At 63.2% G+C, this 115,343-nt stretch carries 100 protein-coding genes and 2 pseudogenes (1 of these 102 running past the window's edge); 45 read left to right on the forward strand and 57 right to left on the reverse strand.

What is annotated here, in order from left to right; translation table 11 throughout:
* Positions 1–122: 122 nt before the first annotated feature.
* The 4 genes from IEX32_RS09670 to IEX32_RS09685 form a co-directional block, all read right to left on the reverse strand.
* The gene (locus tag IEX32_RS09670; RefSeq protein WP_188770913.1) at positions 123–455 is read right to left on the reverse strand and encodes a c-type cytochrome; all 333 of its coding nucleotides are present in this window, start codon (positions 453–455) and stop codon (positions 123–125) included.
* A gap of 238 nt (positions 456–693) precedes the next feature.
* Entirely contained in the window at positions 694–3,267 is a 2,574-nt protein-coding gene (locus IEX32_RS09675) for a beta-glucosidase family protein (RefSeq protein WP_229736288.1), read from the reverse strand.
* Between the two features lie 211 nt (positions 3,268–3,478).
* A complete protein-coding gene (locus tag IEX32_RS09680; RefSeq protein WP_188770916.1) occupies positions 3,479–3,799 on the reverse strand; it encodes a hypothetical protein in 321 nt (106 codons plus the stop codon).
* 265 nt (positions 3,800–4,064) lie between these two features.
* Positions 4,065–7,484: a glycosyl hydrolase gene (locus IEX32_RS09685; RefSeq protein WP_188770918.1), complete on the reverse strand. Its 3,420-nt coding sequence runs from the start codon at positions 7,482–7,484 to the stop codon at positions 4,065–4,067.
* A 369-nt stretch (positions 7,485–7,853) separates the two neighbouring features.
* Here IEX32_RS09685 and IEX32_RS09690 point away from each other — a divergent pair, with 369 nt between their 5' ends.
* Both IEX32_RS09690 and IEX32_RS09695 read left to right on the forward strand, forming a co-directional pair.
* Positions 7,854–8,171, forward strand: coding sequence for a 2Fe-2S iron-sulfur cluster-binding protein (locus IEX32_RS09690; protein ID WP_188770920.1), 318 nt, complete (start codon positions 7,854–7,856; stop codon positions 8,169–8,171).
* A gap of 149 nt (positions 8,172–8,320) precedes the next feature.
* The gene (locus tag IEX32_RS09695; protein WP_188770921.1) at positions 8,321–10,819 is read left to right on the forward strand and encodes a TonB-dependent receptor; all 2,499 of its coding nucleotides are present in this window, start codon (positions 8,321–8,323) and stop codon (positions 10,817–10,819) included.
* A gap of 103 nt (positions 10,820–10,922) precedes the next feature.
* Here the strand turns inward: IEX32_RS09695 and IEX32_RS09700 are convergent, their stop codons facing one another.
* The 6 genes from IEX32_RS09700 to IEX32_RS09725 all read right to left on the reverse strand — a co-directional run bounded on the left by IEX32_RS09700 (position 10,923) and on the right by IEX32_RS09725 (position 19,113).
* Positions 10,923–11,717 (reverse strand): SDR family NAD(P)-dependent oxidoreductase, encoded by a 795-nt coding sequence (locus tag IEX32_RS09700; protein WP_188770923.1) that lies wholly within the window; start codon positions 11,715–11,717, stop codon positions 10,923–10,925.
* Positions 11,718–11,988: 271 nt separating this feature from the next.
* Positions 11,989–13,557, reverse strand: coding sequence for a cytochrome P450 (locus IEX32_RS09705; protein ID WP_188770925.1), 1,569 nt, complete (start codon positions 13,555–13,557; stop codon positions 11,989–11,991).
* A gap of 262 nt (positions 13,558–13,819) precedes the next feature.
* Positions 13,820–14,866 (reverse strand): TolB-like translocation protein, encoded by a 1,047-nt coding sequence (locus tag IEX32_RS09710; protein ID WP_188770927.1) that lies wholly within the window; start codon positions 14,864–14,866, stop codon positions 13,820–13,822.
* A 22-nt stretch (positions 14,867–14,888) separates the two neighbouring features.
* Positions 14,889–15,854, reverse strand: coding sequence for a sugar phosphate isomerase/epimerase family protein (locus IEX32_RS09715; protein ID WP_188770929.1), 966 nt, complete (start codon positions 15,852–15,854; stop codon positions 14,889–14,891).
* Positions 15,855–15,934: 80 nt separating this feature from the next.
* Positions 15,935–18,346 carry a TonB-dependent receptor gene (locus IEX32_RS09720; RefSeq protein WP_188770930.1) on the reverse strand — a complete coding sequence of 804 codons (2,412 nt, stop codon included), beginning with the start codon at positions 18,344–18,346 and terminating at the stop codon, positions 15,935–15,937.
* Positions 18,347–18,447: 101 nt separating this feature from the next.
* A complete protein-coding gene (locus tag IEX32_RS09725) occupies positions 18,448–19,113 on the reverse strand; it encodes a TetR/AcrR family transcriptional regulator (protein ID WP_188770932.1) in 666 nt (221 codons plus the stop codon).
* A 107-nt stretch (positions 19,114–19,220) separates the two neighbouring features.
* On the opposite strand from IEX32_RS09725, the gene IEX32_RS09730 reads away from it, so the two are divergent.
* Positions 19,221–20,192 (forward strand): beta-propeller fold lactonase family protein, encoded by a 972-nt coding sequence (locus IEX32_RS09730; protein ID WP_188770934.1) that lies wholly within the window; start codon positions 19,221–19,223, stop codon positions 20,190–20,192.
* 65 nt (positions 20,193–20,257) lie between these two features.
* On the opposite strand, the gene IEX32_RS09735 is transcribed toward IEX32_RS09730, so the two are convergent.
* Genes IEX32_RS09735 through IEX32_RS09755 form a run of 5 tightly spaced genes read right to left on the reverse strand, consistent with a single transcriptional unit; the run spans position 20,258 to position 24,971 of the window.
* Positions 20,258–21,043 carry an SDR family oxidoreductase gene (locus IEX32_RS09735; protein ID WP_188770936.1) on the reverse strand — a complete coding sequence of 262 codons (786 nt, stop codon included), beginning with the start codon at positions 21,041–21,043 and terminating at the stop codon, positions 20,258–20,260.
* A gap of 47 nt (positions 21,044–21,090) precedes the next feature.
* On the reverse strand, positions 21,091–21,861 hold the full coding sequence (locus IEX32_RS09740; RefSeq protein ID WP_188770937.1) for an SDR family NAD(P)-dependent oxidoreductase: 771 nt from the start codon (positions 21,859–21,861) through the stop codon (positions 21,091–21,093).
* 5 nt (positions 21,862–21,866) lie between these two features.
* Positions 21,867–22,697: an NAD(P)-dependent oxidoreductase gene (locus IEX32_RS09745; protein ID WP_188770939.1), complete on the reverse strand. Its 831-nt coding sequence runs from the start codon at positions 22,695–22,697 to the stop codon at positions 21,867–21,869.
* The gene (locus tag IEX32_RS09750) at positions 22,690–23,472 is read right to left on the reverse strand and encodes a carboxymuconolactone decarboxylase family protein (protein ID WP_188770941.1); all 783 of its coding nucleotides are present in this window, start codon (positions 23,470–23,472) and stop codon (positions 22,690–22,692) included. The genes IEX32_RS09745 and IEX32_RS09750 overlap by 8 nt, the downstream gene beginning before the upstream one ends.
* A gap of 26 nt (positions 23,473–23,498) precedes the next feature.
* On the reverse strand, positions 23,499–24,971 hold the full coding sequence (locus tag IEX32_RS09755) for an aldehyde dehydrogenase family protein (RefSeq protein ID WP_188770943.1): 1,473 nt from the start codon (positions 24,969–24,971) through the stop codon (positions 23,499–23,501).
* Between the two features lie 143 nt (positions 24,972–25,114).
* Between IEX32_RS09755 and IEX32_RS09760 the strand changes: the two genes are divergently transcribed.
* Positions 25,115–25,846: a FadR/GntR family transcriptional regulator gene (locus IEX32_RS09760; RefSeq protein WP_188770945.1), complete on the forward strand. Its 732-nt coding sequence runs from the start codon at positions 25,115–25,117 to the stop codon at positions 25,844–25,846.
* A 20-nt stretch (positions 25,847–25,866) separates the two neighbouring features.
* Here IEX32_RS09760 and IEX32_RS09765 read toward each other — a convergent pair whose 3' ends face one another.
* Complete coding sequence (locus tag IEX32_RS09765; RefSeq protein ID WP_188770946.1) at positions 25,867–26,454, reverse strand: TetR/AcrR family transcriptional regulator; 588 nt, start codon at positions 26,452–26,454, stop codon at positions 25,867–25,869.
* A gap of 179 nt (positions 26,455–26,633) precedes the next feature.
* Here IEX32_RS09765 and IEX32_RS09770 point away from each other — a divergent pair, with 179 nt between their 5' ends.
* The 13 genes and pseudogenes from IEX32_RS09770 (at position 26,634) to IEX32_RS09825 (ending at position 40,268) form a co-directional block, all read left to right on the forward strand.
* The gene (locus tag IEX32_RS09770) at positions 26,634–28,079 is read left to right on the forward strand and encodes an efflux transporter outer membrane subunit (protein WP_188770948.1); all 1,446 of its coding nucleotides are present in this window, start codon (positions 26,634–26,636) and stop codon (positions 28,077–28,079) included.
* An 8-nt stretch (positions 28,080–28,087) separates the two neighbouring features.
* A complete protein-coding gene (locus IEX32_RS09775) occupies positions 28,088–29,176 on the forward strand; it encodes an efflux RND transporter periplasmic adaptor subunit (RefSeq protein WP_188770949.1) in 1,089 nt (362 codons plus the stop codon).
* Positions 29,177–29,178: 2 nt separating this feature from the next.
* The gene (locus IEX32_RS09780; protein WP_188770951.1) at positions 29,179–32,271 is read left to right on the forward strand and encodes an efflux RND transporter permease subunit; all 3,093 of its coding nucleotides are present in this window, start codon (positions 29,179–29,181) and stop codon (positions 32,269–32,271) included.
* A 307-nt stretch (positions 32,272–32,578) separates the two neighbouring features.
* Positions 32,579–33,673 carry an alpha/beta hydrolase gene (locus tag IEX32_RS09785; protein WP_188770953.1) on the forward strand — a complete coding sequence of 365 codons (1,095 nt, stop codon included), beginning with the start codon at positions 32,579–32,581 and terminating at the stop codon, positions 33,671–33,673.
* 22 nt (positions 33,674–33,695) lie between these two features.
* Complete coding sequence (locus IEX32_RS09790) at positions 33,696–33,884, forward strand: hypothetical protein (RefSeq protein ID WP_188770954.1); 189 nt, start codon at positions 33,696–33,698, stop codon at positions 33,882–33,884.
* A gap of 2 nt (positions 33,885–33,886) precedes the next feature.
* The gene (locus IEX32_RS09795; protein ID WP_188770956.1) at positions 33,887–34,117 is read left to right on the forward strand and encodes a hypothetical protein; all 231 of its coding nucleotides are present in this window, start codon (positions 33,887–33,889) and stop codon (positions 34,115–34,117) included.
* Positions 34,118–34,130: 13 nt separating this feature from the next.
* Positions 34,131–34,337 (forward strand): hypothetical protein, encoded by a 207-nt coding sequence (locus IEX32_RS09800; protein ID WP_188770958.1) that lies wholly within the window; start codon positions 34,131–34,133, stop codon positions 34,335–34,337.
* Positions 34,334–35,233, forward strand: coding sequence for an SDR family NAD(P)-dependent oxidoreductase (locus IEX32_RS09805; RefSeq protein ID WP_188770960.1), 900 nt, complete (start codon positions 34,334–34,336; stop codon positions 35,231–35,233). Before IEX32_RS09800 ends, IEX32_RS09805 begins: the two co-directional genes overlap by 4 nt.
* Positions 35,234–35,242: 9 nt before the next feature.
* Positions 35,243–35,470, forward strand: a pseudogene (locus IEX32_RS21070) (glycosylhydrolase-like jelly roll fold domain-containing protein); the annotation flags it as partial.
* A gap of 334 nt (positions 35,471–35,804) precedes the next feature.
* Complete coding sequence (locus IEX32_RS09810; protein ID WP_188770961.1) at positions 35,805–37,097, forward strand: cytochrome P450; 1,293 nt, start codon at positions 35,805–35,807, stop codon at positions 37,095–37,097.
* A 271-nt stretch (positions 37,098–37,368) separates the two neighbouring features.
* Complete coding sequence (locus tag IEX32_RS09815) at positions 37,369–38,430, forward strand: NAD(P)H-dependent amine dehydrogenase family protein (RefSeq protein WP_188770963.1); 1,062 nt, start codon at positions 37,369–37,371, stop codon at positions 38,428–38,430.
* 194 nt (positions 38,431–38,624) lie between these two features.
* Positions 38,625–39,446: an SDR family NAD(P)-dependent oxidoreductase gene (locus tag IEX32_RS09820; protein WP_188770965.1), complete on the forward strand. Its 822-nt coding sequence runs from the start codon at positions 38,625–38,627 to the stop codon at positions 39,444–39,446.
* A gap of 45 nt (positions 39,447–39,491) precedes the next feature.
* Positions 39,492–40,268 carry an SDR family oxidoreductase gene (locus IEX32_RS09825; protein WP_229736289.1) on the forward strand — a complete coding sequence of 259 codons (777 nt, stop codon included), beginning with the start codon at positions 39,492–39,494 and terminating at the stop codon, positions 40,266–40,268.
* A gap of 412 nt (positions 40,269–40,680) precedes the next feature.
* Here IEX32_RS09825 and IEX32_RS09830 read toward each other — a convergent pair whose 3' ends face one another.
* Positions 40,681–41,574, reverse strand: coding sequence for a LysR family transcriptional regulator ArgP (locus IEX32_RS09830; RefSeq protein ID WP_188770967.1), 894 nt, complete (start codon positions 41,572–41,574; stop codon positions 40,681–40,683).
* Positions 41,575–41,647: 73 nt separating this feature from the next.
* On the opposite strand from IEX32_RS09830, the gene IEX32_RS09835 reads away from it, so the two are divergent.
* Complete coding sequence (locus IEX32_RS09835) at positions 41,648–42,298, forward strand: LysE/ArgO family amino acid transporter (RefSeq protein ID WP_188770969.1); 651 nt, start codon at positions 41,648–41,650, stop codon at positions 42,296–42,298.
* A 52-nt stretch (positions 42,299–42,350) separates the two neighbouring features.
* Entirely contained in the window at positions 42,351–43,247 is an 897-nt protein-coding gene (locus IEX32_RS09840; protein ID WP_188770971.1) for a dihydrodipicolinate synthase family protein, read from the forward strand.
* Positions 43,248–43,598: 351 nt separating this feature from the next.
* Here IEX32_RS09840 and IEX32_RS09845 read toward each other — a convergent pair whose 3' ends face one another.
* Positions 43,599–44,162: a transposase gene (locus IEX32_RS09845; protein ID WP_188770973.1), complete on the reverse strand. Its 564-nt coding sequence runs from the start codon at positions 44,160–44,162 to the stop codon at positions 43,599–43,601.
* 13 nt (positions 44,163–44,175) lie between these two features.
* Here IEX32_RS09845 and IEX32_RS09850 point away from each other — a divergent pair, with 13 nt between their 5' ends.
* Positions 44,176–44,469, forward strand: a complete 294-nt coding sequence (locus IEX32_RS09850; RefSeq protein WP_188770975.1) for a hypothetical protein — start codon at positions 44,176–44,178, stop codon at positions 44,467–44,469.
* A 112-nt stretch (positions 44,470–44,581) separates the two neighbouring features.
* Entirely contained in the window at positions 44,582–47,209 is a 2,628-nt protein-coding gene (locus IEX32_RS09855) for an alpha-L-rhamnosidase (protein ID WP_229736290.1), read from the forward strand.
* Between the two features lie 48 nt (positions 47,210–47,257).
* On the opposite strand, the gene IEX32_RS09860 is transcribed toward IEX32_RS09855, so the two are convergent.
* The 4 genes from IEX32_RS09860 to IEX32_RS09875 are packed head-to-tail and all read right to left on the reverse strand — an operon-like array spanning position 47,258 to position 51,859.
* The gene (locus IEX32_RS09860) at positions 47,258–48,028 is read right to left on the reverse strand and encodes a DeoR/GlpR family DNA-binding transcription regulator (protein ID WP_188770979.1); all 771 of its coding nucleotides are present in this window, start codon (positions 48,026–48,028) and stop codon (positions 47,258–47,260) included.
* Positions 48,001–49,293, reverse strand: coding sequence for an MFS transporter (locus tag IEX32_RS09865; RefSeq protein WP_188770981.1), 1,293 nt, complete (start codon positions 49,291–49,293; stop codon positions 48,001–48,003). Before IEX32_RS09865 ends, IEX32_RS09860 begins: the two co-directional genes overlap by 28 nt.
* Complete coding sequence (gene lldD, locus IEX32_RS09870; RefSeq protein WP_188770983.1) at positions 49,290–50,444, reverse strand: FMN-dependent L-lactate dehydrogenase LldD; 1,155 nt, start codon at positions 50,442–50,444, stop codon at positions 49,290–49,292. Before lldD ends, IEX32_RS09865 begins: the two co-directional genes overlap by 4 nt.
* A complete protein-coding gene (locus IEX32_RS09875; RefSeq protein ID WP_188770984.1) occupies positions 50,441–51,859 on the reverse strand; it encodes an FGGY-family carbohydrate kinase in 1,419 nt (472 codons plus the stop codon). The genes lldD and IEX32_RS09875 overlap by 4 nt, the downstream gene beginning before the upstream one ends.
* Before the next feature lie 94 nt (positions 51,860–51,953).
* Here IEX32_RS09875 and IEX32_RS09880 point away from each other — a divergent pair, with 94 nt between their 5' ends.
* The 5 genes from IEX32_RS09880 to IEX32_RS09900 all read left to right on the forward strand — a co-directional run bounded on the left by IEX32_RS09880 (position 51,954) and on the right by IEX32_RS09900 (position 60,700).
* Positions 51,954–54,074, forward strand: coding sequence for a bifunctional rhamnulose-1-phosphate aldolase/short-chain dehydrogenase (locus tag IEX32_RS09880; protein WP_188770986.1), 2,121 nt, complete (start codon positions 51,954–51,956; stop codon positions 54,072–54,074).
* A gap of 64 nt (positions 54,075–54,138) precedes the next feature.
* A complete protein-coding gene (locus tag IEX32_RS09885; RefSeq protein ID WP_188771113.1) occupies positions 54,139–55,053 on the forward strand; it encodes an alpha/beta hydrolase in 915 nt (304 codons plus the stop codon).
* A complete protein-coding gene (locus tag IEX32_RS09890) occupies positions 55,050–56,339 on the forward strand; it encodes a sugar isomerase (protein WP_188770988.1) in 1,290 nt (429 codons plus the stop codon). The genes IEX32_RS09885 and IEX32_RS09890 overlap by 4 nt, the downstream gene beginning before the upstream one ends.
* Positions 56,340–56,458: 119 nt before the next feature.
* Entirely contained in the window at positions 56,459–59,881 is a 3,423-nt protein-coding gene (locus IEX32_RS09895) for a glycosyl hydrolase (protein WP_188770990.1), read from the forward strand.
* 159 nt (positions 59,882–60,040) lie between these two features.
* Positions 60,041–60,700 (forward strand): hypothetical protein, encoded by a 660-nt coding sequence (locus IEX32_RS09900; protein ID WP_188770992.1) that lies wholly within the window; start codon positions 60,041–60,043, stop codon positions 60,698–60,700.
* Between the two features lie 146 nt (positions 60,701–60,846).
* Here IEX32_RS09900 and IEX32_RS09905 read toward each other — a convergent pair whose 3' ends face one another.
* Positions 60,847–61,893 (reverse strand): aromatic ring-hydroxylating dioxygenase subunit alpha, encoded by a 1,047-nt coding sequence (locus IEX32_RS09905; protein WP_188770994.1) that lies wholly within the window; start codon positions 61,891–61,893, stop codon positions 60,847–60,849.
* 84 nt (positions 61,894–61,977) lie between these two features.
* Here IEX32_RS09905 and IEX32_RS09910 point away from each other — a divergent pair, with 84 nt between their 5' ends.
* On the forward strand, positions 61,978–62,544 hold the full coding sequence (locus IEX32_RS09910) for a TetR family transcriptional regulator (protein ID WP_188770997.1): 567 nt from the start codon (positions 61,978–61,980) through the stop codon (positions 62,542–62,544).
* Between the two features lie 47 nt (positions 62,545–62,591).
* Here IEX32_RS09910 and IEX32_RS09915 read toward each other — a convergent pair whose 3' ends face one another.
* From IEX32_RS09915 to IEX32_RS09955, 9 genes are all read right to left on the reverse strand, one after another.
* Positions 62,592–63,605: a fumarylacetoacetate hydrolase family protein gene (locus IEX32_RS09915; protein WP_188770999.1), complete on the reverse strand. Its 1,014-nt coding sequence runs from the start codon at positions 63,603–63,605 to the stop codon at positions 62,592–62,594.
* Between the two features lie 209 nt (positions 63,606–63,814).
* On the reverse strand, positions 63,815–64,885 hold the full coding sequence (locus IEX32_RS09920) for a Rieske 2Fe-2S domain-containing protein (RefSeq protein ID WP_188771001.1): 1,071 nt from the start codon (positions 64,883–64,885) through the stop codon (positions 63,815–63,817).
* On the reverse strand, positions 64,882–66,093 hold the full coding sequence (locus IEX32_RS09925; protein WP_229736292.1) for a cytochrome P450: 1,212 nt from the start codon (positions 66,091–66,093) through the stop codon (positions 64,882–64,884). The genes IEX32_RS09920 and IEX32_RS09925 overlap by 4 nt, the downstream gene beginning before the upstream one ends.
* Positions 66,094–66,096: 3 nt before the next feature.
* Positions 66,097–66,948, reverse strand: a complete 852-nt coding sequence (gene purU / locus IEX32_RS09930) for a formyltetrahydrofolate deformylase (RefSeq protein ID WP_188771003.1) — start codon at positions 66,946–66,948, stop codon at positions 66,097–66,099.
* Positions 66,945–68,318: a glycine cleavage T C-terminal barrel domain-containing protein gene (locus IEX32_RS09935; protein WP_188771005.1), complete on the reverse strand. Its 1,374-nt coding sequence runs from the start codon at positions 68,316–68,318 to the stop codon at positions 66,945–66,947. The genes purU and IEX32_RS09935 overlap by 4 nt, the downstream gene beginning before the upstream one ends.
* 6 nt (positions 68,319–68,324) lie before the next feature.
* Positions 68,325–69,473: a Rieske 2Fe-2S domain-containing protein gene (locus IEX32_RS09940; protein WP_188771007.1), complete on the reverse strand. Its 1,149-nt coding sequence runs from the start codon at positions 69,471–69,473 to the stop codon at positions 68,325–68,327.
* Positions 69,474–69,521: 48 nt separating this feature from the next.
* Positions 69,522–70,808, reverse strand: coding sequence for an oxidoreductase (locus IEX32_RS09945; protein ID WP_229736293.1), 1,287 nt, complete (start codon positions 70,806–70,808; stop codon positions 69,522–69,524).
* A gap of 91 nt (positions 70,809–70,899) precedes the next feature.
* Positions 70,900–71,700: an SDR family NAD(P)-dependent oxidoreductase gene (locus IEX32_RS09950; RefSeq protein WP_188771012.1), complete on the reverse strand. Its 801-nt coding sequence runs from the start codon at positions 71,698–71,700 to the stop codon at positions 70,900–70,902.
* A 35-nt stretch (positions 71,701–71,735) separates the two neighbouring features.
* A complete protein-coding gene (locus tag IEX32_RS09955; RefSeq protein ID WP_188771014.1) occupies positions 71,736–72,221 on the reverse strand; it encodes a hypothetical protein in 486 nt (161 codons plus the stop codon).
* Positions 72,222–72,575: 354 nt separating this feature from the next.
* Here IEX32_RS09955 and IEX32_RS09960 point away from each other — a divergent pair, with 354 nt between their 5' ends.
* The 3 genes from IEX32_RS09960 (at position 72,576) to IEX32_RS09970 (ending at position 76,690) form a co-directional block, all read left to right on the forward strand.
* Positions 72,576–74,969 carry a TonB-dependent receptor gene (locus tag IEX32_RS09960; RefSeq protein WP_188771016.1) on the forward strand — a complete coding sequence of 798 codons (2,394 nt, stop codon included), beginning with the start codon at positions 72,576–72,578 and terminating at the stop codon, positions 74,967–74,969.
* A gap of 83 nt (positions 74,970–75,052) precedes the next feature.
* Positions 75,053–75,970, forward strand: coding sequence for an NAD(P)H-binding protein (locus tag IEX32_RS09965; RefSeq protein WP_188771018.1), 918 nt, complete (start codon positions 75,053–75,055; stop codon positions 75,968–75,970).
* Positions 75,971–76,054: 84 nt separating this feature from the next.
* Positions 76,055–76,690: a TetR/AcrR family transcriptional regulator gene (locus tag IEX32_RS09970; RefSeq protein WP_188771020.1), complete on the forward strand. Its 636-nt coding sequence runs from the start codon at positions 76,055–76,057 to the stop codon at positions 76,688–76,690.
* Between the two features lie 3 nt (positions 76,691–76,693).
* Here the strand turns inward: IEX32_RS09970 and fahA are convergent, their stop codons facing one another.
* The 3 genes from fahA to IEX32_RS09985 form a co-directional block, all read right to left on the reverse strand.
* On the reverse strand, positions 76,694–77,989 hold the full coding sequence (gene fahA / locus IEX32_RS09975; RefSeq protein ID WP_188771022.1) for a fumarylacetoacetase: 1,296 nt from the start codon (positions 77,987–77,989) through the stop codon (positions 76,694–76,696).
* Entirely contained in the window at positions 77,986–79,296 is a 1,311-nt protein-coding gene (hmgA, locus tag IEX32_RS09980; protein ID WP_229736294.1) for a homogentisate 1,2-dioxygenase, read from the reverse strand. Before hmgA ends, fahA begins: the two co-directional genes overlap by 4 nt.
* 111 nt (positions 79,297–79,407) lie before the next feature.
* Positions 79,408–80,622 (reverse strand): MFS transporter, encoded by a 1,215-nt coding sequence (locus IEX32_RS09985; RefSeq protein WP_188771024.1) that lies wholly within the window; start codon positions 80,620–80,622, stop codon positions 79,408–79,410.
* Between the two features lie 274 nt (positions 80,623–80,896).
* Here IEX32_RS09985 and IEX32_RS09990 point away from each other — a divergent pair, with 274 nt between their 5' ends.
* The 6 genes from IEX32_RS09990 to IEX32_RS10015 all read left to right on the forward strand — a co-directional run bounded on the left by IEX32_RS09990 (position 80,897) and on the right by IEX32_RS10015 (position 86,878).
* A complete protein-coding gene (locus tag IEX32_RS09990; protein ID WP_188771026.1) occupies positions 80,897–82,486 on the forward strand; it encodes a bifunctional 3-(3-hydroxy-phenyl)propionate/3-hydroxycinnamic acid hydroxylase in 1,590 nt (529 codons plus the stop codon).
* A 22-nt stretch (positions 82,487–82,508) separates the two neighbouring features.
* Positions 82,509–83,252 (forward strand): SDR family NAD(P)-dependent oxidoreductase, encoded by a 744-nt coding sequence (locus IEX32_RS09995; RefSeq protein WP_188771027.1) that lies wholly within the window; start codon positions 82,509–82,511, stop codon positions 83,250–83,252.
* Positions 83,253–83,376: 124 nt separating this feature from the next.
* The gene (locus tag IEX32_RS10000) at positions 83,377–84,513 is read left to right on the forward strand and encodes an FAD-dependent oxidoreductase (RefSeq protein WP_188771030.1); all 1,137 of its coding nucleotides are present in this window, start codon (positions 83,377–83,379) and stop codon (positions 84,511–84,513) included.
* 2 nt (positions 84,514–84,515) lie between these two features.
* Positions 84,516–85,409 (forward strand): ABC transporter substrate-binding protein, encoded by an 894-nt coding sequence (locus IEX32_RS10005; RefSeq protein WP_188771032.1) that lies wholly within the window; start codon positions 84,516–84,518, stop codon positions 85,407–85,409.
* 19 nt (positions 85,410–85,428) lie between these two features.
* On the forward strand, positions 85,429–86,421 hold the full coding sequence (locus tag IEX32_RS10010; RefSeq protein ID WP_188771034.1) for a fumarylacetoacetate hydrolase family protein: 993 nt from the start codon (positions 85,429–85,431) through the stop codon (positions 86,419–86,421).
* 4 nt (positions 86,422–86,425) lie between these two features.
* Positions 86,426–86,878 (forward strand): PaaI family thioesterase, encoded by a 453-nt coding sequence (locus IEX32_RS10015; RefSeq protein WP_188771036.1) that lies wholly within the window; start codon positions 86,426–86,428, stop codon positions 86,876–86,878.
* A gap of 10 nt (positions 86,879–86,888) precedes the next feature.
* Here IEX32_RS10015 and IEX32_RS10020 read toward each other — a convergent pair whose 3' ends face one another.
* A complete protein-coding gene (locus IEX32_RS10020) occupies positions 86,889–87,554 on the reverse strand; it encodes a FadR/GntR family transcriptional regulator (RefSeq protein WP_229736295.1) in 666 nt (221 codons plus the stop codon).
* 140 nt (positions 87,555–87,694) lie between these two features.
* On the opposite strand from IEX32_RS10020, the gene IEX32_RS10025 reads away from it, so the two are divergent.
* Genes IEX32_RS10025 through IEX32_RS10040 form a run of 4 tightly spaced genes read left to right on the forward strand, consistent with a single transcriptional unit; the run spans position 87,695 to position 92,393 of the window.
* Positions 87,695–88,702: an ornithine cyclodeaminase family protein gene (locus IEX32_RS10025; RefSeq protein ID WP_229736296.1), complete on the forward strand. Its 1,008-nt coding sequence runs from the start codon at positions 87,695–87,697 to the stop codon at positions 88,700–88,702.
* 14 nt (positions 88,703–88,716) lie between these two features.
* Entirely contained in the window at positions 88,717–89,727 is a 1,011-nt protein-coding gene (locus IEX32_RS10030; RefSeq protein WP_188771040.1) for a dihydrodipicolinate synthase family protein, read from the forward strand.
* Positions 89,728–89,766: 39 nt separating this feature from the next.
* Positions 89,767–91,254: an NAD-dependent succinate-semialdehyde dehydrogenase gene (locus tag IEX32_RS10035; RefSeq protein ID WP_188771041.1), complete on the forward strand. Its 1,488-nt coding sequence runs from the start codon at positions 89,767–89,769 to the stop codon at positions 91,252–91,254.
* Between the two features lie 32 nt (positions 91,255–91,286).
* Positions 91,287–92,393 carry a Rieske 2Fe-2S domain-containing protein gene (locus IEX32_RS10040; RefSeq protein WP_188771043.1) on the forward strand — a complete coding sequence of 369 codons (1,107 nt, stop codon included), beginning with the start codon at positions 91,287–91,289 and terminating at the stop codon, positions 92,391–92,393.
* Here IEX32_RS10040 and IEX32_RS10045 read toward each other — a convergent pair.
* Both IEX32_RS10045 and IEX32_RS10050 read right to left on the reverse strand, forming a co-directional pair.
* Positions 92,390–93,094 carry an EthD domain-containing protein gene (locus IEX32_RS10045; protein ID WP_188771045.1) on the reverse strand — a complete coding sequence of 235 codons (705 nt, stop codon included), beginning with the start codon at positions 93,092–93,094 and terminating at the stop codon, positions 92,390–92,392. The two genes, IEX32_RS10040 and IEX32_RS10045, sit on opposite strands and share 4 nt — an antisense overlap.
* Positions 93,091–94,155 carry a Rieske 2Fe-2S domain-containing protein gene (locus IEX32_RS10050; protein ID WP_188771048.1) on the reverse strand — a complete coding sequence of 355 codons (1,065 nt, stop codon included), beginning with the start codon at positions 94,153–94,155 and terminating at the stop codon, positions 93,091–93,093. The genes IEX32_RS10045 and IEX32_RS10050 overlap by 4 nt, the downstream gene beginning before the upstream one ends.
* A gap of 113 nt (positions 94,156–94,268) precedes the next feature.
* On the opposite strand from IEX32_RS10050, the gene IEX32_RS10055 reads away from it, so the two are divergent.
* On the forward strand, positions 94,269–95,177 hold the full coding sequence (locus IEX32_RS10055; RefSeq protein ID WP_188771050.1) for an AraC family transcriptional regulator: 909 nt from the start codon (positions 94,269–94,271) through the stop codon (positions 95,175–95,177).
* Here the strand turns inward: IEX32_RS10055 and IEX32_RS10060 are convergent.
* The 7 genes from IEX32_RS10060 to IEX32_RS10090 are packed head-to-tail and all read right to left on the reverse strand — an operon-like array spanning position 95,154 to position 99,606.
* Positions 95,154–95,909: an HpcH/HpaI aldolase family protein gene (locus IEX32_RS10060; RefSeq protein WP_188771052.1), complete on the reverse strand. Its 756-nt coding sequence runs from the start codon at positions 95,907–95,909 to the stop codon at positions 95,154–95,156. The genes IEX32_RS10055 and IEX32_RS10060 overlap by 24 nt on opposite strands.
* On the reverse strand, positions 95,906–96,712 hold the full coding sequence (hpaH, locus tag IEX32_RS10065) for a 2-oxo-hept-4-ene-1,7-dioate hydratase (RefSeq protein WP_188771054.1): 807 nt from the start codon (positions 96,710–96,712) through the stop codon (positions 95,906–95,908). The genes IEX32_RS10060 and hpaH overlap by 4 nt, the downstream gene beginning before the upstream one ends.
* Positions 96,713–96,718: 6 nt before the next feature.
* Positions 96,719–97,102 carry a 5-carboxymethyl-2-hydroxymuconate isomerase gene (locus IEX32_RS10070; RefSeq protein WP_188771055.1) on the reverse strand — a complete coding sequence of 128 codons (384 nt, stop codon included), beginning with the start codon at positions 97,100–97,102 and terminating at the stop codon, positions 96,719–96,721.
* The gene (locus IEX32_RS10075; RefSeq protein ID WP_188771057.1) at positions 97,102–97,920 is read right to left on the reverse strand and encodes a DODA-type extradiol aromatic ring-opening family dioxygenase; all 819 of its coding nucleotides are present in this window, start codon (positions 97,918–97,920) and stop codon (positions 97,102–97,104) included. The genes IEX32_RS10070 and IEX32_RS10075 overlap by 1 nt, the downstream gene beginning before the upstream one ends.
* On the reverse strand, positions 97,917–98,243 hold the full coding sequence (locus tag IEX32_RS10080) for an aromatic ring-opening dioxygenase subunit LigA (protein ID WP_188771059.1): 327 nt from the start codon (positions 98,241–98,243) through the stop codon (positions 97,917–97,919). Before IEX32_RS10080 ends, IEX32_RS10075 begins: the two co-directional genes overlap by 4 nt.
* The gene (locus IEX32_RS10085; protein WP_188771061.1) at positions 98,240–98,992 is read right to left on the reverse strand and encodes a fumarylacetoacetate hydrolase family protein; all 753 of its coding nucleotides are present in this window, start codon (positions 98,990–98,992) and stop codon (positions 98,240–98,242) included. The genes IEX32_RS10080 and IEX32_RS10085 overlap by 4 nt, the downstream gene beginning before the upstream one ends.
* Positions 98,989–99,606 carry a fumarylacetoacetate hydrolase family protein gene (locus tag IEX32_RS10090; protein WP_188771063.1) on the reverse strand — a complete coding sequence of 206 codons (618 nt, stop codon included), beginning with the start codon at positions 99,604–99,606 and terminating at the stop codon, positions 98,989–98,991. The genes IEX32_RS10085 and IEX32_RS10090 overlap by 4 nt, the downstream gene beginning before the upstream one ends.
* Positions 99,607–99,674: 68 nt before the next feature.
* Between IEX32_RS10090 and IEX32_RS10095 the strand changes: the two genes are divergently transcribed.
* On the forward strand, positions 99,675–100,160 hold the full coding sequence (locus IEX32_RS10095) for a MarR family transcriptional regulator (protein WP_188771065.1): 486 nt from the start codon (positions 99,675–99,677) through the stop codon (positions 100,158–100,160).
* Positions 100,161–100,190: 30 nt separating this feature from the next.
* Here the strand turns inward: IEX32_RS10095 and hpaE are convergent, their stop codons facing one another.
* The 7 genes from hpaE to IEX32_RS10130 all read right to left on the reverse strand — a co-directional run bounded on the left by hpaE (position 100,191) and on the right by IEX32_RS10130 (position 107,314).
* On the reverse strand, positions 100,191–101,693 hold the full coding sequence (hpaE, locus tag IEX32_RS10100; RefSeq protein WP_188771067.1) for a 5-carboxymethyl-2-hydroxymuconate semialdehyde dehydrogenase: 1,503 nt from the start codon (positions 101,691–101,693) through the stop codon (positions 100,191–100,193).
* A gap of 151 nt (positions 101,694–101,844) precedes the next feature.
* Positions 101,845–103,257 carry a sulfatase family protein gene (locus tag IEX32_RS10105; protein WP_188771069.1) on the reverse strand — a complete coding sequence of 471 codons (1,413 nt, stop codon included), beginning with the start codon at positions 103,255–103,257 and terminating at the stop codon, positions 101,845–101,847.
* 29 nt (positions 103,258–103,286) lie between these two features.
* On the reverse strand, positions 103,287–103,694 hold the full coding sequence (locus tag IEX32_RS10110; protein WP_188771071.1) for a c-type cytochrome: 408 nt from the start codon (positions 103,692–103,694) through the stop codon (positions 103,287–103,289).
* Complete coding sequence (locus tag IEX32_RS10115; RefSeq protein WP_188771073.1) at positions 103,691–105,364, reverse strand: FAD-binding oxidoreductase; 1,674 nt, start codon at positions 105,362–105,364, stop codon at positions 103,691–103,693. Before IEX32_RS10115 ends, IEX32_RS10110 begins: the two co-directional genes overlap by 4 nt.
* Positions 105,365–105,368: 4 nt before the next feature.
* Complete coding sequence (locus IEX32_RS10120) at positions 105,369–105,998, reverse strand: hypothetical protein (protein WP_188771075.1); 630 nt, start codon at positions 105,996–105,998, stop codon at positions 105,369–105,371.
* A gap of 116 nt (positions 105,999–106,114) precedes the next feature.
* Positions 106,115–106,738 carry an O-methyltransferase gene (locus IEX32_RS10125; RefSeq protein WP_188771077.1) on the reverse strand — a complete coding sequence of 208 codons (624 nt, stop codon included), beginning with the start codon at positions 106,736–106,738 and terminating at the stop codon, positions 106,115–106,117.
* Positions 106,739–106,741: 3 nt separating this feature from the next.
* Positions 106,742–107,314: an NADPH-dependent FMN reductase gene (locus tag IEX32_RS10130; protein ID WP_188771079.1), complete on the reverse strand. Its 573-nt coding sequence runs from the start codon at positions 107,312–107,314 to the stop codon at positions 106,742–106,744.
* A 215-nt stretch (positions 107,315–107,529) separates the two neighbouring features.
* Here IEX32_RS10130 and IEX32_RS10135 point away from each other — a divergent pair, with 215 nt between their 5' ends.
* Positions 107,530–108,450 carry a VOC family protein gene (locus IEX32_RS10135; RefSeq protein WP_188771081.1) on the forward strand — a complete coding sequence of 307 codons (921 nt, stop codon included), beginning with the start codon at positions 107,530–107,532 and terminating at the stop codon, positions 108,448–108,450.
* Positions 108,451–108,618: 168 nt separating this feature from the next.
* On the opposite strand, the gene kce is transcribed toward IEX32_RS10135, so the two are convergent.
* The 4 genes and pseudogenes from kce to IEX32_RS21075 all read right to left on the reverse strand — a co-directional run bounded on the left by kce (position 108,619) and on the right by IEX32_RS21075 (position 111,661).
* A complete protein-coding gene (gene kce / locus IEX32_RS10140) occupies positions 108,619–109,545 on the reverse strand; it encodes a 3,5-dioxohexanoate:acetyl-CoA acetone transferase (RefSeq protein WP_229736297.1) in 927 nt (308 codons plus the stop codon).
* Entirely contained in the window at positions 109,542–110,111 is a 570-nt protein-coding gene (locus IEX32_RS10145) for a cupin domain-containing protein (protein ID WP_229736298.1), read from the reverse strand. Before IEX32_RS10145 ends, kce begins: the two co-directional genes overlap by 4 nt.
* Before the next feature lie 187 nt (positions 110,112–110,298).
* Positions 110,299–110,430 (reverse strand): hypothetical protein, encoded by a 132-nt coding sequence (locus IEX32_RS20920; protein ID WP_268236731.1) that lies wholly within the window; start codon positions 110,428–110,430, stop codon positions 110,299–110,301.
* Between the two features lie 9 nt (positions 110,431–110,439).
* Positions 110,440–111,661 (reverse strand): annotated as a pseudogene (locus tag IEX32_RS21075) (spinster family MFS transporter).
* A gap of 247 nt (positions 111,662–111,908) precedes the next feature.
* On the opposite strand from IEX32_RS21075, the gene IEX32_RS10160 reads away from it, so the two are divergent.
* The gene (locus IEX32_RS10160; protein ID WP_229736299.1) at positions 111,909–114,251 is read left to right on the forward strand and encodes a TonB-dependent receptor; all 2,343 of its coding nucleotides are present in this window, start codon (positions 111,909–111,911) and stop codon (positions 114,249–114,251) included.
* 74 nt (positions 114,252–114,325) lie between these two features.
* Here the strand turns inward: IEX32_RS10160 and IEX32_RS10165 are convergent, their stop codons facing one another.
* Positions 114,326–114,892 carry a TetR family transcriptional regulator gene (locus tag IEX32_RS10165; RefSeq protein ID WP_188771086.1) on the reverse strand — a complete coding sequence of 189 codons (567 nt, stop codon included), beginning with the start codon at positions 114,890–114,892 and terminating at the stop codon, positions 114,326–114,328.
* 146 nt (positions 114,893–115,038) lie between these two features.
* Here IEX32_RS10165 and IEX32_RS10170 point away from each other — a divergent pair, with 146 nt between their 5' ends.
* Positions 115,039–115,343: the start of a Rieske 2Fe-2S domain-containing protein gene (locus IEX32_RS10170; protein WP_188771088.1), read on the forward strand. 748 nt of this gene lie beyond the right edge of the window; only the first 305 of its 1,053 coding nucleotides appear in the window; it begins with the start codon at positions 115,039–115,041; the stop codon falls past the right edge of the window.

Below are 115,343 nucleotides of genomic sequence, written 5' to 3' on the forward strand. Positions count from 1 at the left end.
CACACGCTGGACCGTATCCCAGTTGCGCCAGGCGCTGAAGGCAAGGAAGAGGACGAGGGCAAGCAGCGCCCAGAGAACGATTTTCAGGATCTTGCGCAGCATGGTCTAGCCCTCGTCGCGAGTCAGCGCTTTTTTGCGAGATAGTCGATCAGGGCCTTGCGCTGTGCCGGGTCCGTCAAGGCGATCACCATGCGTGTGCCGGGTATGACCTTCGAGGGAGCCGCGAGATACCTGTCGAGGTTTTCTCTGTTCCAGGTCAGGCCAGAGCCTTTCAGCGCAGCCGAATAGTTGAAATCGGTCGCCGCCGCCTTGCGTCCCACAACTCCGGCGAGATTGGGACCGACCCTGGCAGGCTTTCCGGCTTCCTCGGTGTGGCAGGCCTGGCAGCGCTGACGGAACACCACGGCACCGTCCGGAGCCGGCGGCGCAGCATTCGCATAAACTGGAACGCACATGGCGAGGGCTGCCGCTGCCCAACAAACACGAGCTTTCAAAACGTCTCTCCCATGAGCCAGTTGCCGAACATTAAATCGAACGATGTCGTTCTATTATTGGAATAGCAAGGATGAACATGGCCTCTATCCGCTAATCGCGAGCCGTGCTCCGTCCTTGCGGGAGGCTGAATGAACCAAACAAGACAAGCCAAGTTGCATCTCAATTCGCGGCTAGTTTCGTGGAAAGGGTGGGCCTGTCTCAGAAGCTCACGCTGCCAGCCTTGGCCAGATCGCGAGGCGAAGATGAACGTCCCACCCAAATCGTGTGACTGCCCGCCGGAGTGATCCAGTTCTGAGCTGTCTCGCTCCAGACGCTGAAGGGATGGTTGCTTGCGGCGGGGTCGATGGAAATCTCCACGGTCGCGGAGCGGCCCGACTCCAGTCGCACCTTGTCGAAGCCGACCAGTCGCTTGGGCGGCTGCCTGGCGCCGACCTCGCTGGCGCTTTCGGGAAGCGAGATATAAACTTGGATTACTTCGGCGCCCGGGCGTTTGCCGGTGTTGGTCACTTTCACGCTGGCGCTGTAAGTCTTGCTTGCCTTATCGAAGGACAGGCGCGCTTTGCCGAGCTTGAAGGTCGTATAGGAAAGACCGTGGCCGAACGGAAAGGCGACGCAAGGATTCACACCCTTGACCGGCGCGCACTCGCCGCTGACGTTGGCATCGTACCACCTGTAGCCTATGTTGAGCTTCTCGGAATATTCGACCGTCTGGTCGCCGGAGCCCGTGGCTGCAACGCCGGGGAACTGTTCCGGCGTGATGTGATCAAGGAAGCCCTTGCCGGCGTAGGGGAATGTCACTGGCAGCTTGCCCGAAGGATTTGTGCGTCCGAACACGACGTCAGCCACGATGTTGCCGTCCTCCTGTCCAGGGAACCAGACCTCGAGGATCGCCGGCCCGTCGGTGCCGACGAGCGAGGGCGTCATTGCCACGCCGGCGTTGTCCTTGAGGACGAGTGCCGTCTTCCGCGCCATCGCCATCCCGGTCTTTGACGTGGTCGCCATGACCGCCTCGATCATCGCCACGGTCCGGCTGTCCATGGCCGGGTTGTCGTTGGGACGGTTGGTGGCCATGATGTTCGGCTTCTCCGCATACCAGTCGAGGCTGGTTCCCGCCGCAGCGCTCGCGGCGAGCTTCTGGCCGCCGAGGCCGTCGAAAGTGGCGCGGTCGGCACCTTCCTCCGACACGGTGCCGGCCATCACTACCACCGCGTCGGCGCCGGCTGCTTCGTCGAGTGCGGCGGCGAAAGTCGTCTGCGTGCCGTCGACGGTCGCCGAGGTGTTCGTGTCGTCGACCAGGACCAGCTTGACGCTTGCCTGACCGTTGCCACGTTCCCGAAGCGTCTGGCGCAAACCTTGGATCGGAGTGACAGTGTATTCCGGTACGACGTCGGAACTGCCGCCGCCCGCGCCCATGGGCTTACCCGTCATCGATCCGCCGGCGACCGCTTGCTGGGCATAGACCTGTGTGGCCTTGCCGATGAGCACGACCGAGCGCACGTCGGGCGAGAAGGGCAGCACACCGTTGTTCTGCAGCAGAACGGCCCCTTCGGTTCCGACCTCGCGGGCCTTGCGGCCGCCCGCCGCGAAATCGATCGGCGTCTGTACCAGCGGGCGGTCGAAAACGCCGGCCTTGAACATCTGCGTGAAGCGACGCTCCAGCGCGGTGTCGATGTCGCCGACGGTGATCTCGCCCTTGTCGAGCGCGGGCTGCAGCTTGTCCGGCGCCCAGTGCAGCGGCGTCGGCATCTCGTGGTCCATGCCGGTCGTCAGCGTGGACGCCGTGCTCTTCATCGCGAAGAAGTCCGACTGCACGTAGCCGGTAAAGCCCCAGTCCTCGCGCAGGACGTCTGTCAGCAGATGCTCGCTTTCGCAGGATGAGGCGCCGTTGACGTAATTGTAGGCGCACATCACCGCCCCCGCCTTGCCGTCCTTGAGCGCCATCTCGAACGGCAGCAGGTAAAGTTCGCGCAGGGTCTGCTGATCGACGCTCTCCTGAATCGTTTGGCGGTTGGTCTCCTGTTCGTTGGCGACGTAGTGCTTGACCATCGCGATGATGCCGTGATCCTGCACCACCTTGGTCTCGGCGACGGCCATCGTGCCAGTGAGATAGGGATCTTCTCCAAAGTATTCGAAGTTACGGCCCAGGATCGGCAGCCTGGCCAGATTGACGCCCGGCGCTTCGAAGACGTGCAGCGCCAGGTTGTTCATCTCGGTGGCGATGACTTCCCCGAATGTCGTGGCGACCGCCGGGTCGAACGAGGCGGCGACGGCCATCGCCGAAGGCAGCGCCGTTGCCTTCGCAGACGTCGGGTGGGTGTAGGCCACGTAGCTGGCGTAAGGATTGGGATTGTCCTTGACCGCTTCATATACGCTGCGTGCGACGCAGTCATTCTGGCCGACGCCAACCGGCCCGTTCGTGATTCGGAAAGTCGGGATGGCGAGCGATGCAATTCCGCTCACATGCCGCGCGCCATAGCATTGCGGCAACTCGGGAAGGATCTCGGCCTTGCTGCCGGTAAGCTGCTGCATTTTCTGCGGTAGCGTCATTGCCGCGATGAGTTGCTTCGCCCGGCGGTTTGCGACGGCCTCCTTCGCGGCATCGTCCACGGCGGCGGCCTGTTCGGCAACGATTCTGGCCGACATCCAGGACAAAGTGTGCTTGGGGCTCCCTGCGTCCTCTGCGTATGAGGATGACGCGAGCCCGGGTGACAGGGCCAGCGCGCCCGCGGCGAGAACAATGCGGATCCTGGCTGGGCGATCGGCCTTCGTCATCATTTTCGTTCCTCTCCAGCATTCCTCGCCCTGAGTGGGCGACCACCGTTTTTGAGCAATTCGCCGCTTCGGTCTTGCCGGGCGGAAACGCGGCGCGGCTCGATTCGGCCATTGCCTTCGGGGGCGGCGGGACCTCCTCGGCTGTCCGCGACCACACAAGACAAAAGGGGGCGGCACGTGCCTCCCCTCCCTTGGTTCCGGGCGCGCGCCGCTACTTGCCGGCGAGCTTCTGCAGGTCGGCGTCGATGGCCGCCAGCTTTTCGTCAGTGACCTGATCGGCCGCATAGCCCTGCAGGGCCTTCAGTGTCATGCCGCGGGCCATGGCGATGCCGTCGCCGCTGATGAGGTCCGGCAGATGTTTCTGGAGAACGGCCTTGGCCGCGGGATCGTCGAGAAGATCGCCGAGCGGCGTTTCAGCCGTGTTGTAGGCTGCCTTGGCAGTCGGCGCCGCCACGGCGGAATCGTCCGCATGAGCCGTCATGCCGGTCAGTCCTGCGGCAGCGACGAGCAAGCTCGCGAAATAGGTACGCATAATGTTACTCTCCATCAATTTGCCGGGCTGAGTAGGAGCCGGCATGGGACATTGAAGATAGGCAGCCTGTCCAACGACCCTGGGATGAACAGGCCCATTGGCGGTTCCCATTCGGTGGGAATGCGCTGGCCGATTTCAAAAGCCTTGTCGCGAAGCAGATCGATGATGTGCCGGGCGCCGCGCTTGTAAAGGCGGGCCGGGAAGAGGTGGGCTTTGCCCCCATTATTGCCTTTGCGCGCACCTTGCACCCGCCCCATTGGAGACATCAGTCTTCTCGCTCTTCACCAAGAAGCCGCAGGGGGCCGATCAGCCCGGACGGGCGCAGCGGTCCGTCTTTCCGATAGGTGCGAGAAGCCGTCCATGTCACCTTCTCCGCATCTGGCTGGGCATCGCCGATCAGCCTATTCACCCACAAATTGGCGACGCGGACCTGCAGCCGGTTCCGGCCGGGCTTCACGAACGCGCCGATTTCGACCCGATACGGTGCGTGCCAGGCATGGCCGGCAAGCTTTCCATTCACCGTCACTTCCGCGATTTCGCGAGCTTCACCGAGATCGAGAATGAGAGGGTGGCCCGGTTTCCAGCCTCGCGGCGCCTGGAAATCCCTGGTGTAGGTCGCGATGCCGGAAAAATACTTGATGCCGGGGCTTTCGTGTTCATTGAGCGGTATAAGGGCAGGCAGTTCGGCGTCGGAAGGCGCGCCGTGTCCGGGTTCGAATTTCACTTTCCATGGCCCCCGAAGCGTCGCGACTTCCCGGAGCGCGGCCTTGTGAATGACGACGTCACTGCCTGTTGCGGGCTTGCGGAAGACGACATGCACGGACTGGCCGGGTTGCAGGGTCAGCGGAACGACGGTTTCCCGGTCGCGGATCGAATAGCTGACCTGCTCGTGGGTGCCGGTTTCCGCGCGCCAGAGCTCGGCGGCCTTGCCAGTGACCCGGAAGCGCGCCTCGATCGTTTCGACGCGGTCCTTCTGATTGGAAATGAAGTAGATGTCGCCGTGGTCCAGACGACGATGCACGAAAGGCAGGACGCTGCCTTCCTGCTTTGCCGCATAGGCGAAGTCCGGCGCTACGCCGGCCTGGGCGAGTGCCGCGTCCAGATCGTCGGTCGCGATGACCCGTCCCCTTCCGACTTCTGTTGTCGGCGTGCCCGGCCAGAGCCTGTTCACGAGTGCATCGTATTCAGCCTGATCGGCGACGATGCCGGGATCGCCCTGGGGGCGCAGACCGACCACCGTTGCTCCGCCTTCGGCAAGCGCCACGATCTTGCGCAGCACCTTGAGGCTCATTCGGTGCGAAGAGCCGCCAAGGTAGAGCACGCGGTATTGCGCTCCGCCCGATGTGACGAGATCATTGCCGTTGTTGCGGAACGCCTCCAACAGGGCGTCGGCGTTCACGAAGTCAAAAGCGTTGGCCTTCGGGATGCCCGATACAGGCTTCTCGCCGTAAAGCCCGGTGACGGGCGCTTCCTCGCCATAGAAGTAGGCGATGTCGGCCACGTTGCGACCCTGCTGTAGCATCAGCGAATTGCGCGCGATATAGTCCACCCACGGGCGCGCCAGTTCCGCCCAGGCTTCGTTCCGGTTGAAGTCCTGCCCGAAGATCGACAGCCGCAATCCCGGCTTGTGGTCCTCGGTCGGAACATGGACCGAGGTGTGTATCACCGGGCGGTTGATGCCGGTCGCGAATTCAAGGTCGATCACGTGCTTGAGATCACGCGGCCCATAAGCCCAGGGCGCGAGCATCGAAGTCATCGATTCGGCGGCGACATAAGGCCTGCCGTAAATGTTGGCGACGGAGGCGGCGCCCTTGATGTCCGCGATGTAGGTCTGCTTGGGATCCTCCCCAAGAGGAAAGTACCACATCGCCGCCATCGGCACGTCGGCATGGCGGCGCATCTGCAGATCGTCGCCGATCTGCGGGCGATTGTCTTCCAGCGCTTCGCTGTAAACCTTGAGGCCGTTCTCGTGCGCGACCCTGGCGACAGTGCCATAGTGCGCATCGGCAAGGAGGTCGGCCAGTGTCCGGCGGAAATCGAACAGAAAGCGGTCGCTCTCCTCGCGCGAACCTATGATGGTGCCGGTCAGCGTGGGCAGCCAGGGCGTTGGGTCATAGCCGCGCAGGCGCTTGAAATGGCCGATCATGCCCGGCGTCCAGTTGGCGGCGCCCACTTCGATGCTGTCGTTCAGGATCGCCCGGACACCATCCTGGCCGACCATGTCGGCTCCGGCGGCGTCGCGATACATTGCAATGTAATGTTCCATGTAGCGCCGTACGGCTTCGGCATCGTATTTGTCCACTTCCAGCCCGGTCGCTTCGCGCGGGGCGGGGTGGTTCATGGTGCCCGTCAGCGAGTATCCAAGGCGCAGGATGCGCCACTGCCCCCCCGGCGCGCGCCAGTCGAGCGTGCCGTCGGCGCGCATGTGGCCGGTAATGTCGATGACCGAGGCCTGATTTACGCCCGGCGTGTCGTCGAGCCCCTGGCTCAGTGCATAGTAATCCCGCACCACGTCATACCCCGCCTTGGCTTCCGCCCGGTCGATGCGCGTCTGTGAGGTTAACTGGAGATCGGCGACGAGAATGTCCTTGGACTGCTTTGGTCTCGAAAAACCCGAGGCCAGCGTCGTTAGATCAATGCCTGGAGGGGGCATTACGAAGTCCGGCAGGCTGCTAGAGGGGGTGAAGGAGATGCGGAACTTGCGCGCGGTAACCGGCGCGAACTCGATCGTGGTCGGGACGCGGGTCAATGGAATATCGCGGACGGCTTTCCAACTGCCGTCGCCGCGCTGTGCTTCCAGCTTCGCGCGCAGGTTCGCGCCGGCAAACTGGTTCGCCGCGTCGGGCACGAACAGCGTCACGGACCGAGCCGTCTGGGCGGTGGGATAGGCGAGTTCTAGCGTGGCGGCGCCATTTTTGGACTTGGGGAGTTCGACGGCGGTCCGAAGGTCGTCGTCAAGCAGCAGCGCGGAATTGATGGGCTGTCCCGCGGTGTCCGTCGCCACGGGCCGGGCCATCGGCCGCGCTGGAGGCGCCGGGAATGCCAGCACGGCGACGTCCCTGTAGTAGGGCGCGGGCAGGTCAGGACTCTTGTCGTTGATGTTGGAATCGTTTCCGGATTCGGCGGTGATCGACTGATAGAGGCCGATTGTGGCGGGCGGCTGCGGAAGCACGATGCTGAGCCTGCGCCCGCCCATTACGGCGGTCTCGCTCCAGACGAGCTTCTTCATCCCGTCCTGCGGCGCCACCCAAGGCCCGCCCGTTTCGGACCAGCCCGGTGAAGACGCGATTGCCAGTTCGAGGTCCAGTCGGTCGGCGGTTTGCGCGGCGGTCCGGAAGGCCGCTTTCCACTCCGGCGTCATGTAAATGAGGCGCTTGTCGACGATCTGCGGACTCTTAAGGTCCGCGTCGAAGGACTGCACCCCCCCGATGCCGACGCGCTTCATCCACTGAAGGTCCTTGATCAGTCCGTCAGCGGTAATGTTCCCGTTGATCCAGTGCCACCAGACGCGCGGCCGCGCTTCCGGCGGCGGATCGCGGAAGGCCGTCGCAAGATCAGATGCTGGACGGGGATCGGGCGATTCAGGGCGGGTTTCGGCGAAGGCGGCGACTTCGCAAAGCGCTGCGGTCGAGACCAGCAGCTTCAACCACAGCAGACCTGTTCCGAGTGTTCGGTTTGTGTCCATGTTTCGCAATCGCCGTTCACAACCTTGTTTGTCGATGTACGGACGGACCTGCACGAAATGCCGATATCCGTTCTCTCCCATCGCATTATATGTGCGATACAATGGCGCATAACGTGCATCCCGGGCACAGTCAAGCAGGTTTGGACCGATTTGGTCTGACCAAACCTCGGCAGACTGACGCCCAGCAGTTGGCCCTGGCACGTTTGAGGCTTGACGCTCGGCGCGGACTACAATTATGCGCCACTATATTGCGTAAAATGAGATTCGCTTTCGCGGTTTGCTCGAATCCGGTTCGGGAAGCAGGCATCGGTCGGTAAATGCAAGAAAAATGCGTGAACGGTTTTCCAATGGGAGTGAAGGATAAGTATTGTGACGAATATTGTGGTGATCGGAACGTCTGGAAACGAAGTATCGGTTAGGGCAAAGCCGGGGCAGACGATAATGGAAGTTATTCGTGACGCTGGTTTTGATGAATTGCTTTCACTCTGCGGGGGATGCTGCTCATGCGCTACCTGCCATGTTTATGTTGATCTGGAGTTTGCCGATCGTCTCGGGGAAATGACCTCCGATGAGGATGATCTGCTCGATTCCTCGAGCAAACGCGACGGGCGCTCGCGACTGTCCTGTCAATTGCCGGTCACTCCGGAACTCGAAGGTCTGCGCGTGACAATCGCGCCCGAAGACTGACGGTCCGGCGCCGGGTCAATTTTCGGGCGGGCGATCGGGGAACATTAGGTCCGCCACGTACGGCTCCATCCAATCTCGTAGTTCCGGCTTCGCCAGTGGGGCCTTGTGCTGTGTGGCTCGCTTAAATTGTACATTTGGGAGGAATTCAGTTGAGATTTCAGAAATCCATTGCGTTTGCCGGCATTAGCCTGGCGGCATTTGCGGCGCCAGCCCTGGCGCAGGAGGCCAGTGAGCAAGTGCCCGAGGCCACGTCGGAAGCCGAGACGACGAACGAGATCATCGTTCAGGCCCGTCGGCGCGACGAAAGTCTTCAGGACGTCCCGATGGTCGTCAATGCGGTCACCGCAGACACGATAAACAAGCTCAACATTCGCAGTTTCAGCGAAATCGGCTCGATCGTGCCGGGCCTGCAACTGACACCGAACGCCAATGGCATCGGGACATCGTCATCGATCCGCGGCGTCAATCATGATGTCAATGTGAGTGCTGAAAACGGCACGATCCAGTACTACCGCAACGATGCTCCGGTCCCGTCCAGCTTCGTTTTCCAGACGATGTACGACGTTGGCCAGATTGAGGTACTGCGCGGGCCGCAGGGCACGCTGCGCGGCCGCGCCACGCCGTCCGGCTCCATCACGATCACCACCCGGCGCCCCGACCTTTCCGAGGTCGGCGGATACGTCGCCGGCACTTTCGGTTCAGGGGCTGTCGCTAACCTGAACGGTGCAATGAACATCCCGGTCATCGATAACGTGTTCGCCGTTCGCATAGCCGGTCTTTACAGGTACGACCGCCTCAACCGCGTTGGCAGCGTAAACAGCGATATCGATCCGCATAGCGAGACCGAGGCGATCCGCGCCACGGTTCGTTTCGAGCCCACCGACTGGCTGCGCTTCGGCTTTCTCTATGAAGGCATGCGCAACGAGGGCCGCCGCTTCGACCAGATTCGCTCGGTTGGCGACTACAACCCTGCTTATGTGCCGTCGAGTAATGCTCCCGATTATGGGCGCATTGCGCTGGATGACTACCTGTCGGTGCAGGCGCGGCCGAGCCTGACGGGCCAGACCTTCAAATTCTACAACTGGAACGCGGAAGCCGACATCCTCGGCCAGAGGTTGATCTACGCCGGTTCGCGCACCTTCCAGCACTACACGAGCGATGGCGTGCGCGACCTCGCGAACTTCTTCCCCGATCTGGAGATCTCCCAGGCTGCGGATACGCGCGGAACGGCCAGCAGCCATGAAGTGCGCCTTCAGAACATGGACCGCATCGCAGACCTGTTCGACTACGTGATCGGTTACTTCCGCTATTCGGTGCCGTCGCGCACGGTCCTGAGCGACAAGAGCATCACGCAACTCCGTCTTGCCGGCCTGGGTATCCCGCTCGGGCCGCCGAGCGTGACCGCAGTGCCCATCTACCTGCCGCCCGGAAATCCGACCGAAGAGTCGTTCTTCGGCAACGTCACTCTGCATCTGGGCGAAGCTACCGAAATCTCGAGCGGTCTGCGCCGCCTGCACTTCAAGGACTTCCGCGACGGCTTGTTCATCAATTGCACACCGGCAGGCTATGAGGCCGGTTCATGCGCCCGCCAGAATGGTACGCAGTCGGACGTCAAGGAAAACGCGACGATCTACAGCGCGAGCATCAAGCACCGCTTCAACGACCACATCATGGCTTATGCGGCCACGGGCAGTTCGTGGCGTCCGCCGGTCGTGGCGATCGGCAACTTCACCAACGCCGACTATACTCCCAACGAAGTGGCGCACATTTCGCTGCCCTCGGAAACCTCGAAGTCCTATGAAGCCGGCATCAAGACCGAGTGGCTCGATCGCAAACTGATTTTCAACCTGACCGGCTACCACCAGAAGTACAAAAACTACCCTTACCGAGCAGGCGGCGCGGGAATCCAGTACATCAACATCAATACCGCCGGTGCGCGTTCGATCGCCAACTTCAACTTCGTCAGCGCGGTCCCGGTCGAGGTCAACGGCGTTGAGGCGGAGCTGTCCTTCGCTCCTTCGTCGAACTTCAGCTTCGGCGCCAGCGTCAACTATGCCAAGAGCAAGATCGGCGAGGCGCTGCTTGCCTGCACCGACGCGCTCAATAACCAGACCGGTGCGGTGGGTTCGGACGGCATTCCGGATACGAGCAGTCCGAGCCTGCAGAACATGGTTGACGCTTATAACGGCGAGCGCCTTGCGATTTGCCCCGGCGGCAAACAGAGCGCCACGTTCCAGCCAAAGTGGAGCGGCGTCGTTCAGGGGGAATACAATCGCCCCCTCACGGCGGCGATGGAGGGGTACTTGCGGGGCCTCCTTAGCTGGCGCGGAATGTCGGAAACCGATCCCAACAACCGTTTCGACGATGTCGGGGCCTATGGCATCCTCAACCTCTACGGCGGCTTGCGCGATTGGGGCGGCGCGTGGGAGGTTTCTGTCTATGCGAAGAACATCTTCGACATGACGAAGCTGGTCAACCAGGACGACCTGCCGCAATTCACAACGGTCACGGACGTATTCCTGGCGCCGCCGACTTTCAGCGTCGCGGGTATCGGTTCGACGGTTTACAACAGCCGTTATACCGGCGTTTCCGTGACGCCGCCGCGTGAATTCGGGGTCACCTTCCGCATGGCCTTCGGCTCGCGCTGACGGCTGGAATGCAGTCAAATGGAAGGGCTGCGGAACGCGGGTTCCGCAGCCCTTTTTCGGTTGGCACCGCGCCCCTTTGGATACGTGGGCGGTGTCTCGCTATTCAACCCGCGGACTTAGCGGCGAACTGCGTAAGCGGTGTCGAAAGCGCGCCGTCAAGGCGGATTGTCTGCCCGTTGAGGAACGGGGTGCGTAAGATCGCCTCGACGAGCGAGGCGAACTCCTCCGGATTTCCGAAGCGTTTGGGGAAGGCGATGTTGCTGGTCAGTTCGTCGAGCAGGGACTGTGGTGCCCCAGCGAGGCGCGGCGTCCAGATCGGGCCCGGCGCAATGGCGCAGGCGCGTACGCCGATCGGCGCGAGATCGCGCGCCATCGTCAGAGTCAGGGCCGCGATGCCCGCCTTGGCGGCGGCATAGGCCGCCTGCCGGCCCTGTCCGTCGAAGGCGGCGGTGGACGAGGTGTTCACGATGACGCCGCGCTGGTCATCCTCATCGGGCGCATTGGCGGCGAATGCGGCGGCGCTTAGGCGGCACACGTTGAATGGACCCATCAGATGCAGGTCGAGCATTTCGCGGAACGTCCCCATGTCGTGCGGGGTGCCGTCTGCCGTCGCGGTTGCCGGTGTCTCGATCGCGACTCCGGCTGAATTGACGTTGATCGAAAAGACGCCGAGCTTCTTCGTCTCCTCGATCGCGGCAAGTACATCGTCCTCGCTGTTATGATCTCCGGCAAAAGGCGCGGCGCGGCCGCCGAGTTCGTCCGCCAGGGCCTTCGCGCGTTCGAACTCGGGCTCGAAAATCACGACTCCCACACCCAGCTCGAACAGGCGGCGGGTCGTTGCGCCGCCCAGGCCGCCCGCGCCGCCGGTGACAAGAGCCGAACACTCTTTAAATTTCATGATTGCATCTCCGTTTGATCGGGCCGCGCATCATGCTTTCCCTTGCGCCTGGCTACCCGTCGAGAGTGCCGAATGCCCGCCTTAGCCTATCGACGATGGCTCTATGATAGTCCGCGGCTTCCTTGGGACGAGGGCGGCCATCGCCCGAGCCCCTTGGAACTGCCCTGTCAACAACGATGATCCCTGGGCACGGCCTTCCATGAGCGATCAGCGATGGACTTGGCCGCCCCGGCTACCTGGGCTCAGCGCCGGAGGATGCGTGCGGCCGGTTTCAACCGATTTCCGCCAGCGACTTGTTCAGCGCGGCCAGGCTTTCATCGGAGAACTGTCCCGGCGCGAACTTCTGTACAGCCTTGAGCGTCATGCGCTTGGCCATGCCGATGCGTTTGTCGGTCGTCACGCCGGGGAAGTGGCGGTCGAGCACCGCCGCCGCCGCCGGGTCGGCGAGCAGTTCGGCGATGGTTGAACTCTCGACCGAGAAACGTGCCTCGGCCGGCGCGGCGGCTTGTTCCGGCGTGGCTTCGGCGTCGGTGCCGACGAGCGAGTTCTCGGGACGGCCCGGGAAGTTCGACGAAGGCGTGAGCTTGACGTGCAATTCGGAAAGTCCGCGGATGATGAAACTTGGCTCGTAGTCTAGCTCGCGGTTGCCGCGCGGGCCGTGCTTGGTCTCGTCAAGATCGATGTTGGAGGTGTGCTCGAAGAAGCGCTCCAGAATCACGCGTACTTCGACACGGGCGAGTGGAGCGCCGGCGCAAACATGCTTACCGCGTCCGAAACCGACATGTTCCTTGGACTTCGGACGATCGAGCTTGAGGTCCACAGGCTCTACCCAGCGCGCGGAATCGCGATTGGCGGCGGACAGCGCCACCAGTACCTTGGTGCCGGCCGGAACATGCAGATCGCCGATCCTGGTGTCGTGCCGGGCGAGGCGCGCGGTCTGCTTGGTCGAACCTTCGAGGCGCAGAACTTCCTCGAGGAAATCCGGAATAAGCGAGGGATCTGCACGCAGCTTGACCTGAAGGCCGGGCACTTCGGTGATGTACTTCATTGACGTTCCCAGCAGCTTTGCGCTGGTGTCCTGCCCGGCGCCGAACAGGAAGGTCGCGGTCTGGACTAGGTCCATCAGCTCCGGTTCCTCGCCGTTGGGGTACTTGGCCTGCGCGAATTCGGTAAGGATATCCTCGCGAGGCCTCGCGCGGCGATCGTTGATGTAGTCGACGAAGTAGCCGGCCATGATCATGAACGGATGATTTTCCGCCAACTGCTCGTTGCCTTCCAGGCTGCCCGGCGGCGGCGCGGCGGCGATGGCGTCCATGAAACGCTGGCGATCGTCCGCTGGCACGCCGAGCAGGTCAGCGATGACGAGCGTGACGAACGGCGTCGCGATCGTCTTGATCAACTCGCAACCGCCGTCGGCCACAGCGTTGCGGACCAACTCGTCCGAATATGCGGCGATGAACTCTTCATTCTTCTTGAGCTTCGAGGGCGTGAACAGTCTGTTGACGAGCGAACGCATCTGCGTGTGCTTGTCGTCATCGAGATTCACCAGCAGGTCGCCGCCGATGATCTCGCCGCGATGGGCCTCGATCTGGTCGGTGATGTCGGAGCCATGCGGTTCAAAGGGCAGCGGCAGAGCCGCGCCCTGCAAGCCGATAATCGCCGAGAAATCCTCGTTGTTGCGCAGGATCTCCAAGGTTTCCTCGAACCCGGTGACGACGAGATAGTCCTTGCCGGGCGGCTGGAAGACGGGACCGTGCTGCCGCACCGCTTCGAAATAAGCATAGGGATCCTTCAGGATCTCATAGTCGGTGAAGTAATCGCGTTCGATCAGCGGCTGCATCAGAATCTCCCGTGTGTTCGTGACTGCCCGAAGGCAGATTCAACCCTGTGTTGCGATAGCGTCGGACCTGGGCCAGTTAAAAAGGCACGTCACGCATCCACTTCGGATGCGCATGCGTAGCAATATGAAATCGCCAACTCCGACCGGGCGCAGTTTCTCCAGATGCTCAAGTTACGAGATACAGTGTCGCATAACAGGCGGTCGACGCCTGCGTCAAGAGGCAATGATGTGGCACGGGCGTCGGGAGCGGCCTGTCGACGTACTAGCCGGGAAGGCGCAGCATGTAGAGGCCGTAGCCTTCACCGATTTCGCCGGATGCGCTGTCGGATCTCTGGAAGACCAGCCATTTGCCATCGGGACTGACGATCGGGTTGCTGATATCGCCGGTCGCGCCGGAAGTCGTGCCGCGCACCAGCAAGGTCATCTTCCCGTTTGGGGTCAACTGCAGGCGGCAGATGTCGAGCGGCGGCAAACCGGGCTTATCCTGTTTTCCGCACTCGACGGTCGCCCAGTCACCAGCCGGCGCGAGCCCTTCGACTTCATTGTAGGCGCCTACGTCGCGGCGATATGTAATGTTGCGGTCCTCGGCGAACCTGCTGCCCATCACCGAGATCGTGAAGGCTCCGCTCTGCATCGGCTCCATGCACGAATAGACCACTTCGGTATCGTTATCACGGAAGTCCTGCGGTTCGATGAAACCGCATTCCTTTGGCAGTGCCGGCATGATCTCGCGCTTGCCGGAAAGGGCGGGGACGCCATTGTGGTACGTCACTTCCGCCACATAGCGCTTCGTGGGGCGCACGAAGGCCAGCTGCCAGCTTTCCTTCGGCTTCAGTTCAGGGTCGATCACTGTCCACGCGATCAGGTTCGTCTGGCGCGAAACGGCGATGCCTTCGAACACCTGCTGGCCCAGCGGCTGCAGCCCGTGCTTGAGCGTCTTGTCCAGGACCCACATTTCGAGATGGGCACGGGTGTTGGGGCCTGAACGGACTCGCGGCGCAGTTACCAGGAAGTCGCCGCTGGCGAGGTACTGGATACGCATGATGCCCTGATGCGGCAAATGGGCCGTCAGATTGCGTACCTGGCGAGTCGCGACGTCGATCTCGTAGGCATCTCCGTAGGTCCTATCGACGAAGACGATCTTCTTCCCGTCCGACGAGAAGGCGGCGCGGCCGCCAAAAGGCGTCAGCTCGATTGCGTCCTGGAGCTGCAACTCCGGCTCGGTTGTTTGCGCAAGGGAAGGTGCCGGGAGCATCGGCACAACTGCCAGACAGCCGACCGCTGCCAGCGCCCGGTGGATCATTTTCATGCGCATGTTCTCTGGCTGTCCTTCACGCCTTGAGCTTCGACAGGAACGCATAGGAGCGGATAGCGGCCTCGATCCTCGGGATGACGAAAGGAGGCTCCTGCTCAACGAGGAAGTGCCTTACGCCGGCGCGATAGGCGGCCGGGAGGAGCTTGTCCCAGGGCAGCGTTCCCGATCCGACCTCGGCCGGCTTCATGGAAATCCGGAAGCTCTGCGGATTGCCCACGGCCACGTCCTTGACGTGGAGCAGGCTTACGCGCCCGGCCGCGCGCTTCAGGAATGCGATCGGGTCGAGGCCGGCTGTCGCGATCCAGCCGACGTCCACTTCGAACTTCACGAGGTCCGGATCGGTCTCCTTCCAGAGAATGTCCCAGCCGGTCGTCTTCCCGATCGGCGCGAACTCGACGTTGTGGTTGTGATAGCCGACTTTGATGCCCAGCGGTTTCAGCGCGCTGGCTTTCTCGTTGAGGGTTGCCGCGGTCTTCTTCCAGATGTCCTCGCCGGCGGCGGCGACCGTGCGGGAAATGGCGGCCTCCATGGTCTCGCCGGGCTGGGGGCGAAAGTCGCCGGGAATGAGCATGATCGGGGCGACGGCCCACCGCGCGCCCAGCGTTCCCAGATCATCCGCGATCCTGGCGGGATCGCTCGTCATCGAGAGGCCGGCCGGCCCGCCCATCCCGAGCAGCGGCAGATGGATGCTGCCGATGGTGAGACCTGCCCGCTTTGCGGCGGCGGCTAGCTCGGCGGGCTGGCGGCCAAGCAGGGCGGGCAGTTCGATCTCGCGGTAGCCGATCCGCGCCACCTGCGCGAACGTCGCGTCGATGTCCTTCCCCGCGTCGGGACCGAGGGTGTAGATCTGCAGGCCGATCGGAAGGCCGACCCGTTCGAAGAAATTCCTGCGGGTCGCGGCCAGTGTCGTTCCCGGAAGCATGGAGGTGAATGCCGTTGCACCCATTGCGGTCAGCAACGAACGGCGATTGATTTCCAGCATGTCAGACATTCCCGTTGGAAGGCGGGGCAAGAAAGATTGTGGCCGGCGAAGACCGCCGGCCACAACACTATCGCCCGGCGTCAGCGCGAGCCGAAGGCGTATCGGAACGTCAGGCCGAATTCGCGCGGTGCGGTCATCGTCACGCCGCGGTAGTTCGAGAAGCCCGTGCCGGAAGTGAAAGTCGGCAGAAGCAGAAAACTTGCCGTAAACGGCGTTGCTTCGCGGCTTAGGACGATTTTTTCGTTGGTCACGTTCTTGACGAACCCGGTCAGTTCCCAGCTGCCATCTGCCGCGCGCACGCCCGCGAACAGATTGACGAGAGCATAGTCCTTCACGTCGTCGAACAGGTTGGCCTGCTCGTTCTGCGACTTGCCCTTGTAGGTCATCAGGCCGCGCAGGAAGGCTTCCTTGCCGTCAAAGATTTCACGCGCGTATTCCGCCTGGAGCGATGCGCTGAACGGCGCCAGCTTGCTGGCCCGCTGGTTGACGGTGCAGAAGAGGAGCTGCTGGCCATTGGCGACATCCCAGCTCGACAGTGGCGGCGGGTTGCCCGCCGGGCTGCACGGGATGGAACCGTTCTTGATCCGGCCACGGGCATAAGCGACGTTGCCGCTGAGGTTGAAGTTGCCGGAAGGTCGGAACGCGAATTCCGCTTCGACACCGTCAACCTTGGCCGGAACCGGTACGCCAAGGCTTGAGACCGTCTTGACGCTGTAATCCGCCGCCGTGTTGCCCGATCCATCATACGCGGCGAAGAACGTCGATCCGATGGAGGTCAGGTAATTGTCGAAGTCCTGGTGAAACGCGGACACATTGACGGTCAACCGGTCGTCCAGCCAGTTCGTACGAACGCCGATTTCGTAGGACTTGGATTTTTCTGGCGTGGGTATCGTGAGAGCAAGCAGATTCGGGTCGGTGATGCCGTTGTTGCCGGCGCCGAACAGGATGATGGCGCTGGTATCGACACCGACGCGCCAAGAGCTGCCCGCCGTCGCGTAGGCCATGAGGTTCTCATTGAAGCGGTGCTTGACGGACGCCGTCCATATCCAGGCCCGATGCTTGAGGGTTGACGATCCGAAATCCCGGATCCCGACGATATTGGTCGAAGACGTGTCCTTGTACCAGATGTGGCGCGCGCCGCCCGATATTTCGGTGCCTTGGCCTATATGGGCCGTTATGTTTCCGAAGACCGCCTGTTCAAGCGCTCTCCCGGGGCGAAGAGTAGTGATGGGATTGACGAACACGAAAGTGGCTGGAAGCGGGGCGGCGAAGAACAGCGGCGTTCTGGAGGTGAAGTTAACATCCGCACGGGCCTTGTTGATGAACCCGCCGACAACATAGTCGAACATCCCCGCCACGCGCTCTTCGGATGAGAGGCGAAGTTCATGACTGTCCTGCCAGGATTCAGTGCGGGGAGTCGATCCGTAGTTCTGCAGGTTATCGCCCGACGCGGCGGGATCGCCAGGGAAGCTTGGTCCCCAGAAATCGCCCTTGTCGGATGGCTCGTGAGAGGTGCTGAACGCCTTAACGTGGCTGCCCACGTAGTCGAGTCGATGGCCGGAAAAAGACCATCGGGCCTGCAAGTTGATCACGTCGTAGGTGGCATGGTTATCGCGCGGAGCGTTCATCACCGCAAAACGATCATCGGCCGTGATCTCAGTGCCGGCAACCGGGCGTCCGCTATCTGCAAGATAGGCCGATTCTACCTGGTCAAAAAGGGTGCTGTCCCTTTCCAAGCGTGAATAGCTGCCATCTATTTCCAGATTTGAATCTGGCGTAAAACGGGCCGAAACGCGAAAGGCGCGCGTTTCGCTTTTGGGCTCGATCTCGGGAGCGTTGATACTGCGTACACGGTTCGCTTCGGTATCCTCGAAAACGCCGGCAACGCGAAGAGCGAACACGCCCGGGTCGATCGGCATGTTGATCGCACCGTTGACGTTGACCGTATCCAGATCGGTCACCGTGCCCATCACATAGCCACCCCAGTCCTGCATGTCGGGACGGCGCGAGGTGACAGTGATCGAACCCGATGGGGACGCGCGTCCACGCAGCGTACCCTGCGGCCCGCGCAGGACTTCGATCTGGCCGATATCATACATCGACTGCAGGACCGTGTTGATGCCGATCGGTGCGTCGTTCATGTAGAATTCGACGGTAGGGTTACCGCCGCTGGTATTCGTGTCGACCGCTACGCCGCGCAGGGAGGCCGACGAACTGACGGTACCAAGGCCCGGCTCCAGCGCCAGCCCTGGCACCACGCTCGCCACCTCGGTGAAATTGCGGATGTTAAGCTTCTCGAGGGTTTCCGAGGTGACGGCGTTGACGGTCAGAGGCACGTCCTGGAGATTTTCGCCGCGGCGACGGGCTTCGACGATGATGACGTTTTCGGCGGTGGCCACTCCAGCATCGGCCGAAACGTCCTGCGCTAAGGCAGGAGTTGACAGTGCAAAGAGGCTTGTGCTGCCGAGCACGATTACGCGCAATGCGTTCATGTAGTTCCCTCCCCATTTTCCCGGTCGATCGTTGGAAACCGGATTATCAGGTTACGCTACACTCTGTCGCACATAATGTCCAGACTGAAAAATCGCAGGTGTCAGCCCAAATCCTCGGGATTGGATTGGTCAATCTGAGGAGAGGGGTCAGATGCAAGAATTGCCCCGCTGATAAGACGAAAGAGGAGTTGGGCGATGTACTCCACGTCATAGGCATCGCGCGGTTGCGCAACCCACCAGGCCAAGGTTTCCGCGATTAGCGTCGAGGCACAGATCGTGCCAAGTTCCGCCGGAAGCCACGCGTTCGCCGGCTTTTCGGCTTCGGCCACCATCGTGGCTTGCCGCAGCCATTCCTCGCGCATGGCGGCGCCCGCGCCTCCGTTCAGCAGGATCGACCAGAGGTCTCGATGATTATCCACATAGAGGCAGAGGGCGCGAAAACCCGCGAGGTAAGTGTCGGTGTCGCGAATGGCCAAGGTCAGCTGATTAAGATGCGCAATCTGGTCCTTGGCAATGGCGTCCAGGAGTTCTTCCTTGGATTGATGATGGCGAAAGAACGTAGCGTAGTGGACCTCGGCCTCCGCGCAGATGTCTCGAACGGTGATTTGATCAAAGGACCTGCGCTGCAGAAGGCTGAGGAGTGCGTCCTGCAAGGCGCGCGCGGACCTCAGGGCCCGCGCGTCCTTCGACTTTGCCGATGAAAGGGGTTTTCCACTATGCGCTGCCGTGTCGCTTTCTTTGCGCCTGCGTTTTGGTGTACCGGTCATTGCGGCGATGTTTAGATAATGCCGTCCGCAATGCAACATATTGTCCTTGCTTGAGGCCCCGGAATGATTTGGGAAGGGTACGCTTCCGTGACAGAAAGAACTGCGCTTTGAGCCCCGCCCGCGTCCGGACGCGGATGGCGCTGTCCGCCGTCGCTGCTCTCGTCCTGAGTGCCGCGGCGTCCGCCGGGACGCTTGTGATCGGCAACAAAGGTGAGGACACCGTGAGCTTCGTCGATCTTGGCAGCGGCGAGGAGAGGGTTCGTCTCGAGACGGGACGCGCGCCGCATGAAGTTGCGATTTCGCCAGATTACAGGTTCGCGGCCGTCGTGTCCTATGGCGCCGCGAGCGTGGACATCTTCGATGTGCGCGACGCAAAACGCGTTCGCACGATTGACATTTCGCCCAATGCCGCACCGCATGGCGCCGTGTGGGCGGCGAAGAACAGGCTGGTACTGGTAGCGGAAAAAAGCCAGTCCCTGGTGATTGTGAACCCGTCTACCGGATCGTTTCGATCGGTCAACCTGGGCCAGAAGGGCGTACATATGCTGGTTGTCGGCCCCATGGGGCGCCGAGCTTACACGGCCAACGTCGGAGCCGGCACGATCAGCGTGGTTGACCTTGTCCGCGGAAAGAAGCTCTCCGACATCGCGGTAGGCGGGATGCCGGAAGGCCTGGCGATCACCCGCGACGGGACCCAGCTTTGGGTAGGGGACAATTCGGCGCCTCGCCTGCGTGTCGTCGATGTCGCGACGGGTATGGTCGTGGATACCTTGCCGACCGACCCGGTTCCGATCCGCGTTGCCATCAGCCCGGACGGGAAAACCGCGATTACGTCCAACATCGGTGTGGGCACACTTTCGGTGTTCGATGTCGCCACGCGCAAGCCGCTACGCACGATTACCGTCAGCGGCGCAAGGGACGCCATCCAGGTGACTGCGGTTTTCTCACGTGACGGAAAGAGCGTCTATGTGGCCGAGACCGGCCGGAACACGATCGCGGAAGTCGATCTTGCCACGGGCAAGGTCTTGCGGCGGATCGCGGCGGGCAAAGGCGCCGACGGGTTGGCTATTGCGCCATGACGTTTCGGCGCGGTTACGCGAGCCGTCTTGTCGACCCGCGCAATACCAAGCCGCATCCTGACCGCTCAGGGGCGTAGCACCCAGCCGCCGTCGACGTGGATGGTCTGGCCGGTGATCCAGGCGCCGGCTTCGGAGCAGAGAAGCAGGGCGGTGCCGACCAGTTCATCAGGCCCGCCGCGCGGGCGCATCGCGCAGGTCATGTTGAGGAACTGGATGAATGGTGAATCGTCGGGCACCAGCATCTTGCCGGCGTCCGAAGTCACATTGCCCGGCGCGATGGCATTGCAGGTGATGTTCTCCTTGCCGAACTGCTTCGCGAGCGTAGTCGTCAGGCCAACGAGTGCGAGCTTGGAAATGCCGTAGAGACCGGTCGCCGGGAATGCGCCGCCCGACGTCTGGTTGATGATCCGCCCGCCGCCACGCTCGCGCATCGAGGGGATCACGGCGCGGGCGCAGAGCAGGGCGCCGTTGAGGTTGACGGCAAATGCCTTGTTCCAGGCATCCATGCTCACGGTTTCGCAGTTGTCGTAGCTGATGTCGACCATCAGGGCGGCGTTGTTGACGAGGATGTCGACGCCGCCGAAGGCCTCCGCCGCCGCAGCGCCCATGGCGAGTGTCGAGGCTTCGTCGGAAACGTCGACCTGAACCCCGGCGGCCTTGCCCCCCGCCGCGACTATTTCTTCAGCGACGGCCTTTGCGCCATCGCCGTTGAGGTCGGCGACGACGACCGAGGCGCCCGCGTTGGCCAGCCCCAACGCATAGGCCCGGCCGATGGAATTGCCGCGCCCGCCGGCGCCGGTGACGACCGCGACCTTGCCGTCGAGGCGGAATTGATCGAGAGTAAATGCCACTGTGAGTTCCTTTGATCTTGAGAAGCCGGCTCCGAAGCGCCGGAAATTCAGCCCGCGGTGATGCCAGCGTCGATTGACAGGCAGGCGCCATGGAAGCCCCGGCCGGCGTCGGAGGCGAGCAGGACGATCATGTCGGCCACGTCCTCAATCTCGACTGTGCCGCGCATGCCCGAGAAGCGCTTCAGCAACTCGAAATCGCAATCTTCCGGCGGTATGAAATTCGCCGCGATGTTGGTCACCATGCCACCCGGAGCGACAGCGTTGATGCGGATCGGCTTTTTCTGGAATTCCATCGCCAGGGCCTTGGTCATGCCGACGATGCCCCACTTGCTGGCGCAATAGGCGGCGGCATAGGCTTCGCCGATGTAGGAGGCCGAGGAAGCGACGTTGACAATCGCGCCGCTGGTTTCCAGCAAGTGCGGAATCGCTGCCTGCGAAAGCAGGAAGGGCGCGTTGAGGTTGACGTCGATGGTCCGTTGATACTGTTCGAGCGGCATCTGCGGCGTATTGGCCAGGTAGATCAGGCCGGCGATATTGCAGAGCGCGTCCAGTCGGCCGAACCGCTCGACGACGTGGGCGATCACCGCGTGACAGGCGGCAGGGCTGGCAAGGTCCGCCGTCTCGCTGCCGACCTCGCGGCCGCTGGGGGCGAGCAGTTCGACGGTTTCGGCCAGCGCCTCGGCGTTGACGTCGACCAGCCACAGGTTGGCACCCACCGATGCGAGCTTCAGTGCGGTCTCGCGTCCCAGGCCTGATGCCGCCCCCGTGACGACGGCGGTCTTGCCCTCGAGATTGAAGTTCTGGAAAATCCCACTCATGACAATCAGCTCTCATTGGTGACGCCGGCGGCGTCGAGGAAGGGACCAGCGGCAATTGCCAGCGAATTGGTTTCACGGTCTCCGGGCAGGATCGAGGCCAGCAGCTTCACGTCCTTCAGCAGCAATTTCGCCCCATGCGCGAAGGCTTCGGGCCTGGGCAGGCGGGCGAAGACCTCGAAGCCGAAGCTGCGTCCGCTCGAATGCTTGATGAGGTCGGCGAGCGCCGCGCGGTCCACGCCCAGTTCCCCGGCCATGTCGAGTGCCGCATAGGCCAGCCCCATGTTGGCGGCCATCAGCGCATTGTTGACAAGTTTGGCGCGCTGTCCGGCGCCGGCGGGCCCGAGCAGTACGATCTTGGTAGCGAACGTTTCCAGAACCGCCTTCGCGTTTTCGAACGCGCTTTCGGTTCCGCCACACATGACAGTGAGCGTGCCGGCGGCAGCGGTCGGGCCGCCGCCACTGACCGGAGCGTCGAGCAGCTCCAAGCCCTTTTCTGCCGCGCACGCGACGAGTATCTCGCAGGTCTGCGGGAGGATGGTCGAGTGGATGACAAGCAGGCTGCCGGGCTTCATCGCCGGCAGCAACTGGTCGCAGACTTCGACCACGCCCGTATCGTCGATCACGCAGACGCCCACATAGTCGCATGCCACGCCAAGTTCGGCGATCGAGCCCGCCGGCGCTGCGCCCAAGGCCACCAGATCGGCGGCGGCGTCGGGGCGGCGAGTCCAGACCGTCAGTTTATGTCCCGCCTGCATCATCCGCTCGGCGATGGGCGCGCCTTGCGAGCCCAGGCCGATGAAGCCGACCGATCGTGTTTTTGTTGCCGTGTCAGCCATGCCAGGGGAGCCCATTCTTCACCTTGTCGATCATTTCCAGCACCACGCTCTGCATGCGCGAGGCCTTGGGCCAGCCAGCGTGGGTTCCGTACTGCAGGCAGAACTCGAGCATTTCCTCGTCCGTGCAGTTGCCGCTCGCCATGGCGGCGTGGATGTGACTGCGGATCGGGATCTCGGCCCCGGATTCGCACACGCCCACCAGCGTGATCCAGCGGCGGGAGGGCTCGTCCAGTCCCCGGCGGCGCCACATTTCGCCAAACACGAAATTGTTGATCCCCAGCAGATAGGGGGTCGCAGGCGGCCCCGGCGGGAAGGTCATGACCTTGTCGAATTCCTCATGCCCCTGCCGGATGCGTTCCTCCGGATCCCAGGGTTCCGACCGGATCGGAGGTACCTCTGCGGGCGGGAGGCCGAGTTCGTCGGCGACCCGAGTGACGACGCGGTCAAGCCGACCACCGTTGCCCCAGCCCGAATAGACGGCAAGGTGCAGCGCTGCCTCGCGCAGTTCGGCAAGGCTCAGCGCCTCGCTAGTGAGGGCGCCGCGAACGAAGTCGCCGATCTGGCGGTCTTCGAGGCCGCAGGTAGTGGCGGTAGATATCGCGACAAGAAAGCGCGGACGGCGCGGCAGGCCGGGACGGCTCCAGACTTCGGCAAAAACGAAGTCGCGCCAGGATTCCTCAAGCAAGGTCGTGGGGGTATTCGCCGGCCGCCCGGTTACTTCGGCTTCGGTGGTAAGGCCGGTCGCAATGCGGTCCCTGGGGTCCAGAAGGGCCATATCCTCTCTCCTTGTGGGGCAGGCTATCAGTCCTGCAGGTTTACCCAAACGTTGCGCACCTGCTGGAATTCGCGCAGGCCCTCGATGCCGCCCAGACGGCCATGGCCCGAATGCTTCATGCCGCCGAAGGGCACGCAGGGCGTCATCGCTTCACCCGATCCGTTTACCTGGACCTGGCCCGCCATCATCTGCCCGGCAACGCGGTGCGCGCGCGCGACGTTGTTGGTGTGGACATAGGCCCCGAGACCGTAGTCGGTGCCGTTGGCCAGCAAGATCGCCTCCTCTTCGCTGTCGAAGGGAGTGACGGCCAGAACCGGGCCGAAGACCTCGGTCTGCGCGATCTCGGTGTCCTGGGTCACGTCGGCCAGGATCGTGATCGGGTAATAGTAGCCCTGGGCATGGTCGCCGCCCAGGCGCTCGCCGCCCAGCAAGACGCGGCCGCCGACCTTTGCCCCGCGCTCCACCATGCCGTGGATGCGGTTGAGTGCGGATTCAGAAATAACCGGTCCCATGATGGTGTCGGCGGCGAAGGGATCGCCAATTTTGATGTGGCCGGCCATCACCTGCAGCATCTCCAGATAGGGCTCGTAGATCGTACGCTCGACCAGCAAACGCGTGCCGTTGACACAGCCCTGCCCGGCAGCGCTGACCGCGCCGGTGAGGCCGCGCTTGGCCGCGGACTGGAGATTGGCGTCGGCGAATACCACCACGGCCGACTTGCCGCCGAGTTCAAGCCCGACCGGCTTGAGTAATTGCGACGCGCTGGCGAGGATTTTCTTCGCCGTAGCACCGCTGCCGATGAACTCGATCTTGTCGATGCCCGGATGGTCGACCATCGAGGCGCCGACGTCCGCGCCACCGGTGACGAGATTGACCACACCCGGCGGGAAGCCCGCCTGCTGGACCAGTTCCATGAATTTCATCAGCGACCAGGGCGCGATTTCCGGCGCCTTGAGCACCACGCAGTTGCCGGCGGCGAGTGCGGGGGCAATGACCATGGTGGCGGCAAAGAGCGGCCCGTTCCACGGCACGATCACGCCGATGGTGCCGTAAGGCTCATAGGCGACATAATCATGTGCCGGGCCGCCCCAGGTCTTTACGGTGCGTCCCTCGATCTTGTCCGCCCAGCCGCCGTAGTAGCGGAACTTCTGCGCGGCGTCGGCGCTCATGTGCGGGCCGGAGAGAATGATGGCGCCGCTTTCGGCGGTTAGCAGCGGGGTCATTTCCGCGGCGTTGGCCTCGATCACCGAAGCCAGTTTGAACATCAGGTCGCGGCGCTTGTCGCCGGGCAGCGCCCGCCATGCCGGCTGCGCGGCCTTTGCCGCCGCTGCCGCGCGATCGACATCCGCCGGGCTAGCCAGCTTGATCTCGCGCGTGACCTTGCCGGTGGCGGGATAGACGTGCGCCCAGGCCTCACCGCTGCCGCCGGTTTCCTTGTCCTCGCCGATTACATTGGCGTACTGGGGAAATTTCGAAATATCCGGATGCTGGAAGCCCATCCTGTCCGCTCCTGTCTGCCTCGGCGCGCACGCCGCTTCGAATCTGCACAAATGTTAGACCCCCAAAATATCGGTGGTCAATTGACTTGAATTGACCGATATGAGCGCTGTTTCGTAGTAAAACTGTACATTATAGGCGTATAATGAAACGAAGTGTGGGCGGTTCGAAAGGGCGGCGCAGGGCGGGCAATCTTGTCGCGCGGACGACCGAGACGCTGCGCGAGCGGATCTTTGCCTGCGAGCCCGGTACATTGATCGGATCGCTCAACGACCTTGCCCGTTCGCTCGACGTCGGCATCGTGACGTTGCAGCAGGTGGCGCGCGTGCTGGAGCACGAGGGACTACTGGAAGTGCGGCGCGGGCCGGGCGGCGGTTACTATGGTATCCGCCCCGACGAAGCGGCGCTCGAACGGGCGCTCGATGCCTACATGCGGATGAACCCCGCCTCATTCGAGGAGGCGCTGGACATGACCTCGCTGCTGTTTACCGAGCTGGTCACGGCGGCGGCGGGATGCACCGACGAGACTCTGCGTGCGCGGCTGGGCGTTCTCGCGGAGCGGGCGTCCATGTGCCGAACGATGGCGGAGTTCGGGGAGTTCGAAATTGAGTTCCAGGAACAGCTGTTCCAGATGGTGCGCCGGCCGCTTTTCGAAATGCTGACCCGCGTCACGCTCCACTATTCCTCCAGCCGGCCGACGCCGCCGATCCACTCGGCGGTCGAAGGGATCGAGGTCTGGCAGGAAGGGCGCCGGCGCATCATTGCCGCGATCCTTGCCAACGACCCGGCGTTAGCGCGGTTCGAGGCCAACAGGTGCAACCGCGCGGTAGTGCTGGCACACCTTCGGATCAGGCGCAGTGACCTCCAGCCGGACTGACGTATGACGGGATCGGGCAATCAGCGTGCGATAAGGCCGTGGGCAACGGTTCGGGCCAGGAGCCGGGCGTAATCCGCGTTCGACGAGCAGGGCTTCCGTCCCGGCTCGTCCTCCTTGCAGGTCGTCGCGTAGGCGACTGTCGCGTTGAAGATCATCAGCGCCGTCAGCGGCGTATTGTCCGGTACGATCTCTGCGCTGGCGCGGGCATTCTGGAGCAGATCGAGCAAAGGGGTGAAGAAGATCCGGTGCGAAGCGTCCATCATCTCGCCGCGCATTTGGGGCACGATGTGTACGTTGGTCGCAAGTGCCTGCTGGAACGCGACCGCCGCGCTGCTCGAGACAAGATCGAGGGCGGCCTCCACGTAGTTGCGCAGGGTTTCCTCGAAGCTGTCTGCATAAGCGAACCGGACAGGCTCCACGTCCCGAAGGGTCAGGCGAACCGCGGCGACGAAGAGGTCTTCCCGGTTCGCGTAACGGGCATAGACGGACTTGCGCGAAAGCCCCGCTTCTTGGGCGACGGCATTGAGCGATGCGGCCTCCCCGTGTTGCAGCAGCACCTTTCGCGCCGCTTCCAGAATGGTGCGGTCGATGCGGGCTGCCTCCTCCACGCTTGGCCTCCCCTTCGAGCGCAGCTCTGGTCGATCTTTCCCCTTCGCGGTCACGAGTTCCTCCTTACAGCTTCCATAGCGCGATGAACGGGGCGAGAAAATCATAAAATAAACACTGTTGTATATTTTATGATTCATTGGTAGGGACGGCTTGTCTCCACAGGAACAAGTCCCCCAAAGTGCGCATCGGCAGAACCTTTCCTCTTCTCGGCGGTCTATCGGTGCTCGCCTTCGCCGTTGCCGGCTGCGCGCCATCGGTGCGAGTTCCGGATCCGGTCACGACGTTGCCCGCCCGGTTTGAAATTCGCGCGGCGCCCGGAGCTGAAACGCTTGTGCTTGATCGCTGGTGGCTGACCTTCAACGACCTGCAGTTGACAGCGCTGGTTCAGGGAGCGCTCAAGGGCAGCACGACGGCGCGGATCGCGCTGGCGCGACTTGAGCAGGCGCGGGCGAGCCGCGCCCTGTCGCGGGCGGGTACGTTGCCCAGCGGCTCGATCAGCGCAAGCGCGACGGAGCAGGGGCGCGAAAGCCTGTGGGGGACGGGCATCTCGGCTTCCGGGCAGGAAAGCTATTCAGCCAATTTTGTTCCGAGTTGGGAGCTTGACCTGTTCGGGCGTCTGGCCGCCATCCGCGAACAGGCCGATGTCGGCAGCGCGGCGGCAACTTACGATTTCCACGCGGCGCGGTTGGCGTTGGCGGCCGACGTCGCCAGCTCGCTGTTCCAGGCGCGGGGAATCGCCGTTGATCTGCAGAACGCGCGGGAAACGCGCGAGATCACCGGCCAACTCGCGCGGGCCGCGCGGATCGGCGTGGAAAGGGGGCTGACATCGGGGCAGGACCTTGCGCGGCTGGAGGCCGACGCCGCGAGCGCGGCGGCGGAAGTGACGCGTCTCGAAGGAGAACTCCAGGCGGCGAAGCGTTCGTTGCTGATCCTCGTAGGCACGCCCGATGCGCCTACGGCAAGCCTGGATGTCGCCGCCGAACTGGAAGCTCCGCCCGAACTGCCGGGAGCGACTCCGGGAATTCTTCTCGCACGCAGGCCGGATGTGCTTTCCGCGGGGCTCGCGCTGCAATCGGCGATCCTCGACACGCGGATCGATCGCCTCGCATTGTTTCCCCGCTTCGCAATCCAGCCCGGACTGGGCCTGAACGCCAACGGCGCGCCCGGCGCCGGCGGGACCGGGTTCTGGTCGCTTGCCGGCAATCTCACACTTCCGGTGCTGGACCGCGCGCGGCTGCTGGCCCAGTTCCGCCTGAGCGAGGCACGCGGAGAGGAGGCCGTCGTCAATTACGAAAGGGCGGTGCAGACCGCCTTCGGCGAGGCGGAGAACGCGCTCGTGCGCCTTCAGGCCGCCAAAGGGCGGACGCAACAGCTCGAACGCGCGGAGGAACGGTCCCGCACCGCTTATGAAATCGCCACCAGAGGCTACCGCGCCGGGCTCACCGATCTCACCACGCTGCTCCAGACCCAACGCACCTGGCTCCAGGTGCGGTCCGCGCGCAACCAGGGGCGGTTGGCCGTGCTCACCGGAACGGTATCCGCCGTGCGCGCGCTCGGCGGCGGCTGGAGCGAAGACGGGATGCCGGATGCCGTGGCCCCGAAATCCGACGGATCACAGCCATGAGTCGCTCAATGCCCATCCGTAAATCGTCCCTCCGTGCCGCGGTCCTCATGCTTGGCGCGCTGGTTCCTCTGTCCGCCTGCTCCAGCGGCGAGCAGGGCAAGGAAGCCCGCACGCCACCGCAGGCGGTGACCGTGGCCGTCGTCGCCGAGCGCCAGATTTCCGGCGGGATTACCGCGTCGGGCCGGCTTCTCCCGCGTGAGGAGATGGCGGTGGCCGCCGATCTTTCGGGATTTCGCGTCGCGCGGGTCCTGGTGGAGGAAGGCGCATTTGCAAAAGCGGGGCAGCCGCTGGCAATCCTCGATGACAGCCTTCTCAGGTCGCAGATCAGCCAGATGGAGGCACAGTTGGCGCAGCAGCAGGTCTCCGCCGAGCAGGCGCGGGACCAGGCGGTCCGGGTGGAGGGTCTGGAAAACCAGGGTGTCCTGTCGAACGAGGCAATAGCCCAGCGGCGCTTCGCGGCCCGCACCAGCGCTGCTTCGGTGGCGGCGACGCGCGCCCAGCTCGACGATCTGCTGGTCAGGCGTAGCCATCTGGTGATCCGCGCGCCGGCAAGCGGGAAGGTCATCGAGCGCGTGGTGCGCCCAGGCGACACCTCGAGCGCCGGCACCGTGATGTTTCGAATGGCGCGCGGCAACCTGATCGAACTCTACGCCGAGCTGCCCGAAGCCGATGCGGCGCGCGTTCGTATGGGTGATCCGGCGCGGGTAACACTTTCGTCCGGCCACACGCTCGAAGGCCATGTCCGCTTGATCGGCGAGCGCATCGATCAGACCACGGGTGTCGTCATCGCCCGCGTCGCGCTTCCCGTCGATTCTGAATTGCGCTCGGGCGGTTTTGCCAAGGCCCGGTTCTCGGGAGACAAGTCGGTGCTGGCCCTGCCCGAAAAGGCAGTGCATTACGACGCGGACGGCGCTTCGGTGATGGTGATCGACAAGGATAACCGGGTGCGCCGGGTTCGGGTATCGACCGGCGATCATGCGGACGGCCATGTCGAGCTTCGGCAGGGGCCGCCGGCCGGCAGCCGCGTAGCGGTAAAGGGCGCGGCCTTCACGCTTGAGGGCGACGTGGTGAAAGTCGTAGGCGGAACGGAGCGCTGACGATGCGCATTTCCGCCTGGGCTATTCGCAATCCCATTCCAGTCACACTGCTTTTCATCCTTCTGACGGTGTCGGGCGCGGTCGCGTTCATGCGGATGCCGATCCAGATGTTTCCGAACGTCGCCCTGCCGATCGTCACCGTGACCGTCACGCAAAACGGGACCGCGCCCTCAGAGATGGAGAACCAGGTCACGCGCCCCATCGAGAATGCGCTGACCGGGGTCGCCGGTATCAAGAACATCGGCTCGACGGTCGTGCTGGGCGCCTCGACCACAACGGTCGAGTTCGAACTCGGCACTGAACTGCAAAAGGCGATCGACGACGTTCGAACTGTGATCGAACGCACGCGCGTGGAACTGCCACAGGGCATCGACCCGCCAACGGTGCAACGCCTCGACCTCGATAGTGCCCCCGTCGTGACTTACGCGATAATCGCGCCCGCCATGGGCAATACGCAACTGGCCTGGTTCATAGACAACGAAGTTACCCGGGCGCTTCAGGCGCGCAGCGGCGTTGGTCAGGTCAGCCGCATCGGCGGGGCCGAGCGCGAGATCGCCGTCATCCTCGATCCAGAGCGCATGGCGGCAGTAGGTGTGACGGCGGCGCAGATCAACAATGCGCTTGCCTCCTTTCACGTCGATTCCCCCGGAGGACTGGCTGATGTGGGCGGCACCGAACAGACGATCCGCGTCCTGGGATCGGCCGGGCAGGTCTCCCAGATTCGCGACCTGACAATTCCTGTGCAGGGCCGCTACGTGCGCCTTTCGGACATCGCCGAAGTGGGTGACGGGCAGGGCGAGGTACGCGGCTTCGCGCGCCTCAACGGCCGCCCGGTGGTCGCCGTGCAAATTTCCAAGACCAGCGCCGCCAGCGATGTGAGCGTAGTCGATGAAGTGGACGAAGGGGTTGCCGAACTTTCCCGCGCGTACCCCGGCGTCACGTTTACCAAGATCGTTTCCACCGCCGAGCTTACCCGCAGCAGCTTCCATGCAACCGTCGACGTCCTGATCGAGGGTGTGATCCTGGCTATCCTAGTCGTCTTCCTGTTCCTGCGCGACTGGCGCGCCACCGCGATCGCGGCGACGGCGATGCCGCTCTCACTGATTCCCACCTTCATCTTCATGGCCGGCATGGGATTCAGCCTCAATGGCATTACGCTGCTGGCCCTGACGCTGGTTATCGGCATTCTCGTCGACGACGCGATCGTCGAAATCGAAAATATCGAGAAGCGCATCGAGAAGGGGGAGAGTCCCTACCGGGCCGCGCTGATCGGCGCGGACGCCATAGGCCTTGCCGTCATTGCCACGACCGCGACCATCATAGCGGTCTTCGCGCCGGTTTCGCTGATGCCGGGCGAGGCGGGCCAGTTCTTCAAGGAGTTCGGCCTCACGGTCGCGGCGGCGGTTACTTTCTCGCTGATCGTCGCGCGGCTGCTTACGCCGCTTATGGCGGCCTACTTCTTGCTGCCGCATGACGCGCGCAAATCGATGGTTGCGGGTGGCAGGCTTCATCCGCTTCATCGCCGAGCACTGGAATGGACGCTGGCCAGGCCTTGGCTGAGCGCGGGGATCGGGGCGGGTTTCTTCGTCCTGGCGCTGGTGATAGCTGCGACCCTTCAAATCGGCTTTCAGGCCACGCCGAACCGCAACTACGTTTACATTTCGGTTGAAGGAGCGCCTGGCGCCACACGAGCGGACATGAGCGAGGCGGTGCAGGACGCCACGCGCGTAATCATGAAACAACCGGACGTCGAGCGTGTCTTCGCCCAGGTCGGTTCCACGGGGGGCACGTTCACGACCGGCGGCGCCGACATGCGTACTGGAACGATCACAGTGATCCTGTCGCACGACCGTTCCCGGACATCGGAGGAGTTTCAGGCCGAACTCGGGCCTTTGTTGCGGTCAATTCCCTCCGCGCGGTTCTACAACCAGGGCAATTTCGGGCAGGCGGCCGTCTCGATCGTCCTTGCCGGTTCCGACGGTAAGGAACTGGAACGCACGCAGACGAAACTGCTGCGCGAAATGCGTGCGCTCCCGTCCATCAGCGACCCTCGGCCCAGTCCCGCAGCGCCCGGACCGGAACTGGTCGTCAAGCCGAGGCCCGCCGAGGCAGCCCGGCTGAATGTGGACACGACGGCAATCGCCAACGCCTTGCGTGTCGCAACTATCGGCGAGATCGACGCGGCTTCCGCCAAGTATTCCGAAGGCGAACAGCGACTGCCGATCCGGGTGCGGCTGCCCGAAAGCGCCCGTAACGACCTGGACACGATTGCGGCCCTGCGCGTGCCGACACGCGATGGCAACACCACGCCTGTCTCCGGCGTGGCCGACATCGGATTTGACGCCGGCCCCGGCAAGATCGTGCGCTTCAACCGCGAACGACGCGTGGCGGTCGAGGCCGATCTCGCTGTCGGCAAGGCAGTGGGGACGGCACTGCAGCAGGTGCGAGACCTGCCGGCGATGCGCAATCTTCCCACCGGCATCCATCAGGCGCAGGAGGGCCAGACGCAACTTATTGCCGATCTTTTCGTCGGCTTCGTGTTGGCGCTGTTCGCCGGCATCGGCCTTACCTTCACGGTGCTCGTGTTGCTGTTCCGGGGGTTCTTCAAGCCCGTGGTGATCTTGGGGGCGCTGCCGCTCTGCCTGCTGGGCGCTTTCGCCGCCCTGCGCCTTCTCGGCTTTCCGATCGACATGCCGGTGCTGATCGGCCTGCTCATGCTCATGGGCCTTTGCGCCAAGAACTCGATTCTGCTGGTGGAATTCGCCATCGAGGCGGAACGGGACGGCCAGTCCGTGCGCGACGCTTTGCTGGAAGCATGTGCGCAGCGCACGCGGCCGATCATCATGACGTCGATGGCAATGATCGCGGGCATGCTGCCGACGGCGCTGGCCATCAGCGAGGGCTCGGAATCCCGTCAGCCGATGGCCATCGCCGTCATCGGTGGTATCGTTTCCTCCACGGCCTTGTCACTCGTGCTCGTTCCGGTGATCTACGAAATCATCGACGGCTTCGAGCAGCGCGCGATCCCCAGGCTGGCGAGGCTGGTTACCCGGCCGGCCGAGGATGATCTGAGGCTGGCGGAGGAAAGCCGATGACCGTGCGGCGTCGCCGATCGCGACCCCGGCCCGGCGTGGGCTGCGCCTGTCGGCGCGGATGGAAGCCCGGACTTCGCCGACCTGCATCCTCGCGGTGGCGACTGTGCCGGGGTACCGGCGCGCGGCGGACTACCGAGAGGATCTTTCCAGAAGACAACTTCTGTGCGACTCTATGTCGCATAATGACATGGGTGACGATTCGTTAACGGCGTATCGGGCCAGGAAACCGTCCGACAAGGTTATGTTTTCCAGGTGAGCTGACGGCAAATTCCAAGACCATCCACCAGAAAATGGAAGGACAGGAAGCATGTTGAAATGGGGACAAAGAGTTGGCGTGCGGCCGATTGTCGCGACACTGTTCATGATGACCGCAATGGAGGGCGCGCAGGCCCGGGATGAGGCCCTTCCTCCCGCGTACGACAAAGAAATTGGCACCATCGAGGTGCCGGCATTCAGCTATCCGCCTTCTGATTTGATCAGCGCCGAGCAGAAGCGCGCATATGTCCGGTCGCTGGCCACGCCGGGGGACGGGACGATTTCCGTTCCGAACAACCCGAAGATCATCGCGATGATGCGCTCGCATGTCGAAGCGCAGTTCGAAAAGGTGATCCCGTGGGTGGAGCAACGCTATCCCGTCGAAATGTCGAAAGAGACCATCGCCGGCGTCGAAGTTATTCGGGTGCGTCCGAAGGGCGGTGTCGAGAAGAAGAACAGGAAGCGCATTCTTCTGAACCTGCACGGCGGTGCCTTCGTGGTCGGCTGGCCATCGGTCGCCTTGCTTGACGCCATCCCGCTCGCCGCGCTCAGCGGCATCGAAGTAGTCACGATCAACTACCGGCTTTATCCGGAAGCCGTCCATCCCGCCGCGCTTGAGGATCTGACCGCCGTCTACAAGGAAATCATCAAGACTCACGATCCGAAGAATGTCGGCATTTTCGGCGGATCGGCCGGCGGCGTCATCACGCTCCAGTCTGTCCCTTGGTTTAAGGAGCAGGGCCTCCCGCTTCCGGGTGCGATCGCACCACTTGCCTGCGGATTTCAGACCGCGGTGGGGGATTCGTCGATCTGGAACTTCAGCGGCGGCTTCTCCAGGCCTGGAACCACGCTGGTTTCCACGGGCGGCTACTTCGGCAACAGGCCGCGGACCGATTGGGTTCCCAATGTCACACCCGAGACGCTGGGGTACTACCCACCTACGCTCTGGCTGGTCGGAACGCGCGCGCCTGAAATGAGCGGAGCGGCCACGGGGCATGCAAGCCTGCTCAAGAAGGGCGTGGAGTCCCAGCTATATGTGATCGAAGGCGGCTGGCACAGCAGCTACAGCACGGCACCCGAGACCCCGGAGTCGCAAGCCGCGATGCGCTATGTCGCGCACTGGTTCGACAAATGGCTGGGGCGGTAGAGTCCGGGCGGGAGCGATAACCATGCCGGCGTTTGCGGGACAACTCGTGGACATAGCTGGGCGTCGCCTCACTACGGCGGAGTTCGATCTGGCCGGGGCGCTGCAGGAAGTGCTGCGCAGCGTCGGTCTTGCCATTGACGATGCGGGAGGATCGGTGACCTTCGCGGGCGCCGATCCCATCGTGAAAAGCCCGCGAGCTCGGGGAGGGTGAACATGCGCAACGGACAATGCTTTTTGCGGCCGAACCCCGCCGTGCTTGACATCGTCGTGAACAACAGCGGGGTGATAACCACCGAAGACTTCGGCGCCGATGAAAAAAAACCGCGCAATACATCTTCGGCAAGGCGAGCGAGATCGCCTCGATCGTCACGTTCCTCCCGTCGGGAAGAGGGTCGCTGGGTTTCGGACGGCACGATTCCGGCCAACGGCGCGGCCAATACTTGAAGGAGAATTAACAATGTCTACAAACCAATTCATCATCTTCGACGCTACGGAAGGCGGGCAGGTCGCCGTCAACGTGGCGAAGGTCGCCCTTGTCCGTCCTCGGGTTGACGGCAATGGAATGTTCATCTCGTTCCTCGGGGATGACGGTGTCGGGGTTCCCGGAACACTGAAAGAGGTGGTCGAAAAGTTGACAGCCAAATCCAACTGCGATGAAGGATGAGCGCTACCGGCGCGGACACGGCTAAAGCCGTGGGATCGGGTCGCGTGGCGGTGGTGACCGGAGCGAGTTCCGGAATCGGCCACGCGGTAGCCAAGGCGCTGGCCAGCCAAGGCTGGCAGATAATTGGCGTTGGCCGCGATCCGCAGCGGACCGAGGAGTCCGGGGACGATATACGTCAGTGCTCTCCAGATGGCGCACGCGTTCAGATGCTGCGTGCCGACCTGTCGTCGATGCGCGAGACGTCCGAGCTTGCAGACCGGATCGCGAACCTGACCGGTCGGATCGACCTGCTGGTGAACAATGCGGGCGGCATGACCGATCGCCTGGAACTGACCAGCGAAGGGATCGAGGCCAGCTTCGCAAGCAACCACCTAGGGCCGTTCCTGCTGACCGACCGACTGCTTCCCCTGATACGAAAGACAGCCGAGCAAGCGCCCTCCGGCGCAGTGCGGATACTGATGACCTCGTCGGGCGCGAGCGAAGCGGCTCCGCCGATGGACTTCGACGACATGCAGGGACTGCGGAATTTCCAGCCCGGATTGGCCTATTGCTCGGTGAAGCTCGCCAACATGCTGTTCACCCGCGCACTTGCCGCAAGGCTCGAAGGCACCGGGATCGTCGCTCACGCAGCGGCGCCCGGCCCGGTCGCGTCGCGCTTCTTCGACTACGCGCCGAAGGAAACGCTGGAGCACGTCCGTGACCTGCCCAAGCTGACCGAGGCCCAGGGCGCCGATACGCTGATCTGGCTCGCCACAGCGGAGGAACCGGGACGGAGCACCGGCGGTTACTGGCAGAACCGCGCACCGCGCAAACCGCACTCCCAGGCGGACGATCCAGACGCAGTTGCCCGCTTCTGGAGCGAGAGCCGCAAGCTCATCATTACAACCGGCGTCTGAGCTCAGCCCGCCGGCTCGGTCTGGCACGCGCCGTACCGCCTCGACGTGAGCCGCTTTGCAAAACCCGGAAGAAACACCCTCCAGGTCCGTATTGCGAACCCTTGGGTCAACCGCCTTGTCGGTGATGCCCAACCGGGCGCGCAGAAAATAACCTGGACCGCCACCCCAACATATACGGCCAAGGCGCCTCTCAGGCCCTCGGGTCTAATCGGCCCGGTTCGGCTGTACACCAAATAAGCCAAGCACGCCGTCGATAGACTTTGGGCGGCGATAAGGTCCTCAAGAAATCCCGATCGGCTGACGGAGTGGCTGGGGCAGAGCTTACGCACTTTATGCGACTAGTTGTCGCATAACCATTGACTTCTCGCCTTGTGGAATTTACGCAGCCATCAGTCGGATAAGTGGAGCTAACTGGCCCTCGGCGGAGATCGCGGTCAATGTGTCAGCCTGGCAAAAGGCTGGGGCCGCGTGTCCCCCGCTTTCGTCCTGCGGTTCGGAAAGCGACGGTGCCGCATGCGGCACGTCGACTGAGCCTGCGGCCGCGATCGGATAAGTGTTGAAAGATTTGGGAATGAAGAGGCTTGAAGAGCGAGATTTCTATACGGATCATGAAATCCTCGTAGATCCCTATATCTACTTCGAGGCGCTTCGGGCCCACGGTCCCGTTTATCAGCCGCCTGGCAAGGACTACTTCGTCGTGACCGGCTTCGACGAGGCGGTCGAGGTATTCCGCAACACCGCCGACTTTTCATCTTCGATCGCCCTGCAGGGCGCTGCCGCGCCGTTGCCCTTCCAACCGACGGGCTCGGACATCAGCGAGCAGATCGAGGCGCACCGTGGACAGATTTTGGGGGGCGATCTGCTGGTCGATCTCGACGACAAGTCGCACGCGAACCTTCGGGCTCTCGTTAATCGCCTCTTCACGCCGTCGCGATTGAAGTCGAACGAGGAGTTCATCGCGGAATATTCCGATAAACTCGTCCGCGATGCCGTGGCGCGCGGCGGCTGCGAGCTGATCAAGGACATCTCGACGCCGTTCGTGACGATGGTGATCGCTGACCTGCTTGGCGTGCCCGTCGAGGACCGAAAGCTGTTCATGGACGCAATCGAGGCCGCGCCTCCGCCGGGCAGTCTCGACGCGAGCGAGAACGACTTCTCGAGCGAGACTCACCCCATGGTCGTGATGGGCAACTACTTCTACCGCTATGTCGCGGACCGGCAGCAGAATCCGCGCGACGACATTCTGAGCGAAGTGGCGAACGCGGCCTATCCGGACGGAAGCAAGCCGTCCATCGAAGCGATCGTCAGTCTCTCGACATTCATGTTCGGGGCCGGTCAGGACACCAGCGCCAAGCTGATCGGCAATGCTATGCGCTATATCGTCGATCAACCCGGGCTCCAGGACCAGCTTCGCGCCGACCGCTCGCTTATCCCGGCCATGATCGAGGAAGTACTGCGTCTCGAGGGATCCTCCAAGGCGACGACTCGGCTTGCCCGTCGCGACACGCGGATCGGCGATGTGGAAATCCCGGCTGGCTCGAAGGTCATGATCGCCTTGGCGGCAATCAATCGCGACCCTCGCCGGTGGGGCGATCCGAACACGTTCATTCTCAATCGGCCGCGCATCAAGGAGCATCTGTCCTTCGGTCGGGGAGCCCACACTTGCGCAGGTGCTCCGCTTGCGCGCGTCGAGGTTAAGGTGCTGCTCGAGAAGTTTATCGAGTACACATCCAACATCGACCTGAGCCAGGCTCAGCACGGTACATCCGCCCAGCGGCGTCTCGATTTCGAGCCGAGCTTCATCGTTCGAGGGCTCTCGGAGCTTCATCTGACGTTGACGCGCTCGGCCAAATCCCCGGCCTAGTCTGTGCGCGTGCCGCTCGGCCTTCATCTGCGGGATGCGCCGAGCGGCGACACGCAGCTTTGCGAACGCAACGCCCTGGAAGCGACTGCACACCGCGAGCCTGGCGATCCGGCGCGGCGCTGTAGCCCGCGCAAGCGGTGCGACGAGGAGGCGGATGCTGCGGAGGTAGTTGTTCGGCTCCGGTGCGCGCCTGGGGTCAGGCCCAGTAGCGACTTTCCGGCACGTGTCCGGAGCCGGCTGGATCACCAATCAAGAAAATGGGAGTGCAGGAATGGGTACAGAGAACCGAGCCGCTGGCGGGCATCGCGTGGTGCAATGGGCTACGGGGACGGTGGGAAAGAGCGCGCTGCGCGCGGCAATCCTCCATCCGACCCTGGAACTCGTTGGCGTCCGCGTCTTCTCTTCGTCCAAGGATGGCCTCGATGCCGGAGAGATTTGCGGACTTCCCGCAACGGGAGTGATTGCGACCCGCGATCCCGACCGGTTGCTCGCGCTCCGGCCCGACTGTGTCATCTACATGCCCGACAGGACCGACATCGAAGAGGTCTGCCAGATACTTGCGAGCGGCGCGAACATCGTCACGACCCGCGCCGACTTCTTCAATCCCAGCGCGATGGAACCAGCCCTTCGCGAACGGGTGGAGGCGGCATGCCACGCAGGCGGCACATCGATCCACGCGAGCGGAAGCAGCCCCGGCTTCGTCACGGAGGCGCTGCTTGCACCGCTACTATCGCTGCAGCGCAACCTCGATCTCGTCGAGATCGACGAATTTGCGGACTGCATCGATACTTGCTCCGAGGACATGCTGCTCAACGTCATGGGCTTCGGCGCTTCGCCCGAGACTTTCGCGGCGACTGAGTTCACTGAGCGTGACACGGTGTTCGGACATTCGCTCGGGGTTATCGCAACCGCGATCGGCCTTCCGTTCGACGCGATAGAGGTGACCAGTGAATTCGCGATCACCGTCCGGCCGGTCAAGCTGCACCAGGCGACGATCGCTGCAGGCAGCATCGGTGGCCAACGTCATACCGTGACGGGGCTCCACAAGGGAAGGCCCGCGCTCCGCTTTCGCTCCAACTGGTTCGTCACGACCGAGCTCGATCCTGCGTGGGATTTGCGCGAGGATGGTTGGCGCATCAGGGTGGAAGGCGATGCTCCCCTGGACATTACCATCAGGTTTCCCATCGGCAACGATCCCGAGACGAGGTCGAAAATCATGCCCAACGTGACGGCACATCGTCCGGTCAATGCCATTCCCATGGTCTGCGCCGCGAAACCGGGCATCGTCACCTCGGTGGACCTTCCGCAGATATTGCCCCGGCTCGCGCGATGACGAGCTATTTTGGTACGCCGAGACCGCGACTTGCCGGGGGCGGTTTCGCCTGCACTGCGGAATAACCCGACCGTTCCGCCCGAGCTGCTTTGTAAACGGCTCGTCGATGACGGCTCCGAAATAACCGACATGCCGTAGCATCCCGACGAGCGCTTGCGCGAAGGGGGCGCCTCACATTTCAAGGAGACATTGCGATGAAGCCCGTTCGAGACGTTTCTGACAAGTCCATCGCCGAACTCGTTTCGCTCGCTGGGCGTAACGCGGTCGTGACCGGTGGTGGACAGGGCCTGGGCAAGGGCATTGCCCGGCGCCTGGCAGAGGCCGGGGCGAATGTCCTGATCGGCGACATCGACGGTGAACGCGCCGCCGCCGCCGCCGCCAGCCTCGACACGGAGTTTCCCGGCCGCGTGGTTGGAGTGCAGATGGACGTCTCGCTGAGCAGCTCCATCTCCGCGGCGGTAGCGTCGATGCGGGAACGGTTCGGCGGCATCGAAATCTGGGTGAACAACGCCGGCGTTTTCCCCAACATGCCGCTGCTCGATATGACCGACGAACTGTGGGACCGGGTCAACGCCGTGAACGCGCGTGGAACTTTCGTCGGATCGCGCGAGGCGGCACGTACGATGGTGGAGGCGGGCTGCGGCGGCGTCATCGTCAATATCGCTTCGTTGGCCGGCGTGCGCGGCATCGCACCGGGCCTTTCCGCCTACGTGGGATCGAAGCACGCCGTCGTCGGGCTTACGAAGCAAATGGCTCTCGAACTCGCGCCGGAGAACATCCGGGTCCTTGCGGTGGCTCCCACCTTCATCGTCACCGAAGGCAATCTCGCCATGATGCAGGCCGACCCCAGCCGCGCCGAAGCGGCCGCCATGGATATCCCCTCGATGCTCACGAGCAAGCTCGGCCGAGTTGGCGTGCCCGACGACATCGCCCGCGCCGTCCTTTTCGCGGCCTCGGATATGTCGCTGTTCATGACCGGCAGCGTGCTGATGGTCGATGCGGGCGAAACGATCTGAACTGGGAGCGCCGATCAGGCGGCCATCGTCATCCTCGAAGCAAATTTGAACCACCATCGGAAACGGAGAAGTGACATGAGTAAGGATCGCGTCGTTATCGTGACGGGTGCGGCCGGCGGCATCGGCCTCGGGATCGCCCAGCGGTTTGCCCGCGATGGCTATCCCACCGCCATGCTCGACGTCCAGGAGGAGCTTCTTGAGCAGGAAGCCGAGGCCTTGCGCAGCGCTGGGGCCAAGATCTTCACGCGCAAGGTCGACGTGACCAACCGATCGCAAATCGACGGAGCCTACACGGATATTCGGCGCGAGTTGGGCCCGATTGCAATCATCGTTCCCAACGCCGGCATCGCGCCGATGGTGCCTTTCACCGAAATGACCGTCGAACAATGGCAACTGGTGATCGACATCAACCTGACGGGTGTCTTCCATACTATCCAGGCCGGCGTGGCAGACCTGATCGAAGCCAAGTGGGGCCGGATCGTGTCGATCTCCTCACATGCTGGCCAATCGGGCGGGTTCAACATGGCTCACTACTCCGCCTCAAAGGGTGGGGTCATAAGCCTCACCAGAGGCCTCGCTCGCGAACTGGCGGCTCGGGGGACCACGGTGAACACGATCGCGCCGTCCGTCTGCGAAAGTCCACAGATGAACCGCGCGATCGCCGCAGGGCAGTTTCCTCTCGAAGCGATTCTTCCGATGATTCCGATCTCGCGGGCAGGCACCCCCGATGAAATCGCTGCGGCGTGCGCATTCCTGGCATCCGACGAGGCGAGCTATATCACCGGCCAGGTTTTGGCAGTGAACGGCGGAATGTATATCTGATCAGAGCTGATGGGTCGTCTAATCGCGGCCCATCATGCAAGCAGATTTTGAGCTGACCGTATGCCGGCTTCAGGGTCGTCTTCGCGGTCGGCATGAGCCGCCGCACGATGGGTCTTTGGCAGACGGAACCTTCCTATGTGGACGGCGATCTCGGAAGAAGCCGGTGCATCCCCCGCTCCGGCCTGCGCGGCAAACACGCCGGATGGAATCTCGAATACCTCGCCTCAATCCTCGATACCAAAATCCGCTAACTTGGATTCGGAGCCCTGGCCGAGTCCAGCGTGCGATGGCGCTTGACGCCGAACCGCGAATAGTCATCGGCCCAGCTCGCCAGAAGAATTGGGGGCGCCGATGTAGTGGGTGGAAGCGCATTTTTCTAACGGTCGTGAAGCACCGCTTCAGCGTCGCCCAGTCAGCTCGCAAGCAACCGCCTGCCAGCCTCGCGCACCTCGTCGGACAGGCGTCGCAAGGACGCCGCATGCAGACGCGCGACGGTCCAGTAGAGCCGCACGTCCATGTGCCGTCCGGGCATCAGCTCGACGAGGCGTTTTTCCGCAAGGTACCGCTCGACCAGACTCAGGGGCTGTAAGCCCCAGCCAACACCCTGAAGCGTGAGATCGGCGAAGGCATGGGTAGACGGGATCCAGTGGGTGGGACCGATCAGCTCGACGCCGTACACCTCCTTCGCCCATCGGTGCTGCAGGGCGTCGCGACGGTCGAACCGCAGATAGGGTGCCGTCGCCAAGGCTGGTCCATCAACTCCCGCTGGAAAATGACGGTCGATAAATGCCTGGCTCGCGCACGCAGCATAGCGAAACGCGCCGAGCGTACTCGTCTTGCAGCCCTGCACCGGTTCGGCGTCGGCGGTCACGGCTGCCAGCACTTCGCCGGACCGCAGCTTCTCGGCCGTTCGTGACTCGTCCTCCAGCGTGAGGTCAAGCGTGACGCCGGTCTGACGGGCGAACGCTGCGACCGCGGCGGGAAACCAGGTTGCGAGACTGTCGGCGTTCACCGCAACCCGGACCGTGATGGGCGCACCGGTGTTAGCACCGTCACGGCCGAGTTGCGGGGCTATGTCGTGCTCCAGCAGTCTGACTCGGTCCAGGTGGGCGCAGAGCGTGCGGCCCAGCTCGGTCGGCTCGCAGGGGTTGCCCCGCACGATCAGGATCGCGCCAAGCCGTTCCTCCAGCCCCCGGATACGCTGCGATATGGCCGACGGCGTAATGCCCAGGGTGGCAGCTCCCCGCTCGAACGTGCCCTCCCGAATGACGGCAGCAACCGCTGTGATTGACGGATAGTCGAGCATGATGAAGCTATGCTTCATCTGCGTTAGGAGAACAAGTTTTACTCACGCCTTCAAGACTGGCAGCAGCGCCGCCATGATCGACTCCGTGATGCCCTTCTTGACCGGCTTCTTGCTATCTGCCGCGCTCATCATGGCGATTGGCGCCCAGAACCTCTTTGTCCTACGCCAAGGCCTGAAGCAGGAGCATGTCGGCCCCGTGGTGCTGTTATGCGCCAGCGCCGATGCGCTACTCATCATCGCGGGGGTAGCGGGGGTCGGAACCTTCCTGTCGGCGATCCCCCAGCTGACGACCGCCCTCGCGCTTGGCGGCGCGGCCTTTCTCGGATGGTACGGAATCAAGGCGCTCAAACGGATGATGGCGCCCGACGCGATGATCGCGGGAGACGGTGTGAGCGTGACGCTCGGCCGGGCATTGGCCGCGACAGCTGGCTTTACGCTGCTCAACCCGCACGTCTATCTCGATACCGTGCTGCTGATGGGCACCGCTGGATCGGCGCAGCCCGCTGCGCTGCGCCCCCTCTTCGTCGCGGGTGCCGCCACTGCCAGCTTCACTTGGTTCGCGGCGCTCGGCTATGGTGCCCGCTTCCTCAAGCCGGTGTTCGCCCGTCCCGCAGCGTGGCGCGCCCTCGACGCCTTCGTCGGCGTCGTCATGCTGGGTTTGGCGGCTTCGCTTGTGGTGCGCGCCATGGCGCTGGGGCCGGGGTTGTCAGCGGCGATGACATAGGGGATGCCGGACTGCGGCTGATCTCGGCGCATTGATGATGAGGGATACGACCATGACTTCGATCTTCAACGGGCTCTCCGCCTTCCCCCTGACCCCTGCCGATACGGATGGCGCTGTCGACACCGCCGCGCTCGGCGTACTGGTCGATCGGCTTGCGAGTGAGGGCGTCGATTCTATCGGCCTGCTCGGCAGCACCGGCATCTACGCCTATCTCGACCGGGCCGAGCGTCTGCGCGCCGTAGCGGCCGCGGTCGAGGCCGCGGCGGGACGCGTCCCGCTGATCGTGGGGGTCGGAGCGCTCCGCACGAGCTGGGCGCAGCAACTCGCCGGCGATGCCGAGCGTGCTGGTGCGAGCGGCCTGCTTCTCGCGCCCATGTCCTACACCTCGCTGACCGACGGGGAAGCGGCGCAGCACTACCGTGCCGTGGCCGGCGCGACATCGCTGCCGCTATGCATTTACAGCAACCCGGGTACGACCAACTTCACCTTCTCTGACCGGCTGCTCGCGGAGCTGGCTGCGGTGCCAAACATCACCGCGATCAAGATACCACTTCCGGCCGACGAGGACTATGCAGGCGAGCTGGCGCAGCTACGCGGCGTGACGCCTGAGGCATTCGCTATCGGCTACAGCGGCGACTGGGGCGCCGCGCCATCGCTGCTGGCGGGCGCAGATGCTTGGTACAGCGTGGTCGCCGGTCTGTTGCCCGAACCTGCGCTGCGCCTGACGCAGGCGGCGCAAGCAGGGCTTATCGACGATGCGGCAATGGTTGATGCGGCGTTCGAATCGCTGTGGGCGCTGTTCCGCACACATGGCAGCCTGCGGATCATGTACGCGATCGCCGACCGGCTCTCGCTCGACGTTGGCGATCCGCCGCTACCGTTGTTGCGGGTGGAGGCCGGTATCGTCACCGCGGTGGAGGCTGCCCTGGATCAACTGGCGGCAATCTGAGAAGATCACGCACCCCGGAAGCCAGTTTCGTTCTGCTACGGCTCATTGTCGCGCTGAAGCGCATCGAGATCGCGGAGCTTGCCGTTCCAGTCCGCTTCGAGTGCATCGGCGACAAGCCGGTTGTCGGAATCGACCTTCAGATATGTCAATCGAATTGGAGTTGACACCGGAGGGCATTTTGTCAGTTCGCATGACAAGATAGCGACGACGAGCAAGTTCGGCCTCGTACCGGGCGCGCTGCAGTTGCTTGTCGCGCATTGAAGCGGCCTGCTCGACGCGTTGCGTGATCTCCTGTTGATGGCGGAGTAAAATGCCCCAGAAGTGGGTTCTCCCGCAATTTCGGTGCAGGGGTCATGCCATGATCCGTGTCCGGAGTAAGTCGAGGCCGGCCCGGCCGTACATGGAACGCTTGATGAGCTTGAGCTTGTTGATCTTGCTTTCGACCGGTCCCGTGCTCCAAGGCAACGTCAATGCGGCGCGCACCGCGTCGATATCGCGCCGGAGGCCTCGTGCGAAAGAGGCGATGGCGCTCCCAAGTGCCTGGTCGAGCCAACGGTCAAGCTCGGTGGCTTCACGTCCGACCAGTATGTCGTGGAACCGCCGCGCCAGGTCTGCCGCTTCCGCGATCAGGGGCGAGGCGGCGCGTACCGCCTCGACAAACCGCGCGTCGTCTTTGCGGAGCGTTTCGCTGGGCGTCGCAAGGAGCCTGACCGCCTGGCGCGACGATGGTGATTTCCAGCTTGGATGCACGGCAAGGGGAGCTGCGGCCTGTGACAGGCCATCGCGCAGCCGAGCCTTGACCCAGCGCCGAAAGCTGCGCGCTTCGCCGTGATAGCCGCGCTCGCACACCTCTCGATAAAGTTGGGTTTGCGTTGCGACAGCCTTCGTCCCAGCGCGAGCGCAGATATGCTTCAAAGGTATTCGCAGGATGACGCGATGCCCGTTCCCAGGTTCCAGGCCGCTTGTCGAGAAGCCACTGGCGGATGGTCTTACGATCACGACCGGTTTCGTGCGCGATGGCCGATATGCTCCAGCCTTTGTCGCGCAGCCTGACAATCGCATCGATCATCATGTGCCGAAATCCGGTGCACAAAGCAGGTTGACCAATTTTATGTTGACAGCCGGCCGCGAGAGAGTGTTGGCGGTATCACTCGCCGTGGCGATTGAGGTTGATCGCTTGTACTCGTTAAAGATCAAGGTGCAGGCCGGTGATTATGACTGAACCTCGGCCGTGTGCGTACGGAGGTGAAGTAATCCAGAACGTCTCAATCGGGCGGCGACCGGCCCCGAAAGATGATCGCCCTCATGTGCAATGCGAACCCGGAGAATACCTGGTGCCAGAGCCTGACTTGTCAGTGTGTCCGGTTGACCTGTGCACGGACGATGATTCCGGCCTTGCGTGCTGCGCGAAACCGGTGCCGAGCCTGCGCTGGGGGCTGCAGTCGGATCGGGAAGGCGTGCTCCAGCATGCCTACGAGATCGAAAGGGCGGCCGACCCCGGTTTTTCGACGGGGGTGGTCTCCACGGGAAGAGTGCCTTCCGAGATGCCCTTCGATGGACAGTGGCCCGGCGCGGCTCTGGCAAGCCGTGAAGTGACTTGGTGCCGTGCGCGGGTCTGGACTGACCGGGGCGTGACGGGCTGGAGTGCCCCACTGCGCCTGGAAGGCACGCTGCTTGAGCAAAAAGACTGGGTGGCCCGCCCGGTGAGTCCCCGCTCGAACGTCGGGCGGTCCGGGACGGTCGCCGTGCCTCTTTTGCGGCGTAGCTTCGGCGTTGACAAAACTGTCTTGCAGGCCCGTCTCTACGTTACGGCTCTGGGTATTTTCGAGTGCTGGGTCAATGGACGGCCTGTTTCCTCAGAGCTGTTTGAGCCGGGTTGGACAGCGTATCGTTCGCGGCATCTGTTCGCCTCCTATGATGTCTCGGATCTGCTCCACGAAGGCGAGAACGTGCTTTCGGCGGCGATTGGCGACGGTTGGTGGCGCGGCAACCTGACGTGGATGGGGCGGCGGGCGATCTACGGCGATACGACGGCTCTTCTGGCGCAGATGGAGATCAAATACCACGATGGCTCGCGCGCGGTGATTGCAACCGACGGGTTCTGGCGCGGCTCGACCGGGTCCATGTTGGCGGCCGACTTCTACAACGGCTGCGAGATCGACCTGTCGCGTGAACAGCCAGGCTGGCGTGAGCCCGGCTTCGATGACAGCGGCTGGGAAGATGTCGTGCCCATACCGTTGCCCGGCCGGCTCGAACAGCGCAGTGCTCCGCCAGTTCGCGTAATCCGGCAATTTGGGGCGCGACCTGAGCGAGATGGTGAAGGGCGTCTAATCGTCGACGCGAGGCAGAACCTCACCGGTTACCTGCGCCTCGCCGGAAAGGCTGACAGCGGTGGGACGATCGTCGTGCGTCATGCCGAAGTGCTGGAAGCCGACGGCAGCCTGCAAACGGCGGCTCTGCGCTCCGCCAAGGCTACCGATACCTATCATATCGGTCCCGGCGATTTCGATCTCAGCCCGTCGTTTACTTATCATGGATTCCGCTACGCGGAACTGCACCTGCCCGATGGGGTCAGTCTGGATGCAGTGCAGGTCTGCGTCGTTGCGTCAGATCTGGCCGAGATAGGCAGTTTCGAATGTTCCGACGACCGGCTCAACCAGTTGGACTCCAACGTTCGCTGGTCGCAGCGTGGCAATTTCCTGGCAATTCCGACCGACTGCCCGCAGCGCGATGAACGCCTCGGATGGACCGGTGACATTCAGGTCTTCGCGCCGACCGCCTGCACCAATTTCGATTCCCGTGCTTTCCTTGAAAGCTGGCTGGCAGATCTTGCTTGCGAGCAAGCCTCGGACGGCCAGGTGCCGAGCACCGTTCCGAACGTCATTCAAGGGCATGAATTCGAGTTCGGCGGCATCGGGTGGGGCGACGCCGCGACATTGGTGCCCTGGGCGCTCCATGAAGCGTATGGGTCGAAAGTGGTCCTCGAGCGTCAGTTCGACAGCATGCGCGGTTGGGTGGACTGGGGGAGTTCCCGGCTGGACGAGGCGGGCACATGGGTGGGAGATTTCCACCTTGGCGACTGGCTTGATCCAGGAGCTCCGCCCGATCGGCCTCAGGATGCAACCACCGATCGGGATTTCATTGCCTCTTCCTATCTGGCATTCAGCGCCGGCAAAGTCGCAGCCGCAGCCCGGCTTCTGGGGCATGAGGATACTGCGCAGCATTACCGCGATCTCGCCTGTCGTGTAGCCGAGGCGACCTGGAGACACTGGCAATCGGCCGCGCAGAAGACCCAGGCCGGCTGCGCTATCCTGATCGCCTTTGGCATCGCACCGGAGGAGGAGATTTCCGGGATTGGAAGGCGTCTGGCGACGCTTGTCGAAAGGTCTGAGGGCCGGATCGCGACCGGATTTCTCGGCACGCCGCTGGTGCTTCCCGCGCTCACCCTTGCCGGACAGCACGATGCGACTTTCCGCCTGCTGCTTAATGAGCAAGCGCCGGGGTGGCTCTATCAGGTCGTGAACGGGGCAACCACTATGTGGGAAAGGTGGGACGCGATTCTGCCTGACGGTTCGATCAATCGCGGAATCATGGCGGCCGATGATGCCGAGTGCATGACCAGCTTCAATCACTATGCTTACGGGGCAGTGGGGGCATGGCTTTATCGCTCGCTGGCGGGCATCGCTCCGGATGAGGCGAAGCCTGGTTACCGGCTCATCCACTTCGCACCCCAGCCCGGCGGAGGTATCACGCGGGCCCGGGCGCGCATCGAATCCCCGTTTGGTCCGGCAGCCATCCGGTGGGTACGGAACGACACCAAGCTTCACCTTGACTTGGAGATTCCTCCCGGCGCGCAGGCCCACTTTCAAGTCCCGCAGGGGTGGGCACCGGAGGATTCGGGAGCTCAGGCGCCCGCTCTCCTTGGGTCAGGACGGCACCGTTTTACGCTCGCGCCGTGCTAAGTCGAAGGTGCCTTCCGGATCGGGCGATGGAACCCAGCGAAGCTGGCGTCAGTCTGTCTTAGCGATAATCAGCCGCACGGCTTTCGCATCGAGGACGGCGCGCATGTCATCGGGAATACCGGGATCGGTGACAAGCACGTCGACCTCGTCGAGCCCGCAGACGATTGCACCTGACGACAGGCGGAACTTGGAGCTGTCGACCAGCAGGATGACGGTCTCGGCGCGGTCGATCAGCCGGCGCTCTGCAGCAACGAGAATGACGTCCGGCTGCATCACGCCCTGCAGCCCCACTGCGGCCGCACCCATGAACAGTTTCGGCGCATGGAAGCGTGGCATCGAATCCTCGCCCGTCGGAGCGAGCACGATGTTCTGCTCGCGGAACACGGTGCCCGATGGCAGGAGCACGCGCGTGCCGACCTGCGGCAGCAGCGCGTTGACGATGTGGAGCGAGTTGGTGAGAACCTGAAGGTCCTTACCGTCGAGGTGCTGGCACATCTGCAGCGTGGTCGTGCCGCCGTCGACCATGATCCCTTCGCCCGGTGCGCAAAGCGCCGCCGCGGCGCGCCCGATTGCCCGTTTGGCCGGCAGGTGCTGGGTGATCGATTGCACGAACGGCGTTCCGGCCAGGCTCTGGGGCCTGTCCGGAAGCTTAGCTCCGCCATGCACACGCAGGATGTGACCCGCCTCCTCAAGGCGGGTCAGGTCGCGCCGGATCGTCGCCGGCGAGGCATCGAGACGCGCCTCGAGATCGCGGTAGCTTATGAAGCCGGTCCCGGCGATGGCATCCAGGATCAGACGTTCACGTTGCTCGGCGTGCATGAGCCTCCAATCTCCTTCGCAGCGGCCTGGCGTTCGGCCTCGAGTTGTTCGAGCGACTTGCCTTCGTTGCGCGGAGCCCAGAGTGCGCCGATCACTCCGCTGATGGCAAGAAAGCCGGTAAGTATCCAGGCAAGGTTCGTAAAGCCCGTGGCCGTGAGCATTGGCACAAAAAAGCTGAAGAAGCCCAATGCAATGCGCACGATGGCAAAGCACACGCCCTGGGCGGTCGAGCGCAGCTCGGTGGGAAACATCTCCGCGCTCCAGAGCTGAAAGAAGCTCTGCGCGCCGAAGCCGACGGCAAACGCCATCAGCACCACGTGTGTCAGGGCGACGGGGATGGTCAGCGGGAAGATCGCGAGCAGGGACATGCCGACCACCTGAATCGCAGCCGAGACGGTGAACAGCAGGCGCTGGTTCACCTTGTCCGACAGCTTCATGAAGATGAAGAAGATGCTCAGGATCCCGAGACCGAAGTTCAGCGCCTGGATGGCGACGCTTTCGGCCTGTGTGGCCGCGCCCACGGTACGCAGGATGTAGGGGAAGAAGAAGCCGTTGACGCCGGCCCAAAGGTTCCAGAAGCCATACATGCCGACCAAGGCGAGGATCGACTTGAGATACTTGCCCTGGAACAGCGTGGAGACGGGCATCCGCTTGAATTTCGCCTTGCGGGTTTCCTCCCAGCGCTGCGACTCCTTCATGCGCGAACGCAGAAGCGTAAGGGCCAGCGCGATCACGACAAGATGGGCAAAGACGATGCGTGCGCCAAGTTCGCCCAGGCCCGTCAAGGCAAGGCTCATGAGCAATACGATAACGGGACCAAGGTACCACAGCATCTGTGCCACGCCCGAGTGCAGGCCGCGCCGGTTGTCGGGCGCCTGCTCGGCGATCAGCGACCAGCTTGCAGGAATGTCCGCGCCGACCGCCAGGCCGACGATGAGGAATCCGACGACGATCATCCAGGGCGCCACCGCGAAGACGAGCATCGACATGCCGGCCGCGTAGATCAGCATGTCCCACTGGTAGATCTTCTTGCGGCCCAGCTTGTCGCACAGGAAGCCGCCGATGAAGGCACCGATGCCCGCGCCGATGGCATTGGGACCGAAGGCAGCGATCGCGCCGACGAAGTCATTGGAAAGGCTGTAGGACTCCTGCCAGAGCGCCAGCGCGGCGGAGCCGGCGACGATGGAGCCGGAATCGATGTAGTTGGCAAGGCCGGCCAGGATGGTGTTGCGCCAGTCGTCCTTTTTACCTGTGGCGGTGCTCATGTTCCTTGTTCTCCCGCGAGAATGGTTTGGTCGATCTCGGCAATGTGGGTGGTCCCGGTGAGCGCCATGGCGACGCGCATTTCCGCTTCGATCAGTTGCAGCATTTTCGTGACTCCGGCCTCGCCCCCTGCCGCGAGTGCCCAGACCCAGGCGCGTCCCAACAGCACGCCCTTCGCGCCGAGAGCGAGCATGCGCACGACGTCGAGGCCCGAACGGATCCCGCCGTCGGCGAGCACCGTCAGCCGCTCCCCCACTGCCTCGGCGATCGGGGGCAGGGCGCGCGCGCTCGACAGGACCCCATCGAGTTGGCGGCCGCCGTGGTTGGACACGACGATGCCGTCCGCGCCCAGTTCGGCCGCTTCCCTCGCGTCCTCGGGATCGAGAATGCCCTTGATGATGAGCGGCCCCGTCCACTCGGCGCGCAGGAAGTCGAGATCGTGCCAGTTGATCGACGGGTCGAAGTTGTTCCGCATCCAGGCGAAGAAATCCTCGATGCCGGTCTTGCCCTTCAGCACCGGGGCGACATTGCCGAGCGTGTGCGGCCGGCCGTGCAGGCCCACGTCCCACGCCCAGCCGGGCCTGACCGCCGCCTGCGCGAAACGCCGGAGCGTACCCTTGAGCCCGGCGGCTCCGGCAAGGCCTGTGTGATAGTCGCGATAGCGGCTGCCGGGCACCGGCATGTCGACTGTGAAGACCAGCGCCGAGCAGCGCGCTTCCGCCGCTTGCGCCAGCAGGTCGCGCATGAATCCTCGGTCGCGGATCATGTAGAGCTGGAACCAGAACGGCTTGCTGGCAGCGCGCGAGACTTCGTCCAGCGGGCAGGCGCCGACGGTTGAGAGAGTGAAGGGCACGCCCGCCTTTTCCGCCGCGCGCACGGCCTGGCATTCGCCGCGCCGGGAACTGAGACCCGCAAGCCCGATCGGCGCAAGCGCCAGGGGCAGGGCGAGCTTCTGGCCGAACAACTCGGTCCCGAGATCGAGCGCCGAGACATCGCGCAGCACCCGCTGGCGCAGCGCGAGACCGGCAAGGTCCTCGACATTGCGGCGCAGGGTCGCCTCGGCATAGGAACCGCCGTCGATATATTCGAACAGGAAGCGCGGCAGGCGGCGGCGCGCCGCTTCGCGGAAATCGGGGACGGAGGCGACGATCATGCGGCGGCCTTCGCCACGGCTTCGCGCCATGTGGCGCGGTAGGCCGAAAGATCGCCTTCCAGCGGGCTGATGCGCCGCAGACCGCCCTGCGGCTTGAGCAGCGGATTGATCAGGCGCAGCGCGCCGAACGAGACGTCGTTGTGCGCATTGGCGACGTAGATTTCCATCCCCGGGCGCAGTGCCGCCAGCCCGCGCACGAACACCTCGGCCTCGGCGAAGCGGCCTTCGATCAGCAGCCGCTCCTTGGAGCCGATGAGGTCGAGCGCGGTATCGGCGACGAGCGCGGCATAAAGGCAGATCGCGGCGCGGCGGGCATGCCACGTCCCCGCCCACTCGTCCGGCGGGTTGAGCCAGCGGGCCTCGCCATTGGGGAACGGGCCGAAGCCGGGGGCGAGCGTCGGCAGCATCATGGTGCCGCGATCGAGCAGGGCCGGTACGGTCTCAAGCAGCCTGGGCTGATCGGGTTTGATGTCGACTCGCCGCGTGTCGAGCTCGATAACCGTCTCGATCTCGCGTCCGCCCATGAAGCGTGCCGAGGGCACGGGCCGGCCATAAGCGTCGACGTTGACGAGCGTGTCGCGTTCTGTAGCAAGCTGGCCCATCGCGAAAGTCTCTCCCGGCAGGCGCATGGCGACGAACCAGGTGCCGGTCGAGAGGATCGTTGCTTCCTTGCGGGCGATTTCGGAGAAACCGCGCGCGGCAAGCAGGGCCGCGTTGGAATCGTGGATGCCGGCAAGGACCTTGATATCCTTCGACAGCCCTGTGGCCGCCGCGATTTCGGGGCGCAGCGTGCCGATCACCTCCGCTGCCTTTGCCAGGGGCGCGAAGCGCTCCGCCCAGCCCATGCGTTGCGCCATGGGGGAGAACCCGGCTTCTTTGGGCGCCCAGAGATCAGTATGGCAGCCCATGCTCGTGATTTCGCTCCGGGCTACACCGCAGAGGAACCAGGCCCAGTACTGCGCCCAGGGAAGAAGTGTGGATTCGGCCATCGTCTCCGGGTGAAGGCGATCCATCCAGTAGAGCTGCGCGCCCAGGTTAAGGCCACAGGGCAGCGCGGGAGATCCCGTAAGGGCGAAAGGATCCCGCTCGTCGCTATACGTCGCGGCGATGTCCGCAGGAAGCTGTTGTTCATAATCGAAAGGCGCGAACGCGGCATTGCATCCGTGGATTGCTACGACAGCAGCACCATGCCCCACGGGAACGATCGCCTCGATCGGGTGGCCCGAGAACTCTCTCAGGGCCGCGGGAAGCCAGGTCTCGATGCCTTCCGCGTCAAGCCGCCTGATGCCGTCCTCCTGCACGGGTTCATTGGCGCGCACCCGGCGATCGAGCATGCGGCCGTCGCGGGTCCAGAGCGTGACCTTGCTGAGCGTCTTGCCCACGTCGACGACGACATATGCTCCGGACTTCGACATGCTCCCCCGTGGAAATTGTAGTTCGATCAAATATGATCGATATCTATCGAAATAGATTGAACAAGAAAAGAGGTAATGTTAGAGGGATCGCATCATGACGATCACTACTGCCCCCGCACCTGTTGCCGCCATTCCCTTCGCCGTCCCGGTCAGCCGCTGGGACGATGCAGTCGCTGCGACGCTCTCTCCGGCGGAGCTGCTGCTCTATCGCTCGAACTTGCTCGGTTCCGATCTGACGGTCACCAACTTCGGCGGCGGCAATACCTCGGCCAAGCTGACCGAGCTCGACCCCCTCACTGGCAATGAAGTGGAAGTCCTGTGGGTGAAGGGCTCGGGCGGTGACATTGGTTCGATGAAGCTCGACGGCTTCGCAACGCTCTACCAGGACAAGCTGCTCGGTCTCCAAAGGCATTATGGCGGGCCGGATGACGACGACAGGATGGTCGGCTATCTGCCCCACTGCACGTTCAACCTGAATGCGCGCGCGGCCTCGATCGATACACCGCTGCACTCGCTGCTGCCTTTTGCGCATGTCGACCACGTCCATCCCGATGCGATCATCGCGCTGGCCGCCTCCTCGGGTGGCGAAACGGCGACGCAAGAAATCTGGGGCGGCAAGATCGGCTGGTTGCCCTGGAAGCGCCCTGGCTACACGCTCGGCGTCCAGTTGCTCGATTACGTCAAGGCCAATCCGCAGGTCGAGGGCGTGATGCTTGCCGGGCATGGCATCATCTGCTGGGCGGGCAGCGCGAAGGCCTGTTACGAGCACACCATCGCCCTTATTGCCGATGCCGCGAATCACCTGAATTCGAAGCTTTCCGAAAAGCCTGCTTTCGGCGGTGCGGTCCACGCTCTCTCCCCCTCCATGGACCGCGCCGCAACTGCCGCCGACCTTATGCCACGCCTGCGCGGTCTGATGACCGGGGCGCGGCGTAAGGTCGGCCATTTTTCGGATGATGCCGAAGCGCTGGAATTTGTGAACTCGGCCGATTTCGAGCGCCTCGCCGCGCTGGGAACCTCGTGCCCCGATCACTTCCTGCGCACCAAGATCGCGCCGCTCACCCTCGATCCGGCCAAGCTGCAGGACGATGGGTACCTGGCGCAGACGATCGCAGGCTACCGCGATCTCTATGCCGCCTATTACAAGCGATGCAAGCGACCCAACTCGCCCGCGATGCGCGATTCCAATCCGGTCGTGGTGCTGGTGCCGGGCCTCGGCCGCATAACGTTCGCCACCGACAAGACCACCGCGCGCCTTGCTGGCGAGTTCTACGGCAATGCCATCAATGTCATGCGCGGCGCCGAGGCGATCGGCGACTACATCGCGCTCGACGAGCAGGAAGCCTTCGACATCGAATACTGGATGCTCGAGGAAGCCAAGCTCCAGCGCATGCCTGCGCCTAAGCCTCTCGTCGGCCGCATCGCGCTCGTCACCGGCGGGGCGGGTGGCATCGGCGCGGCGACGGCCGCTCGCCTGATGGCCGACGGCGCCTGCGTCATGCTGGCTGACCGCGACGAAAATGCGGTCGAGAAAGTTCGCGACGGCTTCGCGAAGCAGTTCGGCAAGGACGTCGTGCGCTCGGTCGTCTGCGACGTCACCAGCGAAGCGCAAGTCTCGGATGCCTTCGCGGCCTGCGCGCGCGAGTTCGGCGGTCTCGACATCCTTGTCGCCAATGCCGGCATTGCGTCCTCGGCGCCAATCGAGGAAACCACGATCGAGCTGTGGGACCGCAACTACGACGTGCTGGCGCAGGGCTACTTCCTCACGATGCGCGCCGCCTGGCCGCTGCTCCGGCGGATGAAAGAGCAGGGTGGTTCCTCGGTCGTGTTCATCGGTTCGAAGAACGCGGTCGCCGCCGCTACCAACGCCAGCGCCTACGCCTCGGCCAAGGCCGCCGCGAACCATCTCGCCCGCTGCCTGGCGCTGGAAGGGGCGCCGCATGGCATTCGCGTCAACGTCGTGAATCCGGACGCCGTCATCAAGGGCAGCCGGATCTGGGACGGCGACTGGCGCAAGGAGCGCGCAGGGGCCTATGGTATCGACTCGGGCACCGAACTCGAGGAACACTATCGCCAGCGTTCGATGCTGGGGCGCGACGTGCTGCCGTCCGACATTGCCGAGGCGGTGTATTTTCTGGCCAGCGACATGTCCGCCAAGTCCACCGGCAACATGATCAACGTCGATGCAGGTAACGCCCAGGCCTTCACAAGATAAGGGCTGGCTTCTGGAGGAGAGGTAAGGCGTGAAGCGAATTGCTAGGTTCACCATGGCGCTCGCCATGGCCTGTCTGCCCGTAGCGACGATGGCTCAGGGGAGCGGAGAGGCGGCGCCGATCGGAGGAGCGACCGAGGCGCCGAAAGGCTCGCAAGTGATCCCGCTCTACGGCAAAGCGACGCCGGGAAGCCCGTCGGACGAGATTTCGACGCGCTTCATGGGCCGCGAGGCGGTGCTTCGCAACATCACTTATCCGACGCTGACGGTCGTCAAGCCCGATCCCGCCAAGGCGAACGGCGCGGCGGTGATTGTCGCGCCCGGTGGCGGTTTCATGATCCTGTCGATGCAGAACGAAGGCTGGCGTGTGGCGCAGGCGCTCGCAGACAAGGGCGTTACCGCGTTTGTCCTCAAATACCGACTCAATCCCACACCCGAGGACGAAGGCGAATTCAGGGCCGGCGTGATGCGGCTGTTCGCGCCTGGCGGCAAGGCAGCCGAAAGGCCCGAGATCCGCAATCCCGCCGCTACCCAGGATGCGCTAGCAGCTTTGCAGGTCGTTCGCAGCCGGGCCTCGGAGTGGAATGTCGATCCCCGCCGCGTGGGCATGATCGGGTTCTCCGCCGGCGCTATGGCTACGCTCGAGGCAGTGCTGGGAGCTTCGAAGGACATGGATCCTGGTACCCGGGCGCCGGACTTCTTCGGCTATATCTACGGACCGATGAAGACGGTCGCGGTGCCGACGGAGGCCCCGCCGATGTTCGCGGCGCTGGCCATGGACGATCCGCTGTTCGGCGGCGGGGACTTTTCTATCGCTACCGCATGGCAGCAGGCGAAGCGGCCAGTCGAGCTTCACGTCTATCAGAAGGGCGGCCATGGCTTCGGTCTTGGCAAGCCGAACACTACGACCACGTTGATGATTGATGAGTTCCTGGCATGGATGGACATGCAGGGCCTGCTTTCCAGGAAGGAAGCCAAATGACACTGCCCGTTTCCGAAGAGCTGATCGCAGGGGCCAATGCCCGCGAGATTAACGCCCTCGAAGACGAATACGCAGCTCTGGGTCGCAAGCTGGAGCGCAGCGGTATCGCAATCGACGCGGTAAAGGACCGGGTCGCTGGCTTCTCGGTCGCCGTGCCGACCTGGGGTGCGGGGCGCGGCGGCACACGCTTCGCCAAGTTCCCGGTCCCCGGTGAGCCGACCAACATCCATGAGAAGCTGGAGGACTGCGCGGTCATCAACCAGCTGAGCCGCATGACACCGCGCGTCAGTCCGCATTTCCCGTGGGACACGGTCTCCGACTACAAGGCGCTGCGGGAAGAGGCCGCGGAACTCGGCCTCGGCTTCGATGCGGTGAATTCCAACACCTTCCAGGACCAGCCCGGACAGGTGCAGAGTTATGCCACGGGCTCGCTCGCCTCGACGGTCGCGGCGACGCGCCGGCAGGCGGTCGAGCACAACATCGAGTGCATCGAGTTCGGCCGGCAGCTCGGTTCGACGGACCTGACCGTGTGGGTCGGTGACGGCACCAACTTTCCCGGTCAGCAGGACCTTGCCCGAAGCCTCGACCGGTACCTTGAAGCTGCTGCCGAGATCTACGCCGCGCTGCCCGGTGACTGGCGCATGCTGATCGAGCACAAGATGTTCGAGCCGGCGTTCTACTCGACGGTCATCAGCGACTGGGGCTCCTCGATTCTGGCCGCGCAGGAACTCGGCCCCAAGGCCAAGTGCCTCGTCGACCTTGGCCATCATGCGCCGAACACCAACATCGAGCAGATCGTCGCACGCCTGCATCGCTTCGGAAAGCTGGGCGGCTTCCATTTCAACGACAGCAAGTACGGCGACGACGACCTCGATTCCGGCTCGATCAACCCGCACCAGCTGTTCCTGGTGTTCAACGAACTCGTCGAAGCCGAACTGAACCCGCGCGACGGCTTCAATCCCAGCTACATGATCGACCAGTCGCACAACGTCACCGATCCGATCGAATCCATGATCTCGTCCGCGGAGACGATCGGCGCGTGTTTCGCCAAGGCGCTCCTCGTCGACCGCGAGGCGCTGCACCTGGCGCAAGAAGCCAATGATACGATGATGGCCTTTCAGGCCCTGCGCCGGGCCTACAACGTCGATGTCGGCCCGATCCTTGCGAAGGCGAGGCTGGAAGCCGGCGGCGCCATCGACGCGCTGCGCGCCTACCGTGAAAGCAAGTGGCGCGAGCGCAAGGCGCAGGAACGCAAGCCAGCGGGTCTCGGCGCTGGGATCGTCTAATCCGCACGGACCTGCCTGCTCCCGGGATCGCCGATCCCGGGAGAAATGCTCCGGCCCGGAACGCCTGATCCCGGTCGGCCAAAAAAACAAGAAAACAGGCGATGGGAGAGAATGGTTCGATGGCGATCCGGAAATTCAGAACCTTGCTGTGTCTGGCAACCGCGATTGGCGCCTTGCCTGCGCTGGCGCAGGACAAGCAAAAGCAAGCCGATGCGATCGGTGCAGCAGCGCCGAAATCGACTCCATCTCTGGAAGAAGCATTCCGCGATCCTCCGAGTTCAGCCCGGCCGCGCGTCTGGTGGCACTGGATGAACGGCAATGTGACCAAGGACGGGATCGCAAAGGATCTCGCATGGATGAAGCGCGTGGGCATCGGCGGCCTGCAGAATTTCGATGCGAACCTGATGACGCCGAAGATCGTAGATCGTCGTCTCGTGTACATGACGCCCGAATGGAAGGACGCCTTTCGTTATGCCGTCAGCGAGGCGGACCGGCTGGGTCTGGAACTCGCGATAGCATCTTCTCCGGGCTGGTCGGAAACCGGTGGCCCCTGGGTCGCGCCTGAGGACGGCCTCAAGAAGCTGGTCTGGAGCGAGACAGAACTGACGGGAGGCAAGCGCTTCTCCGGCAAACTGCCTTTGCCGCCCCGCACGGTCGGGCCTTATCAGGATCTGCCGCTCGCGCCGAGCGTTGCCGAGATGATCTCGGGCACATCGGCGAAAAAGCCTGTGCCGCAGTTCTACAAGGAGGTTGCCGTTCTGGCCGTGCCGCAGATGGAAACATCCGCCGCCATACCGCGTGTCAGGCTCGGTGATGGCGCTGCCATAGATGCCGGTGCACTCGGCGACGGCGCCTTCACTACCGGGATAGACGTACCGCATGGTAGCAGGGACAATCCCACGGCCATCGTGCTCACCTATGATCGGCCGCAGACGATACGGTCCGCCTTGCTGTCCATGCCCGGAACGCGGCTCATGTTCGGCGGGCCCTCGGTCGCGCCGGTGCTGGAGGCCAGCGACGATGGCAGGACCTGGCGCAAGGTTGCCGACGTGCCGATCGAGCTGGTTCCCACTTCCATCTCCTTTGCCCCGGTCACTGCCCGCATCTTCCGCCTCGTCGTGATGCCTCAGGTGCCGTCGGTGCCGGATCTGGGTACTGCAGCGCCGGGCGTGGCATTCGCTATGGGCGCTGTTGCCGCGGGTGGTGGAAACAAGCCGTTCCGGGTGGCCGAGCTGCGCCTTTCGTCCGAGCCGGCGATCGACCAGTTCCAGGCCAAGGCAGGCTATGCAATAGCCCTGGACTATTACTCGCTGGGCGAACGCGGCGACGGTGCCAAGGGGCCCGACGCCGCGCAGGTGATCGATCTGACCGGGCGGATGCGTGCCGACGGCACGCTCGACTGGACTCCGCCAAAGGGCAAGTGGCGGGTGCTCCGGATGGGCTATTCGCTGGTCGGCACGACCAATCATCCCGCGCCTCCGGAGGCGACCGGCCTTGAGGTGGACAAGTTCGACGGTGTCGCGGTGCGCCGCTACATGGAGCACTATATCGGCATGTACCGGGATGCGGCCGGCGCGAACATGGTCGGCGAGCGCGGTGTGCGCGCTATCCTGACCGACTCGATCGAGGTCGGCGCAGCCAACTGGACGCCGAAGATGATCGAGCAGTTCACGAAGCTGCGCGGCTATGACCCCACGCCCTGGCTCCCTGCGCTCACCGGAACGCTGATCGGCAGTCGCGAGGACAGCGACCGGTTCCTTTACGATTACCGCCGCACGCTTGCCGATCTCATGGCGAGCGAGCACTACGGTACGGTTGCCGAGGTTGCGCACGAGAACGATCTGAAGGTCTATGGCGAGGCGCTGGAGGATCATCGGCCTTCGCTTGGCGATGACATGACGATGCGCAAGGCTGCCGATGTCCCCATGGCCGCAATGTGGACGCACAGCCGGGAGAAAGGGCCCAAGCCCACTTACCTTACCGACATCAAGGGCGCCGCATCGGTGGCGCATCTCTACGGGCAGAACCTGGTCGCGGCGGAATCGATGACCGCCGCGATGTCGCCTTGGGCCTTTGCGCCGAAGGACCTCAAGCGGATCATCGACCTGGAATTCGTCAACGGCGTCAACCGTCCGGTGATCCACACTTCCGTGCATGTACCGACAGATGACAGGAAGCCCGGTCTCTCGCTGTTCATATTTGGCCAGTACTTCAACCGCAACGAGACTTGGGCGGAGATGGCCAAGCCCTGGGTCGACTACATCGCTCGCACGTCTCTCCTGCTGCAGGAAGGGCGCAATGTCGCCGATGTCGCCTATTTCTACGGCGAGGAAGCGCCGCTGACCGGGCTCTATGGCGACAAGCCGGTGGCCGATGCGCCGGTGTCCTATGCCTACGATTTCCTGAGCTACGACGCCCTGGTGAATCTGCTGACCAATGATGGGTCCGACGTCGTCACGCCGAGCGGAGCGCGCTACCGGGCGATCTACCTCGGCGGGTCCTCGCAGCGCATGACGCTGGCGGCGTTGAAAAAGTTTGCGACACTCGTCGAGGGCGGAGCGACAGTGATCGGCAAGGCGCCGGTCACGACACCCAGCCTTGCGGGACAGGCAGTGGGCGAGGGCGCCGAATGGTCTACGCTCGTCGCGAAACTCTGGCCCGGCAGCGATGATGTCAAGATCGGCAAGGGGCGGGTGATCGCGAGCGATAACGTCGAGCCGGCGCTCGGGAGGATCGGTGTTGCCCCCGACTTCACCTTCACCGGCGCCGGGGCCGACGTAAGAATTCCGTTCGTCCATCGCCGCGACGACAGGGGGGATATCTACTATCTCACCAGTCCGCAGACGAATGGCCAGGACATAGAGGCTCGTTTCCGGGTAACCGGCAAGCAGCCCGAACTTTGGCATCCGGAAACTGGCGAGAGCGAACCGGTGAGCTACCGTATCGAGAACGGTGAAACCGTGGTGCCGCTCTCGCTCCAGCCGGACGATGCTGTTTTCGTCGTGTTCCGCAACGATGCCAGGGCAACATCACTCACCGTGAAGAATCCGGCCCTGAAGTCGCGCGCGACCATTGCCGGGCCGTGGACGGTCGCCTTCCAGGAAGGCCGGGGTGCTCCGGCCAAAGCGACCTTCGATACCCTCAAGCCGCTTAACGATAGCGGTACCGAGGGCATCAAGTACTTTTCGGGCATCGCCACCTATACTCAGAGTTTCAGCACGCCCAAGGTCTGGAAACCCGGTCAGCCGCTCTGGCTCGACCTCGGCGAAGTGCACGACGTCGCGCAGGTTATCGTCAACGGCGAGGATGTTAGGACAGTGTGGCACGCTCCGTACCGGCTCGACATTTCGTCGGCGGTGAAGCCCGGCAGCAACACGCTCGTGGTCCGCGTCGCCAACAAGTGGGTCAATCGTCTGACTGGCGATGCCCAGCCGGGCGCGTCCAAGGTGACCTGGACGGCCTTGCCGACCTACCGTGCCGACGCGCCCTTGCAACCTTCAGGTCTGATCGGACCGGTCACCTTGCTGACGCAGGAGAAGTGACCCGCTCCACCTCGCGTGGAGATGGGTAAAGCGAGTGGTTTCACGCGAAAACGGGATCGGTCTGTGAAAACAAGAAGGCGCGGGGCCCGCCGGTCCGCGCGCTTTCTTTGTTCAACTGTCCCCTGTTAATATTAGGGTCGCGTTCCCGTCACTGGGAACGTGCGCTGGGTGCTGCCTCAGGCGATGTACCCCAATCTGCGCCAGCGGGCGCAGGATCTGCTTGGCATCCCGCTCACATGGCCGGCGGTGATGGGGGCGCTCGGCAAATGGAACGGGCTTGAGCTTGAGGCTGCCGGCGAGGAGGCTGGCATCGTCATGCCCATGGTGCGCAGCCTTCCCGAATTTCTGGAAGAGCGACAATACAAGGAGGTTCTGGCGGATGCCCCGCTGATCGAGATTTCGAAGATCGGCGGATCAGCCCGAGAACCGCTGCGCGAACGCGGAGAACTGCCGCTCTCGGGATATCGCGCGCTCGGCATGGGGCATGTCATCGCCGGTGCCGGATTGGGCCGGTCGCTGGCGCTGCATTGGTACCGACGTGCTCAACCCCTGGCGGCCGGGCGAGGGCGAACAGGAAACGATCTACGCCTCGGCGAATGTCGGGCTCCGTTCGGCATGGCTCGATCCCCGTGCGGACCGGGCGCGGCGCGTACAGGAGCTTTTGGGTTCGGACGGGATCGCGGCCAGACTCGGACAGTCGCCAGAGTTGTGCGTATCGAGCGTCCTCGATTCCGGCCTGATCGGATGATTGGCCGTATTCGCTTATTGAACTGCCGCTCCGCTACGGCCTCATCGCCACGGTGCCGAACGCGGCGCTGACGAGTCAACGCAAGTTCTTCATCTACTCTCGCAACAGTGGAGTCATGCCCTATGCGGCAAGCAAGCTGATCGAGCTCATCCCGCACCGGCGATGCGAGCCGCGACAGGGCATTCCCCAGATGTACAACTGACCGTCTGTCAGGCGATCAGGCCACGGCCTGACGCTCGGTCTCGTCGCGGATCATCTTGTCGAGCATGCGGTTGTACATCGTGATGCTACGGTCGTGCGAAGTCGGGATCATCCGGGGATCGGGCGTCTCATCGATCACCTTCTGCTGCGCCTCGATCATCACCTTGTCTTCGGCAAAGGCCTTGCGCACCAGTTGCATCATCGGTTCGATCATCTGTTCCGTTCCGAAATCGCGATGCATGCCATAGCAGAAGAAGTAGCGGGTCGTGTGTTCGTCAATCGGCGTTACCGCTTGCCCGGTGAAGGTAAGGTCGCGAACCGCGTTGGCCAGATCGGGCGAACCGAATTCAAGACTCTTCGCGGTGCCGAGAGGAAAGCCGGCGATGTGCATCATGAGAATGCCCGGAATTACGTAGTCATATTCCATGTAGTGGTCGAGCGGCTCTGCCGGGAAGCCCGCTGCATCGGAAGCCAGGTTCTCCACCCAGCGGCGATAGCGTATGCCTTGATCGATCGGGCGGATGTCGGCGTGGGTCTTGGCCATCTGGTCGCCCTGCGGGAAGCTGTCGGCGTGGACATAGCCGATATGGCTGAAATCGAGCAGGTTTTCGCTGATGAGATGAGCGGCGCAATCATAGTCGAGAAAGCCGTGCCCCATCAGATAGTCGGGATTATCGGTGCCGATCGTGGCGGGGATTGTCGCCTCGTACGCCAGTGCCGGATCGCCCATCCACACCCAGACCCAGCCGTGGCGGTCGACCACCGGATAGGCGCGCACTTTCGCGTCACGCGGGATGACGTCCTGCCCAGGAATTTCCGAAACGGCACCATCGCTATCGAACAGGATGCCATGGTACATGCAGCGCAGCCGCTCGCCCTCGCAGCGGCCCAGCGACAAGGGGGCCAACCGATGCACGCAACGATCTTCCAGAGCGACAAGCTTGCCGCTTTCGGTGCGGAACAGGACGATCCTTTCGCCGAGGATTCTCAGCCCAGTCGGTTTCGACATGTCGAGGTCCGCCGTCCACGCCGCGACGTACCAGGTGTTGCGCGCATAGTGCATAAGTGCTCTCCCAAATTATTGCACCTAACTTAACGGTGTTAAGTTGCAGTGTCAAAGATCTTGAAGTTGTCAAAGGTGATGTCGATGCAAACGGCGAAAGGCCGTCCGAGGCTTGAGAAAGCCGGGATCGTGGAAAGCGCCATCGGGCTGCTGAACGATGATGGGTACGAGGCCCTGACCTTGCGCAAACTGGCGGCGCGGCTGGGCGTGCAGGCGCCTGCACTGTACTGGCACTTCGCCGATCGCGCGGCGCTGCTGGAAGCGATGGTGACGGAATTGCAGGATCGGGTGCCCGTTGCGCCGGTTCCGATGACGCGGGGCGAGACCGGGGACTGGATTCTGGCGCGCGGCATAGCGTTCCGCCAGATACTGCACGCGATCCGCGATTCGGTCCGCCTGTTTGCCGAAGCCACGATCAACCCGACGATGGATGTGCAGTTTACCGAGATGTTGAGCCGGATCGAAGGGTTGGACCGCAGGCAGGTGGTGTACCTTGCCGCCGTGCTCAATTCCTACGTGCTGGGCTGGGTCCACTATGAACAGCAGCCGGAGATGGTGCGGTTCATGGGTGAAAACCTGGATGTCGAAGCCGATTTCGAGGCCGGGCTTCGCGCTATCGCCATCGGCATCACCGCGCAGATGGGGGTATAAGCAAGGGGTCTGCGCCGTTCCCGAAAGAGCGGCGCAGAGATGGATTGTTAGGATGTCGGGACCAGCTTGCCGGGCTGGGCGGTCGGCCACCACATGCCCTGTTCTGGTTCGCCAAGCACGTTGCGCAGGATGCCGATGTTCTTGGCTTCCAGTTCGACGACGTCGCCGGGCTTCAGCTTGATGCCGTGTTCGAGGGCGGAGCCCTTTTCCAGCGTGCCCGAGCCGATGACTTCGCCGGGCTGCAGGTATTCGCCCTGCGATACGAACGACAGCACTTCCTCGACCCGCCAGAGGACGTCGGAACTCACGCCCTTGCCCTTGGTTTCGCCGTTCAGGCGGACTTCCATCTCGATCGAATAGGGGTCTTTGAACTCGTCCATCGTCGTGATCCACGGGCCGATGCCGTGGGCGAAGTTCTTCGCCTTCGTTCCGCCCATGCCGATGGCGACTTCGTCCTGCTGCAAGTCGCGGCCGCTGAAGTCGTTGTACATGGTGACGCCGAACACCGCGTCGAGCGCGTTCTCGGGGGTCAGATTCTTCACCTTGCGGCCGATGACCCAGCCCAGTTCAAGCTCGTAGTCCATGTGGTTGATGTAGCCCGGCCACGGAACGGTGGCATTGTTGCCGATCACCATCGCGGGCGAGTTCTGGCAGTAGGGCACCACGCGTTCCATCGCATCGGGAACGGTGCGGCCCATCTTGGCACTCCAACCCGTGATGTGGCCCAGGAAGTTGAGGCCGTCGCGCAGCACCGGCGGATCGGATGCCGGCAGCCATTCGACCTCGTTCATGTCCAGCGATGCGTCGTCGCCAGTGGAGGCCACGATGCCGGGTGTATGGTCGGTGAGGTAATTGCCCATAGAGAGGGCCAGCGCCATGCTGCCGGGATAGGCGGCATTGGCGAATGCGCGGGCCGCGTCCGTCGTCGCATTGCGCGTGGCCACGTAATGAAGGGCGGCCGCGCGGGCGAGGTCGATTACCCGGCCCTTCTCCGGTTCGACGACGACGAGCCGTGCGATCTTGCCATCCGGACTGTCACGCAAGATGCGTCCAAATTTCATGAGGAATTCCTTTCCCAGCGTTAATAGAGATACGATGCGTTTCGTTACTAGGATGTGAGAGGTTTTGCAACCGTCACGTTCAATAATATTGCCGTGGCAGGACGCCTGAACCCGTCAGTGGCACACGCCTTGGTCGGCGCGATCGCTGGTCGGCGCGCCGGTTTTGACAGGATATAGTCATATTTCTGAACGCGGGGCCCGCAAAGTCGTCAGGAGCTGGACGGCGGGCGCTCGGCTTCGGCCAAGGCTAGCTTCTTCATCCGGCGGCGCATCAGAATGCCGCCCTTGTCGGAGGACAGGTGCACTTCGCCGAATTCCAGTCCTTCGCGGCGCTGACGCTGTTCGATCCAGTCCAGTGCCTCGCGGTCCTCCTCGAACGCCACCTTGAACGAGGCATGCGTGTGTGCCGGGATGGCCGGGTCGTCCAGCCTGAAATCGCGTGCGACTGCCCAGAAGTTATGGGTCGTATGCTGCGTTTCGGGTGTGATGAAGTGGATCACCTTGAATGAATACAGACCGGGCTTCCCCGCATCCGGCGTGGAATCGTGAACATTGGAGTGGGTCAGGTTCAGGGCCGGTGACATCCACCAGGTATCGGTTTCGCGCGTTACCCGCTTGTCGCCCAGATCGGTCGGTACCGAGAGGAGGGAGGGCAGGGGACTGTCCTCCAGCACGCGGCGCAGGTTTATGCGCCCATCCTCGACCCGCACGCGGAACGGCGCGTCGGCGTATTCGGGCGTGCCGATATTCCCTGCATGGAGGAACGCGAAATGCGACAAATCCATCAGGTTTTCGTGAAGCGCAATGTAATTGGAAGGAAAATTGAGATAGCCGCTGACGTGGTCCCATCCCGGTTGGTCCAGCCACGGCAGCTCCGGGATTTCGGCTTCATCGGCAAGCTTCGGATCGCCGGGCCAGATCCAGATCACACCCTGCCGTTCAACCACGGGGAAGCTGCCGGCGCGAATTTCGGCAGCATTGTCGGGGTTGGTGGGTTTGGCCACGCACAGGCCATCGGGGTCGAACGTCAGCCCGTGATAGAGGCAAGTCAGCCGGTCACCGTCCAGAATGCCCTTGCTCAAAGGAAACGAGCGGTGGGGGCATCGGTCGCGCAGGACGGCAATTGAACCGTCGAGGCGGCGGAAATAGACGACTGCGATCCCGGCGATATTGCGCGAACGCAACTGCCGGTCCGCCTCTGCGGCAAAACCCAGGACATACCAGCAATTCCGGATCAGCGGAGTATAGCGGTCGGCCAGTAGCGATTTCTGCGTGTTCATTTCGAAATGATCCGCATCGGCATTGTAGCGTACCCTCGCAATGTGTTGTTATAGCGCAGCGTCGGCAGTGCTGTCAGTTCCATTGCCCTCACCCTGCGTGCAAGGGCCGCCAGCACCAGTTCGCCTTCCAACCGGGCGAGGTTCTGGCCGACGCACATGTGGATTCCAGAACCGAACCCGAGATGGCCGACGCTGTTGCGGCGGATGTCGTAGCGGTCTGGTTCGTCCCAGCGGCGCGGGTCGCGATTGGCCGACGCCATCAGCGTAAACACTTTCGTTCCTTCTGCCACCGGTACTCCGGAAATTTCGGTATCGACCGCGCTGGTGCGGAAGAATGACTGCGCAGGCGACATCCAGCGAACGGCTTCTTCGAATGCGCTGCGCGCAAGCGTCGGGTCGGCATGGAGCAGGTCGTACTGTTCGGGGTTGCTGCACAGGGCATAAATCGCACCGCCGATACCGTTTACCGTGGTATCGACGCCCGCCATCAGCATCGCGCGAACCGTGACTTCGCCTTCGCGCTCATCCAGCTGCCCCTGATCGACAAGGTCGAACATCGCCTTGCCGAACCCGCCTTCGCATAGGTTCTCGCGCTTGCACTGCATTTCCAGCCACGCGAACCCCTTCTCCGCGAGCGGTTTGGAGGCGAGGAAAATCTCGTTCTCCGGGCCGTAGGAGTTGAACACCAGCGCGCCCACCGGCAGCAGGTTGTCGCGCCCCTCCCGCTTCATGCCCAGTGCATCGGGAAACACGGTAAGCGGGAACTGCTCGGCGAGGTCGGTAACGCCGTCAAAACTGCCCATTTCTATCAGGCGGTCGACCAACAGCTCCGCCTGCACCGCGAAGTTTTCGCGCAACTGGCGCATCACGCGCGGCGACAGCACCTTCATCATGGCCGAACGCGTGCGCGTATGGATCGGCGGGTCGATTTCGAGGATCAGGCTTTTGGGTCGGAAGCGCGCATCCTTGGCATAGTCGACAAGGCCGACGCCGCGTGCCGAGGTGAACCGCTCCCAGTCGCGCAGGACTTCGTATACCTCAGCATGGCGGGCCAGCGCCATGCAGCCGTAGCGCGACAGCCAGACGACCGGGCCTGCTTCGCGCATCTCCTCCATCCGGGGGTAAGGATCGTCGAAGAATGGATAGTCGAACGGGTCGATATCCAGAACCGGTACACCGGGCGGGGGCGAGGCAATGGCTTGGGTCACCGGTCAGTCTCCGAAAACGACTGTCGTCGCTCCGTTAAGCAGCACGCGCTGCTGAAGGTGGCTGCCGACTGCCGCGGCGAGGACGCGGCGTTCGATGTCGCGGCCCTTGCGGACGAGATCTTCAGGCGTGTCGGCATGGCTGACGTGTTCCACGTTCTGGGCGATGATCGGCCCTTCATCGAGATCGGCAGTCACGTAATGTGCCGTCGCCCCGATCACTTTAACGCCGCGGGCATGGGCCTGGTGATAGGGGCGTGCACCCTTGAAGCTGGGCAGGAAGCTGTGATGGATGTTGATGCACCGGCCTGACAGCCACTGGGCAAGATCGTCGGAAAGAATCTGCATGTAGCGGGCGAGGATGACCAGTTCAGCGCCGGTCTCTTCCACGATCGCCTTGATGCGTGCCTCCTGCTGCGCCTTGGTTTCTTTCGTCACGGGCAGGTGATGGAAGGGAATGGTGCCGAAATCCCTGATCGGCAACGCTTCGAGCGGATGGTTGCAGACGATGCCGATGATATCCATCGCCAGTTCGCCGATCCGCGTGCGATAGAGCAGGTCACCAAGGCAGTGGTCGAACTTCGATACGAGGATGAGCACCTTGCGCCGTTCATCCCGTGCGCGCAGTTCCCATTCCCAGCTATCCCGCGTCGCCAGCGATTGCAGCACCACCTCCAGTTCGTTTCGCGCAATTTCCGCCTCGAACGCGATGCGCATGAAGAAACGGCCGGTCGACGCATCGTCGAACTGCTGCGCCTCCAGGATGTTGCATCCGGCCTCGAACAGGGCGGTCGAGACACCGGCGACAAGGCCGGGACGATCGTCGCAAGACAGCGAGAGGACATAGACCGTTTTCACAGCGCCTTGACGTCCGTGCGGCGATTGTCCGGCTTGAACGGGAGTTCGATGGTGCTCGCGCGCACGATCCGCTGGTTGTCGGGCGAAGTGCCCCACAGAACCTCGACATCCGTGCCGGGCGCTGCTGCCTCGCGATCGATCGCGGCGAGCGAGATCATCCGGCGCAATTTCGGACTATAGACCCGCGACGTTGCGCAACCGGCCAGAGCGCCATCGGCATGAACGGCCAGATATTCGGCCGCGTAGCGCCGCGGCATGTCCATCTGCGGTGCGATCTCGCCATCTTCGAACAGCGAGGCATATACGTCCATGACGTCTCGGGTATCCCAGACGAGCCCCACCAGCCGCCGCGCCGGCCCGCCAGCGTCGAGTTCGGCCCGCAGCGCTTCTGCCCCGATGAAGTCGCAGCGTGCGACGACCTTGGGCGAACACCAGTTGAGTTCGAACGGAGAGCGGAACAGGTCCTCCACCCCGTTGAAGCGATAAGTGCCCAGAATCCGCTGGCCGCCGCCCGAAACCGAGATGTTCGAGCCGCCCGGTCCGCCGATCGATGCCGGCATGTAGTCGAAACCCGCCGTCGCGATGCCCGCTTCGATATGCGAAAGAACCTGGCAGCGCATGCCCAGCGGCTCCATACCGGCGGGCAGTCCGGCTTCGAGTATCGTCTCCCACACGTCCGCTCCGTGGAGGGTGGAGCCGTGGATTTCGTAGCCCAGTTCGCCGCTGATCCCTGTGCGCAGGATGCGGACATCCGCGCCCGCGATCCGCCCGGCGCACCAGTGGTTGAATTCCAGCTCGCGCAGGCGCGTGCCCATCGCGCGTTCGAGAATGTCGAGCGAGCCGGGGCCCTGCAGTTCGTAGATGAACCAGTCGGGCGTGACGAGCTGTGCGCTGACATCCCAGTCGCCTTGCGCTGCCTGATAGACGATCCATTCGCCGCCGCCGGCTGTGTAATAGTATTCGTCCTCGGCTATGCGGCCCAGCACGCCTTCGGTTGCGACCTTGCCGCTCGCGTCGGTCATCACGAAATGCCGCAGGCGACCGACGGGAAAGCGGGTGAGATCGGCCACGCCGATGTGCATCAGGAAGCGGGTCGCATCCTTGCCGCGCAAGATTACTTTCGAAATCGCGCTCCAGTCGCCCAGAAACGCGGTGCGATGCACGGCGGAGGCTTCATCCACCCACTCGCCGTATTGCCATGCGATGAAGGTATCGCCCCAGCGCCGCCAGATGCGGCTGGCATTCACCTTGTCCTGCGCGGCGGCGGCAGAGGTGAAAACCGGCGGGCGTTCCTGCCCGAACGGCAGGTCGGGCCGGTCGTGCTGCGTCAGGAAGTTGCGACGGAAGCTGTCGATGTCGAACTTGTACATGGCGTGTCAAATCCTGTTTCCGGGATGCGAAGAAGCGGCGTAGTCGATCTCGCGCGCTTTCATGTCGGCAAGGATGCGCCTCATGCGCAGGCCGAACCGGTCGTAAGGCATGTTCACTTCGGTGCGGCCCTGTCGGCGGTCTGCATCGACATTGGCCTGAACTTGGGCGACGACTTCGACATCCTGTTCGAAGACGATTTCCTGCAACAGGTGCAGCATCTGCGCGGGTTCGACGACGAGCGGGTCGCTGATCACCGTCATGAAGAACTGGTGGGTCTGCCTCTCGTCCAGCGGGGTAACGGCATGGGCAATCTGGATGAGGGCGGGTACGACCGGCGTGTCGTCATCCGGCAAAGGGTCCCGACGCTGATAACCGAAGCAGAGGGATGGGCCGAACTGCGTCGTGCCGTCTTCCTGCCGTACGCGGCGCTTCGGGTCGCCGCCTGCGAAATGCGCGGCAAGCAGCACCTCGGCTTCTTCCACGACCTTGCGCCAAGCCACGCCGTTGGGCGGCGCGGGCGCTTCTTCGGGGACGACGGATACGCTGTCGCGGTCCGCCGCATCGTGGACGAAATGCAGATGGCTGAGATCTAGCAGATTCTCGATCAGCATCAGGTAGTTGCAGGGATTGAGTTTGTAGCCGCAGACCGTGTCGTCCGGCCGGTCGAGCACGTCCGGCATCGGGATCTGCTGCGGGTCGGCCTGTTCCGGTGGCCCCATCCACACCCAGAGCCATGGCCCCCGTTCCGCGCAGGGATAGGCCCGGACGCCGAAATTCAGGCTCGCATCGGCAGGGGCACCCGGCGCCCAGATGCACTTGCCGCTGTTTTCATAGGTAAAGCCGTGATAGCCGCATTCGATGGTATCGCCGACACGCCTGCCGCGTGACAGCGGATACCGGCGGTGAGCGCAGCGATCGTCGAGGACGACAGGCGTGCCGTCGGCCTTGCGGTAATGAACCAGCGGTTCGCCCAGCACCCTGATCGGGGTCAAGGTATCGCCCACGTCAGTGCTTTTCGCGATGACATACCATGCCGAGAATATCATCGGCCCCATCGCCGCATCGGCCTTGGCATCCGGCATGACCGGGCCGATCGGCAGGCGGGGCTTTGCAAAGCCCGCATCGGCCTGCGCGAGTTCCTTTGCCTCGTTCATCCGGCGCTCCTTTTGATTGTAATGCACCCGATCCGGAACAACGAAGGCTCAGTCGGACTTGGGCATCACCTTGCCGACGAGGCCCATGAACCACGGCGATCCGGTCAGGCCGAGGACGGCCTTTTCGATCGGTGCCTTGAGCATCCGGTTTACCGGCGGGAGGCCCTTGCGTGCCTCGCGCCCCATGTCGGGGTTCACTTCGCAGCGGACCGGCATGCCGAACACCATTCGGCGCATGCACAAGTTGTCGCGCACGCACTTCGCGATGTCTTCAGGGCGGTTTTCACAGACCTTGCGGGCATAGTCCGGGTCGGCCAGCATCGGGCGGGCCAGCATGACAAGATCGCCGTGCCCTTCGGCAACCGCCTTTCCGGCGCGTTCGGGATCGTGGATGCCCTGGATCAGGACGGGCACCGAAAGCAGGTCCTTGAAGATACGCGCGTCGCCGCTGTCGACCAGATCGCCGTCGACCGAGGGCGCGCTGGCCTTCATCGCTTCGTAGCAGCCGCAGGATAGCGCGACGTAATCCAGTCCCGCTGCTTCGACCAGTTTGGCGATTTCGGCAAAGCCGCGAGCGCCCTGACCATCGGGCATGTAGTCATTGGCGGTAATGCGCAGGCCGACGATGAAATCCGCGGGAACACGTGCGCGAATACCCGCCACGATGTTGACCAGCATGCGCGCGCGATTTTCGGCGCTGCCGCCATATTCGTCGGTTCGCCAGTTGGTACGGGCAGACAGGAACGAGGAGAGGAAATAGCTCATGTGAGCGGCAACCTCGACGCCGTCGAAGCCGGACTCGACGGTCAGGACGGCGGTTTCGATCAGTTCCTGTTCGTACGCCCTGATCTGCTCGATCGTGGCTTCGACCGCCATGGGGGTTGTGCGACCGCCGGGAACGATGAAGCCGCGCGGGAACTCCTTTTCCGGAATGGTCACGCTGCGTGCGCTGGCCGAGATATTGGGACGGTCGGCAGCGGGCACGCCCATCACGCCGAAGCCGGGCATGATTTCCGCCACGATGGGTACGTCGTAGCGGTGCACCGCATCGGTCATGCGGCGGAAATCGGCGACGTGTTTGGGGTCCTGCATCTGCAGCACGCTTGCCACCGGACATTCGGCCACGCCGCGGGCTGCGCCGACCATGCCGCCGACGATGATCATGCCGACCCCGCCCTTCGCCCGCGCCTCGAAAAAGGCGATGGTCTGTTCGCTGGGGCCACCGTCTTCGCGTGGGGAATTGGCGGCCATCGGTCCCATGACCATCCTGTTGGCCAGCGTCCGCCCGTTCAGGACGAAAGGCGTGCTCAGGATGTTGCGTTCTTGGTCTGCCATGACGGTTCCTCTCCTGCGCATCTGACGGCGCGGGCTACAATTAGTGAACTAGTCGTATCGAAAGTCAAGCCGGTTTGCCGACTGCCTCCGCTCAGTCCCAGGCCGTCTTGGCATAGGACGAGAATCCGGGGACATGGATCGAGACGCCGCCATCGGATGCGAGCGTCTGGCCGGTGATGTTGCGTGCCGCGTCCGATGCAAGGAACGCGACCGGTTCAGCGATATCCTCGGGCGCGCCCACGATGCCGCGCGGCGTTTCCGCCTCGACATTGCGGCGCCAGTGGTCGGGGAAATCCTTGGCCGTGGTGGGCGTCAGGATCAGGCCGGGCGCAACCGCATTGCAGCGTACGCCCTTGGGGCCATAGGCCGTGGCGATCGATCGCGTCATCTGCATGATGGCCGCTTTCGTCGCGCTATAGGCAGCCTGCCTTACGTGCCCCTGCAGGCCCAGTCCCGACACGGTGTTCACGATCGAACCCTGCGTCGCGATCAGGTGGGGCAGGCATTCGCGGGTCATCAACATCGTGCCGCGGCAGTTGACGGCAAAGATCTGGTCCCAGACCTCTGTCGGCATGTCGCCGATGCTACCGTCAAGGGCGAGGGTACGGCCGGCCAGCGCGGCATTGTTGTGCAGGATGTCGATCTTGCCGAAGGCTTCGACGACTTTGGCCACGGCATCCCGGATGGAGGTTTCGCTCCCCAGATCCAGTTCTACGGCAATGGCCTGTTCGCCGATTGCATCAGCGACTTCCTGGGCGCCGGCAAGGTTGATGTCCGCTACGGCCACCTTGGCACCCCGACGGGCCATCAGCCGCGCCGTTTCGCTGCCGATCCCGCCGGCACCGCCGGTGATGATGGCCACCTTGTCTGTCAGGCTGGTTGCATCGGTCATGTGAAATTGTCCCTGATAGATGAATTGGCTTGTCGTCAGTCGACGGATTGCAGAGCGGGTTCGCGCAGCGCGTCGCGCAACGCCCGCGGCGTGACGATCATGGCGACGGCCGCGCCGAACACGATCTTGCCGGTCACGGCCAGCGACCAGTCCATCATGTCGATGCCCGATGCCATGATCACGGCTGCGACCGGCAATGATCCCAACGTCAGCGCGGCGAGGCCGTAGATTATGCCCCGGCCCCAGATGGATGAAATACGCGGCACAGGTCCGGCCATCGGCGCGATCGCGCCCTTTCGGATGCGCACCCTTGTCACGCCGCCACCGGCCACCGCGCAGATCAGCGCGGTCATGAACCCCTGTGGCAGGAAATCGAATGCGTAGGCGCCGATGCCGCGTGTGGGTACGGGTTCGAACACGCCGAAGACGAACATGAAAACCACCATTCCCACGACAGTCGAACCGATCGTGCTGAATGTCGTCTCGGTCCGGACGTATCGACGCACTTCCTGAAATTGCATGCTTTTGCGCTCCTTCCCGCCTCTCCTGCAAGGGGCCGTGTCGGATCTTGCGGACCCGCATCGACTCTGTTCCGTGCGCAGGAATTAAATTAGTGTACGTCAAGGATCGAAAAGTGCAATAACGGTTTGCCTCAATCGCTGATCCGGTACCGATTTATCGGGCGATTGCGTTGTGCGCTTGCACAAAAAACAACGGAAACACATGTAATGTAAGGCATTTTGCAAAAGACCTCGAGCTTGCATCGTTATCCGAATTGACAACGAAACTCGACGTGTCGTATATGCATCGCAAATAAAAAGCGCCGGCTACGATGTGTCTATGTCGGTCGGGCGTACAACACGAGGAGGATGAGCATGAACTCGCTATTCGACGTTCGATTTGTCTTGAAGTGCTCCACGGCTTTGGCTTCGGTGGCGATGGTCGCCACCATGCCAGCCCATGCGCAATCGGCTGACGATGAGGGGCAATTCAATGCCGGCGGCCTGACCGAAATCATCGTTACCGCCCAGAAGCGAGCCGAAAGTTCGCAAAAGGCGGCGGTCGCGATTACCGCCGTATCGAGCGAGGACCTTTCCCGTGCCGGCGTGACCGACGCGCAACAGCTGACCAATCTCGCGCCTGCTCTCCATATCGATTCCGTCTATGGGCCTGCTGCCAACTTCTACGTTCGCGGCGTGGGGAACCTCGTGCTCAACGCATCGAGCGATCCTGCGGTCGTGGTGAATATCGACGGTGTACCGCTCGCTCGCCCCACTGGCGTGCAGGGGATGTTCTTCGATCTGGAGCGCGTCGAAGTGCTCAAGGGGCCGCAGGGTACCCTGTATGGACGTAACGCGACCGGCGGCGCGGTGAACGTGATCACCGCACAGCCGAAGATCGGCGAGACATCGGGTTCGATCACCGCATCGTATGGCAACTACAATGCCGGGAAGGTCGATGGCGCGATCAACCTGCCAGTCTCCGACAATACGGCGGTCCGTATTGCGGGGCTTATTTCCAACCGTGACGGATATTACTCCGACGGTACCGGCGATGAGGATCTGGGCGCGTTCCGCGTCACGATGGCGAGCGAGGTTTCCGACACCTTCACCCTGTCGGCCAGCTTCGACTACGCCCACCAGGGCGGTAAAGGGCCGGGTTCGACGGTCGAAGGGCTGAATTACGACGATCGCATCGGCGTGATGGACGATCGCGCCGGGGCCAACGTTTACGAACGGGTCATCAACCCTGCGCCCTACCCCTTTAACGTCGCGGGCTTCGCGGCGCTGCCCGGCGCAATCCTGCAGCCCTTCAACGAGATCGAGGGAATCGATACCTATCAGGACAACGAGTTCTGGGGCGTCCGCCTTCAGGCAGACCTCGAAACCTCGCTCGGCACGGTTTCGTTCATTCCTTCATACCGCGAGGCAAGCCTCGATTTCCTGTCGCCGATCAGCCCGATCATCCTGACGGAGGAAAAGGATAAGCAGACTTCGGCCGAGCTGCGGCTGGTTTCACCCAGCGAGAACCGCCTGCAGTACATCTTTGGCCTGTTCTACTTCAACGAACGGGTGAATTCGCTGAATAACTTCAACTTCGAATATACCTCGTTCCATGCGGAGATTGCGCCGAAAGTGGACAGTTATGCCGCCTATTCGCGCCTGACCTACAGCATTACGCCCGAACTGCGGATCAGCGGCGGACTGCGTTACACGATCGACAAGAAGTCGACGAACGACCTCAACGTCGTCGAGAACGTCTATTGCCCCGGCTTCTTCGACAATTACGAGGGCGGTCCGGCAACGACCTGCGTTGGAACGCCGACTTTGCCGGTGTCCTTCGATGTCAGCGATCCGCTGGCGTACGAGGGGGTGAACGGCTCGTTCCTGGCCATCACGACCAACCCCAACAGGGGCAAGGAAACGTTCAAGAAGCTGACGTGGCGCGCTGCGGTGGAATACGATGTCGCGCCGCGCTCTCTGCTCTATGCCTCGGTGGAAACCGGCTACAAGGCGGGCGGTTTCTTCAACACGCCCGATCAGGCCAACAACTCGTTCCAGCCGGAAACGATCACGGCCTTTACCATCGGTTCGAAGAACCGGTTCCTCGACAATCGCCTTCAGCTGAATCTCGAGGCGTTCTGGTGGGAGTACAAGGACCAGCAGGTCAGCCACTTCATCACCGTGTTTGGCGCACCCGTCTTCGCGACCGAGAATATCGGCAAGTCGCGCTTCCGCGGCGTGGAACTCGAAATGAGGGCGCAGGTCATGTCGAACACCGAAGTGAACGGCACCGTCCAGTATCTCGACGCGCGCAACACGGAATTCCTGTACGGCAGCGCCACGCCGCCCAATACCGGCTGCGCCAGCGGGTTCGGCGGGCCTGGCGGGGCGCCGTTCTATGTCGACTGCACCGGCAACCGGCCGGCCAAGGCCCCGGTATGGACGCTGCAGGGCGGTATCGACCAGCGCATCCCGCTGGGCGAAAGCGGCGACATCACGGTCAGCCTCAACACGCGGTACGAAAGCGGCAGCTATACCGGCATCGAACTTCTGCCTTCGCAGTACCAGTCGGGCTTCTTCACCTCTGGCGCGCAAGTCCGCTTCACCACGGCCGATGGGCGTTTCAACATTGCCGGCTTCGTCGACAATATCGAGGATAACGCGACGGTCGGCTTCTCCCAGCCGCATAACTTCGCCGGGGGGCAGCTGTTCGTCCGCCTTCAGGCACCGCGGACTTACGGCCTGCGCGCCGGTTATAAGTTCTGATTTCCGGTCGGGTGCGGCGGGGCCAGCCGCAGGGCCAGCCGTCGCCGCGCCCGACACATCTTTTCAAAGCGGGAGATCGCCCGATGAACGAACCCACTTATCTCGTCACCGGAGCGTCGGGCAACCTTGGCCGGCTGGTGGTGCAATCGCTGTTGCGGCGCGGTGCGAAGCGCGTGATCGCAACGACGCGATCACCGGCATCGCTTGCCGACCTTGCCGCCGCGGGGGTCGAGGTTCGCAAGGCCGACTTCGACGATGCCGAAGGGCTGGTCGAGGCATTTTCGGGCGCAACGCACATGCTGCTCATCAGCACCCAATCGGTGGGCGCGCGCGTCGAGCAGCATGCTGCGGCGCTGGATGCTGCCAAGGCGGCTGGGGTGGAGCATATCTTCTACACCTCGCACTCGTTCCCAGATACGTCGGTATCTGCCGTCGCGCCCGAACACGCCGCGATGGAGCGCCGCATCATCGCCAGCGGGATGACCTACACGATCCTGCGCAATTTCCTCTATTCCGAAAACGTGCTGCTGATGCTGGCGGGGCCGGTGCAGGCCGGCATCTGGCACAGTGCATCGCAGGGCGGTCGCAATGCCTTCCTGTCCCGCAGCGACTGCGCCGATGCCGATGCAGGCGCAATGCTTGCGGCGGACCGGCTGAAAAACACAGTGCTCGATATCACCGGCCCGCGCACATATTCCTATCCCGATATCGCCCGGATTGCCGGCGATGTGATGGCGCGCGAAATCATCACGGTCGACCTTTCGCCTGACGAGTTCCTCGTGCACCTTCTGGCAGCTGGCCTGCCGCGCAGCCATGCCGAAACGCTGGTCAGTTTCGACAAGGCCACCAGCCTGGGCGACGGAGACCTCGTCACGCCGGTGGCGGAGGAGCTTGCGGGCCACCCGCTCGAACTGCTGGAGGATTTCCTCGCGCGCGAATTGCCGCAGATGGACGGTACGCACACGCTTTCGGAACTGCTCGACAATCACATCGGGGGATGAACCTCGATTGCCTTGGAAACGGATGGTGTGTTTCGTCGGTCGATATAGTTGACCGGTGCGCGGGCACTCCGTAGTGGAGACGATATGGAGGGCAAAGAGACCGAACGGAAAGGCAAAGGGGGCGGGCGACCGCGTAGCGAGTCGACGCGCCGGTCGATCCTTTCCGCAACGATCACGCTGCTCCAGGACGAATCCCTGCAATCCATCACGGTAGAAGCGATCGCGCGCGAGGCGGGGGTCAGCAAGGCCACCATCTATCGCTGGTGGAGCTCGAAGACCGCGGTTGCCATCGATGCCTTCATCGAGAACCACCTCGTCAAGACGCCGATGCCTTACGACGTCCATCCGGCAGAGGCGCTGATCCGGCACTGGCGCTTGATGGCCGATCAGTATCGCGGCTTTCCGGGCCGGATCGTCGCGCAAATCCTGGCGGAAGGCCAGTCGGACCCTGAAATCATGCGGGAATTCCGCCAGCGCTTCCATTACGGTCGCCGCGCCGTGGTTCGCGAAGTGATCGAAAACCTGAAGGCGGTGCATCCCTTGCCCGAAGGGCTGGGCAGCGAACAGCTGATGGATATGTTCTACGCGCCGATCTACATGCGGCTGCTGTGGGGACATGCGCCGATCGACGATGAATTCATCCTCGAATATCCGCGTTCGGTGATGAGCCTTATCGGCATCCACCTGGACGAGAACGACAAGGTCGTCGCTTTCGCCTGACGGTCATCGCGCGGGCGCGATGGTCGCACGGCATTCGCCAAGTCCGATCGATCGGAAGCCGTTGCTGTTCGCAGTGCCGGTCAGAACCACTTCGTCTCCGTCCTCAAGGAACGTGCGGGTTTCGCCTCCCGGCAAGGTGATGGATCGCGTGCCGCCTCTACTCATTTCCATCAGGCTGCCGTATGCGTCATCCTCTGCGCCCGAAATCGTGCCCGAACCCAGCAAGTCGCCAGCAGCAAGATCGCAGCCGTTGACCGTGTGATGCGCCACCAACTGGGCGGGCGTCCAGTACAGGTTCGTCGCCTCGGTCCGGCCCAGCCGTACAGGTTCGATCCCGGCATCGCGCATCTTGCGGGTTCGCAGGCTGACATCGATCCGCAGCGCCAGCGCGCCCGCCTGTTGGTCGCCTTCGTCATTCAGGTAGGGCAGGGGTGAAGGGTCGCCATCGGGACGATGCGGCTGGGCCACGCGGAACGGGGCAAGTGCTTCGGCCGTGATCACCCAGGGCGAAACCGTGGTGCCGAAATTCTTGGCCAGAAACGGTCCCAGCGGCTGGTATTCCCACGCCTGTATGTCCCGCGCCGACCAGTCATTCAGCAGGCACAGGCCCGCGATGCGCGATGCGGCCCGACCGATGGGCACCGGATCTCCAAGCTCCGACTGCCCGCCGATCCAGAAACCGATTTCAACCTCGTAATCGAGCCGCCGGCTCTGTCCGACCGCCGGAACTCCGCTGTCCGGCGCGCGCAACTGGCCGGAGGGGCGACGCACTTCGCCGCCCGACACGCGGATGGACGAGGCGCGGCCGTGATAGCCGACCGGAATGTAGCGATAGTTGGGAAGCAGCGGATTGTCGGGGCGCAGCAGCGAACCGACGTTGCGGGCGTGGTGAATCCCGGCATAGAAATCGGTGTAGTCGCGCACCGCCAGCGGCAAGTGCATCGTGCACTGTGCGGCGGGGATCAATGCGGCCTGGCATTGCGCGACATGATCCTTGTCCGTCAGCAGGGCGAACACGGCATGGCGCAACTCCCGTCGTGCGGCGGGTTCGAGTGCGAACAGCGGGTTCAGCGTCCGCGCGCCATCGATTGCCGCCAACGCGGCATCGCCCTTGCCGCGCAGCAGCGGTGCAACGGCGCTGGGATCCAGCACGTGATCGCCGATTGCAATGCCGGTCCTCGGTGCCGTTCCCGCAGTCGAAAAGACCCCCAGCGGAAGGTTCTGCACGGGAAAATCGGCATGGGTGTCGGCACCCTCAACCCAACTGGAGGCAGCCGGATCGTGCGTGTGATCGATCATCGCGCGTTGCCCCTGAACCGCCCCTCGATACCGGCCCAGCAATCGTCATAGTCCGCTTGCAGTGCGGCGGCGCAGACCGGCGCAAGGCTGGCGGCGAAGTTGGCATGGGTTTCGAACATGAAGGCCATCGTGCCTTCCTGCTTGTGCGGAGCGAGCGCGGCTTCCTCCGCGCGGCGGGTGGTATCCTTGTCCGGGCCATGTGCGCTCATCCGGGGGTGGAGCGAAACGCCGCCCGGCGTGAAACCTTCGGCCTTTGCGTCATATACGCCCGTCACCAGCCCCATCAGCTCGTTCATCAGGTTGCGGTGATACCACGGCGGGCGGAAGGTATTTTCCGCGACCATCCAGCGCGGCGGGAAGATCACGAAATCGATGTTGGCCTGACCCCGCACCGGAGAAGGCGAAGTCAGGACCGTGTAGATCGAAGGATCGGGATGGTCGTAGCTGACCGTTCCGACCGCGTTGAAGCGGAACAGGTCGTACTTGTACGGCACGTTGTTGCCATGCCAGGCGACTACGTCCAGCGGAGAGTGGTCCAGCGTCGTCGTCCACAGCGCGCCCTGGAACTTGGCCACCAGTTCATGATCGCCGGTCGCTTCGTCATATGCGGCAACAGGCGTCAGGAAATCGCGCGGATTGGCAAGGCAGTTCGAACCGATCGGACCAAGATCGGGCAGGCGCAAGTCGGCGCCATGATTTTCGCAGATGTAGCCACGTACGGGGCCTGCCACCGGATCGATCGCGAACTTCATGCCGCGCGGAATGACGCAGATCTCCCCCGGCGATACGTCCAGCGTGCCACATTCGGTGCGGAACCGGGCTTGCCCTTCGTGCGGCACGAACAGCATTTCGCCATCCGCGCTGTAGAAGGATCGCTGCATCGGCCGGTCGGCGGCATAGCGCCAGGCCGAAATGCCGCAATCGGGCGCGTCGATCGTGCGGGCAATCGGGACGAGGCCGTCTATGAAGTCGCTTCCGGGCAGCAGCGGCATCGGGTCCCAGCGCATGCGATTGGGCGATGCCTTGGCATAGTCCGCGTCGACCCCTGCATGAGCCAAGGGGACAAAGGCCGACTGCGCGGCGGACGGACGGATGCGGTAGAACCACGTCCGGCGGACTTCGGTGCGGGGCATGGTGAATGCCGTGCCGGAGAACTGTTCGGCATAGAGCCCGAGCGGGACACGTTGGGGCGAGTTCTGGCCGATCGGCAGGGCGCCCGACACGGCTTCGGTCGCGAACTCGTTACCGAAACCGCTCATATACCCTTCGACGATTGCCGAATGCTGCATCTTGTCCTGAATGGTCATCGCAAATCCCTCGTCGGGCGCTCGTTCGGCGCGCATGCATACCTGGTCCATCGACCTGCGTAATTAGTAGACGAGACGGATCGAAATGTCCATCCCGTCGCACGTTTTCGCTCACCCCGCCACGACCGGAACCGCGCCGCGTTCTGTCGCAAAGGCGATCAGGGCGGCACCGAACAGACCGCCCGCTGCCACGCCCAGCCACGATTCGTAACTTCCCGTCGCGTCGAACAGCGCGCCCGCAGCCATGCCGCCGATCCCGGCGCCGAAAGCGTGCACTGCGAAGATGGAGCCGTAGACGCTGCTGAAGCCTTTAATCGGGAACCGCCGGCCCAGAAGGTATGCCAGCAGGTCGGTTTCGGTCCCTACACCAAAGCCGATCAGGGCCGCACCGGCGATGGCAAGGCCCGGACTGTCGATGCGTAGCATCAGTGCGCCCAGCGCTGCGAAAGTGAGAAGCAGAAACGTGACCCATCCCGCGTCCCAGCGATCCAGCAGAACGCCTGCGACAAGCCTTCCCCCGATGACGGACATGCCGAGTACGGAAGCGATCGCGCCGGCTTCGACGGCACTGACGCCGCGGTCGGTCAACATCGGTACCAGGTGCAGCGTCGTGCCCAGCACTGCGGTAGAGGAGAGGAAGATCAGCGCGCTAACCGAATAGAAGAAGCGGTTGTGCAGGATCTTTGCGAAGGGCAGCGGTTCGCGCGCGGTATGCGCACTGCGTTTGTCCGGCGCCTCGCGCAGCAGGAGCCACGCGATGCCGCTCAGCACGAGTGTCGCCATGGCCAGCGCGAGGTAGGCCGCGCGCCAGCCGTGCGTCGCAATGTAAGGGCCGAGCACCGGCGGCAGGACGATGGCACCTACGCCCGTACCCATCAGTGCAAGGCCGAGAGCCAGCCCGCGGTTGGCCACGAAATGGCGCACGACCACGCGATTGTAGCTCACTGAATTCGTGCCCGCCGATACGAGTGTCAGCAAAAGGGTGAAGCTGAGGAACGTCACCAGGTTGCTGGTGAACAGGCCAAGCATGGCGAACGTCGCGGCAAGCCCGAAGCTGGACAAGAGAGCGACCTTCGCTTCGCCGAACCGGTCTACCAGCCTGCCGGTAAAGGGGAGCGCGAAGACATTGCCGACCATGAAGGCAATCGCGACCAGCGATGCTTCCTGACGCGACCATCCGAATTGAGCCGAGAGCGGCTTGATGAACAGGCCCGCCGAATAGAAATAGAGCGAGGCGAAGCCGCCGCCAATGCCGACGAACGCGCCCAGCAGGTAACGCCAGCCAGCGCCGAATTCTCGGCGGAAATCCCGTGTGGCACCTGTCACCGACTGTCTTCCCCCTCCGGTTTGTCGAATCGATTGCCGGATCCGGCACCGTTCGCGGTTTCAGCGATATTAGGCGACGTATGGTTTCGTAACAAGGCGGAAGCGTCAGGACGCCATTTTGTTACTGAAAATACGCTTTAACGGCTGAAATGTGCACTGGACTACAGCTAAAATGTCCGTCTCATACCCTGTCTGACTTGCCATATTGCCATCATACCGATACTTAGCGGATCGAAAGTTTGGGCGAGCGCTGGATGCGGCCGGAAGGGGAGAGATGGCAGTGGCCGAGGTCGGCAAGTACGACATCGTGATCGTGGGGATGGGGCCGGTCGGCGCGACACTCGCGTGCCTTTGTTCGCGCGCCGGAATGAGCGTCGCGATCGTAGACCGCGAGCTCGCCATATTCGACAAGCCGCGGGCGATCGTGCTCGATCACGAAGCGCTTCGCGTGCTGCAGTTCTGCGGCATGGAGGCGGCGTTTTTCGACACTGTGACACCGCATACCGGAACCGATTTCATCGGCGTTGACGGGCAACTGATCAAGCTGTTCGATCCGAAGGCGCCGCCGTTCGAACTCGGCTGGGCGCCGAACGTGATGTTCATCCAGCCGGAACTGGAAGAGGCGCTGGCGCGGGCGATGGACCGGTGCCCGACGCTGACCGCGATGCGCGGCGTGAATATCGCCAGTGTGACACAGGACGCCGATGGGGCAACCGTGGCGGGTGTCGACCGCGACGGGAAGGAAGTCTCGTTCCGCGCCTCCTGGGTCATCGGGGCGGACGGTGCCAACAGCATGGTTCGCGAAGCCGCAGGCCTTGCGATGGAGGGGATGGACTTTGCCGAATGGTGGGTCGTTCTCGACGCGTGGCTGACGGGCGAGATCGACCTGCCGAAGAAGACAACCCAATATTGCCAGCCCGAAAGACCGGCGACTTACGTTGTCGGACCGCGCAATTTGCGGCGCTGGGAAATCAAGTTGCTGCCCGGTGAAGACCCGGCGAGCTATCGCGAAGAAGCGCGCGTCGGCGAACTCCTGTCGCAGTTTGCCGATATCGATGCCCTGTCGATCTGGCGCAGCGCGGTCTATCGCTTCAGCGCGGCGGTGGCCGATGGCTGGCGCAACGGTTGCCTGCTGATCGCGGGCGATGCGGCACACACCACCCCGCCGTTTCTTGCGCAGGGACTTTGCGCGGGGATGCGCGATGCGGGCAATCTGGCCTGGAAGCTGGCACAAGTCGTGCTGCGCGGCGCAGATCCCGCCTTGCTCGACACTTACGAGACCGAACGCAAGCCGCACGTTGCGCAGATCATCCGCCATGCCAAGGAATTCGGCCTGATCATCGGCGAACTCGATCCGGCAGCGGCTGCCGAACGGGACAGGGTTTTGGGCGAGCAGTTGCGCACGGGTGCGGCGCCGACGGAAAGGCAGGCGTTCGTGCCGCGCCTTGCAGGCGGCATGCTCGACAACCTTTCCGCAGCAGCGGGCGACCTGTTCGTGCAACCGCGGATCCGCGACGGCGATGGCGGCACCTCACTAATGGACGACATAGTTCCGCCCGAGTTCCTGATCGTCTCTCACGATCCGGCAATGCTCGAGCTTGGAACCGAACTGACGTCAGCCTGGGAAGCCATTGGCGGTGTGCGGCTGCTCGTCGGTGACGGCGCAGCCCCGCGCGGAGCCGGATCGCTGGCCGACGCGGAGGGGCTGATCCGGACATGGCTCGATCGCAATGACGCGACTGCCGCCATCGTGCGCCCCGACCGCTATGCCTATGGCGCGGCGAGCGCGCCTTCCGAAATAGGCCGCATGGTCCGTGACATCGTCGTCATCCACGGTCTTGCCGATAGTGCGCGGGCGGCATGACATCCATGGAGCAGGAACAGTGATGAATCTCGAAGGACGTGTCGCCATCGTCGTCGGCGGCAGCAGTGGCATCGGTGCCGCAACCGTACGCATGCTGGCGGACGGCGGGGCAACAGTCGCCATCGGCTACAACAGCGGAGTGGAACGGGCTGAAGCGCTACGCGCATCGCTGCCGGGCGAAGGCCATTCGGTCTTCCGGATCGCGGTCGACCAGCCGGACTCAGTGGTCGAGGCGGCCGGAGGCGTGCTGGCTGGGCATGGCCGCGCCGATATCCTCGTCAACTCCGCGGGCACCACCCGTCCGGTTCCGCATGCGGATCTCGACGGGTTGGACGATGCCCTGCTCGACGAGATCATGGCCAGCAACGTGCAGGGCCCTTTCGCCACGATCCGCGCCTTCGCCCCCGCATTGAAAGCGAGCGGCGATGCGGTCATCGTCAACATATCCTCGATCTCTGGCTTCACCGGTAGCGGCAGCAACGTCGGTTATTGCGCTTCCAAGGGAGCACTGGACACGATGACCTTGTCGCTCGCCCGCGCTCTGGGCCCTGAAATCCGGGTACTTGCCGTTTCCCCCGGTGCCGTCGCCACCGATTTCGTCGCCGGACGCGACCGGACCGCGCTTGAGGCAATTGCGGCCAAGACACCGCTGAAGCGCGTCGTCGAGCCGGACGATGTGGCCCGCACCGTGATGGCCTGCATCACCCACCTTACGGCCACTACCGGTGCCCGCATCATCTGCGACGGCGGCCGCTTCCTGGTGTGAAAATGACACGTGGCGGGTAGCTGCAGGGTTTACGAAACGCATCGTATAGTTTAAGTGATGAGCAAATGCCCGAACCGGCGGTTTGAAGCCGCGTTCAGGGCGCAACGGACGAGGATGGATCACGATGGCAAATGACAGGCGCGTTCTCATTGTCGGTGGCGGAATCGGCGGCATGGTCGCCGCCGTCGCACTGCGCCGGCAGGGCAACGCGGTCCATGTGATCGAGGCGGCCCGGCGGGAGGACCAGCTCGGCACCGGCATCAACCTGCAGCACAACGCACTTGTTGCCTTGCAGGAGGCCGGACTGCTGGAGCAGTGCAAGGCCGAGGGTTTTCCGTGGGAGACGATTACCAATCGCAATGGCCTGACGGGCGAGATCATAAGCCGCGTCGACATGCCGTGGCCCAAGCGGCCCGGCGTTCCGGGCGCGATGGGCATCATGCGCACCACATTCGCGGAAATCCTCGCGCAGGAAGCGCTCTCGCTGGGCGTGGAAATCACCTACCAGACGAAAGTGGCGTCACTTGAACAGGACGGCACCGGCGTTACGGTCGAACTGACCAACGGGGTGCGCGACCGGGGCGATGTGGTCGTTTCCGCCGACGGTGCCTATTCGCAGATCCGCCGGATGGTTTTCGGCGACGAGCACAAGCTGGAATATGCCGGGCAGGGCGTCTGGCGGTTCACGGTGCCGCGGCCCAAGACGCTGGACGGGTTCACGATGTTCCGCAACCCCGACGGCAAGTCGACCGGCTTCCTGCCGCTCGCGCCCGACCTTGCCTATTACTTCCTGCTTGAATCGACGGCAGAGCCGCTTCGCGTTTCGGCCGACAAGGCGGCCGACATGCTGTCCGAGCGGCTGTCAGTTTTCGAAGTACCGGAAGTTCGGGATCTCCTGCCCTTGATGTACAAAGGCTGGCACGTCAGCTATCGCCCGTTCGATGTGTTGCTGATGCCCGCGCCCTGGCACAAGGGGCGTGTCGTGCTGCTGGGCGATGCCGCCCATTCGCTTACGCCGCAGCTGACGTCCGGTGGCGGCATGGCGATCGAGGATGCTGTCGTACTGGCGCAGGAGCTGCGCGACAACGACGATGTGGACGATGCGCTAAACGCCTACAGCGTGCGCCGGCAGGAACGGTGCGGGATCGTCTATCGCAACTCGCGCCGTATCTGCGATATCGAGAAAGAGGGAAGCAAGGACGGCGCCGAAGGTACGCGGATCATGGTCGACAGCTTCAAGCTGTTGGCGCAGGATTACTGATCGTGGGGGCAACGCCGGCAAGCCTGAACGTTATCTGGTTTCTGCCGCCGACGATCCAGACTGTGGCCGCCCACAAGGGATACCTCGACCGTGCCGGGCTGGAAGTCGTGGGCACGCAGACACAATCTTCCGACGAGCAGTTCGAGGCTTTGCGTGACGGCAAGGCCGATGCGGCCGTCACGGCGATGGACAATGTCATCATGTGGCGGCGACGGCCCGGTGGCGAGGATCTGCGCATCGTCGCCCAGATCGAAGCTGACACCGGCCTGACGCTGATGGCGCGTGCCGGTACGAAAGGCATCGCCGATCTTGCCGGATCGCGCCTGCTGGTCGATTCCGCTCAGAACGGGTTCGTCATCGCGTTACATGCCATTCTGGCCGATGCGGGAATCGACTACGCGGCTTGCGACGTGGTGGAAGCCGGCGGCGTAGTCGACCGGTTCGAGCGATTGGTGAGGGGGGATGGCGCGGCCACCCTGCTTGGCCCGCCTTTCGTGGAACGGGGCATCGACATGGGCATGGTCCGTCTGGCCGAGATTTGTGAGGCATTTCCCGGGTTTCCCGGCCAGGGCATCGTCGTGCGCGGCGATGTCGTTGCCAGCAAGGAAGAGGCGCTTGCCGACTGGCTTGGCGCGCTGGACCGGGCGCGGGCAGAGTGCCGTCGCGATCCGGCGGCAGCGACGAATTTGCTGGAGGCGAATGGACTGCCGGCCGCCATCGCCGCGCGAATGGCGGGGTTTGTCGCCGATACGCTCGAACCCTCTGCCAAGGGTATTGAAATCCTTTTCGAACAGCGCGGCAGGCTTGGCCTTCCGGGCGGAAGCGACGATCCCAACACGCTGCGGGACGACCGGTTGCTGCGCGCAGTCGCACAACGGTCTGCGGCAGCTTCTTAAGGCACGGAAGACCTGATCGATGACACGATACGCCCTGGCAACAATTTCGGTCGATGGCGGCGCCAAGACGGCGGCCATGGTTCTTGGCGACAAGGTCGCGACGCTGGACAGGCTGGTCGCGGCGCAAGGGAATACGGCGATCGCGCCGGGCACCACGCTTATGGCGTTGCTGGAAGACTGGGGCGGGCTGCTGCCTGAACTGGACGCAATCGCCGCCGGTGCCGAAGCGACGAACGGGATCGACTGGCATGCTGCCGATGCCGTGCACTATCACCCGCCTGCCGAACCGCGGCAAATTTTCTGCACGGGCGCGAACTATCGCACGCACGTCGTTCATCTCACCATCGACACCAATTCCGGGCCGCAAGGGCTGGAAGGTGACGAGCTTCGCGAGTGGGCCGAGAAGATGATGGACGACCGCCTGGCCAATGGCGATCCCTATGTCTTCACCAAGCCGTTTTCGAGCATTGCGGGGGCGAACGACACGCTCGTCCTGCCCAAGGTCACGACCAAGCCCGACTGGGAACTGGAACTGGCCGTCGTGATCGGCAAGGAAGCGTATCAGGTGTCGGTAGAGGACGCGATGGACTGCGTTGCCGGTTATGCGATGGTGAACGACGTCAGCGCCCGCGACCTGATCCCGCGCACCGATTACAAGCTGCTGGGTTCGGACTGGCTGCGCGGCAAGGGCATGATCGGGTTCCTGCCGTTCGGCCCCTACATCGTGCCTGCCGCGTTCATTCCCGATCCCTACGACCTCGGCATCCGGCTGAGCGTAGAGGGGCAACTGATGCAGAACGAAACGACGGGCGACATGATGTTCGATATCGCCCGGCAGATCGAATATATCACCCGCTATGCACGGCTGATGCCCGGCGACATCATCTGCACCGGATCGCCGGCCGGAAACGGCACCCACTACAACAGGTTCCTGCGGGATGGCGACCTGATGGTGGGCGAGATCGACGGGCTTGGCGCGCAGCGCATACGCTGCGTCGCGGAAGGAGCGTGATCGCTTGACCGACGCGCCCGACAACGAAACACGCCGCTTCATTGCCGATGCTGTGGCTGGCGGGAAAACGGGCGTGCCGCTGACCTGCAACGCCGCGTTCGAAACGATGGGTGCCATACTGGTCTCGGGAACGCCGGGCGACGTGCTGGTATCTTTCGAGGCGGGCGAGGGCACGGCCCAAGGCAACGGTGTCGTCAGCGGCGGCACGCTTGCCGCGTTCCTTGACAGCGCGATGGCGGTCGCTGTCCTTTCGGCACTGAAACCCGGGCAGACGTGCTCCACCATCTCGCTGAACGTCAACCTGATGCGCCCCGGCTTTGTCGGCACGCTTTACGTGAAGGCGAGCGTGGAACGGATGGGTCGCAGGGTCGCCTTTGCCCACGCGCGCCTGATGGACGGGGACGACAAGGTATTGGCGACGGCAACGTCGTCGCTGGCCGTCATCGCCACTGCCTGACGGCGAAACGTCAGGCAGTGGCGAAAAGCTGGTCGCGCACTGATCCGATATGGTCGCGCATCAGCTGCTGCGCCAGCGGGGCATTGCGACCGGCGATGGCATCGACGATCGCGCGGTGTTCCTCGTTGGTGGAAACGCGCGGCACCGGCGGTGCGTCGAAGACTTCCTCCAGCCGGTTTTCGATCCCGACGCGGATTGGCACGTGCAGCGATTCGTGCAGCATCAGGAGCAGGGCATTCTGCGTCGCCATGGCGATCAGGCGATGCAGGCGCGCATCGAGCCGCTTCCATTCCTGGAACGAGCCTGCGCGGACCATCGCGTCGAGCACTTCGTACATCGCCGCGATGTCGCGGTCGGTCGAATGGAGGGCCGCCTGTGCCGCCAATTGCGGTTCGAGGAGGAGCCGTGCGTCGAACAGGTCATCCGCGCTGACGGAAAGGGCGCGGGCGGCATCTTCACTGACTATGGGCCGCGAACCGGCGAAAGTGCCCTTTCCCACGTGGCGCCAGATCAGCCCGTCACGCTCCGCCCGCTTGAGCAGGGTGCGCAGGCGCGCCCGCGTCACGCCCACTGTTTCGGCGAGGCGCGCTTCGGGCGGCAGGCGCATAGTTCCCTCGCGCTCGTGGCTCTCGATGATGTGGCAAAGCCGGTCAAATGGCGCGTCAGCGATGGTCAACTCTGTCTCCTGCGGCGCAGGAATGCATTAATTACCAGATTGATGCAAATTAAAATGCAGATTGACTTCAGGCCATAAAACGATACGAAGGGTTCAGTAATGGTCGCGAATGCAAGCGACAGTCTTTGAGGATGACATTGGTGACTGCTGCACCCGACTGCCCTGTTTTCGTGTCCGCCGATGTCGTGCGTCGGGTGTTCGAATGGAAGGATGCCATCGCCGCGCTGCAGGCCGCATATGGTCACGCCTTCACCGAACAGGCCGCTCCGTCGCGCAGCATCGCCCAGTCGGAAGGGGCCTGGCTGCGTACGCTGCCGGCTGCGCCGCCGGGCGGTCGCTATTACGGCGCGAAGCTGATGGGCGCGGATATGAAGGCGGCTGATCCGTCGGTCGAATATGTTGTCGTACTGTTCGAACGGGCCACGAGCCGCATCGCGGGATTTGTCGATGCCAATCTGCTGACGGGTTTTCGCACGGCCGCCACATCCGGCGCCGCGCTGGACCGGCTCGCGCCGGAAGGGCCGGGCAGGCTGGCCTTGATCGGCAGCGGGCTGGAAGCGACCATGCACGTCCGCGCCTTCGCCAGCGTCCGGCCGTTGAGCGAAGTCACGATCTACAGCCCGACGCCCGAAAAGCGCGCCGCCTTTGCAGAAGCGGTGACCCGCGATCTGGGCGTACCGGCCCGCGCAGTGCAGTCGGGTGAGGAAGCAGTCGAGGGTGCCGATCTCGTCTTGTCGGCGGCACGCTCGCGCGGCGAAGTCCCGATCCTGTTCGGCGACTGGCTGAAGCCTGGTGCGACCATCGTTTCCATCGGCTCGACCGTCCCGTCGCAGCGCGAGATCGATGTGTCGGTGGCCGACCGCGCCGATTTCATCGTCTGCGACAACCTGCACGAAGTCGTTGACGAAACCGGCGACATGATCGCCGCGCTGGATGCGGGCATCGACGTGCGTTCCAAGTCCTTCTCGCTCAACCAGTTGCTGAGCGGCCAGATCGAGGCGCAGCGGCAGGCCGCGGCAATGCCGATGTACAAGTCGGTCGGCGGCGGCGTTCAGGATGTCGTCGTCGCGGAAATGATCCTCACCAAGGCGATCGAGCAGGGGCTGGCCCAGCCGCTGCCGATGACCTTCGACCCCAAGCATCTTTAAGTCAGGAACCGGCAATGGCCAGCTATACGAAATCCGAAGCACGCGCATGGGCGCGGGAGAAGTTGAACGGCGTCGCGCAAGTGACGATCCCGACTTTGACCAACGACTTCAAGCGTATCAACGAAAAGGCGATCCGCCACGACGTCGCCCTTGCCAAGGAGCACGGCTTCATCGGTTCGCTGGCCGTGTCCGAAGTGCCGATGTCGGAGGAAGAGCACGACATCTTCCAGAAGATCATGATCGACGAGGCGGGCAAGGACTTCATCGTCGTCCACCACGCGGTGTTCAACACGCTGGAAGACAACATCGAGATGGTGCAGCGGGCCGAGGCGAACGGCTGCGAACTCGTGCTGCTGGGCTATCCCCCGCACTTCTTTCCCAAGTCGATGGAAGACGTTTACGAATACACCAAGGCGTTCTGCGACGCGACGAACCTTGCCGTCATGCTGTTCCCGATCCCGATATGGGGCTTCACCCGGCTCGACCCGTCGGACATCTCGCTGTCGGTCCTGCGCCGGCTGGTCAATGAATGCCCGAACATCGTGGCGATCAAGGCCGAGGGCGGGCAGCCCTACGTGATGTCGCTGATCGAGGTGCACCGCGAATTCCATCAGGAAGTCGTGATCGCTTCCCCGCTGGAATACGAATACCTGACGATGGCGCAGCTGATCGACATCCCGTTCTGCGGCACGAACTACAGCGCGTTCTTCGGCCCGACGATCCCGCGCGCGCACAAGTTGATGCAGGAAGGCAAGTACGACGAGGTCACGAAGATCTTCTACAAGATCGACCCGATGCGTCGCGCCGTGGGCCAGATCGGCTTCGGCGGGCCGGGCCTCGCCAGTCGCCTGATGTGGAAATACCAGGCATGGCTGCAAGGCTACAACGGCGGGCCGATCCGTCATCCCACGATGCGCGTCTATGCCAAGGACATGGCCGTGCTGCGCAATGCCACCAGGGCGGCGGGGCTCAATCCCACGGAATCGCCTGACGAGGAATTCTTCATCGGTCGCAATCCGGCCTGATCCGGCGCGCAGACGTTCATTTTGAAAGAGGCAAATACCATGTCCCAGTCAGGACACCCTTCGGACCTCCTCGACGATCGTTCGCTCTGGAAGACAGCCGCGTACATCGATGGCGCATGGGTTGGTGAAACGCCGCATGGTACATACCAGCTGACCAATCCGGCCAATGGCGCCGTCATCGCCGAATTGCCGCGCTGTAAAGAGGCGGAAACCGACGCCGCGATTGAAGCGGCGGAGCGCGCTTTCCGCAGCTGGCGCCGCACGTCGGCCCAGCACCGCGCCGATATCCTGCGCCGCTGGTTCGACCTGACCATCCAGCACAAGGAAGACCTTGCCCGCCTGATCACGCTGGAAGAGGGCAAGCCCATCCGCGAGGCACGCGGCGAGATCGACTACGCCGCATCGTTCATGCGCTGGTTCAGCGAGGAAGCGACCCGCGTGCGCGGCGACGTCATACCGGCCAAGCTGCCCAGCCAGCGTATCGTCACGCTGCGCCAGCCGATCGGCGTTTGCGCCGCGATCACGCCGTGGAATTTCCCCGCCGCGATGATCACGCGCAAGGCCACACCCGCGTTGGCGGCAGGCTGCACGATGGTGGTAAAGCCGGCTGGCGAAACGCCGCTGACCGCGCTGGCGCTGGCCGAACTGGCCGAGCGGGCTGGCGTGCCGAAGGGCGTGTTCAGCGTCGTTACCGGCAACGATTCCCGCGCTATCGGTGGCCGCCTGACCGGCCACGATCTTGTGCGGAAAGTGACCTTCACCGGCTCGACCGGAGTGGGCCGTGTGCTGCTGGAACAGTCGGCGGCCACGATCAAGAAATGTTCGATGGAACTGGGCGGTAACGCGCCGGCGATCATCTTCGACGATGCCGATCTCGATGTGGCGATCGAAGGCGTGATGATGGCCAAGTTCCGCAACACCGGCCAGTCGTGCATCGGCGCCAACCGCATCTATGTGCAGGACGGCGTCTACGACGAGTTTGCCCGCCGCTTCACCGAACGGGTGCGCGCCATGAAGGTGGCCGATGGCATGGACGAGAAATCGGACATCGGGCCGCTGATCGGTCCGGGCGCGGTGGCAAAGGTCGAGGAACATATTGCCGACGCCGTGTCGAAGGGTGCGCGCGTGCTTTGCGGCGGCGAACGGTCCGAGCTTGGCGGGCAATTCTTCATGCCGACGGTTCTGGCCGATGTGCCGCAGGGCGCTTTCGTCGCTTGCGAGGAGACTTTCGGCCCGGTCGCGCCGCTGTTCCGATTTACCGATCAGGCGGAAGTCATCGAAATGGCCAACGACACCGAGTTCGGCCTTGGATCGTACCTCTTCACCCAGAACGCATCGCGCATCTGGGCAGTGGCAGAGCAGATCGAAGCCGGGCTTGTCGGCATCAATACCGGCTTCATTTCCAACGAGACCGCGCCGTTTGGCGGGATCAAGCAATCCGGCCTTGGGCGGGAGGGTTCGCATCTCGGCATCGATGAGTTCCTCGAAGCGAAATACCTCTGCTGGGCCGGCGTGGAAGATTACTGAAAGGGCGATCGCCCGGATATGGGAGACAGGACATGACCTTGCCGAAGGCAGAGGTGGTTCGCGCGGCGCGGCGGGCATCGTCGGGAATGGCCGATCGCGACACTCCGTTCATTTTCGACGAGTGGTACGTCGCCGCCTTTTCCGACGACGTCGGCCGCGCGCTGCTGCCCCGCAAGCTGCTTGGCAAGAATGTCCTCCTCTATCGCACGGCGGGGGGAGAGGTGGTTGCGCTGGACGACCGCTGCGCACACCGTTCCTATCCGCTGTCTGACGGCACGCTGGAAGGTGACACTGTCGTATGCGGCTATCACGGCTTTCGCTACGATGCGAAAGGGGACTGCATAGAAGTTCCCGCCATGGCCAAGTGTCCGCGCAGCATCGGCGTGAAGCGCTATGCGCTGGTCGAGCGGGGGCCGTTGCTGTGGGTCTGGATGGGCAACGCAGAGGCTGCCGATCCGGCGCTGATTCCGGATACTTCCTACCATACCAGCCCTGAATGGGCCTGTTCGAAGGAATATCTGCACCTGCCCGGAAATTACGTCAGCCTGCACGAAAACCTGCTGGACTTGACACACCTCAGCTACATCCACGCCAAGAGCTTCGGTTCGCCCGAATACGCGCGCGCGCCCTATACCACGGAGCTGGGATACGGGCGTTTCACAGTCCGGCGTGAAGTCATCCCCACAGTGCTGCCGCCGGTCTGGGCCGATCCGATGGGACTGACCGGCGTGACGACGGCTGCCCGCATCGCCGTCTCTGCCTTCGAATCCCCTGGACTGCACAGGGTCACGACGAGCTTCTATGATTCTGCCGTGCCCGAAGGCGAACGTGTCGTCGGCACGATTTGCACGTCGCACATTCCGACACCCGAAACCCGTACGTCCACGCACTACCACATCGTGCACGGGCGCAATTTCGCTCTGGACGACACGGTAGCAACGCAGGTGATGCACGACCGGTTGTTCACCGCGTTCCGCGAGGACGTGGACGCGCTGACGAAGGTGGAAGTGGTGCTGGAAGAAACCGCGCCGGAAGACTTCTACGAAATCTCCGTTCCTACCGACGGCCCGTCAGTGGCGATGCGCCGCTACCTGCTGCAACGCGCCGATGCGGAGGCTCAGGCGCGAGCGGAAAGTTAGCCGATCGCCACTGTCCGCGCGTTCACCATCATCGCGCGGGATTTAGCAGGGTCGGTAAAGCGCGGCTCGTCCGGCGCCATGTTCAGGCGGTAGTGATCGCTTGCGAATTCCGCCGCAAGGCTGGCGCCGCTATCGAACACGATATTGCCGATACCGTCGAACGGCGCGCTCGCTAACCCGCCAAAGACCCGACCGTCAGTGGCACAGGACGCCAGGTTGACCAGCCGTTCGCGCGTGCCCTGTCCGGCAAGGGCGAGACCGGCGTGGTGCACGCTCCAGTATTCGAAGAAATCCGCCATCGCCATACCCGCACGCCGCACGGGCAGGGTAAGGATGTTCACGGCTTCCGGAGTTGCGGGCATCCCGTTCCAGACCTGCCGCACCGGACCTGACACAACTTGCGGCGGTTCGGCCAGAAGCGACCGGCGCGGGCCGAGCCAGTCGGCGGTGAAAGTGGTCGACGCGAAGAATGCCGCCGCGTCACCGGCCCGCTCGAACTCGTATTCGTCCACTGCGTCGTAGGGAGCAGGCGGGGCATTCTCTATCGGGTTGTCCGCCGCGCAGGCCGCATTGTGGATGTGGCTGACGAGGCCATTGCCGGCAACGCCGGAACCCGCAGCGAGCCACCGGTCCGGGAACTCGTTCGGACCGATGGCATCACTACGGGTCAGGAAAAGCGCTACCTTGTAGCGGTCGCTCACGCAGGGACTGCTTCGGGAGCCTTGGCCGCTTCTGTCTTTTCCTCGGCGATCTTCCGGTCGATCAGGCGCCGGCCCAGCGTCAACCCGTTGTCGAAGTGGGTATAGGCCATCTGGTCCCCTTCGCTTTCGTCAACCACCAGCTGCTGCGCCTCGATCATCGTGCGGTCCTCGACGAACCCTGCCGAAACGCGCTCGGCGAGCGAGTTGGTCAGGTTCGCGTCGTCCAGCGCGAAGTTGTGGGCATAGACCCAGAAGTAGTGCGTATTGTGCTCGTCCGCAGGGGTGATCAGCTGGTTGGAGTGGAACACCATCGTTTCGGGCGCGAGCTTGCCTTCGGGTGCGCCGGTATTGGCAGGGGCACTGCCCGACGACATCGAGAAGTGATTGCTGAGCGTCGACAGGTGGTAGATGTTCCAGCGATCGACCGCTCCCTCGAACCGTTCGTGCCCTTCCAGGTATGGCGCGAAGCCGGGTTCGTTCAGATACCAGCGGGTCATCTTCACGCCCTTGTCGGTCTGCTCGACCTTGGGATTGATCTCTGCGATCGTGCGCGATCCGCCCAGCGAATTCTCGTGCACGAAGGAAAGGTGCGAGAAGTCGAGCAGGTTGTCGAGCACCAGCAGGTAGTTCGCCTTGAAGCTGGCGTAACGCGGCACGCAGGCCCATTCGGCGCTGTCGTTCTGATGGCAGTCGGGGATCAGGTCCGGATTGGCCTTGTCGGCATCGCCCATCCACACCCAGACCAGCTTGTGGCGCTCTATCGCGGGGAAGCTGCGGATGTCGGTATTGGGGCTGACGCCCTTGCGGCCCGGCTCTTCCACGCAGGTGCCTTCGCCGTCGAAGACGAGGCCGTGATACATGCAGCGGATGCAGTCGCCTTCGCGGCGGCCCAGCGACAGCGGGGCGAAACGGTGGCTGCAGCGATCGATGATCGCCGCGACGGAATCGTCGGCCTTGCGATAGAGGATCAGGCCCTTGCCCAAAATCTTGCGGGCGAGGAAATCGTCCTTGGTAAGTTCATGGGCCCATGCACTTGCGTACCAGGCGTTCTGAATGAACATGTCTTCTCTCCGTTTCATCTCGTTGCCCATGTTGTAACAACGGTGCGCGGAAGATTCGATACGCATCGTTCAAATATTTTGGCCATTTCCTGAAATCGGGTTAGGATGGCAGCATGGCACCTGCCCGAACGATCCCTGCCTACTCCCTGTTCGGCCAACCGGCGGGCCTGGTCGAACCGCGCTTCTGCCATGTGGAGCGGATCGGCGACCGCTGGAAGCTCCATGCCGGACTGGTGGAGCGCCACAGCCATCCGCACCTGCACCAGATGACGCTATGGATCGCAGGTAGCGGCGAATATTACGCGGACGAGGAAGTCAGCACGATCCGTGCCGGAACCTGCTGCTGGATGCCCGCCGGCGTGGTCCACGGCTTTGCGGTAGAGGCGGGGAGCGAATCCATCGTCCTTTCCATGTCGGACGACTTCGCGCGCGAACAGTTTGCTGGACTGTCGCAGTTCACGCCGTTTCATACGTGGCTAATCCAGAAGTTCGATGCCGAACAACACGGCTGGATCGGATCGCTGTTCGCGCGGATGGAACGCGAATACGGCTCCACCGGGCCCGGTCAGGTCCAGTCGATCGGTTCGCTGGCACGGCTCGTCATCGTCGACATGCTGCGCATGGCCGAAGACCATGCCGGCGGAACGGAGGAGAGGGGCGGCGAATCCTCTCTGCTGGTTCGCTTCATGTCGCTGGTCGAAATGCGGCTGGGCGCAAGGCCGGGCGTCGAGGCGCTGGCGGACGAGCTGGGCACGACGCCCTACCTTCTGAACCGTGCGTGCAAGGCGGGTCTGGGCATGCGGGCGTCCGACGTGGTCCGCGCACGGCACTTGCAGGAAGCAAAGCGTCTGCTGCTGTTCACGGTGCTGGACGTGGGCGAGATCGGGGCCCTTGTCGGCTATCCCGATCCGGCCCACTTCGCGCGCACGTTCCGGACTGCCACGGGCCAGACGCCGCGCCAGTGGCGCGACGACCGGATGCGCGCGATCGACGAAGCGTCAGCGCGCGACAGAGGCGAGTAGCGTTGCCGCGCCCTTTGTCAGAAGGCCGATATCCGTTCCGATGGAGATGAAGGCGAAACCTTCCTCTACCCGGCGCTGCGCATCTTCGGGCGACAGACCGAAAATGCCGGCCGGCTTCCCCGCGGCGGCAATCCTCTCCCGCGCATGGGTGATCGCGGCCTGGACTTCGGGATGGCCCGGATTGCCAAGATGGCCAAGCGATGCCGAAAGATCCGCCGGGCCGATGAACAGGGCGTCCACGCCGTCAACGGCGGCGATCGCGTCGATATCTTCCAGCGCAGCGCGGCTCTCGATCTGGACGATCAGGGTGAGCCGGCTGTCCAGTTCCCTGAGGTATGCAGGGTCCGCGCCAAAGCCGGTGGCCCGGGCGGTGGCGCTGGCGACGCCGCGAATGCCGACGGGCGGGTAGCGGCTGGCCGCCACGGCGTCGCGGGCCTGCTGCGCGCTGTCCAGCATCGGGATCAGCAGCGTCGTGAACCCGATGTCGAGATACTGCTTGATCGCGACGGGGTCCGCCAGCGGCACGCGGGCGATGGCATCGATGGGGAAGGGGGCCGTTGCCTGCAACTGGGCCAGCAGCGTCTGCGCCGTATTGGGCGCGTGTTCGCCATCGAACATCAGCCAGTCGAACCCGGCACGGGCGCAGATTTCGGCCGTGTAGTTGTTGGCCAGCGCCTGCCACAGTCCGAACAGCGGCTTGCCGGCAGCAAGGCGATCCTTGAACGCGGTCATACGAAGCGCACCGAGATCGAGCCGAGCGGACCGTAATCGGCGTGGAACGTGTCACCGGCGCTGGCGAAGACCGGCGCGGTAAAGCTGCCGCCCAGCACGATCTGTCCCGGCTCCAGCCGTTCGCCATAGGGCGCAAGCTTGTTGGCCAGCCATGCGATGCCCATTGCTGGATGGTTCAGCACGGCGGCGGCAACGCCCGATTCCTCGACAACGCCGTTCTTGTGCAGCAAGGCCGAGACCCAGCGCAAGTCGACCGCATCGGGCTGCACCGGCATACCGCCCAGTACAATGCCGGCATTGGCGGCGTTGTCCGAAATGGTATCGAACACCTTGCGGGTCGTGCCGGTGGGCTTGTCGATCCGCTCGATCCGAGCGTCGATGATTTCCAGCGCGGGGGTGACGTACTCTGTCGCGCGCAGGGCATCGTAGATCGTGCAGTCCGGCCCCTTCAGCGGTTCTTTCAGGATAAAGGCCAGCTCCACCTCGACCCGCGGCTCGATGAAGCGCGAGATTGGAATGTCCTGCCCGTTGGGGAACAGCATATCGTCGAGCAGGGTGCCGAAATCAGGCTCGGTTACGTTGGACGAACGCTGCATGGCCCGGCTGGTCAGCCCGATTTTGTGGCCGATGACTTTCCGCCCGCCCGCGATCTTGTTGGCAACCCATGCGCGGCTGACCAGATAGCCGTCCTCCAGCGTCATGGATGGATGTTCGAGGCTGAACTGCCCGACTTGCGTGCGGGTGCGTTCCGCCTCGTCAAGCCGACCGGCCAGTTGCTCGATGATGTCAGGTGCCAGCGCCATCCGCGTTCAGCCTTTCAAACGCTTGTGTATCGAGTTCTTCTTCCAGCCGTCCACTTCGCTCACGTAAAGCGAAAACGCGAAAGGGCGCGTTTCGAACAGGTCGGCAAGGAAGTCGGTGATGCGCGACGACAGGGCATCGAAATAGGCTTTGCGAAACTCTGCGCTGCGCCCGACGCCCATCTTGATGTCGATATTGACGAAAGCATCGTCGGCGCAAGTGTCGTCGGCGATGACATAGTCGTCGGCGCGATAGGCGCGAACACGGATGCCGCCAATCGGGAAGACACCGTCGGAACGGTTCGCCATGTCGTCGGCGATGAGATTCATCAGCCCCTTCAGGTCGAGAACGCCTTCAAGGTTGGCGCTCCATTCGATAATCGCGTGCGCCATCAGGCGATCTCTATCCGGCCGACCGTGCAACCCACGGCGAAGATCGGAATGGGGGCGAAGAACTGGACGTCGCCCTTGCCGCCTCCGGCAGCGGCAGCGGTGATGAAAGTGCGGATTTCGAAGCCGCCTTGCCCTGCGTCGCGATAGGTTTCGGCATCGGTGTACGAAAGCATCGCGGCCCTGTCGTTGGCTTCCCAGCGAGTGATGAATTCGCGGTCCCATGCCTCGTTGATCTTGCCGCTGTCGGGCGTTGCCGGCCAGTGCGAGATGCCGCCGGTGCAGACCAATGCGATCCGTTCGGGTACGCTGTCGGCCGCCCGGCGGATCGCTTCGCCGAACGTCCACGCGCGGTGAAGCGGGGTCAGCGGCGGCCCCTGGCAATTGATGTTGACGGGGATGATCGTCAGCTCGTTGTTCGGGTCGAGGAAGTGCAGCGGCACCGAAATGCCGTGGTCGAACTGCCATTCCTCGGCATAGGCGACGTCGACGGTTTCCAGCATTTCGGCCACGAGCCGCCGCCCCAGATCCGGATTGCCTTTGGCGGTTCGCAGAGGAACCTTGAGCCAGTCCGGGTCCTCGATCGGGCCGGTGTAGCTTTCGCCCATCCCGACCGCATAGGCGGGCATGTTGTTCATGAAGAAGTTGGCAAAGTGTTCGGCTGCGACGATCATCAGTGCGTCGGGCTTCGTCGCCATGATTTCCTGACGCTGGTTTTCCAGCGCCGCATAGAACGGATCGCGCAAGGCCGGATCGGCCATTTCCGCGCGGGAAGTGATGCCGGGCGCGTGGCTGCACACGCCGCAATACACAAGGCTCATACCCCTGCTACCCTTTCGTTGAACTGTGTGGTCATCGCATAAAGCCCGGCGCGGACCGGGCCGTATTTCTCGACCCCCTCGCGCATGAGCCGGATGTAATCGGCCCACGCGATGCCGCACAGCGCGGCGAAATGCATCAGGATCTGGCCGTTTACGCCCAGCACGTAGAGCAGCCCGATATCGTGTTCGAGCAGAGCGGTCCGTTCCTCGTCCGTCAGGTCGTAGCCTTCGAGCAGCGAGGCGGGCTCTGCCTGCCACAACCGCTTGGCCGCATCGTCGCGGTTGAGGACGTAGAGGACCTTGGAAAGCTGATAGAGGCTCATGCCGGAACCAGATGGTTGACCAGGCGGCCAACCCCTTCGATTTCGCAGAAGACGGTGTCGCCCGCAGCGCAGAAATGGACGCCCTGCGGCGTGCCGGTCAGGATCATGTCGCCCGGCATCAGTGTGGTTACCAATGAAAGATACGACACGAGACCCGCGACGCTGAGGATCATGTCGGCGGTGCTGCCGTCCTGCACCACGTCGCCGTTGACCGAAGTCGTCAGGCGCAGCGCCTGCGGATCGGCCACGTGGCTGGCATCGACGATCCAGGGCCCGATCGGCGTCGTGGCATCGCGGTTCTTCACCCGGGCATTCGGGCGGTAGTAGTTTTCCAGATACTCGCGGATCGCGTAGTCGTTGGCGACCGTGTAGCCGCTCACGTAGCCAAGTGCGTCCGCCTCTGCCACGTTGCGGGCGGGTTTGCCGATCACGGCGACCAGTTCGCATTCGGGATGCATCTGGTTGCCGTCAGCGGGGCGGGGCGTGTCGCCATCGTGTCCGACGAAGCAGTTGTCGCCCTTCATGAAGACCAGCGGGGTCGCCAGTTTGGGCGCAAAGCCCAGTTCCTTGTTGTGGTCGGCGTAGTTCAGCCCCAGCGCATAGACCGCTGCACCCCGCTGCACGGGCGGAAGCCAGTGCGCATCGGAGGCAGCGATAACCTGTCCGTTCGGCAGGCGCAGCCCGCTGTCGCCATCGACCACTTCGGCCCAGACATCACACCCGCGATGAAAGATCCTCGCCCGCTTCATGCCGCGATCTCCCGCATTGCGACTTCGAGTGGCGGGATACCATCTGCCTCTACCCGCAGAATTGCGCCACCTGTGACCGTCGGTGCATCGCCGGGCAGTCCGACAAGCAGGACGTCGCCAGCCTTCAGTGTCATGAACGCGCCGAGATCGGCGATCAGCGTTGCAACTGGGCGAACCAACCGGTCCAGCGACCATTCGTGGATGCAGGTGCCGTCCGCGAGAAGTCGGATCGAAGGTGGTACACGGAGGTCAGTGAAGCCGCCCAGCGCAAGCCGGTCGTCCGCATTCTTCTGCGCCACAGCCGGTCGATAGTAGCTATCTGAAGTGACCGATAGATCGAGCGCCAAGGCAACGGCGCCGATGCAGTTGTTCGCTTCATCGGCCGAAACGCCCCTCGTGTCGCGGGCGATCAGTACTGCCAGCGTGGTGGCGGCAGTCAGCCCGCCATCGGGTACGGCGACCGGCCCGTGCGCAATGCTAGCCAGCGGCTTCATGTACACGACAGGGGCGACCGGCGGCTTTGCGTAGGGTTTATCGTCGAACTGGGCGGCAAGCGCCTCTCGCTCCGGCGCGTCGTTCAGAACGACGCCATAGATATTGCCCGCGATAGTCACGAGGCACTCTCCAAATTGTTTATCACGTTAAGTTTGAGTCGGCGCGAATTGTATGGCAAGGCAGAGCCATGGTCGAACCTTCTGTCCTGCCGCCCTATCCGCAATCCCTGGCCGGAAGGCTGCTTGCCGCGAGAGAGGCCGTAATGGCGCCCATTCGCCCCATCCTCCGCGCTGCGGGGATGACCGACCAGCAATGGCGCGTCGTCCGGGTGCTGTCCGAAGCGGACGGCCCGCTCGATGCCAGCACCGTGGCCGAAGCGGCGCTGCTTCACGCACCCAGTGTGACGCGCGTGGTTCGCGAACTGGAGGATCGCGGGCTGCTTAGCCGCGCGGCCGATCCGGCCGATCGTCGCAGGTCCGTGATCGCGATCTCCGAGGCTGGCGAAGCACTCGTTCGCGACACTGCCGCGCAGACCTCGATCATGCTGTCCCGCTATGGCGAAGCCTTCGGCAAGGAGCGGCTGGCGAGATTCATCGCCGAAGCCGCCGCCTTGTCCGAAGCTCTCTCCGCATTCGCGCCAAGCGATGTTGCATCGTCCCGCGAAGGGGTCTGATACCGCGAGGATCGGCGCGAGCGTCACGTCTCAGGCACCCAGCCGCTGGATCTTGTGCGTGCCCTTGGCCAGCGCCACGTTCTTCGTCTCCATGTAGAAGTCGAAGCTCCAGTCGCCGCCATCGCGGCCGATGCCGCTGGATTTCGTTCCGCCGAACGGGGTGGGCAGATGGCGCACGTTCTCGCTGTTGACCCAGACCATGCCGACATCCATCGCTTCCGACACGCGCAGTGCCCTGCCGACATCGCTGGTCCACAGGTAACCGGCGAGGCCGTATTCGACATCGTTCGCCTTGGCGATGGCGTCTGCTTCATCGTCGAACGGGATCGCGGTAAGGACGGGGCCGAAGATTTCTTCCTGCGCCACGCGCATCGTCTGTTCGGCGCCGGTGAACAGGGTAGGCTGGAAATAGAAGCCGTCACCTTCGACCGGAGCGCCGCCCGCAGCGATGGTCGCGCCCTGACTGGTCGCGATTTCCATGTAGCTGCTGACCTTGGCAAGGTGGCGGGGGTGGATCAGCGGGCCGACTTCGGTCGCCTTGTCGAAAGGATCGCCGACCTTCAGGTTCTTTGCACGTTCGGCCACTTTCGCGGTGAAGCTGTCATAGATCGAACGCTGGACCAGCAGCCGCGAGGAAGAGGTGCAGCGCTGGCCGTTCAGCGAATAGATCATGAACACGGCGGCATCGACCGCCCGTTCGATATCGGCATCGTCGAACACGACGACAGGGTTCTTGCCGCCCAGTTCGAAGTGGACGCGCTTCAGCGTTGTCGCACCCTGCCGCATGATGGCCGAACCGGTTGAAGACTCCCCGACGAAGGCGATGGCCTTGATGTCGGGATGTTCGGTCAGCCGCTTGCCCGTCGTTTCGCCAAGGCCGTTGACCGCGTTGAACACGCCATCGGGAAGGCCGGCTTCGTGCGCGATCTCGACCAGCAGGCGCGCGGAATAAGGCGACCATTCGGCAGGCTTGTGAACGACGGTGCAACCGGCGGCAAGGGCGGGTGCAATCTTCCAAGTCGACAGCATGAACGGCGTGTTCCACGGCGTGATGACCGCAACCGGACCGATCGCCTTGCGCGAGGTATAGTTCAGGTGCTCTGCGCTCGGCAGGGCAAGGCCGTCTGCCGCTGAAGGCGCGCGGTCGGCGAAGAAGCGGAAGTTCTCCGCCCCGCGCAGCGCGGCCTTCGACATGAAGCGCCATGCCTGTCCGGAATCGAGGCATTCGACTGCGGCGATCTCGTCCGCGCGGGCAACGATGAGGTCGGCGACCTTGTTCAGGATCTTGCGCCGCGTTTCGGGCGGCGTTGCGGACCATTCGGGGAAGGCGCGATGGGCGGCGGCGACTGCGTCGTCCACCTCGTCCGCAGTCGCGTCGCGCGCCTGGCTGATGACATTGCCGGTCGACGGGTCGTACACATCGAAAGCGGTGCCCGCGCCGTCGCGCGGTTTCCCGTCGATGAAGTGGGACAACATGCCGTCGCCATACTGGGCGGCCATCGCCTGCACGGACTTGAGCGCAGTTTCACGCATCGGATCTATCTCTCCGGCTAATCGGCCCGGGATGCGGCGGAATGTCTGCTGCGCCCGACGGGCCTTCGATTCGTCTCGGTCACCTCAATGACTTAACATGATAACTATTGCAAGATAGTTATTGTGTTAACTAAATTGCCTTCCTCTCGTCTCAGTGCTGGGAAACGGCCCCGATGTGATCAGCCATGTCGCGTGCCTCGAACCCGTGCGTCGTGGATTCCGGATCGAGCGGCAGCATCGTCGCGTCCCATGCCTGCCAGGCCGCTTCGAGCTCGGCATAGATCGCCGGTTCGCGCAGCTTGTGGTTCGCCCGCTCCAGCGGGTCGGCGATGACGTCGAACAGGAAGGTGTTGTCGGCGATCCGCAGGTATTTCCAGCGCCCGCGCCGCATCGCCTGCTGTCCGTGGTTCTTGTAACGCCAGAACAGGTCACGCTGCGGCAGGTCGCCGCCCTGCAGGGCGGGGCGGATGTCCAGCCCGTCGCTTGGAAAGGCCGCGTCCTGATTGCCGCCGCCCGCCGCCACGAAAGTCGGCAGCCAGTCCATCGACATGATCGGCGCGTCGCTTTTCGTTCCGGGCTGCGTCAAACCCGGCCAGACGACGATCGCGGGAATGCGCAATCCCCCTTCGAGCAGCTCGCCCTTCTTGCCGGAGAATGGCCAGGTATCGGAATAGCGCTCTCCGCCATTGTCGCTGGTGAACACGATCACGGTATTGTCGTCGATGCCCAGCTTGCGCACTGCATCGACGATCCGGCCTACCTGATAATCCAGCCGGGTCACCATTTCCGCATAAGTGGCCAGCGAACCACCATCCCAGTCCATCATCGCGAACATGCCGGGCAAGGCGTTCAGGCGGTCGGATTCGGCCTTGTCATCCGGCCCTTCCCACGGCCAGTGCGGCGCGGTGAAGTGCAGGCTCATGAACCATGGCTGGTCTCTTTTCGACTGTTCCGAGATCGTTTCGATCGCGCGGTCGGCCAGCAGGTCGGTGAGGTAGCCGGTTTCCTCGATCAGGGTTTCACCGTCCCACAAGTCGGGCATGTGCGCGAAATCGTGCGTGAAATAATCGACGCCGCCGTTGCGGATGCCCCAGAACTCGTCATAGCCGCTCTTCAGCGGGCCGTAATCCGGCAGCTGACCCATGTGCCATTTGCCGTTCAGGCTGGTGTGGTAACCGGCCTTGCGCAGCAGGGAGGCAACGGTCGGATGTTCGGGCGGCAGGCCGATCTTGCGCAGCGCAAGCGGTTCTTCCAGTCCGACCGGAAGGCGGTACTGGTACCGCCCGGTGATCAGCCCCACCCGCGTCGCGGTGCACACCGCGCTGTTGGCATAGGCGCTGGTAAAGGACATGCCCCGATCGGCCAATGCATCGATGTGCGGCGTGCGATAGTCGCGGCGGCCGTAGCAGGACAAGTCGGCATAGCCGAGGTCGTCGGCCATGATGAACAGGAAATTGGGCTGCTTGCGGCCCGATCCGGCGTGCAGGGGCGAAGTGGCGGCGATCCCTGTCGCGGCCAATCCTGCCAGAACGGTGCGGCGGTCGATGCTGTTGGTCTTGTTCATATTGTTGCCTCCCGGGGGGCTTTGCGTTTTCAGTCGGGCCGGGCCGGAATGGCGGGTTCCGGCTCATGGCTCAGGTACGCGCCCAGCGCGGCGAGTTCGTCGTCGGATATTTCGGTCTTGCGGAACGGCGGCATGACCATGATCCCGTTGCGCACGAAATAGGCGACGATTTCGGGCGTCAGATCGTCCCGCTCCTCCAGCGCAGCGGGTATTTCGCCGTTGTATTTCTGGGCCAGCGATGCGGTGCCGGGGTAGCGCGGGCCGGCGGCATGGCACGGGGCGCACCACTTGTCGAAGACCTGCTCCCCCGGTGATGCGGGGGCAAGTTCGGCAGTCTCGCCATCTCCCCCAACTTGCGAGGTATCGGCATCGTCGCGCTGCGAACATGCGGCAAGGGCCAGCGAAGCGGCGACCAGCGACAGGAGCGCGCGGATCATGATTGCTTCCGCAAGTGGCGCGGCCAGATGCCGTAGCGGCCGGGCGAAAGGATGCCCTTGGGGTCGATCGCGTCCTTCACCGTTTCGTGGAAGCGAAGCAGCGCGCCGTCGTTGAAATCGTAGATGCCCATGACCTGATCCTGGAAAAGCGGGGCCGTGCGATATTCGCCCCAGCCATGTTCGGCGCCGATGTCGATCAGTGCGCGGAAGGCCTTGATGAACTGCTCGTTCATGGCCTGATGCTCCACCACGGGCATGCCGAAGATCATCAGGAACGTCCGTTCGTGGAACCCGGCGGGCATGGCGAATGGGCGCAGGCCAAGGATCGGCATGTCCTTCAGCACCGGATTGCTGCGCGATGCCTCATCAAACACGCGGTTCGCCTCAAGGATCGCGTCGGCAGTTTGCGGCACGACTGCGGAGAAGAACAGATGGCCCGTCATCTGCACCGGATTGCCCGGCGTGCGTGCGCCAAGGGCAAAGAACTCAAGGTTCGGGATACCCATGTCCTGCGCCCAGACGGTGCTTTCGGCAGCCGCCTTTTTGAAGTCCGTGATCAGGGGGCCGGTTTCGAAGCCCACGCCCTTGATCCGCGATTTCGCCCGCGCCTGTATCGCTTCCCACTTCGCCTTTACGACGTTCTCGGGGCCGTACATGCTGAGGTATAGCTTCCAATACGGCAGGTCGTTGTCGATGCCGTATCGCTCAAGCTCCGGCGAGTATCCGACCTTGGCCTCTCCGATCAGTTTCATCTGTTCTGGCGCCAATTGCGGCGGGCCGTTGTAGAAGATGTCGACCAGCGCCTTGGTATCGCCGGGCGAGCCGAGCAGCGGGCTGCCAAGCTGGGGCGCACCATCGCACAGGCCGCTGTTCTCGGCCCATTTCAGAAGTTCGACCATCTCGTGCAGGTCGTCGTACCGGGTGGCCGTGACTTCGACTTTCAGCATCGCCTCCGGCTCCGGCATCAGCCAGAAGCCCATCTTGGTGACGATGCCGAAATTGGACTGCGAAAACAGGCCGTCGATCACCGGGCCGTAGCCCAGCTTGAACTGCGCCCATGTCTTCGCATCGGGCAGGGCACCCATGCCGGTGCGCATCACTTCGCCATTGGCCAGCACGACTTCCATGCCGCAATGCGCATCGAAGTGGTTGCGGAAACGCGATGCGGTGTGCCCGACGCCATGATCCAGCGCATTGCCGATGGGGCTTCCCCAGCCGGGATCGGGGCAGTCGATCCAGACTTTCAGCCCCTTTTCCTGAATGTAGTTGTACAGGTCGAAGTAGCTGACGCCCGGTTCGACGATGGCGTAGTGATTGCTTTCGCTAACCTCGATGATGCGGTTCATCCGCTTCAGGTCGAGCACCACGCATCCCGAGTAATTGGGCGCCGACCCGCCGTAACCGAGGTTGCGACCGGTGGAGATGGTGTAGAGCGGTATCGAATGTTCGTTGGCGATGCGCACGATCGCCTGCACTTCCTCTACCGATCGGGGCGCGACCGCGGCCGATGCGGTGCGTTCGTCCTCTTCGCCGCGCAAGGGGGAATAGGCGTCGCGATAGAGGTCGAGATCCTCGTCGCTGGTAAAGACCCATTCCTCGCCCACGACGCCGGCAAAGGCCGCAATGGCAGTGGCAAAGACCGATGGCGAAATTCCGGTTGGTGTACGCATGGTTTCAGACAATCATCCAGGAAACGAGCCGGGCCCGGGCTTGCTGGTGATCGGCGGCAGAGCCGAGGCGACAGGTCTTGAATTCGCGGCGCTGGTTGGCGAGGCAGCCGTTTACTGCCTGCGCCATCCTCTCCGGCCAGTGGGCGCTGGCCATGGCCCCGTCCATCAGGGCTGCGTGGCTGCTGGCCGGCACATCGACGATGTGGCCAATAGGCAGGCCATTGCCGGCAATTTCATGGGTGCCCAGAATGCGCGGTTTGCGGAACTGGCCGATGGCCTGCTGCGACAGCCCGTCCCAGACAGCGCGAGTGGTCAGGCCCACTGCCGCACCGCTCGATTTGCGCCAAAGCGGGGTGAGGTGCTCCAGCCAGATGGTCGTCAGTCCGTCCTGCACGTCCAGAACTTGCGCGCCGTTGGCGGACAGGCTGGCTGCGAACCGGCGACTTTCGGCGATCCGGCCGTTGGTGATGATGACGTGGATCGGGCCGGAAGGTTCGATAGTTCCGCCACGCAGGATCGGTGAAACCATCGCCGCCGCACCAAGCGCCACACCGGCACCGATCAAGGCCCTGCGATCAAGCATCAGGCCCCGGTCCGGCTGGCATTGAATGCCGCTGTCGGCTGCTGGTTTCATTGGTCCCACTCCATATGCCTGCGCGGTCTTTCTGCCGGCGCTCGGCGTGACAGGATCTATCCAATTCCTGAACTAATTTCAATACGCAAAGTATCGTTAATATTACGCTGTCCGGATCAGCTGTGCCAGAACGTCGATAGTTCAATGCCCTGGCCCACGGGCAGGAGCGTGCTGAGGACGCCCGGAATGGCGCGCACCGCGGTCTGGTATCGCGCGGCATCTGCGCGCACCATTTCGGGAAACAGCATGTTGTCGGCTGCGATAACGCCGCCGTCCGCCATCTTGGGGGCGAGCAGGTCGAGGCTGGGAAGGTAAAGTTCCTTCCAGATGTCGACGAGTACGAAGTCGAACGGGCCGGTCATTCCCGACAGCAGTTCGAGAGCGTCGCCGCAAAGCCATTCGACGTGATCGGCCAACCCTGCCTGCGCCAGTTGCGCGCGCGCATATTCCTGTTTGTCGGCAGACAGTTCGAGGGTGAAGACTTTCCCGCCGGTAATCCGCGCCGCATCGGCAAGGAACAGCGTGGAATAGCCGTAGGAAGTGCCAAGTTCGACGATCATTCGCGATCCCAGCCCGACGATCATCGCATGCAGTATCCGCGCAACGTCTTGTCCGACGTGCAGCAGATAATTGTCGCGCACCGCCAGCGCGGTGCGCGGGTCGCCGGCGTGCTGCATTTCTTCCTCGCGCGCGGCACGTTCCTCATAACGGGCAAGGACGGTTTCGAAGGCGGCGTTCATGGCTCAGGCGCCCAACCGGGCACAGAGCTGGTTCACGACCTTGTCCAGCATGGCCTTGTTCGCATCTGATTTGAGTTCGCCGTTGGCATAGAAAGCCTCGTAGGCGGCAGCGATATGCGCCATCGCCGGAATGACGGTGGCGCCAAGGCCGATGCCCAGCTTTTGCCGTAGTGCCATCAAGGCGCGATAACCGCCGATCGGGCTGGGCGATGCTGCGCACACGGCATAGAGGGGTCGTCCAAAGACTTCATCCATCCCGCCTTCGTAGTGCCGCACCCGCGACAGCCAGTCGAGAGCGTTGAGCAGCAGCGGTGAGGGGAAGGAGTTGTATTCCGGCGTGATCAGCAGGATTCCGTCGTGTGCGGCGAACTTTGCGTGAAGTTCGGCAACCGCCGACGGCATCTCGCCGCTCGAGTTGCCGCCATCCACGAAATCCATCGGATAGTCGGCAAGGTTGACCAGTGTTGCCGCGCCGCCGCATGCTTCGATGCTGCGCACCGCGGCGTTGGCGAGTAGCGAGTTAAAAGAGCCTTCGCGAGTGGAGCCGGGCATTACGAGAATTTTGGGGTTGGCCATGGTGTCGTCTCTCCCGATGGATCATGCTTTCCTTGATGATAAATACGATACGATGCGTATTTCATTGATGCAAGAGATACTCTATAACCGGTACTCGAATTCGTCGACGCGGCGCTTTTGCGTCAACGGCGCTCGTTGAAAGGCACCTTTACGATACGTTGCGTATGGGTTATAGCGTATGACGCAGAGACGATGCGAATACGAGGCATGACAGAATGAATATCACCGGTCCCGAAAGCCTGCTTATGGGTGTCGACGATCTCGCCGAGTCCCGGCGGTTCCTCAACCTCTATGGTCTCAAGGAACTCGATCACGGAGCCAAGGGCGCTTCGTTCGAGGCTCTGGATGGCAGCGGGGTGGAGCTGCGCCTGCTGGACGATCCTGTGCTCCCCGCCGCCAACGTGCGCGGGCCGACGCTGCGGGCATCGATCTGGGGTGTGGAAAGCGAAGCCGATCTCGACGCCATTGCCGAGGAACTTTCACGCGACCGGCAGGTACGCCGCGTCGACGGCATGGTGCAGTCGGCTGACGACGACGGCAACGCGCTGTGGTTCCGCGTTTCACAGCGCCGTGCCTATGAAGCGCCGGGCTATGAACGCAACGTCGCGGGCAACAAGTACGAGCGTTTCAACAAGCGCGTGGATTTCGACGATCACAGCCCGGCGCGGCAGATGGGCCATGTTGTCTACTGGTCGAAGGACCCGAAGGAATCTATCAAGTTTTATCGCGATCGCCTCGGCTTCCGGATCACCGATTCTTTCCTCGACAACATGGGAGTCTTTGCCCGTGCGAAAGGGCATTCGGATCACCACAGCCTGTTTCTGATGCGGCCGTTCCAGGATGATATCCCTAACTGCTTCCAGCATGCGGAGTTCACATTCGGCGATGCGCAGGACGTGTTCGCCGGCGGTTACAAGCTGGACAAGGCCGGATTCGAAACGGCGCGCGGACCGGGCCGGTTCGAGCTGGGTTCGAACTGGTACTGGTATTTCAAGACGCCGATGGGCGGCGCCTTCGAGCTGGGCGCCGACATGGACCAGGTCGACGACAACTGGGTCGCGGGCGAATTCGACAATGCCGGAGTGACCGGCGGCTGGTACTTCGACTTCAACAAGCAGTGGTCGCGTATCCGCTGACGGGCGGGTTCGTCACAAAAGGGCCGGTTGCGGCCGTATCTAATCGGGTACGGCACACATCCGGCCTTTTTTCATGGGTTTCGGCCGCTGGCCCGCTTCGGATGAAAAAATGGCCGGCCTCTTGTCGAGACCGGCCATCGTTTGACTTGGCTGATGGGTGACGGCGGTTCAGAAGCCGACGTCGCCACCGCCCTTCAGGTGCAGCATCTGTCGAGCCTCGTCAGGTGTGGCGATTTCCATGCCCAGTTCTTCCAGCACGCGGCGGATCTTGGCGACCTGCTGGGCATTCGAAATGGCCAGCTCTCCGCGCGAGATGTAGAGGCCGTCTTCAAGCCCGACGCGAACATTGGAACCCATCAGGGCTGCCATCGTGTTGATCCGCATCTGGTGGACGCCGGCCGCCAGTACCGACCAGCGGTATTCGTTCCCGAACAGCCGGTCGATCGTGCGCTTCTGGTGCATCAGGTCTTCGGGGTGGGCGCCGATCGCGCCGCGCATGCCGAAGGCGGTCTGGATGAAGAACGGCGGTTTCACCAGCGCGCGGTCCGCGAAATACCGCAGACTGTAGAGATGGCTCACGTCGTAGCATTCGAACTCGAAGCGCGTGCCGTTGGCGCCGATGTTCTCCATGATCCATTCGATGTCGGCAAAGGTGTTCTTGAACACCAGGTCCTTGGTCGATTCCAGGAACGGCTTTTCCCAGTCGTGCTTCCAGTCGCGATCCTTTTCCGCCAGTTCGGACAGGTTGAGGTTGATCGACCCCATGTTTAGCGAGCACATTTCCGGGCGCAGGGTCAGCGCCGCTTTCGTGCGGTCTGACACCGTCATCGTCGGCCCGCCGCCGCCGGTTGAGATGTTGACGACCGCATCCGTTGCGCCCTTGATCCGTTGCAGGAAGCGCTGGAAAATCGCTGGATCGCCTGTGGGCCGGCCATCGTCGGGATCGCGGGCGTGAAGGTGGATGATCGACGCGCCTGCATCTGCGGCTTCGATCGACTGATCGGCAATTTCTTCCGGTGTGCACGGCAGGTGCGGCGACATCGACGGGGTATGCGCCCCGCCGGTCACCGCGCACGTGATGATGACCTTGCTCACGCGTCCGATCCTTCATCCTCGGCAATCAGCACGAATGCCATGCGGCAAAGCTTGCCCGAACGATTGGACCAACTGTGGTTGGTTGCGCGCTGGATCAGGATATCGCCGGCACGCATCAGCACTTCGCCATCGTCCATCATCGCGTAGATCTCGCCTTCGAGACATATAGCATAATCGAGCGACGGGGTCTTGTGGAACCAGAAGTGACGCGGCTTTTCCGTATCGCGCACGCCATATTCGTCGAGGAAATTCTCGACCCTCGAATAATCGTATTCCTCATCGGGCGGAAAGTCCGCAACGCGCAGGATCGTGCCGTTAGCAGAGTGGAAGCCGAAGCCATGCCCTGCCGGTGCCGGATCATCGCCTTCTGCGGCGCCTTCACCCGTGGCCCAGATAACCTGCGCCAGCGTGGGGGAGTGGGCGGGCAGTACGTAATTCGGTGCGGGGCCGTCGGAAACGATATATGATCGTCCCGCCTCGTTTTCCCCCGTTACAATGCGCCGCGTACGCCGCATCACTGCCCCGTTCTCAGCCCTCTCGTATGTATTTTCTTCGACTATGGACATGTTTTTCCGATCCACCGATTTCCCGCACTTTTAAATACGGTCCGTCACGTTCAGTTACTCCATGTCACCAATTGGACTCGCGGTCAACCGGCTAGGGACTGTCAGGGACTTTGTAGGTGGCGTGCGGAGCCTGAGGGATTGCGCAACCGCCCCAGGCATCAGCCCCCGTGGTATGGCGCGACAAATGTCATGTCGTGGCCGGCGATGCCAGCAGGTGACGGCGGGCGGCGATGTAGAATTCGGCGCCGATCAGGCCTGCTGCCGGCACGCAGAGCAGGGCCAGGCGCAAACCTTCGACTCCGTATGAGCGGCCGAACATGTCGGATAGCTAGCCGACCAGTGCAGGGCCGATCGCCAGGCTGACGATGTTGCCGATGAGCAGTTGCAGACCCGTCGCCAGTGACCGCGATCGGACCGGCGCCGTGCGCTGCACAACGGCATTGGTCGGCCCCATCCATGCGGTGATGAATGTGTAGAACACGAACATCCACACAATGGCGGTCTGCGTGTTTTCGGCCAGCAGCACGCCGAACAGCGCGGCGAGTGCGATCAGGATCGTGACGGCGGGCACGACGACTTCGGCAGATTGGAACTTCGGGCGGCAACGATCGACGAGAATGCCGCCGCCCAGCACCTCGACCGATCCGCCGGTCATCACGCAAAGCCCGATCCAGGGCCCGGCTTGCCCGACATCCATCCCGTGCAGGCGGATATAGAATGCAGGCAGCCAGGCATTGCTGACATAGTTCACGAAGATCGCGCAAGACCCGCCGATGACGGGATAGAGCAGCCCGCGCTTGCGCAACAATTCTCGGATCGCGGGGCCGAAAGGGGGGGCGTTCCATGGCGGTGCCGTCGACCCCGTCGGCCGCACCGCGATGCGGTTCGCGCAGGAACCGGAGAATGACGAGCGCAAGAAGAATGCCGGGAACGGCCGCGATGGCAAGCGCATGGCGCCAGCCGACCATTTCGTCGAGATATCCGCCGACCACGAAGCCGAGCGCCGTGCCGATCGGAAGGCCCATGCTGAAAATTGCCAAGGCTGTCGCGCGCCGTGAGGCGGGGAAATAGTCGGAAAGCAGCGACTGGGATGCCGGGGTGCCGCCGGCCTCGCCAATTCCGACGCCGAGCCGCGCGATGAAAAGCTGCGTAAAACTGGCGGCCAGACCGCAAAGGCCGGTAAAGACGCTCCACATCATCAGGGCGGCAGACAGGATGCGCACGCGGTGCGTACGGTCGGCAAGTCGGGCAATCGGAATGCCCAGTATGGAATAGAACATCCCGAACGCGGTGCCGGTCAGAAGTCCCAGCTGGGTATCGCTGATCTGCAGGTCGCGCTTGATCGATTCGGCAAGGATGTTGATGATCTGCCGGTCGAGGAAATTCAGCGCATAAGCCAGCGTCAGCATTGCAAGAACAGCCGCTTCGTACGTGCGGGAACTGCCCTGACTGCGGCCGCGACCTTCGTGTAACAACCTCGATCTCCCCAATTCCGATGTTCGCGCAACGATGTAAACAATACGCACCGGATCGCTAGGTTCAAACGCCATGCCCCGGTCTCATATGCGTGTGGAGGCAATGCCTCCCCTACGGAACTGTCATTGCGACGGGCGCTGCGCTTTCGCCAATTTGTGACAATTCATCAGAGGTGCAAATTCCCTCTTCCATTATGATACGCATCGTTTTATAACAATCCATAACATGATAAATAATTAAGCGGGGCCCGATCCGGCGGGAGTCTGCGAGTTGAACGCCAAGGGCCGGAATAGGCCCGAGACAATGAGAGGGAGGATCTGCGTGTCCATCAACAAGTCACTTCTGGTTTCCACGATTTTGGCTGCGGGGGTGGTTGCGCTTCCCGCCACTGGCCATGCCCAGGAAACGGACGGCAATGAATCCGCCACCACGACAGGCGGCCTTGCCGAAATCGTGGTGACCGCGCAGCGGCGCGAGGAGAGCCTGCAGAAGGCCGCTCTTGCGATCACCGCGGTCGACAGTGAATCGCTGGCACGTGCCGCGATCACCGACACGGCAGGCTTGGTGCGCGTGGCGCCTGCATTGCAAATCTCGACGATCGGCGGCTCCGCAACCCAGTTCTACCTTCGCGGCGTCGGCAACTTCACCACGAACTCCAACAGCGATGCGGCTGTTTCCGTTGCGGTCAACGGCGTGACCATCGCCCGCAGCTCCGCTGTGCAGGGCATGTTCTACGACCTGCAGCGCGTCGAGGTGCTGAAGGGCCCGCAGGGCACGCTTTATGGCCGCAACGCCACCGGCGGTCAGATCAACGTCATCACCCGCAAGCCCGACCTTGGCGAAACGGGGGGCTACCTCAATGGCGAGTTCGGCAATTTCGGCGCGGTAAAGGTCGAAGGCGCTGTCAATCTCGCGATGGGCGACGATGGCGCGCTGCGCATTTCCGGCATCAAGTCCGAGCATGACGGCTACCTGTCGGATGGCACCAATGACGAGGACATGTACGCATTCCGCGTCCAGATGGCCGCCGAGCCGACGGAGAATTTCTCGATCAATGTCATGGGCGATTACGCCCATGTCGGCGGGGTGGGGCCGGGCGTTACGATTCAGGGGATCGACCGCGACGACCGCATCGGCAGTCTCGATCCGGTCGCACAGCCCTACTTGCACGCACTTGCGTTCCCGGCCGGCTCATTCCTTGGCGAGCGAACCGGGTTCGAGCCTTATCAGGACAATGACTATTTCGGTTTCGCTGTCGAGGCGACCCTGACCACGTCGATCGGCGACATCACGGTCATTCCCGCATATCGCCGCGCGGAGGTCGACTTCCTGACCTGTACGACCCAGTGCTTCCTGACCGAGCTGGACGATGACCAGTACTCGTTCGAGACGCGGCTGACCTCGAACTCGGGCGGGCCGCTCGATTATATCTTCGGCGTCTTCTACCTGTCGGAGCAATCGCACGAACGGGCGAACTACAACCAGGACTTTAACGCCTTCTTCGCCGATTTCTCGAACGACACGGACAGCTACGCCGCGTTCGGCCGGGTTACCTACCACCTTTCGGACGCGGCCCGCCTGACTGCGGCCGGTCGCTACACGGTGGACAAGAAGAACGCCGAGATCTTTGCCTACAACGCCCGCGTCGTGTGCAACGACCTGAGCGGTCCTCCGTTCTGTATCGGAACGCCGACCCTGTCGCCGGTGCAGTTCGACCCGCTGCCGATTTTCTTCGATGGCAACGGCGACTTGATCCCCGCGCAGCCCTATGGCAACAACGCGACGCTGCTGGTGGGAACGGCCTACAACGAGCCGGACGAGACCTTCAAGAAGTTCACTTATCGCCTGGGCTTCGAATATGATGTCGCGCCGCAGTCGATGATCTACGGCAGCTTCGAAACCGGCTTCAAGGCGGGTGGCTTCTACAACTCGGTCGATGATCCGGTCTTCCAGCCGGAAACGATCGATGCGTGGACACTCGGTTCGAAGAACCGGTTCCTCAACAACCGGCTGCAGCTGAACCTCGAACTGTTCTGGTGGGAATACAAGGACCAGCAGATCTCCCAGTTCGCCTTCAACAGCCAGGGCGGCGTCGAATTCGGCACCTTCAATATCGGCGGCACCCGCATCCGCGGTGCCGAACTGGAACTGGTGGGCAAGGTTACCCCGACGACCACGTTGACGGGCCTTGTCCAGTACCTGGACACCGAGCGGCGCAACTTCGTTTACGAAACGCCGGCGCTTGTCGGTCCCCCGCCCACCGGTTGCCCCTTTGAGCCGTCGGACGCGGTGTTCGTCGTCGATTGTTCGGGTTTCCCGGCGATCAACGCGCCGAAGTGGTCGATCAGCGCCGGGCTGGAGCAGGAGTTCGACCTGTCCGACAATGCACGGCTCGTGTTCAATGCCGACGGTCGCTACCGTTCGTCGGCCTATGTCGGCAACGAGCAGCTTCCGTTCCAGCTGGAGAAGAGCAGCTTCATGGCCGATCTCCAGCTGAAGCTCTCCTTCTACGAGCCGGAGGTCTACATTGCCGGTTTCGTCAACAACGTGACCGATGAGATAACATCGACTTACACGCCGTTCCACCCGCTCTCGACCAGCGTGGTGTTTGAATCGCTCTCGCCGCCGCGCACATATGGTGTTCGCGTCGGCTACAACTTCTGATCCGGTTTCGATCGGATGAAATCATGGGGCGCGTCGGACAATTCCGGCGCGCCCTTGTTTTTTGATGGGCCGCGCTACGGTGCCAGCTTCGCTTCCCATCCACGGACGAGGGCGTCGATGCTTTCGGCCACGAGCGGCTCTATCCGGACTTCGGCGGTGAAGGCTTCCGTCCCGGGCCCTTCGATCAGTGCACTGAACCCCAAGATGATGGCCTGGACGGAAAGGTGCATGTGCCGCGCATCGATTGGCGCTATTCCGAACGCGAGCAGAGGCGCGGCGGCAAGGTCGGACATCGTCTCGATCTGGTCCGGCGTGAACGCTGTCGTCGCCACGAGCGAGCCGCTGTCGGGAATGCGGGTCTGGGTCGACCACAGCACGCGGCCAAGCTGTCGCAGCCATTCCTGCCACGTGACGCAAGGTCCGATTTCATCAAGCTGATTCGAGAACAGCCGCACGGTGACCAGTCCGAGCAATTCGTCCTTGCCGCGGATGTGATTGTAGAGTGACGGCGCCTCGACCTTCAGCCGTGCCGCCAGTCGGCGCAGCGTCACGTTTTCCAGCCCTTCGTCGCGCAAAAGGGCAATGGCCTCGTCGACGATGCGCGGGCGGCTCAATCTTTGCTGCGGTGGCCTGATATCCATGTTGACCTCCCATACCGCGACCGGCTAGACGATCAAGGCTAACAGTGTTAGCCAAGATGGGCGAGAGCGCGGGGCAAGGCCCTTGCAGCTCTGCCGGAATGACATTTCCGGTCCGCTGGGCCGGCGAAAAAAACGGGAAGACGAGGATGGCGACGATCGCTGCGAATACTGGCCCGGCCAGGAACTATCCGCTCAATTGCTGGTGGGTTGCCGCCTTTGCCGACGAAGTCGGGCGCACGCCGCTGGCACGCTGGTTGCTCGACACGCCGGTGGTTCTATATCGGACCGAGGCCGGAGATGTCGTCGCGCTGGAAGACCGCTGCCCCCATCGGCAGGCGCCGCTGTCATCGGGAAAGATCGAGGGCGACGCGATCCAGTGCGGCTATCACGGCTTCGAATTCGCGCCCGACGGTCGGTGCCAGCGGGTGCCGTCGATGAACGGGCCTGCACC

Source organism: Novosphingobium endophyticum (assembly GCF_014640675.1).
Taxonomy (GTDB): Bacteria; Pseudomonadota; Alphaproteobacteria; order Sphingomonadales; family Sphingomonadaceae; genus Novosphingobium; species Novosphingobium endophyticum.

What these genes read in the sequence shown, in the direction of transcription:
- IEX32_RS09670 (WP_188770913.1), bottom strand. Translation starts at nt 455, where the DNA reads ATGTGCGTTCCAGTTTATGCGAATGCTGCGCCGCCGGCTCCGGACGGT.
- IEX32_RS09675 (WP_229736288.1), bottom strand. Translation starts at nt 3,267, where the DNA reads ATGACGAAGGCCGATCGCCCAGCCAGGATCCGCATTGTTCTCGCCGCG.
- IEX32_RS09680 (WP_188770916.1), bottom strand. Translation starts at nt 3,799, where the DNA reads ATGCGTACCTATTTCGCGAGCTTGCTCGTCGCTGCCGCAGGACTGACC.
- IEX32_RS09685 (WP_188770918.1), bottom strand. Translation starts at nt 7,484, where the DNA reads ATGGACACAAACCGAACACTCGGAACAGGTCTGCTGTGGTTGAAGCTG.
- IEX32_RS09700 (WP_188770923.1), bottom strand. Translation starts at nt 11,717, where the DNA reads ATGAAATTTAAAGAGTGTTCGGCTCTTGTCACCGGCGGCGCGGGCGGC.
- IEX32_RS09705 (WP_188770925.1), bottom strand. Translation starts at nt 13,557, where the DNA reads ATGCAGCCGCTGATCGAACGCGATTACTTCACCGACTATGAGATCCTG.
- IEX32_RS09710 (WP_188770927.1), bottom strand. Translation starts at nt 14,866, where the DNA reads ATGAAAATGATCCACCGGGCGCTGGCAGCGGTCGGCTGTCTGGCAGTT.
- IEX32_RS09715 (WP_188770929.1), bottom strand. Translation starts at nt 15,854, where the DNA reads ATGCTGGAAATCAATCGCCGTTCGTTGCTGACCGCAATGGGTGCAACG.
- IEX32_RS09720 (WP_188770930.1), bottom strand. Translation starts at nt 18,346, where the DNA reads ATGAACGCATTGCGCGTAATCGTGCTCGGCAGCACAAGCCTCTTTGCA.
- IEX32_RS09725 (WP_188770932.1), bottom strand. Translation starts at nt 19,113, where the DNA reads ATGACCGGTACACCAAAACGCAGGCGCAAAGAAAGCGACACGGCAGCG.
- IEX32_RS09740 (WP_188770937.1), bottom strand. Translation starts at nt 21,861, where the DNA reads ATGAGTGGGATTTTCCAGAACTTCAATCTCGAGGGCAAGACCGCCGTC.
- IEX32_RS09745 (WP_188770939.1), bottom strand. Translation starts at nt 22,697, where the DNA reads ATGGCTGACACGGCAACAAAAACACGATCGGTCGGCTTCATCGGCCTG.
- IEX32_RS09750 (WP_188770941.1), bottom strand. Translation starts at nt 23,472, where the DNA reads ATGGCCCTTCTGGACCCCAGGGACCGCATTGCGACCGGCCTTACCACC.
- IEX32_RS09755 (WP_188770943.1), bottom strand. Translation starts at nt 24,971, where the DNA reads ATGGGCTTCCAGCATCCGGATATTTCGAAATTTCCCCAGTACGCCAAT.
- IEX32_RS09760 (WP_188770945.1), top strand. Translation starts at nt 25,115, where the DNA reads ATGAAACGAAGTGTGGGCGGTTCGAAAGGGCGGCGCAGGGCGGGCAAT.
- IEX32_RS09775 (WP_188770949.1), top strand. Translation starts at nt 28,088, where the DNA reads ATGCCCATCCGTAAATCGTCCCTCCGTGCCGCGGTCCTCATGCTTGGC.
- IEX32_RS09780 (WP_188770951.1), top strand. Translation starts at nt 29,179, where the DNA reads ATGCGCATTTCCGCCTGGGCTATTCGCAATCCCATTCCAGTCACACTG.
- IEX32_RS09785 (WP_188770953.1), top strand. Translation starts at nt 32,579, where the DNA reads ATGTTGAAATGGGGACAAAGAGTTGGCGTGCGGCCGATTGTCGCGACA.
- IEX32_RS09790 (WP_188770954.1), top strand. Translation starts at nt 33,696, where the DNA reads ATGCCGGCGTTTGCGGGACAACTCGTGGACATAGCTGGGCGTCGCCTC.
- IEX32_RS09795 (WP_188770956.1), top strand. Translation starts at nt 33,887, where the DNA reads ATGCGCAACGGACAATGCTTTTTGCGGCCGAACCCCGCCGTGCTTGAC.
- IEX32_RS09800 (WP_188770958.1), top strand. Translation starts at nt 34,131, where the DNA reads ATGTCTACAAACCAATTCATCATCTTCGACGCTACGGAAGGCGGGCAG.
- IEX32_RS09805 (WP_188770960.1), top strand. Translation starts at nt 34,334, where the DNA reads ATGAGCGCTACCGGCGCGGACACGGCTAAAGCCGTGGGATCGGGTCGC.
- IEX32_RS09810 (WP_188770961.1), top strand. Translation starts at nt 35,805, where the DNA reads ATGAAGAGGCTTGAAGAGCGAGATTTCTATACGGATCATGAAATCCTC.
- IEX32_RS09815 (WP_188770963.1), top strand. Translation starts at nt 37,369, where the DNA reads ATGGGTACAGAGAACCGAGCCGCTGGCGGGCATCGCGTGGTGCAATGG.
- IEX32_RS09820 (WP_188770965.1), top strand. Translation starts at nt 38,625, where the DNA reads ATGAAGCCCGTTCGAGACGTTTCTGACAAGTCCATCGCCGAACTCGTT.
- IEX32_RS09830 (WP_188770967.1), bottom strand. Translation starts at nt 41,574, where the DNA reads ATGCTCGACTATCCGTCAATCACAGCGGTTGCTGCCGTCATTCGGGAG.
- IEX32_RS09835 (WP_188770969.1), top strand. Translation starts at nt 41,648, where the DNA reads ATGATCGACTCCGTGATGCCCTTCTTGACCGGCTTCTTGCTATCTGCC.
- IEX32_RS09840 (WP_188770971.1), top strand. Translation starts at nt 42,351, where the DNA reads ATGACTTCGATCTTCAACGGGCTCTCCGCCTTCCCCCTGACCCCTGCC.
- IEX32_RS09850 (WP_188770975.1), top strand. Translation starts at nt 44,176, where the DNA reads ATGACGCGATGCCCGTTCCCAGGTTCCAGGCCGCTTGTCGAGAAGCCA.
- IEX32_RS09860 (WP_188770979.1), bottom strand. Translation starts at nt 48,028, where the DNA reads ATGCACGCCGAGCAACGTGAACGTCTGATCCTGGATGCCATCGCCGGG.
- IEX32_RS09865 (WP_188770981.1), bottom strand. Translation starts at nt 49,293, where the DNA reads ATGAGCACCGCCACAGGTAAAAAGGACGACTGGCGCAACACCATCCTG.
- lldD (WP_188770983.1), bottom strand. Translation starts at nt 50,444, where the DNA reads ATGATCGTCGCCTCCGTCCCCGATTTCCGCGAAGCGGCGCGCCGCCGC.
- IEX32_RS09875 (WP_188770984.1), bottom strand. Translation starts at nt 51,859, where the DNA reads ATGTCGAAGTCCGGAGCATATGTCGTCGTCGACGTGGGCAAGACGCTC.
- IEX32_RS09880 (WP_188770986.1), top strand. Translation starts at nt 51,954, where the DNA reads ATGACGATCACTACTGCCCCCGCACCTGTTGCCGCCATTCCCTTCGCC.
- IEX32_RS09885 (WP_188771113.1), top strand. Translation starts at nt 54,139, where the DNA reads ATGGCCTGTCTGCCCGTAGCGACGATGGCTCAGGGGAGCGGAGAGGCG.
- IEX32_RS09890 (WP_188770988.1), top strand. Translation starts at nt 55,050, where the DNA reads ATGACACTGCCCGTTTCCGAAGAGCTGATCGCAGGGGCCAATGCCCGC.
- IEX32_RS09895 (WP_188770990.1), top strand. Translation starts at nt 56,459, where the DNA reads ATGGCGATCCGGAAATTCAGAACCTTGCTGTGTCTGGCAACCGCGATT.
- IEX32_RS09905 (WP_188770994.1), bottom strand. Translation starts at nt 61,893, where the DNA reads ATGCACTATGCGCGCAACACCTGGTACGTCGCGGCGTGGACGGCGGAC.
- IEX32_RS09910 (WP_188770997.1), top strand. Translation starts at nt 61,978, where the DNA reads ATGCAAACGGCGAAAGGCCGTCCGAGGCTTGAGAAAGCCGGGATCGTG.
- IEX32_RS09915 (WP_188770999.1), bottom strand. Translation starts at nt 63,605, where the DNA reads ATGAAATTTGGACGCATCTTGCGTGACAGTCCGGATGGCAAGATCGCA.
- IEX32_RS09920 (WP_188771001.1), bottom strand. Translation starts at nt 64,885, where the DNA reads ATGAACACGCAGAAATCGCTACTGGCCGACCGCTATACTCCGCTGATC.
- IEX32_RS09935 (WP_188771005.1), bottom strand. Translation starts at nt 68,318, where the DNA reads ATGTACAAGTTCGACATCGACAGCTTCCGTCGCAACTTCCTGACGCAG.
- IEX32_RS09940 (WP_188771007.1), bottom strand. Translation starts at nt 69,473, where the DNA reads ATGAACGAGGCAAAGGAACTCGCGCAGGCCGATGCGGGCTTTGCAAAG.
- IEX32_RS09945 (WP_229736293.1), bottom strand. Translation starts at nt 70,808, where the DNA reads ATGGCAGACCAAGAACGCAACATCCTGAGCACGCCTTTCGTCCTGAAC.
- IEX32_RS09950 (WP_188771012.1), bottom strand. Translation starts at nt 71,700, where the DNA reads ATGACCGATGCAACCAGCCTGACAGACAAGGTGGCCATCATCACCGGC.
- IEX32_RS09955 (WP_188771014.1), bottom strand. Translation starts at nt 72,221, where the DNA reads ATGCAATTTCAGGAAGTGCGTCGATACGTCCGGACCGAGACGACATTC.
- IEX32_RS09960 (WP_188771016.1), top strand. Translation starts at nt 72,576, where the DNA reads ATGAACTCGCTATTCGACGTTCGATTTGTCTTGAAGTGCTCCACGGCT.
- IEX32_RS09965 (WP_188771018.1), top strand. Translation starts at nt 75,053, where the DNA reads ATGAACGAACCCACTTATCTCGTCACCGGAGCGTCGGGCAACCTTGGC.
- IEX32_RS09970 (WP_188771020.1), top strand. Translation starts at nt 76,055, where the DNA reads ATGGAGGGCAAAGAGACCGAACGGAAAGGCAAAGGGGGCGGGCGACCG.
- fahA (WP_188771022.1), bottom strand. Translation starts at nt 77,989, where the DNA reads ATGATCGATCACACGCACGATCCGGCTGCCTCCAGTTGGGTTGAGGGT.
- hmgA (WP_229736294.1), bottom strand. Translation starts at nt 79,296, where the DNA reads ATGACCATTCAGGACAAGATGCAGCATTCGGCAATCGTCGAAGGGTAT.
- IEX32_RS09990 (WP_188771026.1), top strand. Translation starts at nt 80,897, where the DNA reads ATGGCAGTGGCCGAGGTCGGCAAGTACGACATCGTGATCGTGGGGATG.
- IEX32_RS09995 (WP_188771027.1), top strand. Translation starts at nt 82,509, where the DNA reads ATGAATCTCGAAGGACGTGTCGCCATCGTCGTCGGCGGCAGCAGTGGC.
- IEX32_RS10000 (WP_188771030.1), top strand. Translation starts at nt 83,377, where the DNA reads ATGGCAAATGACAGGCGCGTTCTCATTGTCGGTGGCGGAATCGGCGGC.
- IEX32_RS10010 (WP_188771034.1), top strand. Translation starts at nt 85,429, where the DNA reads ATGACACGATACGCCCTGGCAACAATTTCGGTCGATGGCGGCGCCAAG.
- IEX32_RS10030 (WP_188771040.1), top strand. Translation starts at nt 88,717, where the DNA reads ATGGCCAGCTATACGAAATCCGAAGCACGCGCATGGGCGCGGGAGAAG.
- IEX32_RS10035 (WP_188771041.1), top strand. Translation starts at nt 89,767, where the DNA reads ATGTCCCAGTCAGGACACCCTTCGGACCTCCTCGACGATCGTTCGCTC.
- IEX32_RS10040 (WP_188771043.1), top strand. Translation starts at nt 91,287, where the DNA reads ATGACCTTGCCGAAGGCAGAGGTGGTTCGCGCGGCGCGGCGGGCATCG.
- IEX32_RS10050 (WP_188771048.1), bottom strand. Translation starts at nt 94,155, where the DNA reads ATGTTCATTCAGAACGCCTGGTACGCAAGTGCATGGGCCCATGAACTT.
- IEX32_RS10055 (WP_188771050.1), top strand. Translation starts at nt 94,269, where the DNA reads ATGGCACCTGCCCGAACGATCCCTGCCTACTCCCTGTTCGGCCAACCG.
- IEX32_RS10060 (WP_188771052.1), bottom strand. Translation starts at nt 95,909, where the DNA reads ATGACCGCGTTCAAGGATCGCCTTGCTGCCGGCAAGCCGCTGTTCGGA.
- hpaH (WP_188771054.1), bottom strand. Translation starts at nt 96,712, where the DNA reads ATGGCGCTGGCACCTGACATCATCGAGCAACTGGCCGGTCGGCTTGAC.
- IEX32_RS10070 (WP_188771055.1), bottom strand. Translation starts at nt 97,102, where the DNA reads ATGGCGCACGCGATTATCGAATGGAGCGCCAACCTTGAAGGCGTTCTC.
- IEX32_RS10075 (WP_188771057.1), bottom strand. Translation starts at nt 97,920, where the DNA reads ATGAGCCTTGTGTATTGCGGCGTGTGCAGCCACGCGCCCGGCATCACT.
- IEX32_RS10080 (WP_188771059.1), bottom strand. Translation starts at nt 98,243, where the DNA reads ATGAGCCTCTATCAGCTTTCCAAGGTCCTCTACGTCCTCAACCGCGAC.
- IEX32_RS10085 (WP_188771061.1), bottom strand. Translation starts at nt 98,992, where the DNA reads ATGAAGCGGGCGAGGATCTTTCATCGCGGGTGTGATGTCTGGGCCGAA.
- IEX32_RS10095 (WP_188771065.1), top strand. Translation starts at nt 99,675, where the DNA reads ATGGTCGAACCTTCTGTCCTGCCGCCCTATCCGCAATCCCTGGCCGGA.
- hpaE (WP_188771067.1), bottom strand. Translation starts at nt 101,693, where the DNA reads ATGCGTGAAACTGCGCTCAAGTCCGTGCAGGCGATGGCCGCCCAGTAT.
- IEX32_RS10105 (WP_188771069.1), bottom strand. Translation starts at nt 103,257, where the DNA reads ATGAACAAGACCAACAGCATCGACCGCCGCACCGTTCTGGCAGGATTG.
- IEX32_RS10110 (WP_188771071.1), bottom strand. Translation starts at nt 103,694, where the DNA reads ATGATCCGCGCGCTCCTGTCGCTGGTCGCCGCTTCGCTGGCCCTTGCC.
- IEX32_RS10115 (WP_188771073.1), bottom strand. Translation starts at nt 105,364, where the DNA reads ATGCGTACACCAACCGGAATTTCGCCATCGGTCTTTGCCACTGCCATT.
- IEX32_RS10120 (WP_188771075.1), bottom strand. Translation starts at nt 105,998, where the DNA reads ATGAAACCAGCAGCCGACAGCGGCATTCAATGCCAGCCGGACCGGGGC.
- IEX32_RS10125 (WP_188771077.1), bottom strand. Translation starts at nt 106,738, where the DNA reads ATGAACGCCGCCTTCGAAACCGTCCTTGCCCGTTATGAGGAACGTGCC.
- IEX32_RS10130 (WP_188771079.1), bottom strand. Translation starts at nt 107,314, where the DNA reads ATGGCCAACCCCAAAATTCTCGTAATGCCCGGCTCCACTCGCGAAGGC.
- IEX32_RS10135 (WP_188771081.1), top strand. Translation starts at nt 107,530, where the DNA reads ATGAATATCACCGGTCCCGAAAGCCTGCTTATGGGTGTCGACGATCTC.
- IEX32_RS10145 (WP_229736298.1), bottom strand. Translation starts at nt 110,111, where the DNA reads ATGTCCATAGTCGAAGAAAATACATACGAGAGGGCTGAGAACGGGGCA.
- IEX32_RS20920 (WP_268236731.1), bottom strand. Translation starts at nt 110,430, where the DNA reads ATGTTCGGCCGCTCATACGGAGTCGAAGGTTTGCGCCTGGCCCTGCTC.
- IEX32_RS10165 (WP_188771086.1), bottom strand. Translation starts at nt 114,892, where the DNA reads ATGGATATCAGGCCACCGCAGCAAAGATTGAGCCGCCCGCGCATCGTC.